Origin of the sequence: Marinomonas ostreistagni (genome assembly GCF_016461785.1) — a bacterium.
Lineage (GTDB): Bacteria > Pseudomonadota > Gammaproteobacteria > Pseudomonadales > Marinomonadaceae > Marinomonas > Marinomonas ostreistagni_A.
The window spans coordinates 57,672-173,014 of the sequence record NZ_JAEMUH010000011.1; the positions used below are offsets into that span (position 1 = coordinate 57,672).

At 45.1% G+C, this 115,343-nt stretch carries 88 protein-coding genes (2 of these 88 cut by a window edge); 55 read left to right on the top strand and 33 right to left on the bottom strand.

Annotated features, from left to right (window positions below):
• Window positions 1-193, bottom strand: the 5' end (the start) of a protein-coding gene (locus tag JHD44_RS12260) for a flagellar basal body-associated FliL family protein (RefSeq protein WP_199463034.1). It extends 233 nt beyond the left edge of the window; only the first 193 of its 426 coding nucleotides appear in the window; the start codon lies at window positions 191-193; its stop codon lies beyond the left edge, outside the window.
• Window positions 194-338: 145 nt separating this feature from the next.
• Here JHD44_RS12260 and JHD44_RS12265 point away from each other — a divergent pair, with 145 nt between their 5' ends.
• From JHD44_RS12265 to trmB, 5 genes are all read left to right on the top strand, one after another.
• Entirely contained in the window at window positions 339-827 is a 489-nt protein-coding gene (locus JHD44_RS12265) for a disulfide bond formation protein B (protein WP_199463035.1), read from the top strand.
• A 202-nt stretch (window positions 828-1,029) separates the two neighbouring features.
• Entirely contained in the window at window positions 1,030-1,500 is a 471-nt protein-coding gene (gene rsd / locus JHD44_RS12270; RefSeq protein WP_199463036.1) for a sigma D regulator, read from the top strand.
• A complete protein-coding gene (locus JHD44_RS12275) occupies window positions 1,460-2,461 on the top strand; it encodes a WD40 repeat domain-containing protein (RefSeq protein ID WP_233402083.1) in 1,002 nt (333 codons plus the stop codon). The genes rsd and JHD44_RS12275 overlap by 41 nt, the downstream gene beginning before the upstream one ends.
• A 24-nt stretch (window positions 2,462-2,485) precedes the next feature.
• Window positions 2,486-2,884, top strand: coding sequence for a DUF423 domain-containing protein (locus JHD44_RS12280; protein WP_199463037.1), 399 nt, complete (start codon window positions 2,486-2,488; stop codon window positions 2,882-2,884).
• Between the two features lie 65 nt (window positions 2,885-2,949).
• On the top strand, window positions 2,950-3,660 hold the full coding sequence (gene trmB / locus JHD44_RS12285; protein WP_133562084.1) for a tRNA (guanosine(46)-N7)-methyltransferase TrmB: 711 nt from the start codon (window positions 2,950-2,952) through the stop codon (window positions 3,658-3,660).
• Window positions 3,661-3,750: 90 nt separating this feature from the next.
• Here the strand turns inward: trmB and JHD44_RS12290 are convergent, their stop codons facing one another.
• Entirely contained in the window at window positions 3,751-4,149 is a 399-nt protein-coding gene (locus tag JHD44_RS12290; RefSeq protein WP_199463038.1) for an H-NS family nucleoid-associated regulatory protein, read from the bottom strand.
• 222 nt (window positions 4,150-4,371) lie between these two features.
• Here JHD44_RS12290 and JHD44_RS12295 point away from each other — a divergent pair, with 222 nt between their 5' ends.
• Window positions 4,372-6,531: a helix-hairpin-helix domain-containing protein gene (locus tag JHD44_RS12295; RefSeq protein ID WP_199463039.1), complete on the top strand. Its 2,160-nt coding sequence runs from the start codon at window positions 4,372-4,374 to the stop codon at window positions 6,529-6,531.
• Window positions 6,532-6,621: 90 nt separating this feature from the next.
• On the opposite strand, the gene JHD44_RS12300 is transcribed toward JHD44_RS12295, so the two are convergent.
• Window positions 6,622-7,521 (bottom strand): LysR family transcriptional regulator, encoded by a 900-nt coding sequence (locus JHD44_RS12300; RefSeq protein ID WP_199463040.1) that lies wholly within the window; start codon window positions 7,519-7,521, stop codon window positions 6,622-6,624.
• Window positions 7,522-7,686: 165 nt separating this feature from the next.
• Here JHD44_RS12300 and JHD44_RS12305 point away from each other — a divergent pair, with 165 nt between their 5' ends.
• Window positions 7,687-8,280, top strand: a complete 594-nt coding sequence (locus JHD44_RS12305; RefSeq protein WP_199463041.1) for an FMN-dependent NADH-azoreductase — start codon at window positions 7,687-7,689, stop codon at window positions 8,278-8,280.
• A 102-nt stretch (window positions 8,281-8,382) separates the two neighbouring features.
• Here JHD44_RS12305 and JHD44_RS12310 read toward each other — a convergent pair whose 3' ends face one another.
• A complete protein-coding gene (locus JHD44_RS12310; protein ID WP_199463042.1) occupies window positions 8,383-9,807 on the bottom strand; it encodes an MBL fold metallo-hydrolase RNA specificity domain-containing protein in 1,425 nt (474 codons plus the stop codon).
• Window positions 9,808-10,015: 208 nt separating this feature from the next.
• Here JHD44_RS12310 and glmU point away from each other — a divergent pair, with 208 nt between their 5' ends.
• Together glmU and glmS are read left to right on the top strand one after the other, a co-directional pair.
• Window positions 10,016-11,377 carry a bifunctional UDP-N-acetylglucosamine diphosphorylase/glucosamine-1-phosphate N-acetyltransferase GlmU gene (gene glmU / locus JHD44_RS12315; RefSeq protein ID WP_199463043.1) on the top strand — a complete coding sequence of 454 codons (1,362 nt, stop codon included), beginning with the start codon at window positions 10,016-10,018 and terminating at the stop codon, window positions 11,375-11,377.
• Between the two features lie 138 nt (window positions 11,378-11,515).
• On the top strand, window positions 11,516-13,345 hold the full coding sequence (gene glmS, locus JHD44_RS12320; RefSeq protein ID WP_199463044.1) for a glutamine--fructose-6-phosphate transaminase (isomerizing): 1,830 nt from the start codon (window positions 11,516-11,518) through the stop codon (window positions 13,343-13,345).
• Between the two features lie 109 nt (window positions 13,346-13,454).
• Here the strand turns inward: glmS and JHD44_RS12325 are convergent, their stop codons facing one another.
• Entirely contained in the window at window positions 13,455-14,483 is a 1,029-nt protein-coding gene (locus JHD44_RS12325; RefSeq protein WP_199463045.1) for a hypothetical protein, read from the bottom strand.
• A gap of 187 nt (window positions 14,484-14,670) precedes the next feature.
• Between JHD44_RS12325 and JHD44_RS12330 the strand changes: the two genes are divergently transcribed.
• The 17 genes from JHD44_RS12330 to JHD44_RS12410 all read left to right on the top strand — a co-directional run bounded on the left by JHD44_RS12330 (window position 14,671) and on the right by JHD44_RS12410 (window position 30,510).
• Window positions 14,671-15,216, top strand: coding sequence for a helix-turn-helix transcriptional regulator (locus JHD44_RS12330; protein ID WP_199463046.1), 546 nt, complete (start codon window positions 14,671-14,673; stop codon window positions 15,214-15,216).
• Between the two features lie 182 nt (window positions 15,217-15,398).
• Window positions 15,399-16,217: an OmpA family protein gene (locus JHD44_RS12335; protein WP_199463047.1), complete on the top strand. Its 819-nt coding sequence runs from the start codon at window positions 15,399-15,401 to the stop codon at window positions 16,215-16,217.
• 112 nt (window positions 16,218-16,329) lie between these two features.
• Window positions 16,330-17,316 (top strand): peptidoglycan-binding domain-containing protein, encoded by a 987-nt coding sequence (locus JHD44_RS19135; RefSeq protein ID WP_199463050.1) that lies wholly within the window; start codon window positions 16,330-16,332, stop codon window positions 17,314-17,316.
• A 462-nt stretch (window positions 17,317-17,778) separates the two neighbouring features.
• Window positions 17,779-17,979 (top strand): Flp family type IVb pilin, encoded by a 201-nt coding sequence (locus tag JHD44_RS12345; protein WP_199463052.1) that lies wholly within the window; start codon window positions 17,779-17,781, stop codon window positions 17,977-17,979.
• A 25-nt stretch (window positions 17,980-18,004) separates the two neighbouring features.
• Window positions 18,005-18,466, top strand: coding sequence for a prepilin peptidase (locus JHD44_RS12350; protein ID WP_199463055.1), 462 nt, complete (start codon window positions 18,005-18,007; stop codon window positions 18,464-18,466).
• A gap of 9 nt (window positions 18,467-18,475) precedes the next feature.
• Window positions 18,476-19,315 carry a Flp pilus assembly protein CpaB gene (gene cpaB, locus JHD44_RS12355; RefSeq protein WP_199463057.1) on the top strand — a complete coding sequence of 280 codons (840 nt, stop codon included), beginning with the start codon at window positions 18,476-18,478 and terminating at the stop codon, window positions 19,313-19,315.
• 10 nt (window positions 19,316-19,325) lie between these two features.
• Window positions 19,326-20,660, top strand: coding sequence for a type II and III secretion system protein family protein (locus tag JHD44_RS12360; RefSeq protein WP_199463059.1), 1,335 nt, complete (start codon window positions 19,326-19,328; stop codon window positions 20,658-20,660).
• Window positions 20,657-21,169 carry a hypothetical protein gene (locus JHD44_RS12365; protein ID WP_199463061.1) on the top strand — a complete coding sequence of 171 codons (513 nt, stop codon included), beginning with the start codon at window positions 20,657-20,659 and terminating at the stop codon, window positions 21,167-21,169. Before JHD44_RS12360 ends, JHD44_RS12365 begins: the two co-directional genes overlap by 4 nt.
• A 6-nt stretch (window positions 21,170-21,175) precedes the next feature.
• Window positions 21,176-22,429 (top strand): AAA family ATPase, encoded by a 1,254-nt coding sequence (locus JHD44_RS12370; protein ID WP_199463063.1) that lies wholly within the window; start codon window positions 21,176-21,178, stop codon window positions 22,427-22,429.
• Between the two features lie 9 nt (window positions 22,430-22,438).
• Window positions 22,439-23,731, top strand: coding sequence for a CpaF family protein (locus JHD44_RS12375; protein ID WP_199463065.1), 1,293 nt, complete (start codon window positions 22,439-22,441; stop codon window positions 23,729-23,731).
• On the top strand, window positions 23,731-24,660 hold the full coding sequence (locus JHD44_RS12380) for a type II secretion system F family protein (protein ID WP_199463073.1): 930 nt from the start codon (window positions 23,731-23,733) through the stop codon (window positions 24,658-24,660). The genes JHD44_RS12375 and JHD44_RS12380 overlap by 1 nt, the downstream gene beginning before the upstream one ends.
• On the top strand, window positions 24,650-25,540 hold the full coding sequence (locus JHD44_RS19140) for a type II secretion system F family protein (protein WP_199463075.1): 891 nt from the start codon (window positions 24,650-24,652) through the stop codon (window positions 25,538-25,540). Before JHD44_RS12380 ends, JHD44_RS19140 begins: the two co-directional genes overlap by 11 nt.
• Window positions 25,533-27,179: a tetratricopeptide repeat protein gene (locus JHD44_RS12390; RefSeq protein WP_199463077.1), complete on the top strand. Its 1,647-nt coding sequence runs from the start codon at window positions 25,533-25,535 to the stop codon at window positions 27,177-27,179. Before JHD44_RS19140 ends, JHD44_RS12390 begins: the two co-directional genes overlap by 8 nt.
• Before the next feature lie 11 nt (window positions 27,180-27,190).
• Complete coding sequence (locus JHD44_RS12395) at window positions 27,191-27,733, top strand: hypothetical protein (RefSeq protein ID WP_199463078.1); 543 nt, start codon at window positions 27,191-27,193, stop codon at window positions 27,731-27,733.
• Window positions 27,734-27,736: 3 nt separating this feature from the next.
• Window positions 27,737-28,285: a tight adherence pilus pseudopilin TadF gene (tadF, locus tag JHD44_RS12400; protein ID WP_199463080.1), complete on the top strand. Its 549-nt coding sequence runs from the start codon at window positions 27,737-27,739 to the stop codon at window positions 28,283-28,285.
• 99 nt (window positions 28,286-28,384) lie between these two features.
• Window positions 28,385-29,857: a TadE/TadG family type IV pilus assembly protein gene (locus JHD44_RS12405; RefSeq protein WP_199463082.1), complete on the top strand. Its 1,473-nt coding sequence runs from the start codon at window positions 28,385-28,387 to the stop codon at window positions 29,855-29,857.
• A 20-nt stretch (window positions 29,858-29,877) separates the two neighbouring features.
• Entirely contained in the window at window positions 29,878-30,510 is a 633-nt protein-coding gene (locus JHD44_RS12410) for an OmpA family protein (RefSeq protein WP_199463084.1), read from the top strand.
• A 1-nt stretch (window position 30,511) separates the two neighbouring features.
• Here the strand turns inward: JHD44_RS12410 and JHD44_RS12415 are convergent, their stop codons facing one another.
• From JHD44_RS12415 to JHD44_RS12430, 4 genes are all read right to left on the bottom strand, one after another.
• Window positions 30,512-31,474 carry an acyltransferase family protein gene (locus tag JHD44_RS12415; RefSeq protein WP_199463086.1) on the bottom strand — a complete coding sequence of 321 codons (963 nt, stop codon included), beginning with the start codon at window positions 31,472-31,474 and terminating at the stop codon, window positions 30,512-30,514.
• Window positions 31,475-31,564: 90 nt separating this feature from the next.
• Window positions 31,565-32,872 carry a tetratricopeptide repeat protein gene (locus JHD44_RS12420; protein ID WP_199463088.1) on the bottom strand — a complete coding sequence of 436 codons (1,308 nt, stop codon included), beginning with the start codon at window positions 32,870-32,872 and terminating at the stop codon, window positions 31,565-31,567.
• A 75-nt stretch (window positions 32,873-32,947) separates the two neighbouring features.
• A complete protein-coding gene (locus JHD44_RS12425; protein WP_199463090.1) occupies window positions 32,948-34,948 on the bottom strand; it encodes a CHASE2 domain-containing protein in 2,001 nt (666 codons plus the stop codon).
• A 9-nt stretch (window positions 34,949-34,957) separates the two neighbouring features.
• A complete protein-coding gene (locus JHD44_RS12430) occupies window positions 34,958-36,571 on the bottom strand; it encodes a FecR family protein (protein WP_199463092.1) in 1,614 nt (537 codons plus the stop codon).
• Between the two features lie 312 nt (window positions 36,572-36,883).
• On the opposite strand from JHD44_RS12430, the gene JHD44_RS12435 reads away from it, so the two are divergent.
• Window positions 36,884-37,582 (top strand): Crp/Fnr family transcriptional regulator, encoded by a 699-nt coding sequence (locus tag JHD44_RS12435; RefSeq protein WP_199463094.1) that lies wholly within the window; start codon window positions 36,884-36,886, stop codon window positions 37,580-37,582.
• Between the two features lie 117 nt (window positions 37,583-37,699).
• Here JHD44_RS12435 and JHD44_RS12440 read toward each other — a convergent pair whose 3' ends face one another.
• Both JHD44_RS12440 and JHD44_RS12445 read right to left on the bottom strand, forming a co-directional pair.
• Window positions 37,700-39,937, bottom strand: coding sequence for a glycosyltransferase (locus JHD44_RS12440; protein WP_199463096.1), 2,238 nt, complete (start codon window positions 39,935-39,937; stop codon window positions 37,700-37,702).
• A gap of 8 nt (window positions 39,938-39,945) precedes the next feature.
• A complete protein-coding gene (locus tag JHD44_RS12445) occupies window positions 39,946-41,295 on the bottom strand; it encodes a glycosyltransferase family 2 protein (protein WP_199463098.1) in 1,350 nt (449 codons plus the stop codon).
• Window positions 41,296-41,536: 241 nt separating this feature from the next.
• Here JHD44_RS12445 and JHD44_RS12450 point away from each other — a divergent pair, with 241 nt between their 5' ends.
• From JHD44_RS12450 to JHD44_RS12490, 9 genes are all read left to right on the top strand, one after another.
• Entirely contained in the window at window positions 41,537-42,355 is an 819-nt protein-coding gene (locus JHD44_RS12450; protein ID WP_199463100.1) for an ABC transporter permease, read from the top strand.
• Window positions 42,345-44,660, top strand: a complete 2,316-nt coding sequence (locus JHD44_RS12455; RefSeq protein WP_199463102.1) for an ATP-binding cassette domain-containing protein — start codon at window positions 42,345-42,347, stop codon at window positions 44,658-44,660. The genes JHD44_RS12450 and JHD44_RS12455 overlap by 11 nt, the downstream gene beginning before the upstream one ends.
• A 123-nt stretch (window positions 44,661-44,783) precedes the next feature.
• Window positions 44,784-45,212, top strand: a complete 429-nt coding sequence (locus JHD44_RS12460; protein WP_199463104.1) for an REP-associated tyrosine transposase — start codon at window positions 44,784-44,786, stop codon at window positions 45,210-45,212.
• A gap of 433 nt (window positions 45,213-45,645) precedes the next feature.
• Window positions 45,646-46,458: a hypothetical protein gene (locus JHD44_RS12465; protein ID WP_199463106.1), complete on the top strand. Its 813-nt coding sequence runs from the start codon at window positions 45,646-45,648 to the stop codon at window positions 46,456-46,458.
• A 204-nt stretch (window positions 46,459-46,662) separates the two neighbouring features.
• The gene (locus JHD44_RS12470) at window positions 46,663-47,559 is read left to right on the top strand and encodes a PIG-L deacetylase family protein (RefSeq protein WP_199463107.1); all 897 of its coding nucleotides are present in this window, start codon (window positions 46,663-46,665) and stop codon (window positions 47,557-47,559) included.
• Window positions 47,560-48,122: 563 nt separating this feature from the next.
• On the top strand, window positions 48,123-51,902 hold the full coding sequence (locus tag JHD44_RS12475) for a beta strand repeat-containing protein (protein WP_199463108.1): 3,780 nt from the start codon (window positions 48,123-48,125) through the stop codon (window positions 51,900-51,902).
• A gap of 602 nt (window positions 51,903-52,504) precedes the next feature.
• Window positions 52,505-54,790 (top strand): hypothetical protein, encoded by a 2,286-nt coding sequence (locus JHD44_RS12480; protein ID WP_199463109.1) that lies wholly within the window; start codon window positions 52,505-52,507, stop codon window positions 54,788-54,790.
• A gap of 567 nt (window positions 54,791-55,357) precedes the next feature.
• On the top strand, window positions 55,358-56,428 hold the full coding sequence (locus JHD44_RS12485; protein ID WP_199463110.1) for a T6SS phospholipase effector Tle1-like catalytic domain-containing protein: 1,071 nt from the start codon (window positions 55,358-55,360) through the stop codon (window positions 56,426-56,428).
• 71 nt (window positions 56,429-56,499) lie between these two features.
• A complete protein-coding gene (locus tag JHD44_RS12490; protein ID WP_199463111.1) occupies window positions 56,500-57,624 on the top strand; it encodes an acyltransferase family protein in 1,125 nt (374 codons plus the stop codon).
• A gap of 66 nt (window positions 57,625-57,690) precedes the next feature.
• Here the strand turns inward: JHD44_RS12490 and JHD44_RS12495 are convergent, their stop codons facing one another.
• Window positions 57,691-59,649 carry a calcium-binding protein gene (locus JHD44_RS12495; protein WP_199463112.1) on the bottom strand — a complete coding sequence of 653 codons (1,959 nt, stop codon included), beginning with the start codon at window positions 59,647-59,649 and terminating at the stop codon, window positions 57,691-57,693.
• 283 nt (window positions 59,650-59,932) lie between these two features.
• Between JHD44_RS12495 and JHD44_RS12500 the strand changes: the two genes are divergently transcribed.
• Window positions 59,933-61,552: a glycosyltransferase family 4 protein gene (locus JHD44_RS12500; protein ID WP_199463113.1), complete on the top strand. Its 1,620-nt coding sequence runs from the start codon at window positions 59,933-59,935 to the stop codon at window positions 61,550-61,552.
• On the opposite strand, the gene JHD44_RS12505 is transcribed toward JHD44_RS12500, so the two are convergent.
• The 9 genes from JHD44_RS12505 to JHD44_RS12545 all read right to left on the bottom strand — a co-directional run bounded on the left by JHD44_RS12505 (window position 61,529) and on the right by JHD44_RS12545 (window position 77,975).
• Window positions 61,529-62,761, bottom strand: a complete 1,233-nt coding sequence (locus tag JHD44_RS12505; RefSeq protein ID WP_199463114.1) for a glycosyltransferase family 4 protein — start codon at window positions 62,759-62,761, stop codon at window positions 61,529-61,531. The genes JHD44_RS12500 and JHD44_RS12505 overlap by 24 nt on opposite strands.
• A 281-nt stretch (window positions 62,762-63,042) precedes the next feature.
• Entirely contained in the window at window positions 63,043-70,488 is a 7,446-nt protein-coding gene (locus JHD44_RS12510) for a DUF4347 domain-containing protein (protein WP_199463115.1), read from the bottom strand.
• 159 nt (window positions 70,489-70,647) lie between these two features.
• Window positions 70,648-71,283, bottom strand: a complete 636-nt coding sequence (locus JHD44_RS12515; RefSeq protein ID WP_199463116.1) for a phage tail protein — start codon at window positions 71,281-71,283, stop codon at window positions 70,648-70,650.
• 48 nt (window positions 71,284-71,331) lie between these two features.
• Window positions 71,332-71,964, bottom strand: a complete 633-nt coding sequence (locus JHD44_RS12520; protein ID WP_199463117.1) for a phage tail protein — start codon at window positions 71,962-71,964, stop codon at window positions 71,332-71,334.
• An 81-nt stretch (window positions 71,965-72,045) separates the two neighbouring features.
• A complete protein-coding gene (locus JHD44_RS12525; protein ID WP_199463118.1) occupies window positions 72,046-72,984 on the bottom strand; it encodes a methionyl-tRNA formyltransferase in 939 nt (312 codons plus the stop codon).
• A gap of 11 nt (window positions 72,985-72,995) precedes the next feature.
• Window positions 72,996-74,219, bottom strand: a complete 1,224-nt coding sequence (locus tag JHD44_RS12530; RefSeq protein ID WP_199463119.1) for a class I SAM-dependent methyltransferase — start codon at window positions 74,217-74,219, stop codon at window positions 72,996-72,998.
• Between the two features lie 236 nt (window positions 74,220-74,455).
• On the bottom strand, window positions 74,456-75,175 hold the full coding sequence (locus JHD44_RS12535; protein WP_199463120.1) for an aspartyl/asparaginyl beta-hydroxylase domain-containing protein: 720 nt from the start codon (window positions 75,173-75,175) through the stop codon (window positions 74,456-74,458).
• Window positions 75,176-75,361: 186 nt separating this feature from the next.
• Window positions 75,362-75,982, bottom strand: coding sequence for an alpha-ketoglutarate-dependent dioxygenase AlkB (locus JHD44_RS12540; protein ID WP_199463121.1), 621 nt, complete (start codon window positions 75,980-75,982; stop codon window positions 75,362-75,364).
• Window positions 75,983-75,995: 13 nt separating this feature from the next.
• Window positions 75,996-77,975, bottom strand: a complete 1,980-nt coding sequence (locus tag JHD44_RS12545) for a phytanoyl-CoA dioxygenase family protein (protein ID WP_199463122.1) — start codon at window positions 77,973-77,975, stop codon at window positions 75,996-75,998.
• A gap of 118 nt (window positions 77,976-78,093) precedes the next feature.
• On the opposite strand from JHD44_RS12545, the gene JHD44_RS12550 reads away from it, so the two are divergent.
• Window positions 78,094-79,089, top strand: a complete 996-nt coding sequence (locus tag JHD44_RS12550) for a class I SAM-dependent methyltransferase (protein ID WP_199463123.1) — start codon at window positions 78,094-78,096, stop codon at window positions 79,087-79,089.
• Window positions 79,090-79,102: 13 nt separating this feature from the next.
• Entirely contained in the window at window positions 79,103-80,005 is a 903-nt protein-coding gene (locus JHD44_RS12555) for a hypothetical protein (protein WP_199463124.1), read from the top strand.
• A 76-nt stretch (window positions 80,006-80,081) separates the two neighbouring features.
• On the opposite strand, the gene JHD44_RS12560 is transcribed toward JHD44_RS12555, so the two are convergent.
• The 5 genes from JHD44_RS12560 to JHD44_RS12580 all read right to left on the bottom strand — a co-directional run bounded on the left by JHD44_RS12560 (window position 80,082) and on the right by JHD44_RS12580 (window position 86,789).
• Complete coding sequence (locus tag JHD44_RS12560; RefSeq protein WP_199463125.1) at window positions 80,082-80,993, bottom strand: hypothetical protein; 912 nt, start codon at window positions 80,991-80,993, stop codon at window positions 80,082-80,084.
• A gap of 124 nt (window positions 80,994-81,117) precedes the next feature.
• Entirely contained in the window at window positions 81,118-82,497 is a 1,380-nt protein-coding gene (locus JHD44_RS12565; protein ID WP_199463126.1) for a TolC family protein, read from the bottom strand.
• Window positions 82,498-84,117 carry an HlyD family type I secretion periplasmic adaptor subunit gene (locus JHD44_RS12570; protein ID WP_199463127.1) on the bottom strand — a complete coding sequence of 540 codons (1,620 nt, stop codon included), beginning with the start codon at window positions 84,115-84,117 and terminating at the stop codon, window positions 82,498-82,500.
• Window positions 84,118-84,155: 38 nt separating this feature from the next.
• On the bottom strand, window positions 84,156-85,865 hold the full coding sequence (locus tag JHD44_RS12575) for a type I secretion system permease/ATPase (protein ID WP_199463128.1): 1,710 nt from the start codon (window positions 85,863-85,865) through the stop codon (window positions 84,156-84,158).
• 111 nt (window positions 85,866-85,976) lie between these two features.
• Entirely contained in the window at window positions 85,977-86,789 is an 813-nt protein-coding gene (locus tag JHD44_RS12580; protein ID WP_199463129.1) for a SapC family protein, read from the bottom strand.
• Window positions 86,790-87,005: 216 nt separating this feature from the next.
• On the opposite strand from JHD44_RS12580, the gene JHD44_RS12585 reads away from it, so the two are divergent.
• From JHD44_RS12585 to JHD44_RS19145, 9 genes are all read left to right on the top strand, one after another.
• Window positions 87,006-87,320, top strand: coding sequence for a DUF6447 family protein (locus tag JHD44_RS12585; protein WP_199463130.1), 315 nt, complete (start codon window positions 87,006-87,008; stop codon window positions 87,318-87,320).
• A 14-nt stretch (window positions 87,321-87,334) separates the two neighbouring features.
• Window positions 87,335-87,898: a hypothetical protein gene (locus JHD44_RS12590; protein WP_199463131.1), complete on the top strand. Its 564-nt coding sequence runs from the start codon at window positions 87,335-87,337 to the stop codon at window positions 87,896-87,898.
• 66 nt (window positions 87,899-87,964) lie between these two features.
• Entirely contained in the window at window positions 87,965-89,053 is a 1,089-nt protein-coding gene (rfbB, locus tag JHD44_RS12595) for a dTDP-glucose 4,6-dehydratase (protein ID WP_199463132.1), read from the top strand.
• 4 nt (window positions 89,054-89,057) lie between these two features.
• The gene (gene rfbA / locus JHD44_RS12600; protein WP_199463133.1) at window positions 89,058-89,939 is read left to right on the top strand and encodes a glucose-1-phosphate thymidylyltransferase RfbA; all 882 of its coding nucleotides are present in this window, start codon (window positions 89,058-89,060) and stop codon (window positions 89,937-89,939) included.
• Between the two features lie 38 nt (window positions 89,940-89,977).
• The gene (rfbC, locus tag JHD44_RS12605) at window positions 89,978-90,517 is read left to right on the top strand and encodes a dTDP-4-dehydrorhamnose 3,5-epimerase (RefSeq protein WP_199463134.1); all 540 of its coding nucleotides are present in this window, start codon (window positions 89,978-89,980) and stop codon (window positions 90,515-90,517) included.
• Between the two features lie 3 nt (window positions 90,518-90,520).
• A complete protein-coding gene (rfbD, locus tag JHD44_RS12610; protein ID WP_199463135.1) occupies window positions 90,521-91,414 on the top strand; it encodes a dTDP-4-dehydrorhamnose reductase in 894 nt (297 codons plus the stop codon).
• The gene (locus JHD44_RS12615; protein WP_199463136.1) at window positions 91,407-92,300 is read left to right on the top strand and encodes a glycosyltransferase; all 894 of its coding nucleotides are present in this window, start codon (window positions 91,407-91,409) and stop codon (window positions 92,298-92,300) included. The genes rfbD and JHD44_RS12615 overlap by 8 nt, the downstream gene beginning before the upstream one ends.
• 22 nt (window positions 92,301-92,322) lie before the next feature.
• Window positions 92,323-93,663: a sugar transferase gene (locus tag JHD44_RS12620; RefSeq protein WP_199463137.1), complete on the top strand. Its 1,341-nt coding sequence runs from the start codon at window positions 92,323-92,325 to the stop codon at window positions 93,661-93,663.
• A gap of 19 nt (window positions 93,664-93,682) precedes the next feature.
• Entirely contained in the window at window positions 93,683-94,927 is a 1,245-nt protein-coding gene (locus JHD44_RS19145; RefSeq protein ID WP_199463138.1) for an O-antigen ligase family protein, read from the top strand.
• A 330-nt stretch (window positions 94,928-95,257) separates the two neighbouring features.
• Here the strand turns inward: JHD44_RS19145 and JHD44_RS12630 are convergent, their stop codons facing one another.
• The 4 genes from JHD44_RS12630 to hslO all read right to left on the bottom strand — a co-directional run bounded on the left by JHD44_RS12630 (window position 95,258) and on the right by hslO (window position 99,632).
• The gene (locus JHD44_RS12630; RefSeq protein WP_199463139.1) at window positions 95,258-96,691 is read right to left on the bottom strand and encodes a phosphomannomutase; all 1,434 of its coding nucleotides are present in this window, start codon (window positions 96,689-96,691) and stop codon (window positions 95,258-95,260) included.
• On the bottom strand, window positions 96,678-97,622 hold the full coding sequence (locus JHD44_RS12635) for a mannose-1-phosphate guanylyltransferase (protein ID WP_199463140.1): 945 nt from the start codon (window positions 97,620-97,622) through the stop codon (window positions 96,678-96,680). The genes JHD44_RS12630 and JHD44_RS12635 overlap by 14 nt, the downstream gene beginning before the upstream one ends.
• An 89-nt stretch (window positions 97,623-97,711) precedes the next feature.
• Window positions 97,712-98,401: an FKBP-type peptidyl-prolyl cis-trans isomerase gene (locus JHD44_RS12640; protein WP_199463141.1), complete on the bottom strand. Its 690-nt coding sequence runs from the start codon at window positions 98,399-98,401 to the stop codon at window positions 97,712-97,714.
• Between the two features lie 361 nt (window positions 98,402-98,762).
• Window positions 98,763-99,632 (bottom strand): Hsp33 family molecular chaperone HslO, encoded by an 870-nt coding sequence (gene hslO, locus JHD44_RS12645; protein ID WP_199463142.1) that lies wholly within the window; start codon window positions 99,630-99,632, stop codon window positions 98,763-98,765.
• A gap of 443 nt (window positions 99,633-100,075) precedes the next feature.
• Here hslO and JHD44_RS12650 point away from each other — a divergent pair, with 443 nt between their 5' ends.
• The 4 genes from JHD44_RS12650 (at window position 100,076) to JHD44_RS12665 (ending at window position 107,651) form a co-directional block, all read left to right on the top strand.
• Entirely contained in the window at window positions 100,076-101,998 is a 1,923-nt protein-coding gene (locus tag JHD44_RS12650) for an ABC-F family ATP-binding cassette domain-containing protein (RefSeq protein ID WP_199463143.1), read from the top strand.
• A 547-nt stretch (window positions 101,999-102,545) separates the two neighbouring features.
• Window positions 102,546-103,550, top strand: a complete 1,005-nt coding sequence (gene hemB / locus JHD44_RS12655) for a porphobilinogen synthase (protein ID WP_199463144.1) — start codon at window positions 102,546-102,548, stop codon at window positions 103,548-103,550.
• 139 nt (window positions 103,551-103,689) lie between these two features.
• Window positions 103,690-105,945, top strand: a complete 2,256-nt coding sequence (gene ppk1, locus JHD44_RS12660) for a polyphosphate kinase 1 (protein WP_199463145.1) — start codon at window positions 103,690-103,692, stop codon at window positions 105,943-105,945.
• 155 nt (window positions 105,946-106,100) lie between these two features.
• A complete protein-coding gene (locus JHD44_RS12665; RefSeq protein WP_199463146.1) occupies window positions 106,101-107,651 on the top strand; it encodes a M10 family metallopeptidase in 1,551 nt (516 codons plus the stop codon).
• 36 nt (window positions 107,652-107,687) lie between these two features.
• Here JHD44_RS12665 and JHD44_RS18955 read toward each other — a convergent pair whose 3' ends face one another.
• Together JHD44_RS18955 and rho are read right to left on the bottom strand one after the other, a co-directional pair.
• A complete protein-coding gene (locus JHD44_RS18955; protein WP_199463147.1) occupies window positions 107,688-108,404 on the bottom strand; it encodes an NAD(P)H-flavin reductase in 717 nt (238 codons plus the stop codon).
• Window positions 108,405-108,569: 165 nt separating this feature from the next.
• Entirely contained in the window at window positions 108,570-109,835 is a 1,266-nt protein-coding gene (gene rho, locus JHD44_RS12675) for a transcription termination factor Rho (RefSeq protein ID WP_199463148.1), read from the bottom strand.
• Window positions 109,836-110,286: 451 nt separating this feature from the next.
• On the opposite strand from rho, the gene JHD44_RS12680 reads away from it, so the two are divergent.
• The 3 genes from JHD44_RS12680 (at window position 110,287) to JHD44_RS12690 (ending at window position 114,113) form a co-directional block, all read left to right on the top strand.
• On the top strand, window positions 110,287-111,807 hold the full coding sequence (locus JHD44_RS12680; RefSeq protein WP_199463149.1) for a Ppx/GppA phosphatase family protein: 1,521 nt from the start codon (window positions 110,287-110,289) through the stop codon (window positions 111,805-111,807).
• Window positions 111,808-112,278: 471 nt separating this feature from the next.
• Window positions 112,279-113,775, top strand: a complete 1,497-nt coding sequence (gene mqo / locus JHD44_RS12685; RefSeq protein WP_199463150.1) for a malate dehydrogenase (quinone) — start codon at window positions 112,279-112,281, stop codon at window positions 113,773-113,775.
• Between the two features lie 77 nt (window positions 113,776-113,852).
• Window positions 113,853-114,113 (top strand): hypothetical protein, encoded by a 261-nt coding sequence (locus JHD44_RS12690; RefSeq protein ID WP_233402091.1) that lies wholly within the window; start codon window positions 113,853-113,855, stop codon window positions 114,111-114,113.
• A gap of 958 nt (window positions 114,114-115,071) precedes the next feature.
• Here the strand turns inward: JHD44_RS12690 and JHD44_RS12695 are convergent.
• Window positions 115,072-115,343 carry the 3' end of a lysine exporter LysO family protein gene (locus JHD44_RS12695; protein ID WP_199463151.1) on the bottom strand. The gene runs 640 nt beyond the window's last position, so 272 of the gene's 912 nt are visible here — the last part of the coding sequence; its start codon lies beyond the right edge, outside the window; the stop codon is at window positions 115,072-115,074.

The window sequence follows — 115,343 nt, forward strand, 5'->3', positions numbered from 1 at the left end:
TCTTAGTTTTGATGTAATGTAAGCGTGACCCTGAAGCGTTGTAGTTGACAATAAAGTCTGGCGTTAGCTCAATATAGCTTGGCATCACGGGGGCCGCTTCGTCCTCAGCTAACGCAGGTTGCGTCATGAAAGCCAACAGACATGCCAGTGTGGCCAGCAACGGTCTTAGTCCTAATTTCGTGATGTGCTTCATAGTTCCTCTCTCGAATTCACAGCATTAGTGAGTATACTACCCCTCATCTTGTTTATATGGCAGTAGTACAAGGCACTTTCTGACGATTTTACGGTCTAGCTTTGAACTGGTCACTGTTAAGTATTAATAAAAGGATCTTTCCACTATGGTTGCGTTCTTATCTGCACGTCGTTTTCATGGCTTGGTAGCATTTGCTGCGTTCGCTTTATTAGGTGTTGCGTTTTACATGGAATATCAAATGGGGCTAGAACCTTGCCCACTTTGTATGTTTCAGCGAATTGCATTTTTTTGTATTGGTATCGTGTCTTTGATCTCTGCAATAGGAAACAGTGTGACTTGGCACAAAAAACTGGCTTGGCCGATTGTCGTGTTATCTCTGTTTGGGGCTGGCTTAGCGATTCGTCATCTTTATCTACAAAACCTGCCTGCCGAAGAGCTACCGGCTTGCTTACCTGGCTTGAGCTATATGTTCGAAGTGTTTCCTTGGCAGGAGATTCTGGAAGCCATGGTCATGGGAACCGGAGAGTGTGGTGATGTAGTATGGACTTTCTTAGGTCTCAGTATCCCTGGTTGGACATTGGTCGTCTTTGTTGGTATGGCGCTGGTAAATTTAGTGATTGCTTTGAAAAAGTGAGTTCATTTTTTTGATGTCGGTTACACAAGGTATAAAGTTGTTAACAAAACACGTCAGTGAAGATCTTGCAGGGGCTATGAGATCGGAATATGCTAAAAAACATCAATAATGGGTAAGATAAGTATGATCTCAGGGAATGAAGTAGTGTCATTGTTAGCACTTTGCTAACCACGAAAATAAGAACGTAGTGAGGAGGCAAGTTATGTTAGAACGTTGCAAAACTGCGCAGGAACGATGGGGGGGAGTTCATGAAATCATCGATCGTTGGTTGCAGCATAGAAAAGCGTTAGTAGAGACTTTTGTGAGCTTGCGTAACATAGGTGAATACACGCCGACAGATACACCCAAAGTATTGGTTTTCTGTGAAATGTTGGTTGACTATGTGTCAACTGGACACTTTGAGGTGTATGAGCAGTTGGCGTTAGAAGCGAAAGAGTTCCATGATGACTCGGCCCTACAATGTCTTCACAAACTTATGCCAGAAATCAACGCCAATACGAGTATCGTGCTAGAATTTAATGACAAATACGATACTAAAGAGCATTGCAATAAACAGCTTGTTGATTTGCCGTTTGCTCTGCAAGCATTAGCTGTATTGATGGATGAACGTTTTACTTATGAGAATAAGCTCATTGAGGAACTGCACGAGGCGCATAGCGAGCATAGCGCTTAATCGCTTTGCTCTGATTGGCTTTAGCACCACACTACTAATTGCTTGTTCAGCTGATGAACCGGTTAAAACCAGTTCAATGGCTGTGCAAGGCCTTTACTCAGCCGCTTTAAGTGATAGCGGCTCAAGCTCTCTTGTCGGCTCGATCCAGCATGGTGGAAGTTTCTGGAAAAATGCGCCTTCTCAACGTCTCTACAACTGGAATCATACTGCTGGGCAAGCAACTCCTTTAATCAGTGTCGACATTGATCCAAGTGGAAATTTTGCTGTCACTGGTGGCGAGCGTACGATGGTCCTCTGGAGCGCTGTCACGGGTGAATCTCTTGGTTTTTGGAATACCCCTGGTTCCATTCGATCTCTAAAACTGACTCGAAATGGTGACTTTGCTCTGGTCGGCATGGACGATCAAACCGCTCGATTTTTTGACGTTAAAAATGGCGGTATTAAGCAGACACTTAGAACCGGTGCCATTGTAAGAAGCGTTGATGTTACTCCCGATGGTCGTTATGCACTGACCGGAGATGATCTGTATCAGGTCATACTGTGGGATTTGAATACTGGTGAAGTGCGACAGCGCTGGCAATTAGATAACAATATTTCAACGGTTAAGCTGTCGGATGATGGTGCCTATGTGTTTGCCGCTGCCCAGTTGGGTGATGCAAAGATTTGGTCATCTGTGACAGGGGTTGAAGTGAGTCATATTGACACAGGGGCATTACAATCTCGTAATGTAACGATCAGCCAAGCAGTCTTTTCAAGTTCAAATCGTTCGCTTTTAATCGGTCAGCAAAACCGCCGTGTCAATTTGCTCAATGTGACAACCGGAGAAGTTACTCGCTCTTGGGACTTGCATCTTAAAGATACTCTTCGTCCAACGGGCGCCGCGGTATTGGCCTTGGCGTTTGGGAATGGCAGTACTTATTACGCAATTGGCAGTAATGGCTACCTTAATGTATTGCAGTAAGCACATGTTTAAAATGGATACTAAATGAAGTCTTTGTCAGAACCGATACAGCGTTGGGGGGCTGCAGCTTCCTTCCAGGCATTTTTATCCGTTGCTGCTGGCGCTTTTGGGGCTCATGGGCTGAAAAATATTGTGGCACCACCCGCATTAGAGTGGTGGCAAACAGCTTGTCAGTACCTTATGTATCACAGCTTGGCGAGCTTGGCCGCGATAATATTAACCATGATTGGCCTTCGTTGCTTGCTTGTGGTTCGCTTATTCACATTGGGTAATGTGTTGTTCGCGGGCTCTTTAATGATAATGACATTGACTGATGTACGCTGGCTTGGGGCTATCACTCCATTAGGTGGAGTGCTGTACTTGTCTGGGTGGGCTTTTTTGGCAAAAAGGTTTCTGAGCTGGAATAAGAAAGTGGCGAATTAACAGACATTCTTTTTCGATTTTAGTACTATACGCGCCTTAAATTTGAACTCGAGATTGGCAATTTCATGCAAGACGAACAACAACCGACAAATCCTGAAATCAAAAAGCGAACCATTCGAAGCTTTGTGGTCCGTGGTGGACGCATGACCGAAGGTCAGCAACGCGCATACGATGCAAACTGGAAGACCTATGGTTTGGAAGCAGACCAAGGCCGAATTGATTACCAAGAAGTGTTTGGTCGCGAGTCGGATGTCGTGATTGAAGTGGGTTTTGGCATGGGTGCATCACTGGTTGAAATGGCGAAGAATGCCCCAGAGAAAGACTTTATTGGTATCGAGGTTCACCCACCCGGTGTTGCGAAGTTAATGATGCTGGCAGCGGAAGCGGGAATTCAAAACATTCGTGTCTACTGTCACGATGCTATCGAAGTTATGGCGGATTGCTTACCACAAGGTCAAGCATCGACTTTCCAACTGTTCTTCCCTGATCCATGGCACAAGAAGAAGCACAACAAACGTCGCATTGTTCAGCCACTGTTTGCACAGCAAGTAGCAAACGTGTTGAAAGTAGGTGGTGTTTTCCACATGGCAACGGATTGGGAACCGTATGCGGAGCACATGCTAGAAGTAATGGAAGCTCAGACTCAGTATGAGAACGTTGCCGGTAAAAATACTTACCATCCTCGTCCTGAATGGCGTCCACTGACCAAGTTCGAACAGCGTGGTGAGCGCCTAGGTCACGGCGTGTGGGATTTGATTTATTCTAAGCTTGCTTAACATTTGAATAAAAATTCATATCATAAAAAAACCGACGCGATGTGCGTCGGTTTTTAGTTGAAAGCAAGGATAAGCTATCTGTAACGATGCTTATTTGATCTCTGCTGACTCGCGAGAGTTGCCTGCATCAAAGTATGCTTGGAACGCTTTAGGTGTTCGGCCTCGACCGCTCCACTCGATAGTTTCACCGTTCCACTCAATACGATACTTCGGCTTAACAGTTTTGCCCTTTGTAGGGTTTGAGCGAGTACCGCCTAGTGAAGCAATCTCATCAATTGTCAGACCACTTTCTTCAATCATTTTTGCAATTTGAGCAGCTTGACGGGCTTTTGCCTCTACTTCTGCTTGGCGTGCTTGCTCATCTTCTTGCATCTTAACAAGGGCGTTGTTTAAGCCTTCGATAAGGTTTTCTAATTGTGCAATATTTAGCTCTTTTGCTGCAGCACGTGCTTTAGCTTTGTTTCCTGCTAGCTCTGCTAATAAACTCATGGTTTCCCCTATTAATCTGAAACGCATTTAGAACGCGAACACAGACAGAAATCCATCTAAAACTGTGTTTTGCTTAGTGACATAAAAAGGTAAGCTTTCACTCCAACATACCCATATAATCTAAGAATAGCATTAAACTAACTATTCATATCAATCTAGAGCAAGTATTTTAATTTAAATATCCTTATTGCGCTAATACTCTTAAAGTTTTAAGTAAATAATATGACGATTTCTATAGATACTATTTTAAGTGCCTTGTCTAAAGAGTACTCAATATCCTCTAAAACAGCTCAAAACATAATAACCTTATTTGAAGAGGGGGCAACCGTTCCGTTTGTCGCGCGGTATCGAAAAGAAGTAACCGGCGACATGTCAGATGAGAGGATTCGTAGCTTCCATGATCGCTTGCGTTATTTAGAAGAGCTGGAGAAACGTCGTGAGAGTATTATTGAGCAGTTAAAAGGTAATAGGGATATACCAATAACTTTACTACACGCTCTCAGAAAAGCGGCCACAAAAAGTGAACTGGAAGATCTCTATGCTCCATTCAAAAAATCCCGAAAAACAAAAGCGGATTTAGCGGAAGAATCCGGGCTTTTGGATTTTGCAGTGTTCCTTTGGCAGGAGGGACAAAAACAAGCTGAAAAACAGTTTGCGAACTTTCAAGCATCTTTAAACACTGCAATGAGTCTCCCAGAAGCTATAGCTGGAGCGGGAGAAATTATCTTAGAGCGTCTAGCTAAAAACGTTGCCACAATCCAACATTCTAAACAACTTCTTAGAAGAGGGGGATTGCTTACTAGTAGAGTGATGCGTGGTAAGAAAGAACAGGGCGAAAAATATCAGGATTACTTTGAGTATCAAGAGCCGATTAAAAAGTGTCCACCTCATCGGTTACTAGCATTATTTCGAGGTAAGAAAGAAAGCATTCTTAAATTATCCATTGTTTTGGAAGGGGAGTTCCCTGTAAGCCTTAATGGCAATGACTATTTAACCCCATTTGGTTTTCCAGCATTAAAAGAAAGGACGCCTAGTAAAGAAAAACAAAATTGGTTAGTCAAAGCATGGCAAGAAAAAATTCTAGCCAAAGTAGAAAGTGACTTGCTTAATGAGCTTAAAGAATTTGCCGAAGAGGGTGCTATTGATGTTTTTCAAGCAAATTTAAAAGACTTATTAATGGCCGCTCCGGCTGGTGCGAAACGAACCATTGGTTTAGATCCAGGTTTTAAAAATGGGGTTAAGTGGGCGGCTATAGATGAATATGGGCAATTGCTTGATTACGGTGTTGTTTATCCACATGCACCATTAAACAAGAACGCAGAGGCAGCCTCTGTTTTAGTCAAGGTTATAAAGCGGCATAAAATCGAATGGGCAGTTATAGGTAATGGTACTGCTTCTAGAGAAACAGAAGTGTTTATAAAAAAGCTAATATTTGACGATCAGCTTGCATGTCGTTCTGTAATTGTCTCTGAAGCGGGGGCGTCAGTCTATTCGGCCTCACCTATCGCCATTCAAGAATTCCCAGATTTGGATGTAACGATTCGAGGGGCCATTTCGATTGCTCGTCGTTTTCAAGATCCTCTGGCGGAACTGGTGAAAATTGACCCTCAAGCGATTGGTGTGGGTCAATATCAGCATGACCTGAAATCTAATCGATTAAGTGATGCATTAAAATCTGTGGTGGAAGACTGTGTGAACGCCGTGGGGGTTGATGTCAATTTAGCTTCTGTTGCATTGCTAACGTACGTTTCAGGATTATCGGAACGTTTAGCGCAACATATCGTGACTCTGCGAGACCAGCTAGGGGGCTTTAAAAACCGAAACCAGCTTAAACAGGTTAAAGGAATTGGTGATAAAGCATTTGAGCAATGTGCTGGCTTTCTAAGAATTCGCAATGGTGACGAGCCTTTAGATGCTTCTGCCGTGCACCCTGAATCCTACGCACTAGTCAAAGAGCTAGCCCGGTCAGTGAAGCTAGAATTGTCTAACCTAATTGGCAACCCATCGGCCCAAGGGTTGTTAAAAACAGCCGCAGTTGAAGCTCATCAAAGCTATACCGTGCAAGATATTATTCAAGAGCTTGCCAAACCTGGCCGAGATCCTCGTCCAGAATTCAAATATGCTCGTTTTGATGACACGGTGGAAAAGATCGAAGATCTTGACGAAGACATGATTTTAGAAGGGGTTGTTACAAATGTGGCAGCATTTGGTGCCTTCGTCGACATCGGCGTACATCAAGATGGTTTAATCCATATTTCACAGCTGGCCGATCGCTTTGTGAAAGACCCTCGTGATGAAGTCCGTGTTGGGGAAGTAGTGAAAGTGAAAGTATTAGAAGTAGATGCCAAGCGAAAACGTATCGGCTTAAAACGACTTTCCTAGCGTAACACTTTTGTTGGGGGCCCGCAGCGCGACGGAGCCGCCTGCATTCCCAAACCAAATCCCGCGGAAACTGCGGTCCTAAAATTTTGGTTATTTATGGGCGCTGCATTGTGCGCAGGATTGTTGTAATAGCTCAACAAACAAGCGTGTTGCAGGCCCAGTGCGTTCGCCTTTGCCAAAGATGGCGTACATATGAAAGCTTCTTTCTCCGCCCGACTCCAGCTCCAGTCGTGTTAGTCGACCATTCTCTAAATCTTGCATCAGGTCAGCTTTGGGAAGCCAAGCGAAACCAATGCCGGACGCAACGACTTCTAAGGCCGATTGAACGCTGGAAACCGTCCAGCGTCGATCTGCTCCTAACCAACCTTCATCTCTTGAGTTACTGCCTGAGTCTCGAATAACCACTTGTAGCTCCTGCTTCAGGCGCTCGTTGCTAATCGGAGCTTGTTCAAGACATAAGCTATGGCTGGTCGCTGCAACAGCAATCATTTCAACGTCCACAATGGGATCTGCTAAATACCCCTTAGGCACAATGCCACTAAGCACCAAGTCAGGTGAACCTTCTGCCAACATTTCAACCGTACCGCTCAAAACTTCTTCACGAAGTTGCACTTGTGTGCCCTGACTCTGGGGTTCGAAAGCTTTTAGTGCTCTCAACAGGGCGGGAGTTGGGAAGGCTTCATCAACAACAAGTTCAATTTCAGGCTCCCATCCTTGTCCAAGTGTATGCGCTAGTTCTTCGAGGTCGACGGCTTCTTGTAAAAGGTGTCTTGAGCGTCTAAGCAGCACTTCACCTCTTTCAGTTAACCTTGCCTTGCGACCTTCGATCGTCAAAAGAGGGTAGCCTAATTGTTCTTGTAGCTTTGCGACGGTGTAGCTAATAGAGGACTGGCTCTTATGCAGTGCTTCCGCTGCTTGAGCAAATCCACCTTTGTCGACCACAGCTTGCAATACTCGCCACTGTTCGAGTGTCACTCTTGGAGCTTTCATAAACCTTAATCCTTGGGGGAGATAAATCAATTATGGCGTGAATCATCACAAAATTCGATTGTTATCGTCGAAAAGTTACGCTTTTTTATCGAAAAATCTGGTTTTAATATGGCTCTATTGAACAAATTTGAAGCGAGCCTTCATTAAAATATTAGGAGCAAAATCATGGCTACATTATTACGTATTGATTCTAGTGCATCAGGCGACAACTCAAAGTCACGTCAACTGGCTGATGCTTTTGTTGCTCAATGGGTAGCAAAAAATCCTGAGGGTAAGGTGGTAACGCGCGATGTAAATGCTAATCCGCTACCACACTTTACCAGCGAAACATTAGGTGCTCTGTTTACTCAAGAAGAAGATCGAACTGCTGAGCAACAAGCCATTGTTGCAATCGGTGATGAATTGATCGAGGAGTTAGAAGCCGCAGATGTGGTTGCTATCAGTGCGCCAATCTACAACTTCAGTATTCCATCAACACTGAAATCGTACTTTGACTACGTGGCACGTGCTGGCCGTACATTTAAATATACAGAAACTGGTCCAGTTGGTTTAGTAAATAAAGACGCATACGTATTCTCTGCAAGCGGTAGCTTCTTAGAAAATACGCCGTACGATCATCAACTACCTTATGTTAAGACGTTCCTTAACTTTATTGGTTTAACAGTGAAAGACTCATTTGTTGCCGGTGGACAAGCAATGGGCCCTGACGGTGAGAAAGCCTTCACGGATGCGAAAGAAAAAATTGCAGCAGCGGTATAAGTTTAATATCCATGTTTGGGGTTGCGGTTAAGTAGGACCTCGCTGCGCGAGGGAACAGCATCGCAATCCCAAACCAAATCCCGCGGAAACCGCGGTCCTACCTCAGCGGATAATCTCACTAACCTCTGGGCACTGTGTTTGCAGGGCCTGCGCTAAGGCTTGCTTTGCCTCATACTCCCCATGAACGAGGTGGATTTTACTTGGTGGGTAACGCATGCGTGACACGAAATGCACTAAGTCCGTTTGACCTGCATGGGCGGAGTAGCCACCGATTTGCCAAATCTTTGCGCGAATCGGATAGCGTTCACCATCCAGTATTACGTAGCCATTGTCCTTGTGGTGATAGGTCAAGATCTCACGCCCTGGCGTCCCCTGAGCCTGATAACCAACGAAAATCACGTCATTGCGCTGATCCCCTAACAAGGCTTTCAAGTAATTGACGATCCGCCCACCGGCACACATCCCTGATGCGGCGATTACGACAGCAGGACGCTTCTGTTTCGTTAAATAAGCTACGGTTTGTTCATGCAATGCGTGGCTGTCGATAGTGGTCAGTTGCTCAAAGCTTAATGGATGGCGCCCACTCTCAACTCGTTCAATGGCTTCCTTGTCCCAATAAGGTTTTAGGTCCCTATAGACTTCCGTAAATTGGCTCGCTAAAGGGGAGTCAATGATGATATCGACATCTTGCCAAGCTAATGTTTGCTGGGTTGCGGTATGGCTCACCGTTTGCTCGGCATGATCGTGAATGATGCTTTCTATTTCATAGAGTAGCTCTTGGGTTCGCCCGATAGAAAATGCGGGGATCAATACCACGCCACCGTCTGCTAAGGCCTTTTCCATAGAAGCTTGCAGCCGTTGGCGACGATGATGGCGGTCTTCGTGGTTTTTGTCTCCATAAGTGCTTTCCAGTACTAGTTGGTCCGCTTTATAAGGTGACTTAGGCGCGGTGAGCAGAGGCGCATACGGAGCGCCTAAATCACCAGAAAAGACCACGTCCCAGCTTTTACCTGTTTGTTCCGGCTCTAAACGAAAGGTCGCGTAAGCTGAGCCTAAGATATGTCCAGCGGGAGACAGTTTGACATGGCATCGATGTGAAGGGGTTGAAAGCGGCAGTTCAAACCACACTTGATAATCCAAAGGAACAATTTGCGCTGCAAGCCGCTCTAGGCAAGCATCGATAATCTGTCGATTGCGAGTGACGCCTACTTTTAATGCATCCTCGATCACAAGAGGCAACAATTTGGCGCTGGGTTGAGAGCAAATAATCGGCCCACTAAAGCCCGCTGCTAATAAATAGGGAATGCGTCCCACATGGTCAATATGAACATGAGTCACGATTAGCGCTCGAACGTTGCGGATATCAAACTCAATTTCTAACTGGGCTGACGACGCGCCGCGATCAGAGGCTTCAGCGCCTTGAAATAAACCGCAATCGACTAAAATACGGTTCTCGGTATTGATCACAAGTTCATGACAAGACCCAGTAACACCATTGTAGGCGCCATGATGTCTGATTTCATACATACCATATCCTTATGTGACTGAATGATTCTAAAAGTTACCTTAGCACAGGCGATTCGTGGGGCGATCTGATGTATAGCAAAGAATGCAGAGTCGATTTATCTGTATTACTTGTCAATTTTTTTGTGACAAAAGAAATTGCGACAAAGCTGAACAAAAGGTCTAATACCGCATAAATCAGAATCATGCATACATATTGGGACAGAAGACTATGACACAGGACATCGTGATCCTTGCCGCTGGTAAGGGAAGTCGAATGAAGTCGGCCTTTTCAAAGGTTTTACATAAAATTGGTGGGGTCGCAATGGTTCGCCGCGTTTTGGCAACAGCATCAGGCTTAAAGAATGCTCAGTTACATTTAGTTGTCGGTCACCAAGGTGAACAAGTAGAGCAGGCTTGTCAGGATTTTTCTGCCAATATCGTTTGGCAAAATAACCCGCAAGGAACGGGAGATGCATTGCGACGAGCAGCGCCTTCTTTGAGTGATAGCGGAAGTACTCTAACGCTATACGGGGATGTGCCACTCATTCAACGCTCCACTCTGGAACGTATGTTGTCCCTCTCTAATGACAACACTTTAGTATTACTGACCATTAAATTAGATAACCCATTTGGTTACGGTCGAATTGTACGTAATGATCAAGGTGCGGTAATCGCTATTGTCGAGCAAAAAGACGCTAATACAGAGCAGCGGCTGATCAACGAAGTGAATACCGGTATTCTGCTTGCGCCTAACAGTAAGCTTAAGGGGTGGTTAGACGCACTAACGAATAATAATGCCCAAGGGGAATACTACCTAACGGACATCATTGCTATGGCAGCCGAGCAGGGTGTCGAAATTGTAACGGTACATCCTGAGCAGGAATGGGAAGTAAGCGGCGTTAACGATCGCGTGCAATTGGCGGCGCTAGAGCGCGTTTGGCAACAGCAACAAGCAGAATCATTGATGCGTAACGGTGCCACCCTTATGGACCCAAGCCGCATTGATATACGTGGTGAGTTGATTACTGGCCAAGATTGTGTGATCGATGTGAACTGCGTGTTTGAAGGCAAGGTAACACTCGGTGAAAACGTTGAAATCGGTCCAAATTGTGTGTTGAAAAACTGTGCTGTGGCCGATAACACGATTATCAAAGCCAATACCATGATTGAAGACAGCCAAGTGGGTACAAGCTGTGACTTGGGGCCGTTTGCTCGTCTGCGTCCAGGTACGGTACTGGCTAACAAGGCAAAGATCGGCAACTTTGTCGAGACCAAAAAAGCGCACATTGGTGAAGGCAGTAAAGTGAACCACTTAAGCTACGTCGGCGACACGCAAATGGGCGCAGGCGTCAATGTGGGCGCGGGCACCATTACCTGTAATTACGATGGTGTGAACAAATTCCAAACCATTATCGGGGACGGCGTATTTGTCGGCTCTAACTCCGCTCTGGTGGCGCCAGTGGAAATTCAGGCGGGCGCAACCATAGCAGCCGGTTCGACCATTACCAAAACCGTGGCTGAAAACCAGCTCGCCTTTGGTAGAGCAAAACAAATCAACAAAAACGGTTGGTCTCGCCCTACAAAACTGTAAGCGCTCTTTTGTAGGAGCACGGTCTCTTAACGAACAAGAAACGAAAAAAATGTAGGAGCTCGCTTCCCGAGCGAACGAAGAGCCGATGACACATTCCGGCCTATGAACTTCTACTGAAAATATTAAAGGACATGACATATGTGTGGAATCGTCGGTGCAATCGCTCAACGTAATGTAGCGAAAATCCTTTTAGAAGGCCTTTCACGTCTTGAATACCGTGGTTACGACTCGTCTGGTGTGGCGATCAATAACGAAACTGGCGTGCGTGCACATCGTGCCGTAGGTAAGGTTCAAGCACTGAAAGATAAGTTCGAAGCCATGCCGTTAGACGGAAAGCTTGGTATTGCCCACACTCGTTGGGCGACTCATGGTAAACCAACAGAAGTAAACGCTCACCCACATTTTTCTGGAGAAGACTTAGCGCTTGTTCACAATGGTATCATTGAAAACCATGAAGTATTGCGTCGTGAACTGATTGAATTTGGCTACGAGTTCCGCTCGCAAACCGATACCGAGGTGATCGTTCACTTGATTCACCATGCTTTGAAAACAGAGCCTGATTTTCTTAAGGCAGTAAAAAGTGCGTTGAAACGCCTACACGGAGCCTTTGCAATCGCAGTGACGCTAAACGACGAAAATGAGCGTCTAATTGCTGCGCGTAAAGGTAGCCCATTAGTGGTTGGTGTGGGTATTGAAGAGAATTTTGTTGCTTCAGACCAGTTAGCCTTACTGCATGTAACCGACCAGTTTATCTTCTTAGAAGAAGGGGATGTCGTAGAGTTAACCCGTGAGGGTGTGACCATCTATGATGCCAACGATCAAGTGCAAGAGCGCCCCATCAGCGTTTTTAACCATAACGTAGATGCGACTGACAAAGGCGAGTTCCGTCACTACATGCTTAAAGAAATATACGAACAGCCAAAAGTGATCGCTGCTTGTCTAGAGGGCCGTATCAGTGAAACAAAAGTGCTGACGAGTTGCTTTGGTGCGGATTCAGCCTTTCTTAAAGACATTGATAATATTCATATCGTGGCGTGTGGTACCAGCTATCATGCAGGCATGGTGGCAAAATACTGGATTGAAGAGTTAGCGAACATTCCTTGTACGGTGGAAGTAGCCAGTGAGTATCGCTATCGCAAAGTGGCGGTACCCAAAAACACACTCTTCCTAACGCTTTCTCAGTCGGGTGAAACGGCAGATACCCTTGCCGCGCTGCGTATGGCAAAAGAGTTGAACTACCTAACGACGCTGGCAATCTGTAATGTACCGTCTTCGACATTAGTACGTGAGTCGGATCTTACATTGTTGACCAATGCTGGAGCTGAGATTGGTGTGGCATCAACGAAGGCTTTTACTACCCAGCTAACGGCGTTATTGATTACTTCGATTGCGATTGCTTCAGAAAAGGGAGAGTTAAACGAGAAAAAACAAGCAGGGTTGGTCACGGCATTACGCTCACTGCCGGCATATGTGGATGCAGCAATCAAACAAGACGAAGCGATTAAGCTGGTCTCGGAGCAGTTTGCAAACAAGCACAATGCTTTATTCCTAGGCCGTGGCCCCATGTTTCCTATTGCTCTAGAAGGTGCGCTGAAGCTGAAAGAGATCAGCTATATCCACGCTGAAGCCTACCCAGCAGGAGAGCTAAAGCACGGTCCATTGGCGTTGGTAGATGAAACCATGCCAATCATCACAGTCGCTCCGAATAACCAGATGTTGGATAAGTTAAAATCTAACCTTCAAGAAGTACGCGCCCGCGGTGGTGAATTGTATGTCTTTGGCGCCAAAGAAACTGGCTTTGAAGAAGCCGAAGGCATTTATTACAACGAAGTGCCATGGGTAGAAGAGGTTCTTGAACCGATCGTACATACGATTCCTTTGCAGCTATTGTCGTATCATGTGGCGGTCGTAAAAGGGACCGATGTGGATCAGCCGCGCAATTTAGCGAAGAGTGTGACCGTAGAGTAAGTTCTTTGCTGGTTGCTTGTGATTAAAACCAGTAAGTTCTGACTACTGTAATGCTGATATGGCAACAGTAGTCAGAACGTATCTATTTTAGGAGAGTGGCTAGTAAGGATTAGCTCAAAACATTGACTATATCCCAAGATATTTCATGATCTGCGATACCTATGATTTCTATGGAAGCAAGGCCATTGAAGTCAATTGAAAGTGTTTGCGTGTTGGCATTGTACGAAATATCAGAGATAAACTGAGCCAGTTCTTCGATGCTTTCCAGGCCATACCCAGTGTCAAATACAATCTGATCACCCTCAATAGCATTGAAATCATTGATGGTAGCATTAGATAAGTCACGCATGACAAACGAATCGCTTCCCGCTCCTCCTTTGCTTTTTACAGCGTTGGATAAAAGGATCCAATCATCCTCATCGGATCCATAAATGCTAAGCGCATCTGCATACCCGAAATCTGATAAGCTGGTGTCGGAGCTGGCCTTGTATTCGCTTGAGACTTTTGTGTAGACGCCGTCACTGTCTAAATCGGCATAGAGACTGATTTCCACGCCATGACTTTTGAGTTCGGTCTCATACAGTACTCCATCAACAAAAGTATATTTTGAATCGGCTTCTGTCTCGTCTTCAAGTTCGCCAAAGTGATTGTATTCAAACAAGCTTACGAAATTACCTGCATCGTCAAAAAGAATATGATATCCATCTTTATTGTTTTGGTATTCGTTGCTTAGGGCTTCAATAATGATACTGTCGTCGCTGTCGTTAGATTCTAGATTGCTTTTTGTGGTGTATCCTGCGTTATCAAGGTCATCTCTGCTTTCATCAGAATCATTGTATTCGCTTGAGACTAAGTGATTTTCCTCTGACTCGTCATCATCTTCTGCAAAGATTTGCTCTGTAGAATCTAAGTAATACTTAGAAGACTCTGTATAGATACCGTCTGCGTCTAAATCGCTGTAAGTTGTGATCTCCTGCCTTCCATCTTCGAATTCAGTTTTTACGATGGTATTGCCATTAATTGAATATGTTTCATCAGAGTCGATCCCCTCATTCTTCCAGCGGCCATCGTCAAATTCCTCGATAGCAACCACTAAAGAGCCTTCTATAGAGAATCTAAATAAATCGTTACTAGACATGAGTGCAATCCTCTCTTTTAATTTTATTGTCGGTCTGAGGTCGCCTAGTGATAGGGTTGGATAACCTCTTCATGTTTTCAAGTCTATGTAATGTCATGTTCTTGTGGACATAGGACTAGTAGAGTAAGAGAGCGTTTTAAGACGGTAATATATGGTCATATGACTAAAGTAATATGAGGTTAACTGCATGATAAATAAAGCTTACTTGTTCTTTCGTGAGAAGCTGAGTATTTATATGTGCTTACTAGGTGTCAGCATTCTATTCTTTGGTTTCGATATAGTTTTTGATTTCTGGACGCATGCTTTTGATAATTTGCCTTATAAAGGAAGCCAAATTGCCCATCTTACGTTTGAAATATTGGCTTTTATTGCGCTGATATCGGCTTTACGCTCGGCTTACCAACACAAAAGATCTTTAGAGGTGAGAGCGACGAAGGCCGAAACTACGGTGTCGGTATATCAGAGAGGCGCAGATGCACTACTCTATGAGAAGTTTTCAGCAGTGAAACTTACGAATGCAGAGCAAGAAGTAACTCTTTTTATACTCAAAGGCCTGTCGCCAGCAGAAATAGGGGAAATCAGAGGCACTACCGTAGGAACTGTTAAAGCTCAGACGACTTCGATTTTCCGAAAATTAGACGTTAAATCACGCGTTGAATTGATGTCAGTCTTGCTTCATGAAGTGCTTGATATAGATCAGTTGGCCCATTCAAAAGATACAAAATCTAGTTAATAGAGAGATGCTTACCTTCCTTGTTAGGGCCTAATTTGACTAAGAAAGCGTTGGTTAAAGCCATGATTTAAGCCCTAATTTAATGAATATAAAATAGAATCACTCTTACTTTTTGCGTCAGCTTTTGGTAAAAACTAATTTTGTAACTTTGAGTAATGCACTAGCACATGAAGAGAGGATGGATGTTTCATAAATTGAGGATGTGCTCCTTTGCGGTATTGGCGAGCTTTTCTCTATCATTTGCTTGGTCTGATACTCATGAAGTGAATCATGATGATGCCATTACTTCTGTTACCCAGTTTGATCAACAGTTGCTCGATTCATCTGAAGGACAGGAATTAGCAATGTATTTATCGAGTATCCGTGTGGGTGACTCTAAAACGGATATCGATGCTTTATTAGGTACGCCTTACAGTGTAGAGCATATTTTGGATGGTACCCGATGGGACTACAATATTAGTGTGCCAACGTCCTCGGATGCTTTTATGGGGTGCCAATACCGACTCGAATTTGATGAAAAAGATGTCCTACGATCCGCTGACTGGCGAAAGAGCGTTTGTGATTTGCTTTATCGACAAAATATCAACTCTGGATTAAAGGCTGATCAAGAGCAAAGAGTGGAAACCTTTTCTTTACTCAGTGATGTATTGTTTAGTTTTAATCAGTATCAATTAAGTCAGCAAGGAGTTCGCTCACTGGATGCCTTTGTTGAAAAAATCTTATCTCGTTACCAATCACCTGTGGTAACAATTACAGGGTACACAGACAGTATCGGTTCACCTGAAGCGAATTTAAGACTTTCAAAATGGCGAGCAAGAGAAGTGGGTAAGCGCTTTTTGGCAAAAGGTTTACCTCAATCACAAGTGTTAATAAAAGGTTTAGGGGAAAGTGCCCCGATTGTTGAATGTGCCAGTGAAAGAGAAGATAAGGCATTAATTGAGTGCCTTGCTCCAAACCGTAGAGTGGAGATTGAAATCTACGAAGCATCAACGGCTTCTTGAGTTATTAAGATTGGATGGCGATAATACCGCCCAGTGGTTTAAGTCTAAAGTATACGACTTAACAAATATTTATGTCTTGGGACGCTACAGTTCGATTAGTAGGAAATTGTCAGTGAGTACGAAGAAAAAACGATTGTTACTAGGCTCCGTGCTAACCGCCTTAGCGCTTCATTTGCCTTATTCCATGGCCCAGACAGCGACTGCTTCGAGTAATTCTACAATGGAGCAACCTGTCTCTATTCCATCTCCAGCAGATTTGGAAGTGAACCCTGGCGAATGTTGGGTGTATGGTCAGATTAAACCTCGTGCGATCGAAAAAACGGTCGCAGTTACGGTAAAAGATTCTCACACCACCATAGAAGTGACGCCAGCAGAGATTAAACGCGGATATAAGCAAGTTGTTACCCGTGAGGGCACAGTAACTTATCGCCTGCAGCCTGCAACATACAAGCGCGTAACCGAACAAGTATTGGTCCGCCCTGAAACTACTCGCTTTGTTAAAGTGCCTGCTGTTTACGAAGAGCGTCAGAAACGTGTTGTAGTAGAAGAAGCCCGCACTGTTATTGAGCAGTGTAGTTCATTTGGTGGTGCAGCAGCTTTTTGTGCGAAAGAAATTCCAGCCAAAGAGCAGTGGGTAAAAGTGCAGGTTTTGGTTCAGCCAGAACAAAGTAAGGTAGAGGTTGTACCTGCTAAGTATGAAACTGTCACAAAGTGGGTGGTTGATCAGCCGGCTCGAGTAGTTGAAGTGTCGCTTGCTCCAAAATTGGAGGAAGTGCCTGTGGATGAGGTCGTTAAGCCTGCTAGTGCTAACCCACGTCAAGTGCCAGCTCAAACTCGTCAGATGCAACTTAAATCCTATTCGGGTAAGCCTAAGATGGTAATGCGTCGTGCTGTTTGTAATGATGACCTAAGCTCAAACCTAATTTTAAGTTTGCAGCAGCGACTGTCTGACATTGGCTATCAGCCTGGACCTGTGGATGGTATGCTAGGCGAAAAGACGATCCAAGCATTGCAAGTGTTTCAGGGGGAAAACGGGTTGGCAGTGGGCGCGATAACGTTTGAATCATTAGATTCGTTAGGGATTCATTACAACCAGTAATCTTAGAGCCAAATTGATTCTTATCATGAAAAAGCCAATGCATCCAACGCATTGGCTTTTTTTGTAGAAAGAGTGTTAGCTTTGTTGCAAAGTGTATCTTACATAATGTAGTGGCTGTTAAAAGTAAGCGATTTCTGAAAGAAAATTTACTGTCGGAGTGTTTTCGTTTACATTGTGTAACAAAAGTGGCGGCTTTGATGGTTTTTTGTTCGTTGACCTTGGTCAGAAACAAGGTAGTATTGAAGATATGTCTTCATAAAAGTATTGAATTCCATTGTTGCCATTTGGTAGGGAAGTCAGTGGATTATTAAGTAAAAATATCTGTTTTTACTCTATAATTAAATCAAGTGTTAGAGTTTGGTGCTGGTGTAATATTTGCATAACACCAATTCTGTAATGTGTATTTTTACTAAGTCAGCGTATCGTTGTCTTATTTGATAAATTAAATAATGGAGTGTCAAAATGTTGACTAAACTTTTTGCTAAAGCGCAAGCCTTCATGGGGTCTCGTGAAGGTGTTACAGCAATCGAATACGCAGTTGTTGCGGTTGCTATCGCAGGCATTGCTGCGGCAGTGTTTGGTTCAGATGGAGGTCTTCAAACTGCACTAACAACAGCTATGACAACTCTATCTGGGTTTGTTACTGGCACTACTGGCTCATAATTCTGTATTAAAGTACGACATTTAGATGTTTTTCTGGGGAATCTTGTACTTTTTTGTACTGTTTTTTCTAGTAAAAATATCGATAAGTGATTGTGTTTCAAGAACTGTTAAGCACTTTGATTTAAGCTGCTTGACAGTTCTTTTGTTATTGTCATGGATTTATCAGCCCAATTATCAAATTCTGACGACCAGTCTGGTGCTTCTAGGTATAGGCTTTGTCTTGCACTGTTTTGGTGTGCTAGGTGCGGGAGATACCAAGCTTATTGTCGTCTTAACACTAGGAGTATCTCCTGAGATGATGCCAATAATGTTATATGGCACGGCTTTCTTTGGCGGATGTCTTGTTCTTGTGTTTTTGGCGTACGGTCTTGTCGTTGGAATGTCTAAAGTACGTGATAAAGGCTTACCTTTTGCTGTACCCATTTGCATGTCTGGTTCTCTGGCAATTTTTTTTTCGTATTTAAGTTGGTTTGATCTTCACAGCTAGGAAGTATTTATGCGTTCAAGGTTCTTGATGATAGTGTCTCTAATTATCTTAGGCATCGGTCTAATTGGGATCTTGGTTTTAAAGGCGACATCTACCTCTTCGACTACGTCAAATCAATCTGCTGCCTCAGCACCTGTCGTGCAAGAGAAAACTTTCCTTGTGTGGGTAGCCAAGAAGGAACTATCGATAGGGGAGCCTATTACACGTCAAGCTCTCCGTTTAGAGAAAATGTCAGAGGCCAAAGCACTAGAGTTCGGTATCAAGCAAGATACTTCTATGGAATTTGTCGATGGCATGGTAGCTAAAAGAGAAGTTTCTGAGTCGCAACCTATTTATCCCGAAGACATTTCTTACCCTGGGCAAAGCGGTTACGTTGAGCTTATTATTGAGCCAGGCTATGTGCCTGTTTCTATTTCGGTTCCCAAGACTTCTGTCGTTGGTGGTGGTATTACTGAAGGGTCGACCATTGATTTATTAGTGTTAACATCATCCACCCAAAACCTGTCAGGAAGACCTAAAATTGTCGATTTAGATAGCGTATCGCTAGCTCCTTTGTTTACTGGAATTAAGGTTCTTCAGGTTAATTTACCAAAACAGGATCCTACGGTGACCAGTAAGCTTTCTAGTTCACCTAACACCGAAGCTACTTCTTCTGAAATTTCGCTAGTGCTTCAATTGACCAGAAAGCAAGTCGCTAAGCTGACTATTGCAAAGACGATTGCGCAACTTGAAGTGCACCTCTCAACAGGGGAAAGCTTAGTGTCTGATTTAACTGCCGATTCCGGAGATATTCTTTCCGATTATAAGGCGGTTCGTGAATTACGCTCTCAATCGCAGATTCTTCAATAAGGGCTTACGTGTGGCAAAGTATTTACTCGTTTTAGTAACTCTCATTTTTAGTAGCCCGTTTATTTGGGCTCAAGAGCTCCTCAATCTTGCCGAAGGAGATGCGCGCCCAATCTCTACCAAACAAGAAATTGGTTCGGTTTTTATTACCGATCCAGCAATTGCCGACTATCAGGTCATAGACAAAAATAAAATTGTTGTTTTTGGTCGCGGCGTAGGTAAAGCAGCATTGTTAATTTTTGACGATGATGGCGAGACCATTTTTCAACGTCAGCTCGTTGTCAATCAGAGTATGGTGCATATACAGCAAAATATTGAAATGCGCTATCCAAATGCCGATGTCTCAATTTTCAATTTAGGTGATAAGGTTGTTTTGAGCGGTACGGTTGCGACCGAAGAAGAAAAAGACGGCATATACATATTAGTAGGTGAGTTATTAGGCAAACCCTCTGAAAACCAAGACATAGAATGGAAACTGAATGACAACCAATCGCTGACGATGGATTTCATGCGTAAGCGAATCTTTACCGGTGTTGTGAATAATATCGAAGTGGCGTCGACCAAGCAGATTAACGTCAAAATCTCAGTGGCAGAAGTGTCGCACTCACTGATGCAAAACTTTGGTTTAGAGTTTGCTACCAGCTCACAGTCTTCTGGGGTGTTTGTTAATGCCTTAGGTAGTTTCTCAAGTGACACCATCATTCGAGCGATCACAGCGATTAACGATGACGAAATTGGACAAGTCTTGGCTGAGCCAAATTTGTCGGTGATTTCTGGAGAAACGGCGAGCTTCCTAGTGGGTGGAGAGTTGCCTATTGCAACCGCTTACGACGATGAAGTTCAAATTACCTACAAAGAGTTCGGTATTCGTTTAGAAATGATGGCAAAGGTAATGAGAGACGACAAAATACGCGTTTCATTACAGCCCGAAGTGAGTTCGATTGATACGCAATACGGCGACTCAACTTACAATATTCCAGCGTTTAAAACTCGTCGAGCGCGAACAACCGTTGAGTTGGCGGACGGCCAAAGCTTTGTTTTAGGTGGCTTGCTGAATAATGAAGAGCGTGAACTACTACGTAAAATTCCTTACATTGGCGACATACCAATATTAGGCTCTTTGTTTCGATATACTGAGACAGAGCGTAACAAAACCGAGTTGCTGATTATTGCCACAGTCAATCTGGTAAAACCAATTTCTGCAGAAGATATTCAGCTGCCAACGTTCCAAAGAACGAGTAATCTAGATCGCTTCTTTGTCATTCCTGAGAAGACTTATTTCAGCTCAAAACCTGAAACTAAGCAGATAAGTGAAGATATTCTGTCTCAGGGGGGCTTTAAACAATGAAAACACTATTGATTTTGTTAAGTGCTTTGAGCATTTCTTTAGTGGGCTGTAGTTCTGTTGAACCAAGTAGAAATGGGCCTGCCATAGATATTTTTCCAGTTGAACATAACTTATCGATTAAAGTGTCATCGACAAACTTAGAAGCGGCTAAAAAGCAACTGGCGTTGTTTATACACCAAAACAAGCAAATTTTGCTGACTCAAACCGTAAAGTTAGATTGGCGAGACAACAGCGCTAAAACTCTGTTTCAATTCGCAAAAAGTCATCTACTTGATTTAGGTGTACCACCCTACCGAATATTAGAGAGCTCAACCCCATCTGCTGCAAAAAATCGGTTTAACTTTGAAATACAGGTTATTCAGTATCAGGTGAGTGATCGAACTTGTGAAGAAGTAATCTCACAAGACTATTTTTTAGCGGATGACGGATGTTTTACTGAGAATGCTCGATGGAAAAGCATGGTTGCACCTGAACGTATGTTTCCTAGCCTTCAACGAGTTCAGGAGTAATATGCGATGTTTGACTTAGTTGACTCGTTAAAGAAGAGCAAGAAAAGTGACGTACAAATCGATCAAGAAAAGATCGGTACAGTTTTATTTTATCAAACAGACGAATGTAAAAAGCTAGTTGAAGAAGCTTATCGTTTTGAAGGTGTTGCTCCGCCTACTGTTGCGAAAAATACCAAAGATGAAATTACGGATTATGTACGTAAGTCTGATATCGAAATTGTGATTGTAGAGCTTAATAACAGCTCGAATGTTAGCCAAGAAGCAGAATTTATTAGCCATCTATTGCCTAACCATGCATCGGTTATTGTAATCGGAAGTGAAGACGCTATTTCGACGATTCGTAATTTAAAGGCAATGGGATTTTATTACCTATTTTGGCCCATCACGAAGCAGGAACTGATTGACTTTGTTAGAAGTGTTAACGATAACCGTAAGCGTAATAGTAGCCGTGGGCCTGGGCAAAATAGGAGAGCGAAATACATTAGCGTCATTGGCTCAAAAGGCGGTGTAGGTGCAACGTTTATTTGTGCCGAGCTATCGTACTTACTAAGTGCCCATAAGAAATCATCGTGCCTAGTTGTCGATCAGAACTATAGTACGGGTGACCTAGATATCATGATGGGCATACGCGATTATGAAAGACGGAAAGTTCAACAGGGTGACTTGGCGTCATTAGATGAGTCATTTGCACAATCATTAATGTTTCGCCAAAACAGTTTATTATCTGTTTTGTCGCTCACATCGGAAACACTAGACAGTACATCATTACTGGATTATTCGAATGCAGTAGTGGATTTACTCGCCAGTGAAGTGAACTTTGTTTTAGAGGATTGCTCTTCTTCAGTAGGGTTTGGCATTGAGTCGGATAAGTTTATTGGCCAATGTGACTGTATTGTTCTGGTCATGGCTCCTACTGTTTCTTCTGTTCGAGATGCTGCTCGAATGCGGGATAAGATCCAAAAAATCAATCACAGTGATTCGTTGCGCCTGATCTTGGTTATGAATAATACCTTACCGAAGAAAGCTCAAACTCTCACCTTGGCGGATGCCGAAGCCTTCTTAAAACACAAAATTGATATTGAAATTCCTTACTGTGAACAATTGTCGTTTTATATTCTAGACGACAAAAGAATCGCTAAAACGTCACTAAAACCAGCCAAACCTCTGAAAGAGTTAGCGTCCGTTGTATTAGGGGAAAGCACAGAGGAGAAAAAGCAAAAACGCTCACTTTTCTCTTTTGGTAAGCGAGATAACAAGTAGAGGTTTACCATGATCGGTGCAAAGGCAATATATGTTGGATTAAGAAAGCAAATATTTGATGCGCTTGATCCCGATGTGATTTCAAGCCTAAACAAAGAGCAGCTTAGTAAGCAGCTAACAGACGCTATTGACTTACTTATTAGTCGTGAAGGTCTATCAGTCCCTAAGGCAATACGCCAAGACTTTGTGAAGAATTTGGTCAACGAACTGGTTGGTTTAGGACCACTGCAAGGCTTGATGGAAGATGAATCGATCAGCGATATCATGATCAATGGTCATGAGAACGTTTTTATCGAGCGTAATGGTTTGGTAGAGCGCACACATGTTGACTTTATTGATGAGAAGCAACTGCTTGAGATAGCGAAACGTATAGCCTCTCGCGTTGGTAGGAGGGTGGATGACTCCTCGCCAACCTGTGATGCGCGTCTAGCGGATGGTAGCCGTGTCAACATTGTTATCCCACCGATTGCGATTGATGGCACATCCATTTCGATTCGTAAGTTCAAAAAGCAAAGTATTGATTTTCAAAAGCTATGCGAATTTGGCGCCATGAGTGTCGAAATGGCACAAGTGATGATGGTTGCCGCCCGGTGTCGTTTGAATATATTGATTTCTGGTGGTACGGGTTCAGGTAAAACCACCATGCTCAATGCCCTGTCCCAATATATCTCTGAGAATGAGCGTATTGTGACCATAGAGGATGCGGCAGAATTAAGACTTCAGCAACCGCATGTGGTTCGTCTTGAAACTCGAACAGCCGGTATTGAAAATACAGGTATGGTATCTCAGCGAGACTTGGTGATTAACTCATTACGTATGCGTCCTGATCGCATCATTGTTGGTGAGTGTCGTGGTGCAGAGGCCTTTGAAATGTTGCAGGCAATGAATACAGGCCACGATGGGTCTATGTCCACATTGCACGCCAACACCCCCCGTGACGCTTTGGCTCGTGTAGAGTCCATGGTGATGATGGCAACCAGTAATCTACCACTGGAGGCGATTCGTCGAACCATTGTCAGCGCAGTAGACCTTATTATCCAAATCAGCCGATTACATGATGGCTCACGTAAAGTGATGAGCATTACGGAAGTCGTTGGCCTGGAAGGAAGTAGTGTTATTCTAGAAGAAATCTTCCGTTTTCAGCCAAGCTATAATCAAAATGAGCAAGGCAAACTTGAAGGCAGCTTTGAAACTACTGGTTTAATGAAGCGCTCAGTCCTGTTTGAAAAAGCTCGCTTCTTTGGCTTAGAAGAACGTCTAGTAGGGGCTTTCAAAAGCTTGGAGCAAAAGGAGAAAAAGTAATGTTAGGCTTTTTCGCTTTTTTAACGCTATTAGGTTTGGTCGGCTATTTTTACTTCAGTCATCAATTGAAGCGTTCAAAGCACATTGATTATTTGAATGAATACTCTCGCTCTGAAATGCCGAAATTGTCAAAGAGCAGCCAGCAGGTAGTCGATTTAAAGAGTCTCTCTGGGCGTACTTTTTTTGATAAGCTAAAGAACCGTTGGCTGAATTTATTAAACCTACTTGGAAAACAAGGCACATTAAAGCTAACTTTGTTTTACGTTGTGCTTGCGCTGGTTGCTAAGCTGTTTAACGACAACTTTGTTCAAAGTAACTACTACCTAATTTTGGCGGCCTTTCTCGTATTCGGGAGTTTTGTGGGTTATACATGGCTTCAGTCGAAACAACATAAGTCATTTGAGGAAGTCTTTCCGGTTGCCCTAAATATGCTGACCAGTGCTGTTTCTGCAGGGGAAAGTATCACACAAGCGATCAGCTATGTGGGCGAGTCATTAGATGGGCGTGTTGCAGATGAATTTCGAATCATGGGAAAGCGACTTCAGTTAGGCGAAGCACCTGAAGAAGTCTTTCGAAAAGCCTGTGTCCGCTTCCCATACCCTACGTTCTATTTCTTCGTTATTACCATTCAAGCCAATATGGAGCGGGGCGGTCAGTTAAAAGATATTATTCAGCGCTTAAACCGCTTAATGTTTAATATTCGTGCGATCGAGAAAAAGAAATATGCCCTGACATCAGAGGCGAGGACCTCTGCGAAGATTGTTGGCGCCATCCCCTTTATATTTTTGATCATGATGCGTTTTTTGAGCCCTGAAAACTTTGACTTTGTAATGAACGATTCAGAAGGTCGAAAACTGCTTTATTACATGCTCTCAAGTGAAGCCATTGGTATTGCGATTATATGGGGGTTAATGAAAAGTGTTCGTTGATCTCTTCTCAGATACGATTTTTGTCTCTTTGTTGGTCGCATTTTATACAGTGTTCATTGTTCTTATACTGGGTTCGAGCAAGCAACGCAGTAAGGGAATGCAGTGGTTAATGAGCTACCGCCTTCAAGATGAACCCAAAAGCCGCTTTCGAATGTTACGTAAGTTGATGAAAGGGCTTCGCTCTGCCTTCTCTGCGTCAGAGCAGGAGATGCAGAAAAAGTTTCTAGCGGCAGGATTTTATAATCAACAAATTGCTGTGTACTATATGCCAGCTAAATATCTTGGTTTGTGTCTAGGTGCAGGGATTATCTATTGGCTTTCGATCGAGCAAAACTGGGCATTAAAGAACTTATTCATTTATCTTGGTGTTTGGTTGGTTGTGGTGCTGATTGTTCCTGATGCCTATTTGGCTAGGCGTACCAAAAACCTGCAAACTAATATCTCTATTAAGCTGCCTTACATGATTGACCTATTGGCTGTTTGTGTACAAACAGGGATGACAATCGAAGCTTCTATGGCATACCTGAGCAAGGAAATGATGTCTTTTGATAAAGACCTTGGCCACATGCTTAACAAGACGAATGATCGCATCCAAATCGTAGGTATTGAGCAAGCGTTATCAGAACTTCATAGTCGAGTCCCCACAAATGAGATGCGAAGCTTTGTCATGACATTAAACCAGAGCTTGCAGTACGGCTCTTCTATTTACACGGTGTTAACGACTTTATCTTCTGAAATACGCGAAGTGCAAATGCTGGGTCTAGAAGAGAAAATCGGTAAATTGGCGGCTAAAATGTCTGTTCCATTGATACTTTTTGTAATGTTTCCGATTGTTATATTGATCGCAGCACCTGGAATAATGAGGATGATGAATGGTTAAAGTTATCGGTTTTAGTATTGGCATTCTTCTACTTAGTGGGTGTGCGATGACGCCTAATGCAAATACTAGTTCAGCGCCATTATCAGATAACTCAAGGTTAAATGAAGCGTTCCTTGAGCAGTCCAAAAACTATCCTCGTCTGATTGACTTATATAAGGAGCAGCTTAAGCAAAAGGAGAACGCTGATACTCGCCTAAAATTAGCTCAAATATATGTCGACACTAAGGACTTTGAATCTGCTCTCTTTACGCTGATGCCGATGATCAGAGATGCCGACGCTCCTGCTTCAGTATTTTATTTACAGGGAGTTTCCTTGTACGGCGTAGGCAAATTAGAGCAAGCACAGCAGTCATTATTAATCGCGGTGAAAAGAGCACCAGATGACGCCAAAACGGTGAATATGTTAGGTGTTGTACAAGCGGAACAGGGGGATTTAGTCGATGCTCGTCAGTCTTTTCTTTCTGCTCGTGGGCTCATGTATGACGATATCACGGTTAAAAATAATTTAGCTTTACTAGACATGATTGAAGGGGATTTTAAGCAAGCGGCAGCCCGTTTAATGCCAATTTACATAGCGAACCCTGCAAAAGTGGATGCCCAAGTGAAAGCTAATTTAGCCATCATCGTGTCTAAGCTGGGAAGCTTCGAGTCATTGAAGTCCATTTACTCTGGGAAATACAGTGAAGCTGAATTATTTGAAATCTTTCAGAATCTGCGCGCTAGCGAGCCTGCGACCAGAACATCCACCAAAGCTATTTCTAGTAAGACAAATGTAAGCCAACCAATAAAGTCATCTCAGTCAGTGATTCAGCCTCAGTTTGAGTCGACAGTTGCCGCACAATCTGAAATGGCTTCATCTAGCGATGCCCAACCGCAACCATCCTCGCAGACTGATAGGGTTCAACCTATGGCTTCAGTTGCGTCGAACTCTCTTTCATCAATGCCAGCTAGACAAGCGAGTGTGTCTTCTGAAAAACAAACGGATGGTAGTATGCTTAAGTTACCTGCTATTGATGAAGCGATAGACAGTGAGTTAAATACAGAGATTGAACGACCTAGTAGTGTGCTCTTATCGGAGCTAGTAACGCCTACTTTCGAGGAATCTATGGTGTTACCAGGCTCACAAGCATTAATGCCAAATACAGACGTTACTAGGAAAGAAGAGCGTCGTAGCTTTACTGAATTGACAGGTATTTCCCGACGCTACGAAACGACTGTCGAGCCGTTATCCGAGGTTGAGGTGAATCCTTTAGTACCACCTCAGAAACTTCAGCCAGTTGTAAACAGTACGTTTAATGAACAGAGCAAAGATGAGCAAGCAACCAAGGAATCGGAGTTCAGTAGCCTAATGGGGATTGAAAGACGCTATGCTTCTGCTGCACCACAATCTGTCGAGACAAGTTTACAAACAAGCAGCCTTGAGGATACCGATGAACCCACTGCACCAGAAGGTGCTAAAATATGGTCTAAACCTGAAGTAAGTAACAATGCCAGTGCAGAACATGATTTCGTGAAATTAGCCACTTATTCACTCGTATCTGATGGTGTTTCGGAAATTCCTGTTGCCCAGTTTCGTCATCGAGGGTATCTCATTGACGTGACGTTTGATGAGCAAGGTAACATGATAAATGTGGAATAGTGGGGGTTAACATGGGGCTATTGAAAATGTCTGGCCGCCTTCAAAAAAGAGCGCCTACTTCACCAAAGAGAAAGCGCGGTGTGGCGGCACTTGAATTTGTTATGGGCTTTGGCGCATTTTGGGGGATGTGTCTCCTATGGGCTGAAATGAGTTACGTTTCTTATGTGTCAGCTTTGGGCGATGTGCTGATCTCCAATGCAAGTCACTATGCCAAGCTAAATCCAAATGACTTAACAGATGCAAACCAAGCTAACTTCAACCAAGATTTTCAGACCATTATTAATCAGAATGATAGCGTCTGGAGTAACTTCGTATCCGCAAATGCGTTCAAAACAAGTATTCAGTTTGTGCAAAGTTATGACGAGCTAGCCAACCTTACGGCAACCTGTGCCACGACCGCTGATGGCAATCAATGTGGTACCGCCATTGGTGCGCCAATTGCAATATATCGAATTGAATACGACTATCAACCTATTTTCTCGGCATTCTTTGGTACTCGTACCGATGTGTTTTCAAGGGAGATGATCGTTGTACAGGAGTATCAGCGTGGTTAATGTATGAAACAGGTGCAACGTTATAGTCATAGAAGACCACATCGACTAAAGGGAAACTTTTTAGTTGAGTTTTCTATTGTAGGTTTGGTATTTGCTGCGGCGTTATCATTTGCCAGCGATACCATGATTAGCTTTTCTGTTAAAGGCAAACTGGACCGTTTAGCGTATTCAGGTGTGGGTTTGCTAAAAGAAAGAACGGCACTGTTTGGCTCTAATCAGTTAACGGTATCTGATGCTGAATTCCAGCAACTTGATACCATTTTGCAAAATTCACTAACACGAATGCTGTCTAGTTTTGATACAACGAAATACGGTATCCGTTTGGAAACATGGGATCCTGACGCCGGATATTCCTCTAGAGACAGAGGTCAAATAACCTGTACCCAAAGCGATTTAGATTTAAGCTCTGACCTATCTGTGATGACGTCTTGGGGAAGAGAAGCTTCTCTTTATCGAATCACTTTGTGTTATGAAACCCCCAACTGGTTTGGTCGTTTTGTAACAAATGATGACACGGTTGTTCGAAGTGACGCGTTGATGATAGGGCGCTAAATTAACCCTTTTATAGTGCCTATTAATTAGCCTTTATTGGGTTTTTAGTTCAAAATATAAACAGTGAATATCAGTCTTTTTTACGAGTAAATACTTTAGATGGTTGCATATCGTTCTAGAAAACGCTTATCTGGTCATGCGGGCCTTATGTTTGCCATGATCTTCCCTGTTTTATTTGGGATGTTCATCTGGGCAACAGATGGAGCGCGCATGCTACAAAGTGATGCTCGTCTAACCGATGCAATGGAAGTCGCCGTATTAGCGGTTGCAGCTGGGGCTTCGGATGAAGATACGGAGCGCCAAGCGATTGCGCAGCGTTTCGTGGCAGGCTACTTTCCCGATGTCGATAATGCGAACATTACGGTTACATCTAGTAAGCAGCCTAAAACTGAGGGAAGTGGAGATGAGCAGGTAAGGTTTTTCGAGTACAGCTTAACGGTATCTATAAATAGAGAAACTTTATTTAATGACAATAATACCAGTCTATCCTACGGCAATTCTTTTAACATGGGCAGAACATCACAAGCAAGGAAGGGGTTATCTGAAGCAGTTGATGTTGTGCTTGTTGCCGATTACTCTGCTTCCATGTTTGAAACTTGGTCTGGGGGAAACCAAAGGAAATTCAAAGACCTGAATGATATAACTAATGATATTGCAGATGAATTGGAACATTATAATGAACAAAATCCAACATTAATAAACACACTTGCTGTTGTTGGTTTTGATTTTTATACATCTCAGGTTACAACTAATTACGTAGAGAAAGACGTTAAAGTTGGAGAGGAATGTTATTGGGAGCGAAGGAAAGGGAAGTGGCGTTACGTTTGTGAAGATGTTACGGAAAAACAGCTTGTTGAAGAAATTACAAGATCTTTTTCACACCATCTAGTGTGTAATGATAATACCTACTGGCAGAGCTATGGGCGTTATGACTATGAAACGTCTTTGACTGATGATTGTTACAGTAATTTGGACGGGGCATTTCAAGAGTGGGCGATAGCAAGTGATAGAGCGCATAATTATATCGATGCTTCGGCTACCGTTGATAATGTATTTAATCAAAGTCATGCATCGAATCGATATAGATTGAGCGAGTCAGAAGTTACTAATATTTCAGTCTTTGAAGATATTTCTCCTAGCAGTGATTTTGAAGCCGTTACTAATAAAGTGAATGATAGTAATCGTTTTGATATTTCTAAGAGTGGAGGGAGTGGGACATCTTCTTATGCTGGTATTATAAGAGCAGCTCAAATGGCTGAGGCTGGTTCGAATCCAAGACGTTTAATTATTATTTTGTCTGATGGGGTTGATTCATATAGTTCAATTACGGATAAGCTAATTAATAATGGTTTATGTTCCTCAATTGTAAACCACCTTGAGAGCCTAACCGTCGATGGTAAAAGTGTTCGTGCTGAGTTGGCTGCAATTGGATTTGATTATGATGTCGATGCGAATCCTCAAATGAAAAATTGTGTTGGTGAAGGGCGTGTATATGCGGCTCAAAACACAGAAGATATAAAAAACAAAATTTTGAGCCTTATTTCTGAAGAAGTAGGTAGCTTGGTGCGTTAGAAATTTAGGAACTGTGATTAATGAAAGTAGTTGGGCTAGGCGTCTTAGGTTTTTCAGGGATTGTGTTAAGCGCGTTATCATTTGCCGCTAGCGACGCTAGTCAGTTAGATATTTACTGTAGTAACGGGGCATTGGAGTTTCAACAATCTGTTCATGTAGGGCAAGGAACTCGAATTTATGTTAATCAAGGCACATACTCCTACATACCTGACTCATTACCTATTGAGCCTTCTTTTCAATTTATCCAAGATCAATTAGTCGGTCAGGGAGAGTTGTCCGAAGAATGCGCTGAATTTCTAATGACGAAAGGGGATCGAGCTTTTTCAAAAGATGGTGTGATGGCAAGGGTGCACTTTGCGTTTAATAGTAGTGAGCTGACAGAACAGTCTCGTTACATTCTTGATAGCTTGTTAGAGCGCCTTCAGTACGCTAATAAAGTGGTTGTAGAAGGTCATACGGATAACGTAGGCGGCAAAAAGTATAACTTTACCCTCGGTGCCAATCGGGCAGTGGCTGTTTCAAGCTACATGGCCAAGCATCCAAATGCGCCTTACAACCTAGTCAAAATTTCGAAAGGTGAAACCGACCCGGTTGCCGACAACAGCACGGAAAATGGGCGCTATTTAAATAGACGTGTGGACATTAAGCAATAGGTTAGCCCCATTTCTGAAACGATTGCTCAACCCATCTGAATGACAATTTAGACATTAAGTAAGTCATCAATAGAACAGCACAAAAAGCCGCTATATTCTTAAATGTATGCTCACTTGGTGGTAGGGCGATATGTACGAGTCCTATCGCAATCAAATGACTTAAATAAATTGAATACGAGTAATTGCCTGAAGATCCTAGCCAGCGATTCAATAGGCTTTCTCTAGTGATATTGGCGTTCATCGCAAGAACAAAAATTGTACTAGCGAGAGTGAAACGTGCTGCCTCAAATTGCCCATATAGTACCCAGATCGAGAAAGCGGACCACAGAAATAGAGCCCCAACAAATTCCGATTTTCTTCTGAATACAAAGCCCATCAAAAACTCCATAAAGAAAAAGTTTGCATGGCCCAAAGTTGCCTGATCAGGGAAAATTATCGCTAACGAAAACAGCACCATAGCAATCATAAACGGTAGGTGTTTGATGGATAGAGCGATGAATAAAAAAATCAAACCATAAAAGAACAGTTCGAATGTTAAAGACCAGCCCACATACAGAATAGGGTAAAAGCCGGAGCCATTAAGATTGCTATGAGGAAGTAGTAAAGCGGATTGTAAGAGTGTTTGCCAACTCCATTCTATTGTATAAGGCAGCCCCTCTATTGTCAGAGAGAGCAGTGCAAACAAACCTAGATAAAACCACCAACCCGGTATAATACGCAGTAAGCGGCGCTTGAGAAATTGAGACGCAGGTATGGGGGATTGAGAGTGTTTTTCTAGTAGCAACGACATAACATAGCCGCTAATGACGAAAAATACATCCACACCAATACCTAGAATAAAGGAAAGCGTTTGAATGGAGTCGGGCAATGGATTGCTGATGCCGTCAAAATAGCTATAGCAGAAATGGTGAACAACCACCATCCAAGCGCAGAGGCCACGCAGTATGTGAATAGAATAGATCATGAGTGCTCTGTCGTAATCTGCTCAACCTTAACGATACTCCGTCATCATCGCATTGAGTATTGATGAAAATAGATCCGCTTAGAGTAAGGCTTAGAAGCGATAAGTTAAACCCAAGTCGACATTCTCAGTTTGAATGTCAAAAATGCTTAGGTTGCTATTCTGATCTTTGTAATTATAGCCAGCATGAATGATAAACGTACTACTGATGGGGTAAAAGTACTGCACACTCGCGCTCTTGGAGTATATTTTACGCTTCTGGTCACTGTCTAATAGTGGGTAACTTTCATGGTCATCCGCATTGCTATAGCCTACTCGACTTACTAAGCGTCCGTTCCATAATGCCGCATCCCAATAAAGCTGGCCTTCTATAGTGGTTTTGTCGCCACCATAACGGTCCTTTAAAGCAAAGTTTTGATTGAACTCTATTTCCATTCCTAAGCGATTATCTACTGGGCCGAATCCCAAACCAGTGATAAAGCCCAGGGATGTTTCATCAAGTCGACTATTTGAGTGGAAGTCCGCATAACGTATTTCCGACTTAAGGTAAGGCATAACGCTATGTGCTGTCCAATAACGCTCATAGTCACTTTCTAGACTTGAATAAAGAGCGCTGTCGCCTAACTGCACATGCTCTGCGGAAACTTCCCAAGTATCTCGGTAGGTTCGCGCTTCGATTTCTTTCTCGAAACCGATGCTTAATTCATCGGTATCAAACTCAGACAAGTCACTGATACGACTTTTTAGGTCAAATTTAATAACATCAGTGCTTTGATCGTTTAATTCGTAAAAACGAGCACTAACCCCCAAATTAGAGTAACTCCCCGGCGTTGCTAAATCATCGTCGTCGAGAGATAAGATCGCATCGCTATCATCTAGTGTCACTAAATGTTCTCGCGTCAACGTCGCGTTATTTAGGTTGCTGCTATAACCTTGAATAGCCGTCAGTTGGAAGCGATTTTGAAAGCGAAATTGATCCCAACTATCTTGTCGGCTCTGTAAAAAATGAGCGAGAGATTCAGGTAAGTCTTGTCGGTCAAGAATCGATTGATTGATTTGCAGAGCTGCTAACAGCTGGCCGTTTTGAAACAGAGCTTGCGCATAATCTATTTGAGCTGATCCATTGAGAGGGTCAATTAACAGAGCTCTTTCAAGCATCTCCAGAGCCGAATCGATACTCCCTGTATTAAGCAGTGAAGCCCCGTACAAGGCGAAATATCCTGAATCATTCAGACAGTTTGGTAATTCGGGTTCCAGTTGTAAGCGTAAATCCGTCCACTCACTTGCATTGGGGACAGTCGGAACATTAGTAGGAAGAACGCACTCGGAATGTGTGTCAGCCGCAGAAACACTAATGTGGGAAAAGTACAGCGCAACGGCAAGGTATAAATGGTACTTCATTGTCGTATTAACGCGCCGTTCCTAAATATTTGGCTAGAGTAAAATCCTTGATTCAAGCCATAGCAAGAATCAACATCAACCAGTCTTGACGATCCTTATCGTATTTGGATGTTCTCTAGTAGATTGCTCATTTTCGATAAAACTTGTATTAAGGGCGAATAATACATGAGGAGTACGCAAACCATCAAGTAAGAAAGAGCCTTGAGAAACCAAAACGTTACCGCTTAAGTCGCGTGCAGCACATTCACCGACTAGCACGGGTTGGGCAAGGTCTTGAGTCATTTCTTGGATGCGTAAAGCAATTGTAACCGTATCCCCTAAAAGAGTATGTGTGCGGCGATGCGCAGGACCAATAGAGCCAATCAGCGTTGGACCGCGTTCAATGCCTATTCCTAAGGCTAAGGGCTCTAATCCTTTAGGTGCACGAGTAGGTAAAATTTCCTGCATGGCACGTTGCAATTCATTCGCTGCATCAACGGCTTGAGAAGTCGCTTGATTAGAGCTTTGGGTTGACCAGCTGGATAATACGGCATCACCAGTATATTCTTCGATTTGACCGCCATGAGATTCAACAATTTCAGTGGCTTTGACAAAGAAGCAGTGTAATAAAGCAGCGGCTTCTTCAGGTGAGCGGCTTTCTTCGTAAGCAGAGAAATTACGCAAATCCGCAGACATTACCACTAAATCACTACGATAAGCTTCAATCGCCCCCGTCGGCACGGAGCGCATCAAGCGCTGCGCAACGGTTTTAGGTAAATAGCTACTTAAATGTCCTAAAATACGATGTCTCTCATCACGAATGACAGCATGTTCAAACAACGTAAAGAGCAGACCAAGAGTCAAGCTATATACCGCTACATTAAACCAGCCGATCCAGACGTCAAAAGACATTAAGTAGGCATGTACACTAATAACACTTAAAGGTAACAGTATCGTCGCAATCGGCAGGGAATAAGCACTAGAGCGGTGACTGCGGTAGCCCAGAGCAAACAAAACCAGCGTAGCCAATAGCCCTTCGAGAATCAAAATGTATTTGGATATCGCTGGGGTGTAAGGGACTGCGCCATCAATCAAACTACTGATCAGTCTGGCTTGTAGCTCAACACCCGGTGCAATACCGTTATATGGAGTAGGCACCACATCCCCCAAACCAAATGCCGTGGCACCGATCAATGCCCAAGAGCCCTCTAATAACGCTTTTGGCGCAGTGCCATCCAGTACTTTTGCAGCGGAAACTACCTGAAAAGCTTCTGGAGCCTGCTTATAAGAAATGCGCATATTGCCCTGGTGATCAAGGGGGATGTTGAGGCCAAAGTAAGTCCCAATAGAAAGCTTCCATTCAGAGGAAAGTAAGCCTGATCCCGCTTCAATCGCGACATTTGCGACTGACTTATCTGAGCCTTGCTGTAGGCTATGAAGTAGACTTTGCAAAGCAAGGGATGGGTACACCTCGCCATCAATACAAATCAGTGGAGGTTGCTTTCTAATTTGCCCGTCCGCATCAATGATCGGAGTAATATGTCCTTTTGGAATGGCTTTGTAGGGTGCTGCATTGGCTAAATAGTTTTGCGTCGCAGGAATAGGCAGTTGGCAACGCGCTTTATCAAGAGCACCTGATAATACTCCACTGCGAACAGAGTAACCGTTGTCTAGCACCGGTACTTGTGCAATGACAGCGTTATTATTTGATAAACGGTTGGCAAATAACGCGTCCCCAGGTTTTTCTTCCGGAAACACAACGTCAAAAAGCTGCATACTGGCGCCATACGCTGCAAGCTGATCGGATAATTTTGCCATGGTCTCTCTAGGCCAAGGCCATGGCCCAACCTGAGAAAGGCTTTCTTCATCAATCGCAACGATAGTAATGCGTTCTTCAGGTGTACTGTCACTGAGTAGGGTCCAAAAAAAACCGCCTAACGTTTCTTCAGAGCGATACTTGAGCGCATCAAATACCGTACTGATAAAAAACGCCACCAGCAGAGACACAACCGCTAAAGCAAGTTTAAAACGCACAAAATTAGGTGCGTCGGCATGCTTTGCATTGTTATGTTGTTTTGGGCCAAAGAACAAGGACATGGTACTTACTTACCTATCAAAATACGCAGCGGCGTCAACAGAGCCTAGATCAATATCCTTATGTAAAATATAAGAGGCTGCATCGCCTTCTAATGTCGTGGCACCCTTCAAATATCCGTCTGAGGAAGTGCTTTTTAGAATTCCGTTACTATCAATACTGCCTTCAGCAGAAAGGGTGAGATCGGAGCTCAATAAATCATGATTTGTAACCAGAGTGGTGCCAAATGTGCCTTGTGAAAAGTCAATATCCAGAGTGCCACTGGTGACCTCCATCAAAGAGCTCTCACCTTCTAGTGTGGTTAAGGTCGCCTGTGCATCGACTAAATTAAAGGACATGCTTCCAGCCAAAGTCGGGTCCAGTTCATTGAAACCAGAAGGCGCTCTGTAGAGCATCGATATATCGCCTGACTCAGGGTCAACTGTAGTAAGCGCTATTTCTTTACCAAAGCGAGCGACATCAGCTGTAGTCACAATGCGGTCCGTTGTCAGGGCATTGCCCCAACGGCCCCATGTTAGTTTTCTATCTGATAAAGAGTCGGAATCAACGACGCTCTCAGGCACATAATTATCTGGGATAATCCGATTGTCTGCCGTCGCAAGGCTGCTGTCTGACACGTAAGCGGAAACGAGGGATTCGATCTCGCTTCTATCTTCCGATGTGTTTTTTAAGTCTTTATCAACACTACTGTTTGTCGTATTAGTATTGACGGAAGCTAATGAGTTGTCCGATGAGATATTTGATGCCGCAGAGACATCACTCTTCAAAAGGGACGACTTTTGGTTGGTCGTAGAAGGCGTTGGCTCGTCAGATACTTCTTCATCGCTGTTCGTTGCTTCTTGATCTTCAGTACTTTCATCTGCATTAGATGCTTCACTTGAATCCGCGTCCGAGCTTTCCTCAGTTAGACTATTTTTTAATTCGGCGGCAAAGGTTTCAGAAAGCGGGATTAGGCGAGGAGAGGATGCCAAGGCACTAATTTCAAGCAGTTGTTTTGCTTGACCAGTCAGCTCTACCGAGTTTTCCGAACAAGGCCCTAACGCCTCGGCGGCACAAGCATCAGAAAACGGTGCTACGACAATCGCCCCTTCATTTACAACTGCCTGAATAAGACTTGAGGATGCTTTCACCACGAAATCGGTACCACGAACACCGATAGCGGCAATAGGTGTATTTAATCTGAACTTGTCTCGGGCCGCTTTTGCGCCTGTACCAGAGATAGATCGCATCACCCCTTCAGTGAGATCAAATTTAATCACAGAATCTGACGGAGCGTCAGGATTATACTGGTAATGCTCAATCAGTAATTTACTATCAGGACGAATGCTAACTAGGCCGTTATCAACAAATCGAATATAGACATGGCCATTTGACAATGTCTCGATTTTGTCGCCTTCATTAAGTTCAGTCCCGACTTTAATAAGCGTGTCATTGTTTAAGTAAGCTTTACCTATAGTCATTGAGACGACACCCGCCGCATGATTTTCAGCATACACATTAGCACTCACTAAAGAGATACAAATCGCAAACATGCTGAAGACACGAGCAAAAGGCTCCTGAACAAGAGTGGCACGTTTTTTGATTGAGCGCTGAACACTTTTAAAACTAATACGGGTCGTTTTCATCTTTCTCTGCCTTGGACCTAGTTTTCACTATTAATCCAAAAGAAATTTAAAATATATAGGAAACCAATAATAAACAGATGAGTCTTTAGCAAGGTGATTGTGGTCACATCTCTGAAAAAAACTTTAATTTACCTTTAAAGAGTTTTTTAAGGCACAGGATTTGGCTACCATAACCGCAACCTCATTGCTTGAGGAAAGGCATGGATCGTCAGTTTGAAAGGTGTATTTTCGCCTCTTGAGGAATCTTTTTGCCGTTTGAATGACTATGTTATCTCTAGGAAAAAACGCTATTAAAATGTATCGGAAACGGTCATGGCTGTAACAAAAGAGCTGCTTAAGCGTTTCGAAGTGCTGGCATCGCTCCCAGATGAAAGCCTTGATCAACTCGCCTCACAATCATCCTTGAAAATGGCCAGTCGTCGCGCAGTATTGATTAATGGTGGTCATCCGACGGACAACCTCTGCTTTTTGTTCGAAGGCCGGCTACAAGGTGTGGACTTCACTCTTGATGGTCGTGAAGTTGGATTATACTTCGTTGAACCTGGAGGGTTTTGTGGCGAGCTAGGCTTGTTTGATGGAGAAGGGCAGCCTGAAAGTGTGATTGCCTTGTCAAAGTCTCAGGTGGTGTTGATCCCCGCGTCGGCTTTACGCAATGTTATGCAGAACAGCCACCTTCTGGTTGAGCGTCTGTTTACACGCATGGCAACACGTGTGAGACGCCTTTCAGCGCAGAGAGCATTATTGGGGTTATCCAGCACATCGGCTCGCGTATGTGGGCAATTATGGATGATGTTACAAGATCAAGAGCCTTTGAATCGCAAGGAAGGCGTAATACTGAACCCGCCAACCCATCAAGAACTTGGTATCATGCTTAACCTGAGTCGAGAAACGGTTACTCGAGTCTTCCAAACTCTTCAGTCTGAAGAAATTGTACGACGAGACGGCACCAGCAAACTATTGATCCTTAATGAACCCGCATTGAAGCAGCAGTTCGAAGCTGGTGATTCGTAAGCTGCACTTTATCTTTTTGGCAAACCGCTGCGCGGGTGAACAAAACTGATCGCTCGCACAGCGAGCTCCTACAAAAGCCAATCTACCCTTTGTAGGAACCCGCTGTGCGGGTGATAATTATTTTGAAAGGCGGTCTTTCACTCGACGTTGCAATTGCTGTGGGATGCAGCGCGCAATGGGGCGTAAAATGGGGGTGCTTCTTAGGTAGTAAAGCGTATTTAATAAATGGGTCCGCAAGGCTTGTTTAAATGTCGGTTTGCCATCTAAAAGAGGGTGGGTTTTCTGTAGCCAATTTGCCAACTTCTGCGGTGCAATAGGGCGAATGGCTGGCTTTTTACAAAGTGGCATGTAATTCGATTGGTAAGCAAAGTCCTGCTTAGCGGGCTCGATAGTGCTTTTCAGGTCATCAAGCTGGCTGAATTCAGAGCCTTCTTTACTGATGCCATTTAGCAATTCAGCCGCTTCTTCAGCTGTCCATGTCCAAGGAATAATCCAGCTCTGTGGGCGTCCATAAAGTCGCTCAGAAAACGCCCCTACATTCGGAGCAAGGACAGGTAGTTTTGCTTCGATTGCGCTGCTCAATGTATAGCTGTAGGTTTCTGGCCACAATGCTGTAAACCATACTAAATCAGCTTTGCCTTCGGCTTTACGACTTTCCAATAGGCTTAATAGTTCAGATTCTTGGTATCGGCCATGAACATGTAAATTGCTTCTACCTTTGGTAATCAGATCCCTGTAGCCATAGCCAATCAGTTCAAAATCAACATTGATATTGTTCTGTTTACAGAGCAGAGCTGTTTTCTCAAGAAGATCAGCACCCTTTATGCGACTAAGTGCACCAACAACGATCACATTCAGTGTGTCGTTTTCTTGCTTGGCCTGAATCGGAGATGGGTAGAACTCAGAGCTAAAGTGACGAGCCTGCTGATGATATTGGGTAACAATATTGGCTTTAGGGAAATAGTACTGTAGACGGCAAGCGGCATCTCGGCTTGGCGCAAAACATCGAGTCGCGCCGTCTAGAAGCGTTGTAAAACGTTGACGCCATTGTTGACGGTCAGGGGTATCGTCCAAAGCCGCTCCGCTTTCTAGCAAGACCGCTTCTGTGCTTTGACCTTTGAATTTATCATCACGATCGGTCAGTGAGATAGAATCGCAGGCAAAATAGAAATCATGTAGCGCAATAAACCAAGGTAAATCCAGCTGCTTGGGAACGTCCATCAACCAGTCTGGTAATCCCAGCATATGATGAAAATGGAAAGCACCAAGGGGTAATTGCTTTAAGATGCTGAGTAATAAGCGCTGCTGGTTTTGTGCTTCGAAATAAAGCGAGTACTCTGATTCTTGAGGGGTTAACCCCTCATTGCTAACGCGGACAGGCGTCAATACTAAATAACCAGGCTTTTGGGTACTAGGCATCAGCATCAACGAGTACGCTGCTTGCTTGATGTCCTTGCTTAGTTCCTCAACAAAGCGAAGTGTGCCACCACCTCGGTTATGGGTGACATGAACGACTATCGGTTGTTCGCTGTGAAGTAAAGACGCTAACCAAACCGCAACACGAGCACTTTTAGCGGGGTCTTCTGCGATGTGCAAATGTACATCACGCTCATAATGTGGATGTCGTTTAACTAATTTCCCTAATGCACCGTGCTTCAGTTCATTGTGCTCATCACCAAAGCTGACATTGCCCGTGTGCTGGACAAAGGTGTCTAGAGCGAAGCGATTTTTCCAGCCAGCTTTGATCGCCCGTTGGCAGAAATCATTTTCTTCGCCATAGCCTTTGCCAAACGTATCCACATCAAAGTAGCCTACTTCTTCTAAACAACCACGTGTAATGTACATGCAGAAGCCAACGCCAGTTGGAATATCGACCGCTTGGCCGCGGTTGCTTGATGCAAATAAAGTGTCTAAATGGGCAAGTGAGGTGTTGCTAGGGAGTTGATTGTCTTGGCAAAACGTAGGGTAGCTACAAATGGTGGCGTTATTGGAAAAAGGTGTCACGGTACCAATTCGCTCATCAGCATACGCTGCAGCATAAATACGATCGAGCCAGTCATTCGCAACAATGGTATCGCTATTTAACAGTAAAACGTCTCTATCTTCATGCAGTTGCATGCCACGATTGACCGTTGCAACAAAGCCTAGATTGACTTCGTTAATGAGTAGCGTAAACAGCCCTTTTTTAGCTTCTTCTTTAAGGTAAGCACTTACTTCTGGCTCAGGTGAGCTGTCATCAATGACGATCAGTTCATAAGGCGTTTGTTGTTTAGCTTCGTATACACTATTAAGGCAATCCTGCACGTCCTTCAGTCCGCGGTATACAGGAATGATAATGTCAATCGGGCGATTCATGTAAATTCTCAATGTTTTTTGCGCTTCATACCTTGGTAAAAATGCCAATACCAAGGCTTGAGTAATAATTCTTGCTGATGCTGGTTCTCGATTTCTAGCTGCTGCTTAGATTGCTCTAATGCTTGAGTACGTTCTTGTAGAGAAGAGAGCTCTGAATGCACTTGCTTTAAAACAGATCGTTCGTCGGTCAATGTTTGTTCTAACTTCGCGATGTATTCAACTGCTTCGTTGTACAGTGAAGCTAGTTGTTCCGCATTATGGTCCTTTTCAGCGATGACATTAAGAGCATTCGAGTGTAGCGTCGACAAATGCGCAACATCTTCGTCTTTTTTGGCAATGACATCAAGTGCTTGCTGATGTAAGGAGGACAATTTCTCGATGCTGGCGTCTTTTTCTGCGATGGTGCTGATAGCGTGCTGATAATCGCGTTCAAGTTGCTCTATATTTTGATCTTTCTGTTGAATAGTACTCAAAGCGTGTTCATGCAATGATCCAATGCGGCTTAGCTCATTCTGGTTCAGTGTCTGTAAGGCTGCAACGTTTGTCTCATGAAGGCTGTGCGAAGCGCTTAACATTAGACTTAGTGTTTCAGTGTCACAGTGTGGTAGCCATTTTTGGTAAACTTGCTGATACGCAATGCTGGCGTTTTGCTCCGCGCGTACATTGGATGCATTGTTATGCATACGATAGATACAGCTTTGCTCATCAAGGAATTGAAACTCGCAATGTTGGTTGACTTGCAACCAGAAGTCCCAGTCTTCAAATAAATCGAATTGTTCGTCGAACTGAGCAAACTCTCGTATTTGAGTGTTAAATAGAACCGTCATAATAGGTAAACAGTTCTGGTATAACAGGCGCTCTTTAGTGAAGGCTTCACCTTGGTAAGACAAGAGTTTTCTCGAGCCTTGTTCGTCAATAAGCATCGCTTTGGCGACACAATGTACTGCGCCTAATTGACCAGAAGAATAGGTGTTTTCGTGCGCTATCACCAAACTACTAATATGAGCAGGGTCTAGTAAATCGTCGTCATCTAAAAATAAGCTAAAAGTGCCTTTGGCCGCATTTAACCCACGATTAGCTGCGGCTGAACGTCCTGTGGCTGTGTCGCTAGCAAGGTATTGCAGATACAGTTCGTCTTCCACCTTCAGTAAATCAGCCGCCAGCGTTTCAACATCGCCCCCACCATCGTTTACTAAAACGACTTCAAGAGGGCGATAGGTTTGTTCCACAATAGAAAGAATCGTCTCCTTTAATAAGTCTGGGCGATCTTTGGTGCGGACAATAACCGAAACAAGGCACTTAGTGTGAGAAAGGTCAGTGGAGGACAAATCAGTAGTAGATAAAGATGTATGCGACATATAGTTATAATAGGTTCTTTCATGCCATAAAAAGTAGATAGAGCACGATACCTTAAACAAGCGGTTATATCTATGTCTTCCCAAAAGACGGATACCGTTTGATAAGTCATTTTACTCCCCAGTAGTAAGCTAACCATGACTCTCTTGCTTTACGTCAGCTTGACGTGTCTCGTTTTGCCAACCTATAGGGATGGTGGTATCTTAGCCGCCATTTCAGTGATCCATTAAGTTAAGGCTGTCCATGATCCCTATTCGCTGGTTTTGGCAATACGCACTGCCTGTTCAACAGCGTCAGCTTATTTTACAGCTGACGAAACGTCAGATACAGCAGCGCTTTAAAGGCTCTATGCTAGGTGCCGCATGGGTGTTTATTACCCCAATACTGATGTTGGCGGTTTACACCTTTGTTTTCAAATCTGTCTTAAAAGCGAAATGGCCGGGAAATGAAGACGCCAATAACATCGAATTTGCCTTGCAGATCTTTTCGGGGTTACTGATTTTTAACCTATTTGCCGAAGTGCTAAGTCGTGCAGCCAGCTTGGTCACAGAGCAGCCAAATATGGTAAAGAAAGTCATCTTTCCACTGCCCATTTTAGCGTGGGTAAACGTACTGTCTGCCTTGTTTTTTGCTTTGGTGAGCTTCTTAGTGTTACTGGTTGGTGCATGGCTTATGCGTGGTGAGCTCAGCATTCATTTATTAGCAACCCCCATATTGTTGATCCTACTTCTGCCTTTATTGCTAGGGCTAAGTTGGGGACTGTCTGCGTTAGGTGTGTACCTAAGAGATCTAACACAAGTGATTACCTTGGTGTTAACGCCTTTAATGTTTTTATCGCCCATCTTTTATCCGACTGCGGCCTTACCCGAGTTTGTTCAAGGTTTTATGGTGATTAACCCATTGGTGATCCCAATTGAACTGTTACGAGATATCGTGATGCAAGGTCAATGGCCGCAACAAGGCATGGCATTACTCGCATACCTAATGGTGGCAGGGTTTATTATGGCATTGGGAGCGGCAGGCTTTCATAAATTGAAAAAGGGGTTTGCAGATGTCCTCTAATATTGCCTTGCACATTGATAATGTATCGAAAACCTATCACTTATACGATGCCCCGAAAGACCGCCTAAAGCAGATGCTATTTCGTGGTCGTAAGCAGTTCTTTCGCGAGTATCAAGCGCTGCAGCCAGTCTCTTTCTTTCTACCGAAAGGAGAAGTGCTAGGGGTCGTTGGACGTAATGGTGCGGGGAAATCTACCCTCTTACAGTTAATCTGTGGCACCTTGACGCCAACAACGGGCCACGTCAATGTTAACGGCCGTATCGCCGCACTGCTGGAACTTGGCGCAGGTTTTAATCCTCAGTTTACCGGTCGAGAGAACATCTATTTATCTGCCTCAATCATGGGCATCTCACGACAAGAAATCGACAGCAAAGTCGAAGACATCATTGACTTTGCTGGCGTGCGTAACTTCATTGATCAACCAGTGTCTACTTACTCAAGTGGTATGTATGTGCGTCTTGCTTTTTCAGTCGCCACCAGTGTGGAGCCAGATATTCTTATCATTGATGAGGCGTTATCTGTTGGTGATGGAGACTTTGCTCGACGTTCTTTTGAGCGCATCATGGCCATGAAAGAGCGTGGCGCCACGATCTTATTTTGTTCTCACTCCTTGTATCAAATCGAAGTGCTATGCTCACAGGCGATTTGGATCGAGAAAGGCCAGCTGGTCAAGCAAGGTGCTCCCGCTGATATCGTGCCGGAATACCAAGCTTTCTTAGACTGCTTAGCAGATAATCCAGAGGCAACGCCGGCAGATGTCCAAGCACGAGTGGTTTCTTCAACAACAGCTTCTGACTTACTGCCTGCAGAAGAAAGCAAAACTGAGACAGAAGCAAATACTGAACAAACACCTTCAGGGAACACACCACCAAAAGGCCAATACGCTCGCATACAAAAGGTTGAGGCCCACACGGATACTGAAAAAGGCGATGTGCTCAATATCGTAAGTGGTCAAACAGACGTCACATTACATATATCGTTTAAATCCACCCTAAAAGACGAAATACCACAAGTGGCCTTAGCCGTGCACAATGCTGCTGGACAACTGATTACCAGCTGTGGTGCTTGGGTAGCGGGTGTGCAGCCCAGTGTTGATGCGGATGGCATTGGCCGTATCTCGGTGACCTTTCCGAAAATGCCGCTGCTAAAGGGCACCTACTATATAGGCGTGTTACTGTTTTGTGAGCGAGGCTTGTTCTTGCACGATGAAGCGGACCCAGTGGTAACGCTACATGTCACCCAACCCAATCAAGAGCGTGGCTTGGTCATGCTGCCTCATTCATGGCAACAACCGGGACCAGCAAAGCGACTTAAAGAAGACGCCATCGTCACCGAACGAAAACCCAGCGGCCGCTGGAGTGTTCGTGAAGCCGATGCCGTCGCGGATTTTGAAAACATCAAGCGCCTGTTCCAAGACACCTTTAAGCAACCACTTCACGAAGACGTCTGGCATTGGAAATACCGTTATGCCAGCAGTCCAGGTTACATGGTTTCGGAAGGTGATGAAGTAGTCGGTTTCTGTGGTGGCGCACCACGTCGAGGCATGGTCAAAGGGACGCCTGCGACGTTAGCGCAACTAGGCGATGTCATGGTTGATCGTCGTCAGCGCGGTGTATTGACTAAAACGGGACCGTTTTATCGCAGTGTCTACGGCTTCCTGACCGAGAAAATCGGCCAAGGTCGAGACTTCCCATACGGTTTTGGTTTTCCCAATCGACGACACCTACGCGTCGGGGAGCGCCAGAACCTCTATGCCGCGACTGACCGTATTCTGGAAGCCCAATGGCCAGCCAAAGCAAACGAGCTACTGCTGACACCTTGGACAGGGGAGCCTCAACAAGGCCAAGTTATCGATCACCTATGGCAACAAATGGTGCCGCACCTGAATAGCTACTTGGTTGGCATTCGAGATCAAGAATGGATGCGTTTCCGCTTCCTAGAAAAACCCATGGATCATTACCAAATCTGGTTTGTCAGCCAGCCAGAACAACCGCAAACATTCATAGGTGTCGTGGTACTAAAAGATCACCCTGAAGCCGATCACATGGAGCTACTAGACTTTATCGGTACCCCCGAAAACAGTCATATACTGCTTGCCGCCGCACAACAACTGGCTGCCCAAAACGGACGACAGCGCATACAAACATGGTTATCAGGAAACGTTTACGCATGGCTTGAAACCGACGAAGCCAGCGTTGAACCAACCGAAGTCTTTGTCCCCGGCAACGCCCTCGACAACCCAGAACACCTAGCCGAATCCAAAGGCAACTGGTGGCTCATGGGCGGCGACAGCGACTTCCGATAACCACCCCTTGCAGGAACCCACTGCGCGGGTGAGCCAACCCAAATCTCGCATGTAGGAACCCGCTGCGCGGGTGAACCAAACCGCCATGCGGGTGAACAAAACCATAAACCAAGGACGGTTTAAATGAAAGGATACTCGCAACTACGCAAAGGGCGCTCATCCGCCCCAGATATTGTCTACCACCTAACCTTCGCAACGGATAAACGGGTAATTTACTTTGCAAACTTCCGCACGGCTCGGACAATCATCACCTACATGCAATATTGTGATTTACAAAACTGGTCCAAAACCATCGCCTTTGTTGTAATGCCTGACCATATCCACTGGTTACTGCAACCGAAAAACAAAAACATTTCAGAGCTAGTTCGAATAGTCAAAGAACGATCTAGAAAAAAGCTCCAAGTACACTGGCAAAAAGGCTTCTATGACCGCGCCATGCGCAGTGAACAGGAGAGCATAGATATCGCTCGATACATCATCGCAAACCCCAAAAGAGCAGGGCTCGTCACAAGCGTTACCGATTACCCACATTGGGACTGCATCTTCCTGTAGGAACCCGCTGTGCGGGTGAACCAAACCGCCATGCGGTTAAACAAACAACGCTGCGCGGTTGAACCCCCCATCGCTCGCACAGCAAGCTCCTACAAAAAACAGATACCCAATGTAGGAACCCGCTTTGCGGGTGAACCAAACCACCATGCGGTTGAACAAATAACGCCATCCGGTTGACCCCACCATCGCTCGCACAGCAAGCTCCTACAAAAAACAGATACCCAATGTAGGAACCCGCTTTGCGGGTGAACCAAACCTCCATGCGGTTAAACAAACAACGCTGCGCGGTTGAACCCCCATCGCTTGCGGGAAAATCTCTTTTGGTCATCAAGATAAAAGCTTGACTAAATGTTGAACGCTTGGTTAAGGTTTGCGTTCGCCCCAAATTGGGGCATAAAAGGATAACAAGGACTATTTAAATCAGGAGTTGCACATGACCAGTGCTAATCAACTATTGTCGTACTACGAAATAACGATGCAAGAAGCTCGTGAATTCATCAATGCAAACATTGCCAGCCCACAAAACATCTACTCTGCCGCTGCCCAATACGGAATCACATTTGATATGTTGGCTGAAATTTATGGACAAGGTGCCACCGGAGAGGTCGTAAAAGAATTTTTTGGCAATCAAGGTTTTGTGAACAGTGGGGATGCACCACACTGGAATGGTGGATATTTAGAAGGCGATTTTTCTTCTATGTACCAAGCCAATCAATCAGAACTGATGCAGAAATGGGGCGATTTACTGAATAACTACCGCGCTAAAATGGCTGGCTTAGACTGGGGGTCTCAAGGAACTAGCTTTGCCGAAGTGGAAAAAGAAGTAAATTGGTACTCCTTTGCAGAAGTGCTCGAAGGGTACGAAGCGGCCTATGGCGAAAATTCCGAGTGGATGACTTACGTAAATCAATGGCTTGATAACTTGATAAACCTCGATGCCTGGGATGATTTGGACGGCGAAGAATATGAAGAATCTTGGTCAACCTTGCTGCCTCTAGAGGAATGGGGCGTTGATGAAGCCACTTTTATATCAGTGCTGAACTTAGATGAAAACGACTTAGAATTTGCACTGGACACCCCAGATGTAAACTGGGAATCCTACTACGGTAAATTGTTAGAAAGCTTAATGGATGTCGAGACAGGCTACGGCGCACTACAGCCGGAGCAAGTAACTGCCGAGCCAATAGCTGCGCTAGATATCCAACTAGTTGGGATAACAGCCCAACAGGACGAAATGGTCTTGTAGGAACCCGCAGTGCGGGTGAACAAAACCGCTGCGCGGGTGAACCAACTCATCCATTGTGTGATGAATATTGTTCGCTTGCGCAGCAAGCTCCTACAAAACCTCCTGTAGAATCCCGCAGTGCAGGCGAACAAACTCTAAATTGGGGCTTGTTCTATCATGACTCTCCCGCCAAAATAACGGGTTTCCCTATCAGGATGATTGCTTGTGCTTGAACGATACTTTACTCCTTATCAAACAACCTCAGCGGTCTGCGGTGAACGCATCGCCATTTTAGCGCCCCATCCAGACGATGAAGTATTTGGCTGCGGTGGCAGTGCCTGCAAATGGGCCGAGCAGGGGAAACAGGTTCAAGCGTTTATCATTACTGCTGGAGTAGTTTCTGGAGAATTTGGTGATACCCCTGAGGCGGAAATCAAACGTGCGGAAAAAGCCAAGCTTCGCGCCGACGAATCCCGCACTGCAGCGCAAACTTTAGGCTTACCAGAGCCTGAGTTCTTTGAGCGGCAAGATGCGGCATTATTAGATGACCAAACCATCGAAGCTGCGCTACTTGAGCGTTTGATCGAATGGCAACCAACGACTTTGGTGGTGCCTTCCATATGGGAAATGCATCGAGATCACCGAGCGACCGCACAACTAGGGCTATCTTTGGCGAAACAGCTGCCGACGATAGAGCGACTTGCCTTCTATGAAGTGGGGATGCCCATGACCCCAAACTGTCTGGAAGACATCACCGCTTACCAAGAACGTAAATGGCAAGCCATGCATAACTTTCCTTCCCAATTAGAAGGGCAACACTACGCCGAGCAAATGCGAGGGTTAAACACCTTTCGCTCCTACACCCTAGGGCTAGATGTTCATTACGCCGAAGCGTTCTACATTTTAGAGAAAGAAGAACTGGCTGGCTTTACCGAACAACACCAACCAGATCAAACCACCCTAACGCTCAGACACGCAGAAAAGCAGGCACAACAACAGCAGCAACAAACAGAACAAATGCAACAACGCATACAAGAGCTGGAACACATGCTCCACCAAACACACCAAACCTTATCTTGGCGCATCACCCAACCCTTACGTTGGCTACGCAGCAAACTGTAAGCTTCGCCATGCGGTTAAGACAACCAAACCACCCTGTAGGAACCCGCTGCGCGGGTGAACAAAAGCCCCTCTGCAGGTTAACAAATCGATTTAAACCATATGAACTGTTATTCACTTTTGTTTTGAATGACATTTATCTGTAAAAAAATCAAAAAAAACGCACGAACGAAATAAACCCGTTGAACTATCGCCGCCCTTTATGAGACTCTACGGGCACTAATATCTTTGTTTTTGTTGCGATTTTTATCTCAAGAAAAACGAGACGCGAGCGATAAGAGAAAAGTTCACCTCGTGTGATGCCCGTCACACCAATTTGACGGAGACTCTATTATTCTCGTAAACATGCTAGGTGAGGCTCGGATGACTTCACCAAAGTGTCACAAAAAGTACGCACAATGTTGCACACACATTTAACCGTGCAAGCGGCTTTTACAGCACTTAAAGCAACCGGTACTAGCGCGGATGCGCAAGTAAACACTAAAACTAATTCAAGTGAGGTCAATATGAAGTATTCAGACCGAACGCGAAGTTTAGTAACTAAACCTTGATCAAGGAGTTTATAAATGGCTATTACTTATGAAGTTCGCCAAGATCTACTAACGGCTATCGTTGGTATGTTTGACGGTGCACCAACTCTAGACCTTCTTACTTCTCTAGTAGAACGTATCGAAGACGGTGCAACTGTTGCAGAACTAGCTGACGAGCTAGGTGAAACAGAAGAGCTTGCGACTATCTACCCAACTTACCTAACTGCTGAAGAATTCGCAGAGTCTTTCGTTGGTAACCTACTAGGTGACAACGTTGACGCTGACACTCTAGCACTAGGTGAAGAGTTCGTTGCTGGTCTTATCAACGGCGGTTCTTCTCGCGGTGAAGCTATGTACACTGCAATCCAAGCGCTTGCTTCAGTTTCTGAAGACGACGCGACTTGGGGTCAAGCTGCAACTCAACTTAACAACAAAGTTGACGTAGCAACGACTTTCGCACTAACAACTGACTTCTCTGGTCTTTCTCTAGAAGAACTACGTTCTGTAACAGCAGACGTTGACGCTTCTGAAGATTCTGTAACAGATAAGAAAGCGCTTATCCAAGCAGGCATCCTAGATGCAGACGCTCAAACTCAGCGTCTAACAACTGGTCAAGACTTCCTAGAAGGCACGTCTCTATCTGACTTCTTCAAAGCGACTTACTTCGACAACCAGAACACTCTACAGTCTGGTGACGAAATCGACGGTGGCGCTGGCACTGATACGCTTTACGCTAAGATCGGTAACTCTGCTGATTTCGCAATCAACGTTGAAACATCTTCTGTTGAAGTAGCGAAATTCCAAGCTCAATCTACAGTTACTGATAATTCAGACAACGAAGTTGCTTCTGACCTAGTTGCTGGCGATTCTAACGCTTACGCACAAGTTGACGCGCAAGACATGGACGGAACAGTTGAGTTCTGGTCTGTAAACTCTCGTGCTGACCTAGTAATCGAAGACGTACGTAACGATTCTGATGAAACGACAATCGTTATGCAAGACACTGATGCGGGTGACGTTGACTACGCGGTTTACTTCGATACTCAACACATCACTGCACCAGACGGTACAACTGCAGGTTCTTCTTTATACCTAGAGATCCTTGACCTTCAAGGTATGGCTGATGGTACTGGCCCTCTAACAAACAACCCATACAAAGGTGTAGTAATCACTGTTGATGGCGTTGAAGTTGAGCTAGTAGCTGACGAAGCGATCAATGCTGAAAACCTAGGTGCTGAGCCTACTTACCAAGACATCGTTGATGCCCTAAACGCAGCTCTAGAAGCAGCTGGTTACACTACGATCACTGCGTCTCTAGGTGATCAGTTCAGCAAGTACAGCTCTGATGATGGTGAGCTATACTCTGGTACAACTATCGTACTAACTAACTCTGGTTCTGAAGAGCTAGGTTCTGTTGGTTGGGTTGCAGACGGTGCAGTACCAGCTGAAACAAACGTTCACACAAACATCACGAACGAAGACCCAGCTGTAACAACTTACCTAACTCAAACTGACATCGAGCTAGACAACGTTGGTCGTGGTTCTGAGTCTGGTGACCTACGTGCCGGAAACATGTCTACTGGTGACTCTGGTTCTGCTGGTATCCAACAGTTCAACGTGACTGTACATGATTCTAGCTGGATCACTTCTTTGTCTACGACTAACGACGACCTAGAAGAAGTTTACGTTGTAAACAGCACTGAGCTACTAGACGAAGGCACTAACGGTGACCTAACTATCGGTGACAACGGTCATGACGACGGTTACAACGGTCTTGAGAACGTTCGTGTATTCGACGCGTCTGCAATGACAGGTGACGTTGATCTTGAAGCAGCTCTAGAAGATGCAGTAATTGCTAAGTACTTCGACAAAGAAGATACTGCCAACGATTACGAAACTGATAACATCCAGTTCGAATATTCTACTGGTTCTGGTGACGACACTGTAATGCTTACAGTTTCTGAAGAAGCGGTTTCTTACGAAGACTTCGAACTAACAATCGATACAGGTGCTGGTAACGACGAAGTAATCTTCGAAGTTGAAGGTACAGCTACAGACAGCCTAGATGCTAACTGGAACGAAGACCAAGAAGATCTTGATAACATCGTAATCTCTACTGGTGCGGGTAACGATACTGTTCGCGCTCTTGGCGACGGTGAAGTGACTATCACAACTGGTGCGGGCAACGACGTTGTTTACTCTGACAACTCTGGTCTTGATTCACAGGCAGCAACTTGGTTGTTCAACGCAGAAAACACTGATATCGATGACCTAGAAGGTTCTGATAACAGCGAAAGTTTCTTCCTTTACAACGCTACTGTAACGGTAACTTTCTCTGCTGGTGCTGCGGCTGCTGGTGTTTCTTCAGGCACAGCTGCTGAAGATGATAACGGTTTCGAATCTTCTTCTGTATCTATCGACGTTTCTGATTACGTTGCAGATATGGCTGACATCAATCAAGCTCTTAAAGAAGCGATCAACAACGACGCAACTCTAAGCCAGTGGTTGGTGGCGACAGATGGTCCAAACGATTCTGTAATCGTTACAGCGCTTGTTGATGGTGTTTACGATGCTGACGATCTACTTGTTACTATCGACCAAGCTGCACTGCCGACTAACCCATCTACTGCTTACACAACAGTTCAAGCAGCATGGGAAGCTTACAACGAAAACTCTGCTATCGCTGATATTCTAGATACAGATCTAGATACTCAATTAGCTAACATCAAAGCATCATCTACTAACTCAGGTTACAGCACTGTAAACGCTGCGGGTACAACTACTGGTACATCAGTACAAGCTACTCAAGGTGACGCAGTAAACGAAGTTCAAACATTGAACTTTGCTGGCGTAACTGCTGATGATACTGCTACATACACTGTAACTATCGGTTCTGACGTGTTCACTTACACAGCTGCCGCAGGTGATGGTGCTACTGCAGCTGGCGTTGCTTCTGCTGTGGCTGCAGTGATTGACCTTGATGCGAACTACACTGCATCTGCTTCAGGCACTGTTGTAACTATCGAAGCTGTTGCTGCAAATGCTGGAACGAACTTAGCTACAGCTCAAGTTGTAGGTAATAACGTAGACGCTGGTGGTGTTGATGAAGCTGCGTTGGCTGCCCTAGTAGATGTTGATACAACTACTGATGGTCTAGCGGCTGGTGCAACTCTAGTAGGTGTAGCTTCTGATGAAGAAGCTAACAACAATACGATCAACCTAGGTTCTGGTAACGACGTTCTTGCGCTAAGCACTAACGACGATTCTGCAGAAACAATCGTATTCACTGGTACTGATATCGGTAACAACGATATCTTGAACTTCGCTCTAGCTGAAGACACTCTAGATTTCACTGCATACCTAGAGAACCTATCTAGCGCTTCTGGTTCAACTGCATCTCAACAGACAATCGCTACTTCAATCCTAGATTCTGGTAACGATACTGATGCAGAAGCAGCTAACATCGACTTAACTGCAAACCTTGTAGTTGTAGTAAATGACTTCGCTGACGGTGGTTCTACTACTGAAACTTGGGCGAACTTGACTGCTGCTAGCTTGAAGGCTGCTCTTAACGATGATGGTACTGGTACTGACGACTACGCTAACATCTCTACTGCAACACACACAGAAGCAACTGATCTAGTTGGTTCAACTCAAGACTCTATCATCATGATTGAAAACGATGATAACGACGGTGAGTACAAAGTGTTTGAAGTAACTTCAACTGTTGGCACAACTGATACTGTATCTACTGTAACTCTACTAGGTACTGTAGACTTCGGTGAGTCAATCGACAACACTACTGTCGTTGCTTAATATCTCTTAATTACCTTCGGGTAGTTAAGCGTAAAGCTAAAAACCCTCATCCTTCGGGATGGGGGTTTTTTTATGCCTATGGTTTGTAGGAGCTTGCTGCGCGAGCGACCAATATGCATCACATAAGGGTAGCAAGTGTTCACCCGTAAAGCGGGTTCCTACAATGTTGGTTTGTTCACCCACACATCAGTATTTCGCAATGATGGGTGTTTTGTAGGAGCTTGCTGCGTGAGTGACCAATATGCATCACATAAAGGAAGCAAATGTTCACCCGTAAAGCGGGTTCCAACAATGTTGGTTTGTTCACCCACACATCAGTATTTCGCAATGATGGGTGTTTTGTAGGAGCTTGCTGCGCGAGCGACCAATATTCATCTCCCAAGGGAAGCAAATGTTCACCCGCAAAACGGGTTCCTACAATGTTGGTTTGTTCACCCTCACATCCATATTTCGCAATGATGGGGACTTTTTTCTTGCTACACCTTATTCAACCCCACACGTTACTCAAACTTTACACTCTCAACTTCTGCCAAACTGTTTCATCGCAAAATAAGCATTATATAATTGAATATATTAGGAATCATTATTAATAAGGATGTGACATGTCGACTCGCAATGATGTACTTTCGATTATCGTCGGAACTTTCTCTGGCGCCCCCACTGCTTCTCTTCTAGAGCGCTTTATCGCCCAAGTTGAAAATGGCCAATCACTGAGTGACTTAACTACCGAGCTCGTGGCCACTTCAGAGTTTGATACCTTCTACCCAGATACACTTAGCCATGCACAATTTGCTTCGGCATTTCTGACTGCGCAGTTACCTTTATCCTTAAGGGAAGATCTGCTCCCACTAGGGATAGAGTATATGGTGGCTCAACTAGAGCAGGGCGCTAGTCGAGCAGAAGTGGTTTACAGTGTGATTGAGAGCCTAATAAGCTTCTCCAACACAGACCCTGTGTGGGGGACATTAAAGCTGTATTTCGATGACAGTGTGGCCTTAGGCGATACGTTTGCCCGCACCAGTCCTATTGATAATCCGAGTCTACATCAGCTGCGACAAATTATTACTTCGCGTTCTCTCGATGGCGAGTCCAGCATCACCGCAGAAATAAACGAGCAAGATGTGATTTACGGTACGGATGCCAATGATGCCTTTTCTATTGTGTTAGCTAACGCGACCGAGTTAAACAATAACTTAACAATAGAAGCGGGTGAGGGGACGGACGAGCTAGTCATTGAGCTTGAGTCACTTGTTGGGCTTGGTAGTCATGGCTTAGAGCACATTACGCTGGTTAACGCGTCTGGCGAAAATATTGCGTTTGATGCCACAACGATTGACACAACATTGGAATCATTGACTTTAGCAAGTGTTGGGGAATTATCGGCTGTCAACCTGATGGCACCTTCATCTGAGTTGCAGCTGACCGCAGAGTTGACCCAAGAAAGCGTAGAGATTACCTTCGACAGCAATGCGGTTACACAGCAGCATGGCATTGCCGCGTCAGTGCAAACCGGATCAGCGCTAGTCATAGAAGTACTTGATTTTGATAGCCCAACAGGGCAATGGCTCAACAATGGCTACATTGGTTTGGCCATCTCATTAAATGGTATTACTTACGAGCTTGTGGGTGATGCGCCGTTTCAAAGTCATGCCGAGCTATTGCAGATTTTGCAAGATGCGATTCAAGAACAAGGGTTGGAAGAACAGCTAAAGGTGAGCTACGGCTCACAGTTTTCAAAGATCTCCAGTGACAATGGTGAAACGTATGTCGCGCCTGAGATTATTCTAACCAGCACATCAGGCGAGCTTTTAAACCCACAGTGGCTGGCAGATGGAATCTTACCTTGGGGAGATGTTCATACGGCGATTTACCAGCCTGAATTAGATGGGCAAGCGATAGCCAACCTAACACTCAACCAGGTAGGAGCCAATGGTGAAAGTGTCGATATACTCATCGGTGCCGAAAACAACGAACAAGATATCGCAGGCATTAACTACCTAAACCTAGACCTGATTGGTATAAACCGTCTCGAAAATATTGCTTCTACGAACAATGCTTTGAACTCTGTTTCCGTAACAAGTGAAAGCTCTGCTAGGTTAACGCTAAATGGCCTCGACGATATTGCCTCATTTACGGTCAGCGGTGGTATTGATTATACATTTATGACGGCCACCTTAACTGAGGCGAGCTTAGAGAAATACTCGATAGCTGAAACAGACTTTACTTATCAAATGTCTAATGGTGCTGATAGATTATACATTTATCTAGACGAATCGTTACAGCAAAATGAAGATCTGCATTGGATTGTCGATACTCAACAAGGTAATGATAAGGTCTGGTTTGCCACTGACTTTGCTGGAACCTTAACGGTTACAAGCTTAGCAGGACAGGTGTTTGATTTAGGTAAACTGTATTTAACCGGTGTGATAGCCGATCAAATTGAGCTGGATTTTTCAGCTTACTTGACGACTTATCAAGCAGATGACAAGGATCATACTGCTTTGGCTTCGTCTTATGTTGTGCTAGAGGCGAGTGGAGAAAATGAGATTGCAGCTAACAGTATTGTCTCGTTTGATGTTGATAGTGAGGTGTATGAGTTATTAACCGAAACGAGCTTAATCGAAGTATTCAATGGCTTAACTGAAATCGGTGAGTTATCCGATCAATCCCTTGATGCATCTGTGACTGAGGCTGACCTGAGCAGCCAAAGTACAGGGGATTATGATGACGCTAACCGAGAATACCTGCTGATTGTAGAAAACAGCGATTCCAATGAGTTTAAAGCCTTCCAGTTGCTTGCTGATGTCGGCGAAAGTGACTTTTCTAAAGCGAACTTAATTGGAAGCTATGACTTTGGTGAAATGAGCGTCGCAGAAATATTGGCATAAAGTGTAGGAGCTTTGTTTTATAGGCGCTTGCTGCGCGAGCGACAAGCAAGCAGGTTCACCCGCACAGCGGGTTCCTACAATGGCTGGTTTGGTTGACCCGCACATCAGTATTTCGCAATGATCGCAATGATGGGTGTTTTGTAGGAGCTTGCTGTGCGAGCGACAAGGAAGCAGGATCACCCGCGCAGCGGGATCCAACAATGTTGGTTTGTTCACCCGCACATCAGTATTTTGCAATGATGGGTGTTTGTAGGAGCTTGCTGCGCGAGCGACCAATATGCATCAAACAAGGGAGGCAAATGTTCACCCGCGCAGCGGGTTCCTACAATGTTGGTTTGTTCACCCGCACATCAGTATTTTGTAATGATGGGTGTTTTGTAGGAGCTTGCTGTGCGAGCGACCAATATTCATCCCCCAAGGGAGGCAAATGTTCACCCGCACAGCGGGATCCCACAATGGTGGTTTGGTTCATCCATAAGTTTTGAGTTAGCTCAGCGTAAGTCGATGAGTACTTTGTTATGTTAATCCCTGCCGCAGGAGGTGGTGGGTAGATAACAAGGAGGCTTTATGACGATTCTATTTTTTCATTTCGATGGTACTTGTAACGATCCCACCGATGCGGAGCATTATCAGCAGCAAGATATCAGTATTACTAATGTTCTAAAGTCTCATTTATGGCTTGGGGGAACGCTGTCTGCGGCCTCGACGGCGAGTCGTTTACCCTCTGGCGCGGTCAGTTTTTATTACTCAGGTGTTGGGACATACGGTTCCAGTGCGGCGCGTTATATTAACGCGGGCTTGGCGATAGAGCAGGGGGATGTGGCGAGTATCTTGAATCAGGCGCTGTTTGATTTCCAAAGTTACTTCCATGATCGTATTTCTCTAATTGTGTTAATTGGTTTTAGTCGAGGGGCCGCTTTAGCTCGGCGCTTTGCGGCACTACTGGATGGCTTGTTACAGCGACCAATCGTGATCGAGGCGGTGATGGACACGGTCGCGTCGATTGGTTTACCTAACTTAGATAAAGCGCAGCGTCCAGCCCATGAGGTGGTGTTCGAATATGGCGGTACATTACCATCCTGTGTCCGTAACGCTCTGCATTTGGTGGCGTTGGATGAACAGCGCTTAGCGTTTCGCCCAACCTTGATGAATCACGATGAGAGGGTTGAAGAAGTCTGGCTCGCGGGCGTTCACTCTGATATTGGGGGTGGTTATCGCTACGATGGCTTAGCAGATATTAGCTTGACCGTTTTGATGCGTTGGCTAGAAACGCAATTACAGCAGTCAGTGTATCAACAGCAAGTGGCTTGCCATGAGCCTTGGCTAACACCAGATATGCTGGCCATTCGACATAACCCACTGGGCATCATTCATTATCAAGATCGACTGCCATTGTACCGACATCTGACACTGGCTCCGCGGCATTGCCATGTACTCAAACAAGGTGTGCCGTGCGCTGTTACCGCCCCAAGATGGCATACATCGGTTTCTTATCGTCAAATGAAGTTGCCTAATTATCAGCCTCTTGCCCGTTGTGTGAGTAAGCCAAGTGTGTGGCAGATGCCTGAGCATCTGTCCCCAGACAGTGGTTCTACTTTGATATTGGAGCCAAATAAGAATAAATTGCAAAGCGTGTGAGGGCTATCACGTCAGTCGCTCCGAAAACTGCTAGTATGGTGGGCTGAATTGATAGGCTCGGAAGTAGTTTTGTGACGTTATCTAGAAGTGAATTGTTTGAAGGGATTCGGTTAGCGAGGCCGCTACTGATCTTATTTATCTGTGTGGCCCATTTACCTGGTATTAACAGCTATGAGTCGGATTATGACCAATACAATCAAATTAGTACTTTGTTTGCTGTTTATATTAAGGATTTTCTGGCCAGAGGTGCTGTCCCAATTTTAACCGTGATTTCGGGCTATCTTGCTTATTACTCCTACCAGAAACGTGCCTATTTAGGCATGTTAAACACGAAGATTAAGCGATTGCTAATACCATTTTTTGTATGGAATATTATTGCCTTATGTTTCTTTCTAGGACTGTATAAGGCGTTTGGTTTGCAATACGCAGATGTTACGAGCATTGATTCCTTTTGGGAGACTTGCAAAGCATTATTAGGCATTTATCGTTTGCCTGTTAATGCGCCTACGTACTTCTTACGTGACTTATTTATGATCATGCTGATTTTGCCGGTGATCCATCTGATCTGCCAAAAGTCGTGGTTGTTTGTATTGGCGGCTGGTTACTACTTGGTGTATTTCTGGAATGATCCGGGTATTACACTACGAATATTGGATTGGGTCATTCCGCTGACATTTCGTATGGATATGGTGCTGTTCTTTGCCTTGGGATATTTCTTGGCTGTGAAGCAAATAGACTGTCCTAAGGTGAGTCGTTATAGTGCGTTGGTCTATGGCATTCTACTAGGGGTCTTAGGGCTGTTGTTTAGCATGGCTTTATCGGGTTTAAACCCTGCTCCCGAGGTATATGTACAGTGGCGCATGTTACTGGGTGGGCTATTTGTCTGCGCTGCGCCGGCAATATTAGTGTGTTTAGTGAACAGTAAGGACACACCTTTTGGCAAATTGCTTGGCAAACTTTCTCCCTATTCCTTTATCTTGTTTTTATCCCACTCTGTATCCTCGACGCTGTTCTCTATATTCACCCTGAATATTTTGCATTGGCATGTTAATGAGCGTTCTAGTTCTTGGGAGCAGACAAGCTATATATTAATGTACTTAGCAACGGTCTCAATTGGAGCTGTGGTTGTATTGCTGTTTTGGCGTAAAGTGACAGAGATGTTTTCTGTTCAGCGTTTCTCAACCAGAACAGTGTAGCCCGTTAAGCAGAAAAGTAATAAAGTTTACCGACAGTGGATGTGGCTGTCGGTAAACATATCACGGTTAGCCGATAATAAAATCGGCGTTGCTTTGTGTGATGAGCTCGGTTGAGAGCCCTGTTAGGATCGCAACGGGGGTTAGTTCGTCGGCACTAATCGTGCTGTCAGAGTCCTCGCTATTGTTGAAGAGATACACGCCCATGTCCGTCTCATTCACATTCACTAAGAACACTAAATTATCGGTATAAGTGTATGTTGCATTGTTACCATAGTCGTCTAACAATGCTGCCACATCGTCGACGCTATCGCTGGCGGCGGTCGCTCCTTGGATAACAAAGTAAGATTTACCGTATTCGTCGACATCGCTTGGAGCTGTGCTGACGGATTGCCAGTCGGTTTGGATATCCGTCACGATTTGAACACGGTCTTCTAAGATTTCACCTAGGTCTGAATAAATTTTCATACCTTGGTTTAGTTGAAACGAATTGTCACCGTATAGCTTCAGATATTCATTTAAGTCTAACTGATCAATGGCGAGATCGAATCCATCGATGGTGATGGCGCTGGAGATGTCACCCATAAGATACATAGTCACTGTATCTTGTGCCGCTCGGGTTTCGCTAAGGTCAATGGTCAGTGATGAGTTGTCAGCTTCAAGTATTGCGGAATAGACGAACAGGTTGTCTTTGCCTTCTCCTGCAACAATCGTTGCTGAGTCAGCGCTGTTCTCTGAGCGGTTAATTGAGATCGTATCGTTGTCGTCACCGGCATCAATCGAGTCATTGCTGGTGCCTGAGATGGTGTCGTCCCCTGCGCCGCCAAAAGCTGTATCATTACCCGTGTACAGTGTGATGACATCATTGCCGTCACCGCCCTCTGCGTAGTCATCTCCCGTACCGAGCAACATGACATCATGACCTGCGCCACCATAAGCGACGTCATTACCGGTGCTTGCATTGATGGTATCGCTGCCGGTGCCGCCGTAGATCAGGTCATTGCCTTCACCTGCTTGGATGAAGTCAGAGCCGGCACCGCCATCGATTGTATCATTCATAATCAGGTTATACACATCGGCATCAATGCCTTCTCGCTGGCTGCTGGTCAGTTCGTATTCCTCGCCGTAGAGATAATCCATGCCATCGCCACCGCTGATGCTGTCGCTGCCTAGGCCGCCATATACCGTATCGTTACCATTGCCGCCATTGAGAATCTCGTAGAATGCATCAACCGATGTGTTACCCGCATCATCTTGTTCAAGGTAAAAACCAGCCTCAAGGTAGTCTGAACCGCCACCACCGTTAATAGAGTCTTGTCCTTTCCCGCCATAGATCTTGTCAGCGCCTAAACCGCCAGACAGGATATCCGACTGACTGCCGCCGATAATGGTGTCATCACCAAGCCCAGCTTCGATGATGTTACTGCTGTCATCCGAGCCAGTGATGCTTTCACTCGCACTGGTGTCAGTGAGTGGCGTAGTAGTGCTTTCTATATCCGTTAGTGTCGCTTGGCTGGCTTGGGCGAGGGCTTCTGAAATCGATCCTTCGTCTGCGTCGACACCTTCCAGTACAGACTGAAGGGTGCTGATATCTGTATTCCCTAAGCCTAATTGTGTGGAGTATTGATAAGCGGCTTCTGCACGGTTAGCAAGGTAAGAGCGTGTGCTTTGAAACGCGTCCAGAATGTCGTCTTGCTCTAAATACTCAATCGCTGTTAAGGCTAGGGTGCCAACCTCCATGCCGTCCTCCAAATGGCTTAAAAAATACTGATACGCGATTGAATCGGCACTGTCAGTATCGTCGCTGTCTGGATTCAAGCCAAGGTTGAGGGTTAGATTGCGTGCTTGCTCTTCGTTTGTGTTACCTAAATAGGTAGACGCTAAATCGCTTTGCCCCCAGCTTGCTGCCAGCGTTGCGATATCACTGTTTGCTAAAGCTTGACTGCTTTGGCGGTAGTAGGTCTCACCTAAGGCGGCATTAAAAAGTAAGGTGGTGAGTTTGAACAGGTGGGTATCAGACTGAGTCATCGTTCTCTCCATAAATATTTCTTCCTAGGCTTTCTTAATCCAATGCAAAAAGCCGATTTTTGTCCATACACGGCCTATTAGGCCGTGGCAATGAGTCTATACCACAAGATTATGGAGAAGATAGAGAATGAGAGACGTTTACACTTTTCTGACTCAGTTTATTGTTTGTATTCTGCCTAGGGGAGGGTAGTTATCTATTTCTTTATGCTATCGCTAACATTTGGCTTAGCTTAGAATGTCTGCATAAAGGTATGTGTATCGCAAGATATATAAGGAACTCGTTTTGATCCCTACTATTTATTTTCATCAAGAAGCTTATTCGACGAGTGGGCCTAAACTGATGGGACGCAATGCCGCTGGTGAATCGTTTTTACGGGCGGTTTTTCAATATGCGAGCGCCGAAGAAATTTGGGCTTATGTTGATCAATCACACCAAGCAAAGTCATTTTTTGCGGAGGGGCAGCGGCTAGCACCACATAAACAATATCGAGCATTAACGACGGACCGTTTCGGGTTACTTGAGCGAGCAGGCATGCTGTATCTACCTGGGCCAAATTTAAGTGCTTCCGCTTGGCAGCGAAATGTATTGGGTGCCAATTTATGGAGTTTAGTGGGGATTACTCATACGGTATGCACTAAGGGGGCGATGGATGAAATTACTGAGCTAATTAGCTCACCTGTTCAACCTTGGGATGCTCTCATTTGTACCTCTCACTCCGTCAAGAAGAATGTCTTAAATATATTGCAGTCACAAATGCAATTTTTCTCGGAGCGTTTTGGTGCCAAGCAGTTTCCTCTACCACAACTGCCTGTGATTCCATTGGGTATTCACTGCCAAGATTTTAATTTTAGCGATCAAGTGGTTGTTAATTCGCGCTCGATACTAGGTCTTGATAAGAACGATGTTGCGGTTTTGTTTGTGGGGCGTTTGTCCTTCCATTCAAAGGCTCACCCATTAGCTATGTATCAAGCTTTGGAGTTGGCGCAACAGACCACAGCTAAGAATATAGTTTTGCTTGAACTAGGCAGTTATGCCAGTGAGCATATTAAGAAAGCATTTGAAGAAGCTTTTATGGCAGCCGCGCCGAGTGTTAGGCGTATTGTGCTAGATGGTGTGAAGAAAGAAAACTTCACTTTAGCCTGGTCATCTGCCGACCTGTTTTGTTCTCTTGCGGACAATATACAAGAGTCATTTGGTATTACGCCTATTGAGGCAATGGCAGCCGGTCTCCCTGCTATTGTGTCGGATTGGGATGGTTATAAGGAATCGGTGATTGATGGCGAAACAGGGTACTGTATTCCATCGATCCAGCCATGCCCTGGATTGGGTAAGGATCTTGCGATAAAGCATGCACTGGGAGTGGATTCGTATGATCGATATATCGGTTATACTTCTTCGCTTGTTGCAATTGATATTGATCAGACTGCGGCCGCTATTCGTTTATTAGCCGATCACCCAGAGCAGAGAAAGAAAATGGGGGAAGCCGGTCGTAAAAGAGCACTAGATGTGTACGATTGGTCTGTCATTATTCCCCAATACGAAGCACTTTGGGGAGAGCTGGAATGTATCCGTAAGAACTGTACTGCACAGAATCAAACCATTTGGCCAGCAAGATTAGATCCGTTTGAGGCATTTTCTCACTACCCGAGTCAGGTATTAGATGGGGCGACGATGCTTATTTTACGAGATCCCAAGGCGTTGCGCTTTCGTGACTTGTCTATGGTGAATTTTGCTGAATCGGTGACGCTTAGTACCAAGGAAGCAGATGCGATTGCTTATTGTTTACAGAGTGAGCCAAAATCGGCGCAAGAGGTAGTGGCCCATTTCGCTAAAAATGAGCAACCTCGGATTTTGCGGGGAATCGCAAATTTATTAAAGCTAGGAGTGCTGGCGGTTGCTTAACAAATAGTTGACCCACTTTGGCAAAGTAATGGTTTCTAAGTCGAATTCGGCAACAGCTTTGTTTCTTGCCGCTTGGCCTAGGTGTCGATATTGCTCTGGGGCGTCGAGAACACCACTGACCGTGTTGGCGATCTGTTCGATATCAAAAAAATTCACCATGAGGCCGTTTACGTTGTCCTCTATGACTTCTTGTAGTGGGGCGGTATCTGAGGTAATCAAAGTACAACCGACCGACATCGCTTCAACGAGTGACCAGCTGAGTACAAATGGGTAGGTGAGGTATATATGCGCAGAGGAGATCTGTAAAACACTTCGATACTGCCCATAGGGCAATTTGCCAGTGAAATGAACATTTTGCCAGTCCACTCTGTTTCCAAGTTCTCTAATATAATGCTCGCGGAAGTTCTCGCCATTTGCTAAACGCGAGCCATAGCTGACATCGTCACCACCTACCACAAAGATTGTAGCATCAGGGTGCCGAGCTTGAATACTTGGCAAGCTGCGCATAAAACTATGAAAGCCTCGGTAAGGCTCTAAATTACGCGCAACATAGGTTAAGATTTTGTCTTGTTTTGTGTAGGTGATTCCTTGCCAGCTGAAGTTTGCATGGTCATCGGGCTGCATACGCTGAGTATTGACGCCTTCGTGGAGCACCTCGATTTTGGAATGAAACTCTGACGGGTAAAGCGACTTCTGCCAATGTGTGGGTGAGATAGCGGAATCCGCCTGTGTCAGACTTAACAGCTGTGTGCTATTGCGGCAAAGAACTCGAAATGGACTCTCTGGATTTGCCGGGAACTCAGGATCAAAGTCGACATCTGAGTTTTCAGCTCGATAATAAAACTCACAATATTGAATGTGTTTTGCATTAGGGAAAATAGGTTTGAGAAACAGGGCTTCTCCCCAGCCCGAATGCGTCACAATTACATCGGGGCGAATCCCTTTTTTTTGTAAGCTCTGTGCTGCCCTGACGACCTGTTGGCCACGGCGAATGTGCTCTTCATGAGCTTTAAGATAGTGATGGGTGTTATCCCCCGCGCCCTTAGGGGTTGCATAACCTAATACGGTCACGCCTTTGGGTGAATAGCCTTTGGGAATATTTTTAACGTCTCCGAGGCCAAATACTTGATGCTCGGTATTGGCGCCTAACCATTCTGCAATATGGCGGAACTGCGCCGGGAAGTTTTGATGAATGAATAGAATAACCAATGAGTGCCTCACTTAAATCCGTTTGCATGGGATTTTAGCAGGCTGCTAGGCAAGGCGTAAGACAAATTTCAGAGGAGTAGTGGAAGCCGTCATGACGGCTTCCACGAGAGCACTTAACCAATAATAAAGTCAGTATTCCCCTGCGATAATGCAGCACTGGCTGCATTATCGGTTGTGTGATAGAAAGCAAGGTAGCTTTCATGAGCAAAAAAGCTCCGCTTACTGAGCAAACGGAGCTTTATTTGGAAGGAAGTACCAATGGGAAGTTTTGACGAAAGGTCTTACATCAAGACAAGCCCATTTTCGAGTGCTTCGGTTTGATAGCTTTCAACCCCTGCTGCGAGGATGAAGACATCTTCTCGATTTAGGTCTGTGTCAAGGCGATCCACCCAGTAGTCGATGTCGTTCTGTGTGAACGGTTCGTCGACCACTTGCGCTGCCAGCGTGGTGATAAAGCTCGCATCGTCAAGAGCTTGCCATTGTTCTTGGTAGGCCTCGGTTTGCATCAGAGCACTGGCCAGCCCAGTCAGGCTGAGTTGATCGCTTTGGTAAGCGTTTAACTGCTCAAGGCTTGGCGCATTGCCCGTCATCAATTGCCCCAAGGTTCCCAGTTGCATTAAGGTGCTGCTGGATAGGTTGGAAGCAAAGAAGTCGAGAGTCGCATCGCTAAATTTAACTTGCTCTATATCCACCAAAGTGTCGGTTTCAATGTAAGCATCGTCTTGATACAGCAGTGCCAATTCCCCTGCGCTGGTGAGTGTGAATTGGTAATCCTCAGTGCTACGAGATTGAATTGCCAGATCATCGCCATCGCCCCCGTCTAAACGGTCGCTACCATGACCACCGACCAATGTATCATTACCGGCTCCACCTGCCAGATCATCGTCACCAATGTCTTCTTGCAGACCTGAGTTACTGACATCGGTCGCTTGCGCTAATTGCATCACACCAGTACCACCGTAGAGTAGGTAGTTACTGTTATCGTCGGCAATCACATCTAGCAGTAAAGCCTCCCATGAGCCGCCATCATCAATGTAGCTAACGGCCTCGTTGATATCGTCTCGATTAATGTCTAAGAAGCGCCAGAAGGTTTTTAGTAAAGACCACACTTGGTCTTCTGTTGCATCCGTTGCACTGATATTGGCTTGCTCACGCCAGTCGATCACAGCTTGAGTGGCGTATTCCAGTAGTGTGGTGTCGGAGGTGGCCGCTTCGTTTAATGCGTCAACCGTGTACAACTCGCCGTCGAAGACTTTCTTCAAAATCGCTAAGGTTTTCAGACGCGTGCTGTCTACCCCAACCAAGGCAAAGTCATCACTGGCTTGCAACAGACTGTCAATTGACGCAGACATATCTTGTGCAAACGCTTGGCCTTCGTAGACATAAGACGCTTGGCTGTACCAGTCTCCTGTGAATTCAATGGTGTCCAACGCTGAGTCGGACAAGTCCAATTCCTCCGGCGTGTACAGTGTGGTGATTTCCCCCGCACTGTTGAGACTGAATACTAATTGACCATTGTCTTGCTGCGAGCCTTGCAGTAAATCGTCGCCGACACCGCCACTTAGGGTATCGTTGCCGACCCCGCCGATCACGGTATCATTACCGCTGTCGCCGTAAAGTAAGTCATCGCCACCTTTAGAACCGACCACATCATCACCGGCACCACCGTGGAGTTCATCGTCTTCAGCTCCCAGTACAATGTTTTGCGCATTGGCACCGGCGTAGACAATATTGGCCCCTTCACCGCCTCGAATCGTCACGTTGGTACCGACAATGACCGCAAACTCGATGTCATTAAGGTCCAACACCGTGCCGGCTGGCAGGTTACGCGTGTCAATGACCAGCGCTTCTTGGTAGGTGCTATCTGAAGAACCAGTGATCTTAATCGCTTCCGACGTTGAAGACGTACCATCGCTGGTTAGCTCAATCTGATTCACCCATAGGTTCTCAGTGCTTTCAAGCGCTTCGAGGAAGGTATTCCCCGAGTTTTCCATCTCGTTCAAATCTTCTTCGTCTTCAGCACTGTCATCAATCAGAGCAATCAGGTTCTCCAATTTGTTCTGCGTGCTGGCCGTGGTATTCGAACGAGTCGTCACCCCTACACCCGTAGGCAAACTCACCGTTGTCACCACTTGGTTGGTATTACCGTTGGCATAGTGCAGAGGAATATCCGCATCATCAGTGGTGTCATCGGAGTCTTCTCGGGTAGAGGTGACTGGTGTGACCGTCACGGTTTGAATGGTATTACCATCCTCATCTTGCTCTTCAGTCGTCGTCACATCCACACCGTCGACTTGTTCCGAAGTGGTTGTCGGTGTTGTTGGGGTTGTCGGTGTAGAAGGGCGTGCGCCGACATCCATCGTTACCGTGTATGCTAGAGCGGAGTCATCGGTGCCATCGCTGACGGTAAAGGTAAACGATGCATAGCCTGCTCCGGTACCGCCACTATCAGGCGTAAAAGTCAGGTCGCCAATGTTTAAGGCATCAATCTGATCATTGGCATTAACATCTTGACCTTGATATTGAAGCACGCCATCCGTTGGTAAGCTTACGATGGTGATATGATCTAAAGTATCGCCAGTATCCACATCGCTAAAACCAAAATCCGATTCTTGGAAAGTGTAAGTGCCATTGTAGGCTACTGATTCCGTAGTATCCGCGGCAGTCGGAGCATCATTCACAGGGGTGATATCGATATTGACGCTGCCCAAGGCGGTGTTAATGCCACCATCGTTTACGCTTAAGCTCACGTTGGCAGCGTCGTTGCCTGCTAGGTTTGCGCCAGGTGTATGGGTGATGTTGGCTCCATTGAGATAAGAATCTATATCAGCGATGGTTCCAGTCAAAGTGAGCGCCGCCGATGTACTGCCTCCGATCGTCACTCCGCCGCCACTGCTAGCGGATAACGTGCCAGCGCTCGCAGTCAACGTCAGAGTAACATTACCTGAGGTATCAACATCTGACAGCGTTACGGCAGATAAATCTAAGTTGGCCGCTGTGTCTTCGGTAAAACTGGCATCGCTTATGAGCCCACTCAATTGTGGTGCATCGTTAACCGCTGTCACGACAACACTGACGTCAGCACTATCGCTTCCCTGACCATCGGATATAGTAATGCTGACAGTACGGGTGGACTCTGCTGGGGTATCTCCAGTCACTTCAAAGGTTAACGCTCGTAGCAACGACTGAACCAAGGCAGGGGTCGAGAGCGCACCCAAATTAATGGCAAAGTCATTACCTGCTGCAATATTATTGACCAAGGTACCAATCACGGTCCCAGAGACAGATACATTGGAGCCTGCGGTCGTACCAGCTAGGCTAACCACACCATTAGTATCCACCGACAATACGTCGCTTGCGGCATCTGCGCTGGCGGTCACGCTCACGGTTACGGTGCCGCCATTAAGATCTACGGAGTCGGCATCCGTTAGCATGGCATTGGAGCCTGCATCCAGTAGTACAGCACCAGCGCCTTCGGTTGCGTTGACACTATCACTATTCAGGTTACTAATGACTGGTGGGTTAGGGGTGACGCTAATCGTAAAACTGCCACTGTCATCAGCATCACCACCATTAGCGGTACCGTCGGCATCGTTGAGTGTCAAGGTAAAATCGCGATTGCCCAATGCAGATGGTGCATCGTAGAGCAAGTTTTGCAAGAAGGTTTGCACAAGTGTACTGGAGGCATTCGCACCGAAATTGATGGTCAAAGTATTTCCACCTTGACCATCGTTGGTTATATCTACAGTACCGATATCTGTACCTGAAACGGAAATGGTTTCGTTCGCGCTGATCACAGCATCCCCGCCAGATGTGACGGTAGTGCCATCGACAGACCAATTGCCGTTGGTGGTGCCTGTTGTTTGTGTCAACGTGATAAATCCGCCGCTGTAGTCAGCACTATCCACGTTAGCGACGGAGGCGTTGGCAAAGCCGCTCAACGTCTGGGCACCATTGCCCGCCACCACTTGACTAGTTTCGGTATACACATTGCTCACTACCGGCGCATCGTTTACACCGGTCAACGACACTGTGGAGGTGAGGTTTGGCGTGGCTGCGTTGTTGCCGCCATTGGCTGTGTCGCCACTGTCGGTAACGCTGGTGATGGTGACGACACGATTGCCGGCGGTGGTGGGGTTATCTGAGCTGTTGCGGTAAGTCAGGCTATCGACCAGAGTTTGCAGCTGTGCTTCTGTTAATGTGGCCCCACTAAATGAGACCGTGGCAGTACTGCCTGCAACCGAGACGCTTACACTCAGACTATTGGCGGCTGTAGTGACCGAGTTGCCGTGTGTTAACGCTACGTCAGAACCATCGAACGAGAGAATTTCGGCAGAACCATCTGAAACATTGGTGACTGTGAGGGTCAACGCTGAGAATGTTTGTCCAGTTTCAATCGTATCTGTGCTGACGGTATTAAACAGATCCTGCGCACTGCCTCCTTCAATAAAGGTGGGGTTGCCACCCGTGGCGGTCATGCTGGGAGCATCGTTGACATCGGTGAGGTTCACCGTAATGGACCCAGTGTCATTCGCTCCTCCATCGCTGACAGTAAAGTCTAGCTGAACGTTAGCTGGTAGATCATCGCTGTTGTTACTGTAGCGAATAGCTTGCAATACTTCGTTTACCAGCGCTGTAGAGGGTGTGGTACCGTTATCGGCAAAACTTAGTTGTAACTGGCCATCGCCAGTATTAGCGATGGTAGCGATCACGTTACCGCCAGCGGTGACCGTGCCACCACCATTGGGGCCACCAGCTATGGTCAAGTTACCTCCAGTGAGTACGCTGAACAAATCCGCTGCATCGGCACCGCCATTGCGTACTATAGTTAAACTTGCACCGGAATAATCGCCATTACCACCGTTTAAAGCATCCAACTCTAGATCACTAATGCTGGCATCGGCATCTAGCTGCACTGCTGCTGCACCTTCTGAATAGCTTGGTGTGCCATCTAGTCCAGTAAATATTGGTGCATCGTTCACGGCATTAATGGTCACACTGGCGGTATCTGAAGCGCTAGAAAATGGCGTAGCGCCACCGGTCGCAGAGGCACTAGCAGTGCTGCCAGCACTCCCAGAAGACTTGTCCCACGCATGGAAGGTGATGTTGGCTGTACCGTTGTAATTAGCGTTAGGCACAAAACGTACAAGCTGAGTGCTGGCGCCACTCAAGCTGCCATCAAGAAGCCTTGCTGAGGCAGTTATGTCGACAGTGCTGCCAGTGGTAGCAGAAAAATTGCTCCAGCTGGAACCGTTATCGATACTATATTGCCAAATACCATTGGTGTTATCGACCTGTGTTACAGCAATGGCTTCTACTGCTCCACCATCAACGTCGCCAATCGAGCCATCGACCACCATGTCCGCCACGCTGGTGCCGGGGTTATTTGCGTTGTTAGTGCCGTCGTCATCGTTATCAGCACCAGAGCCATCGTCGTCACCAGCGTCTTCGTCGATAGCGGTTAATACCGGAGACTGACCTGCATCCAGAGTTGGCGCATCGTTTGCGGCAGTGATGTCAGCATTGACGCTACCGAGGGCAACGTTACCTGAACCGTCTCCATCATTGGCGGTGATGGAGAAGGTCGAGGCGTCGTTACCACTGTCGTTGCTGGCCCCCGTCCACTGGATGTTACTGGCGGTGCCCAGATAGGTGTTGATGTCCGCGGCTGTCCCTACCAAAGTAATGGTAGTAGAGTTGACCAGTGTTTCTGTGACACCTGCGCCAACGCCTGCACCATCGGCGGGGGCGGCAAACGAACCCTCGCTCGCGGTAAGCGTCACAGTGAGAGTCGCACTGTCCACATCGGCAGAAGAAACAGTCGATAGGTCAACATTTCCTTGGGTATCTTCAGTAAATGTAAGATCAGACGGTAACCCTGTCGCCGTAGGGTCATCGTTGACAGCGGTGATGTCGGCGTTGATAGTGCCAAGGGCGACATCCCCCGAGCCGTCGCCATCGTTCGCGGTAACGGTGAAGGTAGAGGTGTCGTTACCAGTATCGTTGGCAACTCCTGTCCACTGGATATTGCTGGCAGTGTCTAGATAGGTGTTGATATCCGAAGCTGTGCCGACGAGCGTAATCGTCGTAGCGTTGACCAAGGTTTCTACGACACCACTGCCAACACCGGCACCGTCAGCGGGGCTAGCGAAGGTACCTTCGCTGGCGGTGATGGTGACGGTGATGTTGCCGCTGTCAACATCCGCGAAGGTAGCCGCAGACAGATCGACATTACCCTGAGTATCCTCCGTAAATGTAATGTCGCTCGCCAGCCCTGTCACCGTCGGATCGTCGTTCACGGCAGTGATGTTAATGGTGACGGTATCGGCTGTTCCATTTGTCGTGCCATCGTTTGGTGTGACTGTCAGTGTGGCAGCGGTTGTGTCATTGGTATCTGATGTAAATAGGATATTGCTGGTATTATCGAGGAAGGTATTTAAATCTGCTTCCGCGCCAGACAATGTCATGCTGCTGGTGCCTGAGCCAGCTACTGTGACACCACTGGCGGTGCCATTGCCACCCAACGCTGCAAGGGTACCGCGATCTACGCTTAGGGTCAGAGTAATAGGATCATCAGATTCAGCATCAGAGATGTTATAAGCAGATAAATTGATCGCTGTGGCAACGTCTTCCGTGGCCGTCACGTCAGCAGGCGTACCGCCTAGACTAGGGGAGGTGTTAGATATAACTGCGGCAGAGAAGTCCAGTACATCAATTCCTAACGCAACGTTTGTTCCAGTGAAGCGAATTTCGTCAATGTTTTCCCAGTCAGAGTCAAAGGTGAGTGAACCACCATTCCCTCCTAGTCCATTGTTTGTATAGCTAACACTCCCTGTTACATCATTTGAAGTGAAATCAATCGTATCACTAGCAACTTCTACTCCATCTCGATAACCTTTAACTGTATAGCTTGTCCCTGCTCCTTGTCCTATACCTGCATCAGCTTCCATTGATACGATCTTAAATTCACTGCCGTCACTGGAGGCGATTCGAAAGTCCGCTGCTCCTATATCTATATTTCCGCCATCATTATTGAAGATTAAAATTTTATCTGATGGTGATCCTGAAATAGCATAGTTAGCGGAGAGAGGTTGAATAGAAGTATAGCTATTTGTTGCGGGTGATGTTGTGGTGTAGGTAATACCATTTAAGGTATATGAGTTACCGACGACACTTGTAGCTTCTGAATCAAAATCTTGATCGGACGGAGTCGCTAATGTGTGAAACCAATCTTGCTGCGCTTGTGGGGCGACAAAAACAGATGTTGATATATAGCCTGAAGTTTGCTCTAGCGACCATTGCTCCCCATCGTGTGCGTACCCAACTGGTGTTGATGATGCGGCGACATTACAGGAGGTAAAGTAGTTTAGCTTCTGTAAGAATTGCTGTCCCTCTGCTCCTTTACCTGTTTCACAACCGTACAGTAGGATATCCGCTTCTGCGGACATAGCTTTTGACCAGCTAGCTAATTGCGCTTGATATTGTTCCAGTGTCAGGGCATTTAATATGCTATTACTAAAGATCAGCTGCCCCGGTGCACCGTGGGTAACGATATGTAGGGCATCTAGGTTTTTATATTGTTGCAGTATGGTGGTGATCTGTGAGATGGCATCGCTATCAGCTTCTAAAAAAACAGCTTTGATATGCTTTGGGATATCTTTAATCAGTAAGTCCCGATCAGAAACCGTTGGATCAATAAATATAAGCTGAGTGTAAGCTGCGCTCATAACGATGTCCTTTTTTAACAAATTTGCCTGATGAAGTAATAATTTAGTTAGGCGAAAACTGCCCTTAAACATTTGTTTATCGACGCTTAATAACGAATCTTTAATCTACCCAAACACCTTATAATAGAATCTACAAGGCGATTGGGTATATTTTTGAACTTAATTTCGAGATGGGAAAAGCCCTTCAATACAGATAATAAATGGAATCACTGTGCTAGGTTGATACAAGCTGAATGCTTGCGAGGCTCCTGTATAACCTACTGAGACTGTACCACCAGTAATGCCTCCTCCACCAAACACATTTATATCAATGGCATCCGCAGCCATTACTACGCTAGCTGAATTGGAGTAGCCATTTAGCTCGGCAAGCCCATTTTTTGTTACCCCCCAATATTTATCGGTAGGCTCAGATGAATCAGACCCTGTTCCAGCGTTAACCGTAGCTGTTGCTGTTATCTGGCCTGTACCTCCCCCTTGATATTCCGGTTCAAAGACCGCAGCGTGAGTATGGCTTGGGAGTTGCGCTTCCGTTAATTCGTGTGTTGGTAGACCGAATCTTTGGCCAATGATTGCTGGTGCTAGCCCAGGGCCGTTGCCATATCCTACTGGGGTGCGGCCACGCATGTCAGGTAGTGAAAAGGTCGTACGGCCATCTCCTCCCCATAAAGTCCCGAGAATTGCGTATAAGGCAGTATTTTGTGAAATAGAGAATTGTTGTCCATGGCAAAAGGACCAATTCGCTGGGGCGAATGATCCGGCAAATTGTAGAGTAGTTCCGTAGTAGTAGTTTTCCATAATGCTTCTCCTGCTATATTATGGGGGGCGATATACGATATTTATGGTTTAGTTCCTGGATGGAAATAATCCATCGACACAAACAATAAATGGAATCACGGTACTGGGCTGGTACAATTCAAATGCTTGTGAAGCGCCAGTATTGCCAACAGTTACAGTGCCCCCTGTGATACCACCGCCTCCACTAATGGAGATGTTTATGGCGTCAGTAGCCATTGTCACCCCAGCAGAGCTGCTATACCCATTCAATGCTGCCAGCCCATTTTTAGTAACACCCCAATATTTTCCTGTAGGGTCTGAGGCGTCGGAGCCAATACCTGCGTTGACGGTAGCCATGGCGCTAATGCTGGAACTCGATCCACCTCCCATAGGTGTGAAAATGGCGGTATGAGTATGTGATGGCATCTCGTTGAGTATTAATGTGTGTATATCGCTACCGAAACGTTGGCCAATCATATTGGGGGGGAGTCCAGGCCCTGTGCCGTATCCTACAGGCGTTCGCCCTTGTAATTCGGGTAGTGCAAAGTCTGTTCGGCCATTACCTCCCCATAAAGTGCCGAGAATTGCAAATAATGCTTGGTTCTGTGCAATGGCAAGCAGATTTCCATTGCAAAATGCCCAACGGTGAGGGGGGAAGTTACCTGCAAATTGCAGCGTGGTTCCATAGTAGTAACCGTCCATCTTATGTCTCCTTATTAAGCTGTTTTATTTACTTGCTATCTAACACGTGTTATCTCGTTTAGTTCACTCCCAATTAGTTTGTTATGTAAACTTAATTCCGGATGATAGGTAACAGGCTTTAGCAAAACGATAGCCATCTAAAACGCCATCGTTGTTCGCGATAATATCGAGTCGGATACTTTCCTCTTTTAGAGCAACGATCAGCCCCTGCTCAGGGGAAAGGTGGATGATGGTACCAGGAGGTGCGCCATAGGTAGGTAACGATGAAGGCGTTGCTTGCAATAGCTGGGCCTGACTCTGTCCCATACTTAACCTCGCACCACCATGCTGAGGGTTGCCAGCTCTCACTTGGTCACATAGTTGTTTCGCAGTCGTGTTATGCCAATCAATGACTAGGTCTTGCTCTGTTAATCTTGCCGCTGTTAGCAAACATTTGCCTTGTTGGGGGCTTTCTTGCAATTGCCCAAATTGCTTAATTTGTTCGAAGACAGTTTCTAGCAGAGCAGGTATGCTTTGAATCAAGTTACTAAATAAACGGTTGGCGGTATCGTATGAGCCAATGCTGATGGTTTCCTGAGCAATGATTGCTCCCTGATCAAACTGTTCCGTGAGCCTATGAGCTGTCAGCGCAGATTGAGTCTCGCCATTACGTATTTGCCAATACACAGGGTCCGCCCCGCGATAGTTTGGTAGCGCAGATCCATGCAAATTAATGAGACCATGAACCGGTGCGTGAGCAATCTGCATAGGGATTTTCTCACGACAACAAAAAACGATACCTAGTTGGCTGTTCCAGGTGGCCAGTGCAGTGATAGGAGTATCGATATCATTTGTTGGACAATGCTGTGTGGCAATATTGGCTTGGTTTAATTGTTGCGCCAGGATGGCTTTCTCTTGGTCTAATTGCCCAAAAATCAGTACGCCAGCGAGTTTGTTTATTTGAGCTAAATAGCTAATGAGTCCGAGCGATGATGCGCCAGTCGTGAGAACTGTGACTTTTAAATCTTCTAACTTATACATCGCTAAATCCCTTAAGCTATTGTAGGTAAAAATCCTGGCGCCCCTGATAATTTATAGTAAAACTTGAGTCGATCACCACTTTTGACGAGTAGATCGTCAGGCTCAGCGACTTTGGGAACAAAGTCGATACAAACGGACATGTCACATAGGGGATGAGTAATCCCTGAATCGTATTCACTGATCTTTTCTTGGCCAAATGTGGTTACAGTGACACAGAGCAGCAGGTTCGTCTTATCAATATTCTCTATGCTTTTAGGGACTTGGACTTGATTGCATTCAATTAGCTCCATTCCATCCCCAAGAGGTATTACGGTAAGTTTACGCAACGATTCAAGCGTCAAAGAAAACACTTCACCCAGGCAGACTCGCTCACTTTGGATAGTTTCATCAACTAGACTTGAATGAGTCCGTTTATTGTCCTTCCATTGGTCGACAAACTCTCTTTGTCCAACATTCAGAGAGGCCGTAACCACAATCTTTTCAGGTAACATGATGGCATCAGCGGTAAGATATGGCGCTAGGTGTCGAGCAAAAGCAAGGTGTCCTTCCCTCGTAAAGCCATGTTGTAACGCCTCCATAACAAGTACATCTATTGGATGGTTTGGGTGGTAATTCATCACATCGCAGCAGAGTACTTCGTGGATATAGTCAGAAATATCCAGATCAGAGATCAATTTATTGAGCGCTTTTATCGCTCCGGGTTGGATATCAATTAAGGTGACTTTTAGCTGATGACGAGCGGTATCACTCGCGGCATAGTGGCGTATCAATGGCAATAACAGTGGAGCAAAGGGACCGCAGGCAGGGTAAACAATGTGTATTTTCTGGCTGCCTTGCTTGCTTTCTAATGCTTGGTGAATGCCACGGATAAAAGCTTGAACACGATAAATATCTTGAAAAGTGTGCAAAGCATGCTCCACAGACATCACTAACCCCGTTGCATTAAGGTATGAAGTGGTTTGTTCAGATTCGGTTAATTCTGCTGTTTGGTAACTGGTGAGTAAATTCTCATAAGCCGTGGCAAATAATTCAACCAATTGATCGTGGGGCAACTGGGTGTCTAATATTTTTGTGACAAGGTTTTCTAAAGATAACTGGAGTGCTTGCTGAGCTTCATTTTTAGGTAATTGATTCAGCAAGCTATTTAATTGTTTACGCAAATGCTGATTACAGATTTCCTGTAGCTTTGGATCAGCGAAAGACACTGGAGAGGAGGGGGCATTTTTAGGTTTCATTCTTATTCCATTAAAGTGATTTTTATTGAGCTTAGGTATCTCACTACTTCCTTATAGAGAAGAGGTGCTAGCTCCTCCGTATCAGCCTTACCACATTGTTAGTCTAAATTGATGGTTATTTCAATAGAGATATATCAATATGAATAAATTTTTTTACTTATTAATATGTTTGCACTATCTAGGTGGTTTTAGGTAGGTGGTTTTAGGATTCGCGTTAATATTATTAGGGCGCAAAGTTACTGTTCCTTAGATGTTTGCCATATAGCTCGATAGTGGTTTGCCAACTCTAACGCTGTCTCACTTCCCAAATATTCTAATTGTTCAATAACCTGTTGTACGTTTTCATCGGTAATGCTGGCACAGCCATATTTGTATTCAACAATCATCGTTTGATAGCCTGAGCCTGAAAATAGCGCGCTTAGCCAGTCGTTAACGATGCAGTCAATGACCAGGTGGACTCGGTTTGTATCGCTACCATTTACGACCTGATGAGGGTAGTTAGCGTTCATATACCAACATTCCCCTTCGGCAAAATGAACTGGCTGATCATTGATTTTGAACTCGACATCAGCGTGAGTTTGTATGGGGATGTGTAAACGCGCGCAGCCGTCCTCAAATCTAAGGTCTTGATCTGTATGACGGCGTATTTCTTGTCCAGCTTGGAGGGACATTAACCTGGCAGAGACGATAGTGCATTGAAAGCTGGACAGTACCTCTTGCAAGTATTCACTTTGTTTCAGGTAGAGTGTGCTTTGATAACGACCTGGATTGGTTTCTACTACCGTTGCGTTGTCTACTTGACCGTCAACAGCTCTGAGCGGCAATGATGACCAGCCACCATCGTGTGCATGTCGATTGATATGCTCTATCCAAGATTGCTTTTGTAGACATCTTAAATCTTGCTTTAAACGCTGGATGTCAAATGTCAAAGGAAGCTTATGGAAAGCATCAGTCATAGTGCATATCCCCATATCTAAGAATGAATCATTTATAATTTCTATGTCAGTTAGGGTTTGTTAGTGGCTTGAACTAATGTCTGTTTATTCGGACTAACAACTAGGCTTGAACCTATAAACTTTATCCCAGTGTCAACTTCTTGACCGAAACCTAATCGGTTTGCAACCACTGTGTAACGCCTTTCTTTAAGGTTTGCTGAATAATCGTTTCGATGCATTGTTATGTCTACCAAATTGCCTAAAGGTAAGATTGAATCTCGGTTGGGTGCACTCAGGCATCGCTGGCACAGCGTGTTCATACTCGTCTTGGCATCCTTCCCCCATTACAAAAAGACTGCCGTCGTTTAACTGAAAACGATGTAGCTCCGTGTGATCGCTTTTTCTTCTAAGCTGAAACTCTCTTGTCGTCCCAAGGCTTATTGAAGGAATGATATTAGTAGAGCCAAAGGCTGGCGGATCATAGTGGAACCCCATGTGTTCTTGGCCATTTGGATAGAACAAACAGACGCAAACGTCGAATTGCAGTCCTATATGCTGGTTGACTCTGTCTCTTATTTTCTCTAGTAGTGGTGGCAAAGGGGCTCGTCGACCGTGTTCTTTGGGGAAAATATTGAAGTCCGTAAGTCGCGTGTCTACAAACATCATTTTCCAGGGTTGGATAAGATAGGTCTGCCCCGTCGCAAAGTGGACTTCTTCAAAGTCGGTAAGGTCATAGTTATCATATATCCATTGCTGAAATGCCAAGCTTTCATGAGCTGAAACAAATCGTTCGAGATGCTGTATTTCACAGGCTAGTCGCTCTCGCATTGGTTCACTTCCTTTAAAACTCTGCTCTGCTAGATGGTGTCATGTTCAAGTATTGCACAATCCTAGGGTGCTGAGCGCGATTTGGACTGCTGCCATGGGGCAGGGCATGATGCCAGATAATCAGATCTCCCGCTTGGGCGGCAATCGGTGTGACATTAAAGTTGTCCCAGTCTTGCTGCTGCGGGTCTTTTCCCTCGGGTAGCTGCTGTGCCCAAGCGTCAAATTCCCTATGAAATCCGGGCACACAACAAAAAGCGCCTTGATTCTCCGCTGTGTCCGTCAAGTAAATCAGCCCCTGCGTAGCAAAGGGTAGTGGCGCTTCAAAGGCTTTTATATCCCAATGCATAACAGGGCCGGGGAAACGCCAAGCGTTTGTCTCTGGTGGATTAAAACTGACCCGGTCATAGGATGGAGTCAGGTCGTTGGTTTGCCAAAGCTGAGCAAAGATGTCTTTAATACTTTGTTTCTGGCGTATATGTTCTTGAGCAGGACTATCAAACAACTGAACCATTATTTGGTGCTGTGATGCCGTGTGTTGATACCAAGACTCCGGCTCAGTTAGTGAGATTTGCATATGTTGACAAATGTCTGCCAACAATGCTTGGCATTCTTGATCGGTTATGGCCTTGGGTATGACCAGATAACCATTTTGTTGCCAAAAGTTTAGCTGTTCCTTGGTCAGAGGTGATGGGATCGTCTCAATTTTGTCTGTGTCTTTAGCGAAGTAGCTGGCGACGCAGTCTTGAAGTTGCTGGCTTTGTTGGCCGGTGACTTGGCCTTGGTTATGCTCAAGTATGCAGTGTGCCCATTGGTCAGGGTTGTCGCTTTGATATAGGGATTGAATCGCTCGTTCTAGGCCTAGTTTTAGAATATCAAAGACTTTTATATCCAATGCCCATTCTTGTTGTTGAATATGGGGCGGCAGTTTGTTGTGTCGTTGTTGGTGATGTTTATGCCAAATTCGATTTAGATAGGGCAGATTAAGTAGGTCTTGATTGTTGGCAGAAGGCAGACACTGCTCTGTAAACGAAGCCAGCCGTTCAAACTCAAATTTGAACTTTGGATGAACACCAAATTCATAAAAACAGTTCAGCGTAGAGTTTGGTTTAGGATTGGCTTCTCTAATCCTATACGGCAGATTTAAAGAACACTGGTTTTCGCTCAGTTTATGTTGTCTATATACGGTAATATCGGTCGTAAATTTCAAATTTGATGAAGCATCGATTGGGTAGCTTGGGATGGTGAGTGCTTGCTGAATGGACGGTTCTGTTTGTCGGCTCAATTGGAGCGCAGATTCATGGTTTAAGGTAAACACATTACCAAAATATGTTGCTCTATTTTGCTGTGTTAACCAAGCGTCTATGCGAATGGATTCAGGTACTAAACAGCCATCTTTTGCAAGCCAAGGGCTTAGATGGGCAAAAATCGACACTTGAGGTTCATGATCCAGCATCGCTTTCATGGTTTCAGAAATAATAATGTCGAACGTCTGATCTGGCTGTGGTTGCCACTGCAAGATATCAACACAGTCTATGCGTTCAATATGATCGTTTACGTTTAGTAAATGCTGTACTTTTTGTAATGCATCTAACGACTCTTGATGGATATCTAGTAAGGTGACGCTTATTTTTTCCGGTGAAAACAAAGGTAATAAAGGCAGTAACAGAAGTCCAAATGGCCCTGTTCCAGCATATAAAACTCGGATATGTTCTTTATGTTCAAGTTGCTCTTGTAAAGCTTGATGCACACCTCTTAGAAATACCTGAGTACGCATAAACTCTTCCGCGCATTGGGCGGCCGTAATCATGGATACGGCTTTGCCCCGAGCCGTTGCGGAGAATTTGTTATCGATAAAAATTTCAGGATGGATGTCTAATTCGGTTGTGTCGCAGAGAATTTTAACCAGCTGATCAATGATCGGTTTATTGCCATTTAACTCACTATTAGATGAGTTTAGTATGTACTGAACAATTTGTTTTAGTCGTGCTTGCATGCGAGTCCATTCCTTATCCATCCTGATCCAGTTTGTTCATAATAGATAGAGGACATTATGCGCTGCAATAGAATTTGAGCTTTAATGGATAAATGATTCGTTGGGTATGGGATGAACGATGTTGGAAGCGCCAAATAAGAGAGTGCTGGTGGATTTGTTTCACTTAATGTTAGCGGAAAAGGATGATGAACGAGCAGATCAAATATGCCTTGAGTTAGTTCAATACTGGAGAGATCTAGCTGGTTTCGAGACAAGTCATGAAGCGTTTCAATATGCTCAATCGGGATTAATATTATCGCCTAACATGGCTGGAAATTGTGCATTTGGTTTAACTCGCACTCGACGCTATCTCACAGCAGTTTATCAAAGAGTGTCTGCGTTGTTACGGGATCAGCCCGACAACCTGCCTGTGCGAGTGCTTTATCCCGGTTGTGGTCCTTACGGCATATTGGTTTCACCTTTGCTGGTCTTATTTTCGGCTAAGCAACTGATTGTAGATGTGATTGATTTTCATGCAGCTTCAATTCGTTGTTTAAAACAGATAGTGCATGTTTTTGATCTGGAGGACCGCATTCAATCTAGTGTGGGGGATGCTTTAGAATATCAAATTCCAGAGGCTCAAATGCCTGACTTAATTGTCTCTGAATTACTGTTGGCGGGATTAGAAAAGGAAGGGCATGTAGCCATCAATGAGCATCTGTTAAAGCAAGCGCCAGATGCTATTTTAATTCCAGAGAAAATAGATATTTCATTGTGTTTTGTTGACCCTGAAACGGAGTTTGATCAGCAAGAAATGATAAAAGATAGGCTTTGCTTAGGTCTTGTGTTCAGCATGAACCGAAATTCGCTACTGGCGGCAGACTCAAACAGTGATCTTATGACGGCTGAAACATTAATTGTTCCAGAATATATGAATCCCAAATGGGTACCATGTTTATTCACACACATACAATTATGTGATGAACTTGTTATAAAAGAGTACGAGAACGGCCTTACCACGCCCGTTGTTTATTCACTGCCAAAGGATTTTCATAAGGCTAATAAGTTAGTGTTCTCTTACAACAAGGGTCATATGCCGGGCCTATTGTGTTCGGCAGTTTTTTCTAAAGTTTGATGTAGAGGTGCCAATGTCCCCTTGTTTGCCAAATGAGCCGCGAATTATAGACCCAGAAATACAAGGGCAGTTAACCCGTAAATATCTAAGTGAATATCTGACCCAAATTGAGCAATTGTTTACTGATCTGCGTAACCAGTTAGATGTTCATCTGCGAAACGCTAAGCCTAATAAGCTTGGCAAGACTTACCCTCTCGGTCAGTGTCTTGAAATCTCGCAGGCGTTTGAAGCGGCGTTTGCTCATTTAGAACCATCACAATTAAGCTCTTCTGAACATGTGACAGCGTTTCAAGCTATCCAAGCTTTTCTGGCAGCAGGAGGAGAGTTTCGCCAAGTGTGGGGGGATTTGCGTGGCGAGTACTTTCAGAACGCTTTTATACTAGGAAGCTGGTATGTGGATGTGGCCAACGACACGGTGGATGTCAATAAACCTTCCGTCGAGATCTTGCCGTTTTCAGAGTCTGGTTTACGCCCCATTCAAAACTTTGCCCATTTTGCCGTGATCGCTAAGCGTTACTGGCAGGCGGTGTGTTTACCAAATATTGTGTTCCCTGAACTGGCTCACCACTTTCCAATGATTGTGTTACAGCCTAATGCTGGGCCGCAGTTACAAGGCCTTTTTGATTATATGATCGCACTGACAAGACAAAGCGGTTTTCGTCTTAGCGAAGACGCTATTGTCGGACTATCTTTCCCTGACTCGTTATTTCAAACATTTCGGCGCCAGGGTTGGGCAGCATCTGGTCTTGCAGAGAGTGCGGACGAGGCGAAGCAAACCGCTGTCGATTCTTGTCGTCGTGCCCGCGAGCGAAAGATGCATGAGGATTCGCTCATTCGAGATCGAGTGATTCAACAGGCTTTAAAGGTAAATCGTACATGGCAAGATTTGCGCGTCGAGTTTCATAGCAAACCGTAGTTCACGGCATATTGATATAAAAACGCTTCACTAAGCGTAAAGCGTTTTTATAGGGAGGAGTATTAACTAGATCGCATTAGGTAAAGTCGACACCTTGTTCAACGCCAATAATTTCTGCAATAGGAAACTCCGGAGCTGAAGAGGCTGAGTTGGCGGATACCTCATAGTATTCTGCCATGCTAGCGATGTTTTCATAAAACTCGTCATAATCAATGCTGTCCAATCCAAAACTGCTTAGGTCTAGATTTTGTAGCATGAGCATGACTTGATCGAGGTAGGACTCCCAGTCCACGGCACTGAATAGGGTGGTGAAGTAGTCTTCTGTTAGCCCAAGCGCAGCTAGGTATTCAGAATAGTCGAAGTTTCCAAAATCAAAGTCGTCATCGTCATCTTCTGATTCTTCCTCCCAGTCGTCCCAACTCCAGTCCATATCATCAAACAAAGAGTCTAATTCAAAATCAATCCAGGAATCCGTTAGATTATCCAACGTTGTCAGCCAGCTGGTGTCTGAGGCGTAGGTATTGGCTAGAGTGGTCATCTGGGTCGTCCAAGAAGACCAGTCGAAGTTCGCCAGCGCTTCGGCGATGCTGTCACCCCATGCATCCCAGTCAAAATTACTCAGCGCTTCTAAGTAGTCATCGAACAAGCTGTCCCAATCGCTGGCAGCGATGTCTTCGTCCTCTAACTCCAATAGATCATCAAGGTCTAAGTCAAGGCGACCAAACATAACGTCATAATCGCCGTCTTCATAATCATCATCCCAAAGCGGCGCATCATCGGAAGTGACCATGCCTAAATCACTGAAAAAACTTCTGACAATATCGCCGTCAATGTCATCACTATAGATTTCAGCTAGCATATCAAAGGTGACTTCGTATTGTGCCGCGACTTGGTAGATGGTTTCTGGTGAATCGAGGTTTCCTTGAATAAACTGATGGGCTTGATCAACGGTGACACCAAATTTAGCAAGATGCTGTTCCGCAGGCATGGGTTGTTGCTCCTTGAATGGACTTGTTAGGAGCAAAAGTCTAGATCAATCTTTTAGCTTTGCGAAGTTTTTGCACAAAAAAAGGCCAACAAATGTTGGCCTTTGAGTCTCTCTTAAGTGAGTGTTATAGCGTTGTGCGGCTGAATAGCTCGTCGTATTGTTCGAGAGTGTGCTCGGTCAGCTGACCAGTCTCAAGCAGTAAGTTAAGGTCGGATAACAGATAGTCCGCCAAAGTACGAGCGAATTTAAGGCGTACATCATAGAGATCAGTACGGGCTTCTAGTACATCCACTTGGCTGCTTAGGCTTAAATCGGCTTGTCGTTCTGCCGCTTCAAGAAACGCTTGGCTAGACTTGCGCGATTCGTCCAAAGCTTCAAGGCGACCACGGTAAGAGTTGAGCTGTGCGTAGGCCAGTTTTACTGTTTGTGTAATGTCGGAAAGCGTTTTCTCATAACGTGCTTGAGCGGCATTATAGGTCGCTTCCGCTTGGCGGTAGCGAGACGAGGTTTTGCCGCCGGTATAGAGCGGTATGGTTAGATCAATCGAGGCAATGTAGTTTGTACTGTCCACATAAATGTCGTCAGACTTACTGTCTATGGCTCTTAATGATAAATCCAGTGTGGGTAAATGCGCCGCTTGTCGTGATTCTGCTTGCAGTTCTTGGCCTCTTACATTGGCCATCTCAGCTAACAGTTCCGTATTGTCAGGGACTTTATTGATCCAGTCCTGCTGTGTACCTGTCTGTAGATCAGGAATCACTTGATGACCATGTTGTACCCAGTTCTCAGGTAAAACCACTTCGGTGCCAGCAATGACGTTTAGTTTCGTTTGAGCATCTTCGTATTCACTTTGAGCCTGCAGAAGGTCACTACGCGCAATGTCTCGAGTGGAAGCAACTTTCAATACACTCAGTCGATCGCCAACACCGAGTTCTTCCATGCGTTGGGTCTGCTCAAGTTTTAGTTGTAATGCCGCCAGTTTATCTTGGTTAATATAAACCTGCTGACTGGCTAATAGTGCTTTTAAGTACGCTTGGCTTAAACGGTAAATCAGTTCTTGCTCAGCACGTTGGTAGGTAAATTCAGACTTACGTACGGCCTGTTTGCTACTGCTGTAATCTTTCCAAGCCGCTACGTTGACCAGACTTTGTTGCATGCGCAACTGAAAGTTGTAGTCATCTTGGTCTTTTTCCGAACGCGCCAAAGATTCGCTGTATGCACTTGAAAATTTGTCTGTATAAATATCTCTAACATACTGATAGCGGTAGCTAGAGGATAAGCTTACTGTGGGCAAAAGCGCCGACATGCTGATGTCATCCGCTTCTTGTTCGCCTAGATAGTTGTAATAGGCGTACTGAAGCTCAGAGTCATGTTGTCGAGCCGACTCTAATGCTTCAGCAAATCCCATCGTCTGAGGCATGGTAGTTTCCTCAGCGAATGTCGCTGAGGAAACTGATGCACTGACGACTAGAGCGATAAGCTGCGGTTTGAAAGGAAACGGCATTTATTTCTCCTTAAGGCTGCGTGCGAAACTATCTTCCACAGGTTTAAATAGGTAGTTAAACAGCGAACGCTCACCGCGTTGAATCATAACTTCTGCCGGCATGCCTGCTTTTAGTTTCATGTCTTCAGACATATTAGAGCGCCCGTGCTCAGTAACTTGAATGCGTGCGAGGTAGTAAGGAGCTTGGTCTTGTTGTTCCAACAGTCGGTCAGCTGACACGTTGATCACCTTACCTTCTATAACTTTAGTTGTGCGCGCGTCAAATGCCGAGAAGCGAATGTCTGCTTTTTGTCCGATGTACAAGTCATTGATGTCACGAGGTGACACTTTACTTTCTACAACGAAGTTGTCATCAGAAGGGACAAGATCCAATAATGGTTGGCCTGGGTTTGCCACACTGCCGATAGTGTGTATTTTCATATCGACGATGGTGCCGTCCTCAGGTGCGCGGATAACTGAACGCTCAACACGATCTTTTGCTACCTGGTACTTCTCAAGAATATCAAAGTAGTTCCCCTGAGTTTGTTTCAGACGCTCACCAACATCTTTCAGGTAATCCTGTTTACGTGTTGCGATTTGAAGTTGCGTTTCCGTGTTTTGAATCTTTAAACGTGCCACTTCAGCTTGTGAAGAATTGATCTCATTCTGTGTTGAGATAATTGAGCGATTTAGTTCGCGAGCACGTTTATTATCGCCTAGACCTTCATTGTAAAGTGTGGTGTAGGCTTCTTCTTCTTCCGCAAGTAGCGCTAGCTGCTTCTCAAGCCCTGAAATTTGAGCATTGATGCCTTGGACTTGCGCATCGGTTTGCTCAAGACGGGTTTGTAGCGCTTCACTTTCTTGCTTATAGGCAGACATGCGCGCTGACAAAAGTGCATTTTGCTGTTTCAGTGCATTGGCGATGTCTTTATCTGTTTTCGCAGCCTCAAGCAACTCATCTGAGAAGGTCACTGATTCCGAGAAAGACTGTTCTGCCGTTAAACGCTCAAGCTCTGCCTTGAAAATTTGCAGGCGAGTAAAACTGTTTTCTAGTTGAGCTTGGAACTGTGCGTTCTCTAACTGAATAAGTGGTTCACCTTTTTCAACTAGGTCGCCGTTACGCACAAAGATCTCTTGCACGATACCACCTTCGAAGTGCTGTATGGTTTTTCGGTAACTGTCCACCATGACTTCACCTGGTGCAATCAGGGCACTGCTTAAAGGCGCTAGTGTTCCCCATGCGGTAAATGTACCTAAGGTTAGTAGTAGGAACCAAAGTCCAAACTTGATGTAGCGTTTGTCATTGGTTGGAACATCTGGGCCTGGTGCCGCCATCTGAGGTGCAGACGGCTTATCTTTTGTGTTATTCGGTGGTGTGCCTGGTTTTGCTTCGGACGCCGGTTTTTTAACGGGTGTAATAGCTGCTAGTGCTTGTTTATTTTCTGCTGGTTTTGCAGATGATTTTGCCTTATCCGTATTTGCAGTACTCTTATCTGAGCTCGCTACTGTCTTTGCAGAGGCCGTTTTGCTGGTATCCGTGCGACTAGTTGTTGCGTTGTCAGGTTTGGCTTGTGCTTTATCTGTTGGAGCAGATTGTGGCGCCTGATTTGTCTCGCCACTTTTACTGTCATGTTTTGTCATGCTTAATTACTCAATTCTGTCAGTCGTTAATGTCGTGGCTAAGCGCGTTTGGCGTTATCTTCCGCCGCCTTTTGACTTACAAGTTTCTGCATCACTTCGTCTTTCGGGCCAAATAGTTGCAGTTGACCTTCGCGTAAGACCATAAGTTTATCGATGCTCTTCAAGATGGAAGTTCGATGACTGATGACAAACGTGGTGATTTTCTCTTGCTTCAATATGTTGATGGTTAGACTTAGGGCAAATTCACCTTGCTCATCAAGGTTTGAGTTCGGTTCATCCAAAACAACAATTTGTGGGTTGTCGTACAATGCACGAGCCAGACCAATGCGCTGACGTTGACCACCTGATAAGGCACCTGAATCGACACCGATCTTAGTATCGTAGGCCTCAGGTAGTTGTAGAATCAGTTCATGAACACCTGCTTTTTTAGCAGCGGCGACGACTTTGTCCGGATCAACATTTGTGAAGCGGGCAATGTTTTCACTGACAGTTCCGTTGAACAGCTCGATATCTTGAGGTAAATAGCCAATATGTGGACCAATCTCGTCACGGTTGTAATGTTGTACCTCAGCACCGTCTATACGCAATGAACCATTAATCGTTGGCCAGATACCCAAGATAGCTTTAGCAAGGGTTGATTTACCGGCTGCGCTAGGCCCGATGATACCTACGGACTCCCCTGGAAGCACTTTAAAGGACAAAGATTTAACGGTTGCAGTTTTTGAGCCTGGTGGTGCGATAAATAAGTTTTCCGCCTGCACTTCACCTGCTGGTTTTGGCAGTGTCATGTTGCGGTCTTCTTGTGGAAATTCCGATAGCAGTTCATCCAAACGACCCCGTGCAGCACGAGCATTATTAAAGCCTGACCAGCTATTAATAAGTAGATCTAGTGGCGCTAATGCACGCCCCAATAGAATAGAACCTGCGATCATCATACCTGGTGACATTTCATTTTTAACAACAAAATATGCACCTAATCCCAAAATAGAGGATTGGAATATCATACGTAGCACTTTACTTAGGTTAGCAAACACGCCAGCTCGGTCACTTGCATCGGTTTGCTTAGCAAGGAATGCTTTGTGTTGGTCTCTCCAGCGTCCCATGATATTTGGCAGCATTCCCATCGCATGAAGTACTTCCGCATTGCGCAAGTTGCTGGTTGCGAGGTTCTGGGCTTTGATGTTTTCACCGTTTGCTTCCAACAACATTTTTTTGGTCAGCTTCTCGTTCAAAACTGCAATGCAGAGCAGGATTGCGCCTGCGCCTAGGGCAAACCAGCCAAAAGCAGGATGGAATAAGAAAAGTAGCCCGATGTAGATTGGGAACCATGGGGCATCAAAAAAAGCAAACAAACCATTACCTGTCATAAACTGGCGAATACTAGTTAGATCATTTAGTGGTTGTGCTGTTCGACGTCCTGGTATCTTAACGCCAGCTTTAAACATGGATGTATAAACGCGGTGGCTTAGGAATTGGTCGATCTGATTCGATACTCGAACCAAAATACGCGAACGAACCCATTCCAAAACCCCGAGAACACCAAATAGGAAAACCATGATCAAGGTAAGGAAAAAGAGTGTCTCTAAACTCCTTGACGTTACAGCTCTGTCATAGACTTGCAGCATATAAAATGGACCTGTCAGCATTAGTATGTTGATAAACAAACTAAAGAAACCTGCTGCCATAAAGCCTTTTTTACTTGCCTTAAATGCACTGGATAAGTCGTCTACGGCTTGTGAATTTTTCATTAGTAAAACTGTCTCTGTGTTAGTTGTATTGCTGTGTGGTCACAGGAATGTTTCAGGGTTATGAGGCCGTAACATAATATTACAACCCCATCCAAAGTAGTTTTGACGTTACTAAAATGAGAAAACGTCGTCACCTTCACCGAATAGTTCATCAATATTAGGTTGTTCTTGAGAGGTGTTTACCTGCTCTAGCATTTCATCGTAAATACGAGTCAGTGACATTAAACCTTTTAATCTAAATTGTGAGCTGTATTGCAAACTGGCCAAATGTAGGGCCCCTGAACGCTGCAAGTCTGCAATTTCCTCATCCTTGAGCTGATTGATTTTATTTAGATTGGCTCTAAAAAGGTTCTGAGGGAGATTCGTGAAAGGGGTATCTTTATCCAGCTTAAGCTCTTTAGCAAGGTTCCAGTGTTCAAGTACACCGTATTTTTGCAATTTCATAATCATGGTTTGCGTTTTACGGTGGCCTTTGGTTAATTCGCCAAGAAAATGTAAAGCAGTATTCAGCTGTTTACCGAGTTCCCCTTTTTCGTCAAAGAAAGGAATTGCACCGTCTTCAGAAGCATCAACTATGTGCTCTTCACGAATGTTAAGTTGTAGTTTTTGAGGCTCAGCTGGGTCGGGTAGAATGGCGAACGGTTCGCTGCGGTAGATGGCGGGCATGTAGCCGCCTAACCATCGGCCGTTTGGAAGCACCATTAAGTTGCGATCGTTATCTAGTGACTGAATGGCAACAAGGTCAAGGAATTTCTTACCTTGTGATTCACCAAGTCTAAATGCAACGGGTAGGTGTTGAGAAATGTTTGGAATCTCTTCCCAAACAATATTGGCAACAGGCAAGTTTTGTGCAAATGATAAATTTTGCGTGGGTTTGTAGCCAGATGCTCCATGTTCTGAGCGTTTAATTAAAACGTATGCCATGCTAATACTCCAATCCTGCGGCGTGACTATAAAATTTTGATGGCGGCATTCTAGCAGACAGCCTCTTCAAGAATGTGACCACACGCACTTCTTTGTAACTTCGTGTGCAGTAGACTATCGCCTTTTGTACACAATCCGTAGTGAAGAGCCTGTTTTAGGTGTGGATATGTGTTACATTTTGGCAACTTTTTAAATGATCCATAATAAGGGGTAACAATGGCAACACTAACAGTGGAAGGAAAACAATACGATCTAGATTCTTTGTCAGTTGAGGCTAAAGCAAATGCAAATGCCATCACTTTTACAGACACGAAAATTAAACAGCTTGAGCAAGAGCTGATGATGGCTCGTGCAGCACGTGCTTTCTACGTGTCAGAATTAGTGAAAGCGCTTCCAAGTGAAGAAAAAACTCCTGCCAAAAAGACGACGACACGTAAGCGCTCCACGACTGCGAAATCTGCCGCTAAGCCTGCTGCGAAACGTTCTACCGCTGCAAAAACTTCTACTCGCTCTAAAGCTGCTGCTAAATAGTAGTAAAACTGAATATGGCTACTTGCGTATCAATTAAAAGCGTCACCTTGCGTTATTCTCCTGAAGAGGACCGTTTACTATTGCGCTGTCAGTCTGATGAGGGCATGTACCCGACATGGTGGACCCTTAGGCTTTGGCAACGAGCTTTTCCTGTATTGGTTCAATGCTTGGAAAAACAAGTCGTTACTTCAAGTGCTGCTGCGACTGAATTTTATCAAAATTTAGCGCAACAAAAGGCAGATGAGGTTCTTATGAAAGAGACAAATCGTGCCCAACAAGAGAAGACTTCGTCTTCAGGTGCGGAAGAAAGTCTGCAGGCGACCGTTGATACGCAATTATCTGAGCCAATGCTTTGTGCAAAAGTTGAGTTCGCTTTCAAAAAGAATTCGCTAACAATGATGATGTTTGGTGTCAATGAGACATTGCGACTGGATGTGCAAATGTCTTATCAGCAACTGCGACAGTTTTTACTTGCTCAAACTAGATGTTTGCAGGCGTCTGAATGGCCAAAAGAGATTCCTGACTGGCTGTTACCCGAGCAAAATGCCTCTTCTAGTGTGGGTGCATCGTTACATTAGCCCATTTTTCTTGAAACACTCTGAATGCATAAATGGTATCAGCAAGCTCTTTGTATTGGATAGAGTATGAAATTATTAATTACAGGTGGCGCAGGCTTTATTGGCAGTGCCGTGGTACGTCATGTGTTGCAAAACACAACGCATGAGGTAGTGAATTTAGATAAGCTGACGTATGCTGGGAATTTGGAATCGATCCCTGAAAATTTGATGGATTCCCGCTATGTATTTGAGCAAGTTGATATCTGTGATATGGCTGAGCTGAAGCGTATTTTCGAACAGCATCAACCTGATGCTGTGATGCATTTGGCGGCGGAAAGCCATGTTGACCGCTCTATAGATGGTCCTGGTGACTTTATTCAAACAAATATAGTCGGTACTTACACGCTTCTTGAAGCGGCTAGAGTCTACTGGCAGACGCTATCGGACAATAAGAAAACGGCGTTCCGTTTTCATCATATTTCAACCGATGAAGTATATGGCGATTTACCGCACCCTGATGAGGTTGCTGAAGGTGAGGCTTTGCCTTTATTCACTGAAACCACGTCTTATGCGCCGAGCTCTCCCTATTCTGCAAGTAAAGCAAGCTCTGACCATTTAGTTCGTGCTTGGCGTCGTACTTACGGTTTACCCACCATTGTAACGAATTGCTCAAACAACTATGGCCCTTATCATTTCCCTGAAAAGCTCATTCCGCACATGATTTTGAATGCGTTAGCGGGGAAAGCATTGCCTGTGTATGGTGATGGATCGCAAATTCGCGATTGGTTGTACGTTGAAGACCATGCTCGCGCCTTAGTAAAAGTGGTATGCGAAGGTGAAGTAGGGGAAACCTATAATATTGGCGGCCATAACGAAAAGCGTAATCTAGAGGTTGTGCATACATTGTGTGATTTGTTGGAAGAGCTTGTGCCAACCAAACCTGAAGGTGTGCAGTCTTACCGAGACCTGATTACGTTTGTGAAGGATCGTCCTGGCCACGATGTGCGTTATGCCATCGATTCGAGCAAGATCGCAGATGAGTTGGGTTGGGAACCTGAAGAAACATTTGTTTCTGGAATGCGTAAAACTGTTGAATGGTATCTGTCTAATCAAAGTTGGTGGCAACGAGTGTTAAGTGGTGATTACCAATTAAACCGTATTGGTGACCAGGGATAGTATGATGACTAAGCGAAAGGGAATTATTTTGGCTGGCGGCAGTGGGACACGTTTGCACCCATTGACGTTAGGTATCTCCAAGCAATTGATGCCGATTTACGATAAACCGATGATTTACTATCCGCTATCGGTGCTGATGTTGGCGGGCATTCGCGAAGTATTGATCATCACCACACCAGAAGATCAGGAAAGTTTCCAAAAACTGTTAGGCGATGGCAGTGCATTTGGGGTCGAGTTATCTTATGCGGTACAACCTTCACCAGATGGCTTGGCACAAGCTTTTATCATTGGGGAAGAGTTTATAGGTAACGATAGTGTTGCTTTAGTGCTAGGCGATAATATTTTCTTTGGCCAGCATTTCTCTGACAAGCTTAAACAAGCGGCGGAACAAACTTCTGGTGCGACGGTTTTTGGTTATCATGTCATGGACCCTGAACGCTTTGGTGTGGTGGAGTTTGATGAACAGGGTAAAGCCGTTAGCATCGAAGAAAAACCTCAATCCCCACGTTCTAATTACGCGGTGACTGGGCTGTATTTTTATGACAATGATGTGGTGGAAATTGCTAAAAACATTCAGCCATCACCTAGAGGTGAGCTGGAAATAACTGATGTAAATTTAGCGTACCTTAAGCGTGGTGATTTGCATACGTCACTGTTAGGGCGTGGTTTTGCTTGGTTAGACACAGGCACACACGATTCTTTGTTGGAAGCGGGGCAGTTTGTGCAAACCGTTGAGCATCGACAAGGGTTGAAGGTCGCTTGTTTAGAAGAAATCGCGTATCGACAAAAATGGATCTCAAAAGATCAGTTAATAAATGCTGGTACAACCCTTAAAAAAACAGGGTATGGACAGTATTTACTTAAAGTTGCTGACGGCTACCAATAAGGAGCTGTCGTTAAGTGTCTAATGACAGGATAAATGGCATGAATGTAATCAAAACCAATATCGAGGACGTTGTAATTATTGAACCAAAGGTATTTGGTGATGAGCGAGGCTTCTTTTTAGAAACATTTCAGGCTGAGCGTTATAAAACACTTGCTGGTATTGAGCTTCCATTTGTTCAGGATAACCATTCGCGATCGTCTAAGGGTGTATTGAGAGGGCTGCACTTTCAAAAGTCAAAACCTCAAGGAAAATTGGTTCGTGTGGTTCGCGGAGAAGTGTTTGATGTGGCGGTCGATATTCGTAAAGACTCGCCAACCTTTGGGCAATGGGCTGGGGTTTTGTTGAGTGAAGAAAATAAGCGTCAGTTCTGGGTGCCACCAGGCCTCGCTCATGGTTTTGTTGTGTTGTCGGATGTTGCTGATTTTGAATACAAGTGTACGGATTATTATGACCCTTCAGATGAAGGGTGCTTAATTTGGAATGACCCAGAGGTGGGAATTGAGTGGCCGATTGACTTTGAACCTCAACTTTCTGCTAAAGATCTCGTTGGATTAACTTTGGCACAATTGTGGGGCTGATCCATGCGTATTTTACTGACTGGTAAAAATGGTCAATTAGGGTGTTGTCTCCAAGAAGTTATTTCTAGCTCAACCCATACACTATTTGCCTTTGGTTCAGATGAGTTAGACATCAGCGATGCTGATCAAGTGGCGTCCAGTGTTGCAAAGGTACAGCCCGATATAATTGTTAATGCAGCGGCGTATACGGCCGTGGACAAAGCAGAGCAAGATCAAGCAAAAGCCTATGCCGTAAACGAGCAGGGTGTGGCTAATCTAGCCAAATCTGCGCAGGCACTAGGTATTCCGGTGATTCATGTCTCGACCGATTACGTGTTCGATGGTTTTTCGGTTGAGCCATACAAACCGAGTGATATCACTGCTCCACAAGGTGTTTATGGCGCGTCGAAGTTAGCCGGCGAGCAAGCGTTAGCATCCATCTGTACGCGCTATATTGTGTTGCGAACTGCTTGGGTATTTAGTGAGTACGGCAATAACTTTGTTAAAACGATGCTACGACTTGGCCAAGAGCGTGATGCTTTGAGTGTTGTTTCTGATCAATATGGTTGCCCAACGTACGCCGGTGATTTGGCGCAATCTATTGTTTGCTTGTGCGATCATTATCAGGCAACCAAAGAGTTAGCGTGGGGGATACATCACTATTCTGGTGATATGCCAACAAGTTGGCATGGCTTTGCACGTACAATTTTTGCCAAAGCTTATGAGCGAGGGCTCTTATCGAAAGTGCCTAAATTAACAGCGATCAGTTCCGAGCAGTATCCGACGCCAGCGAAACGCCCCGAGTACTCGGTGCTCAATACCAGTACATTAGAAGCTTTATCGCTACGGCCTTCTATGTGGCTGTTCTCACTCGATAAGGTCTTGGATACTTTGTCAGCGGAATTCTCTGGTGAGTAGCACACCACGTATTGCCGTGCTGCTTGCAGCCTATCAAGGCATGAAGTGGATAGAGCAGCAGGTCGATAGCATTCTTGCTCAAGAGGCTGTTCAGGTATCTCTATTTATCAGCGTTGATGCCTGTTCTGACGCTGCTCAAGATGACGGTACGTTGGCTTGGTGTCAGCACCTGTCTGATGCTCGCGATAATGTTGTGGTTCTGCCATTTGGTGAACGCTTTGGTGGTGCTGGAGCGAACTTTTTTCGGTTATTAGAAGACGTTGATTTTTCCGAGTTTGATGCAGTGTCTTTCGCCGATCAAGACGATATTTGGCTAAGTGACAAACTTAAGCGTGCTTGGCGTGAAATCAGTTCTGGTAAATGTTTAGCGTACTCATCTAATGTCATGGCGTTTTGGCCTGATGGCCGAGAATTGTTAGTACGTAAAGCGTATCCCCAAAGACGCTATGATCACTACTTTGAAGCAGCTGGACCCGGTTGCACATATGTTTTTCATCAATCTGTTGCAGTGCGTTTGCAGCGTTTTATTCGGGCGAATAAAGCGTTAATGCAACAGGTTGAGCTGCATGATTGGTTTGCATATGCTTATTGTCGCGAACAAGGTATTCCTTGGTATATTGATGAACATGCATCACTGATGTATCGGCAACATGCCTCTAATCAAATTGGTGTGAACCAAGGTGCAAGAGCATACCTTAGCAGGCTTCATAAAGTTGCGAAAAAGTCGTATCGTAAACAGGTCGAAGCGTTGGCCACAATTCTGGCTCCAGAATTAGTGACGAACGTTAGGAGTTACCGTTTTCGGCTGCGTCATGCTTTACAGTGTAGAAGACGATTACGCGATCGCTTTGCGTTGCTGATTATGTTTCTATTGTCTATTTATTGATCTGATGTTGATAGGTGATCGTTTGCTTAGTTCTTTGGTAAGAAAGAGTTCGATAAAGCGCTATCAAGATCGTAGAGTTCCTTTCTCTTATGCTTTCGTAGATATCTTTCTGCCTGGTGTTTTGCTTTCTCTATTACATATCGCTTTTGGGACGGGGGTATGGGGAAGTGAATATCAATGGATGACCGTATTAAGCGGCATATTCTTTGCGACGTGTATTGGCATCCAAGGTGGCTACAGTCGATATAATGAGCGGGCTTTTGCTAAGAAATTAGAAGTAACGTTTAAAACTTGGTTTTTAAATGTATTTTTCCTATTGGTTTTACTGTTCTTTTATCTCTCGAGTTTAAAATTTGATCGCTGGATTGTTTCTGCTTGGGTAGTTATTACACCGTTTGCCGTTATGTTCACCAAAGTGATGATCCAGCGTTATTCACGCGGCTTTGCTCAAGCAAAAATTCAAGTGGCGGTCCTTGGTCGTCACTATGAATTCAATGAGTTGGAATATGCGATGCTTGAGTTTCAAGGTATAGAGCTGACTTATTTTAGTCTCAGTGATAGCGTGGATATTGAAGAAAACATCCTTAAGATGGCGCCTGATTATTTATTACTTAACTTGGAAGCACCAGCAACGAGTCAGTTAATCAAGGAGCTGACTCACCTTGATTTGAAAGGTATCCGGTTGATTGTGTTGCACCGTTTTATGGAAGCTTTTCTGCGTAAATGCTACATACCATATGATGGCGAAGACCTTAGTTATTTGGAGAAAATTCGTTCCTACTCTCTTAAAAACTATCTGCTAAAAAGGGCTATTGATTGGGCGGCAGTGATAGGTATTGGCTTAATCTGCTCACCACTGATTCTTTACGCCGTAGTTAAGGTTCGTTGGCAGTCACCAGGAAGTGTGCTTTTTCGACAGTGTCGAGTCGGCCTAGGTGGGCAGAACTTTGTCGCATTAAAGTTTCGAAGTATGCATGAGAACGCTCACTTTAATCCGTATACGCAAAAAGAAGATCCACGCATTTTTCCTTTTGGTAATGTGATGCGTAAGTTCCGTATTGATGAAATACCTCAGCTTTGGAATGTGGCACGAGGTGAGATGCATCTGGTTGGTCCTCGAACAGAATGGGATATACTGGTTGAAAACTACGAAAAAGAAATTCCTTATTATCATGAGCGTCATCTTGTCAGGCCTGGAATTTCTGGGTGGGCACAAGTGTGTTATCCATACGGTGCTAACCTAGAGGATGCACGTCAAAAGCTAATGTATGATCTGTATTACATTAAGCATTGGAGTGTTTGGCTAGAATTAGAGACGATTCTTCGAACGGTCGTCGTGGTGTTAGGTCGACAAGGTCACTGAACATTTAAAGGAAATGGTTGTGCAGCGTCTTTCTCAGCTGGTCTGGTTGATCGCATCATTAACATTCACCATGAGTCTAGGGGTATACGGCGGATATTCTGTTCCCATTGGTGCATTGTTTCTCTTTTCATTAGCCGGTCTATTCTTTTTAGATAACGGTCTTAGCAAAACACGACAAGATCGTTACCTTATATACACATGGTGCGGCTTTACGCTGCTTATGGCATGGTTTGTGTTTCTAGATGGCTGGCATTCGCGTGAGCTTGATAGACCTTCACGCTTTCTACTGGCTGTACCTATCTTGCTAGTGCTGATGAGGCTCCCGCTACCTAAATCTCCTTTTTTATTTTATGGGGTTATCAGCGGAGCCTGTGCAAGTTTAATGGTTGCTCTCTATGATCGTTTTTGGCTTGGTTTGCCAAGGGCTCAAGGTGGAGAAAATGCAATCATGTTTGGTGATACGGCAATGATGCTAGGTTTCATGAGTTGTGCTGGGTTAACGTACTTCTACGCAAAGCAACAGCGTGTTTTGTGTGTATTGAGCTTATTAGGTGTGTTGTCTGGCGTCAGCGCTTCGTTTTTATCAGGCTCCAGAGGTGGTTGGATTGCAGCGCCGCTGATTGCTTTTTTCATTATTTGGCAAAGTCGTGAGTTATTTTCAAGAAAGGTATTGATCAGCGGTGTTAGTGCGGCGTTGTTTGCTTTAGCGTTGAGCATTGCGATACCGCAAACCGGAATACAACAACGAATTCATGCGGCGTTTATTGATCTAGAAAAGTATCATCAAGGTAATAGTAATACATCTGTAGGACTGCGCTTGGATATGTGGAAATCCGCTTTTTACTTGGCTGCGGAGTCGCCTGTCTTTGGCGAAGGTCAGTATGGTAGTCGAACAATAAGGGAAGAGCTTGCCGAAAAAAATATCATACATCCCAATGCAGCCAAATTTGATCATTTACATAATGAATACCTGACGTCGTTAGGGTTCCAAGGCATTGTCGGTTTGGTAGTGTTATTGTTGGTGTATTTAGTACCGCTACGATTGTTTATGAAGAAGGTAAGGCTTTATTCCGATAATTGGGAAGTTAAGCCGTACGCGTTAGCGGGCGCTTTAATTCCAATGTGTTATATGGATTTTGCGTTAACACAGGCGATGTTCAGTCACAATGTTGGTGTGATGATGTATGCCTTTCCAATTCTTTTTTTCTGGGCTGCATTGCGTTGGCAAGAGCGTTACTTTACTGCTAGTAACGGTAACGTGTGATTAACTGCTGAGTGACATGGTGTTTCTTCGCTGCATCCTTGCAGCTCCTTAATCATCCTGAAGTAAGATAGGGCTCCCATCCTTGGGAGCAAAAGTCGTCTATGACTTCCTATCTTGTTTAGGTGAAACAGAGGCTCTTCATGAGCCTACAAACCATCCTAGTTTTCTGTTTCAATCTAAATCGCGTTTCTCCTGAAACAAACACCGTCCGTGGTGTGCGATTCCAAGACAAGTCTTCCGTCCTAGAAGATGAGCTATCCTTGCCCCTTGTCCTGAAACCACTATATCGAGAGATGGTTAATGTTGCACCGAAATCGCGTCATTTTACTGTCATATGTCAAAAAATAAGGATGAAATAGCTTGTTTGGTATGAGCACATAAAATTTCAGAATATATCGAATCACTTGATTCGACATAAATACGAAGCTCGTTTGCATTACCGGATGCTCTAATGTGAAGAATGTCGTTATTTGACAGCCATACCCTTGCTCCATCTTGAGTATCTAGTGCTGAAATAGAAACTGTTTCATCTGTATATATCTTACTTAAAAGTGGGGGCCAGTGTTGGGTATCGGACAAATATTCAACGATAGATTGGCTTTCTGATACGGTTATATCCTGTAGTCGTTCGCTGCTGGTGTGTCGTTTTGATAGAGCGCTAATGACCGAGCTGAGTGGCTGATGTGAGATGTGTGCTAGGATTATGAGTATAGGTAACACGGCATCACGAGTCGGTAAGGCTGTTAATCCCTCAGCATGACTACCAAGTAACACACCTCCGTTTGCTTCATACCCGACACTAATTTCCGAAGGTTTCGCTGTCTCCATGGCTGCCAGTACATAGGGAGAGCCAATCTTCGTACGTATGACAGTTGCCTTTGGCAATAATGCTTCCAGCCCCGTATTACTATTGATTGGGGTGACGATGTGATTTGCCTTTAGGTATTGGCAGCAAATCATTCCTACTTGATCGCCGCGTAACCACTGCCCTTTTTCATCAGCAATCAGAGGACGGTCTCCATCACCATCCGTGCTGACGATGGCATCTAAGTTGTATTCTCTTGACCACTGATTTGCTTGTATTTGATCCTCTTTTGAAACTGCTTCGGTATCCAAAGCGACAAATGCATTTGTTCTTCCGAGAGGAATGACCTTGGCTCCAAAAGCCTTGAGGATCATGGTTAACTGATCACGAATAACGCTACTATGTTGGTATACTCCAACCCGTTTTCCAGATAGATCAAGCGCTGTAAAAGCGTGTTGATAACGCTTTCTGTAAAAGGCCAGTGCAAGGTCGTGATGATCCTCTATGGTCGTGTCTGAGCTAACTCGAAAGCACGTATTTAACTGAGCATTTAGAATACGCGACTCATCTTGTTTACTGATCTCTCCCCCAGGTAAGTAAAATTTGATCCCATTTCGGTCAAATGGAATATGGCTGCCAGTGACCATAATGGCTGGTACTTGATGTGCCATTGAATAGTGGGCGAGGCTAGGGGTTGCCAGTGATCCGCAATCCCAGACGGTATAGCCAAATTGTCTGGCGCATTCGCTAATCCACTGCTTGATCATCGGGCTACTTGGTCGCAGGTCTTGACCAATACACACTATGTTTGATGTTTGGCAAAGCTCTTTCAAAAAGGCTTCGATAAAAGCACCACAACGTTCTTGAGTTAGTTCGCTAACGGGGCCTCGAACCCCACTAGTACCGAACTTTACTTGACTATTTCGACATAGAGATAACGGTGTTTTATCGCGGTACATCTGCGATACAGCTCCCATTCTTCAGTAGTTTAAAGCTTTTGCTGCATGGGATGACTTCTAGGTTAAGAGCTTTGTTTATGGCGTTGCCATTACACTTTTTCGGCCATAAATGGTAAAGACTTTTCCATGTACCAAGATCGCTCCAGATACCTTGATAGCGACAAATGGTTAGATTTTTACTGCGTTCCAGTAGTGCATGATCAATCGAAATGTTAGCCGCGTCTTGAAATGAGTTTGCAAGCATTTGAATGTGCATAGAAATTGACTGGCGAGCGGTGTACGAGGCCATGCAAACTTCCATCAGTTCTGGCGCGTGGTGTTGTAATTCATGCAGCAACGTCGAAATGGGAAACAAAAAGAAGCCACTGTTCCATAGATAATCACCTGAATCCAGATAGCATTGAGCTGTGCGAAGATCTGGCTTTTCATGAAAGGCAACAATATGATTACTTTCATCTGTTTGAATGTAACCATACCCTGTTTCAGGATATGTTGGCTGAACGCCAAAAAGGGTCAGCTTTTTGTTTTGCTCTTGTGAATGAGCTTCACGGATTTTACGGGCAAAGTAATCAATCTCACCAATATGATGATCCGCAGCTAATGTCAGCAATGTAGGGGCTTCACCATAAAGCTCCCGTGCCATTAATGCTGCACAGGTAATAGCTGGTGCGGTATTACGTCCGCAGGGTTCGAGCAAAATATGCGCTGCAATAGACAGTTTCTCAAGGGAGGCTTTCACCCAATTTAAATGGTGTTCTGATACCACCACAATTGGCGTGACTGATGAGACATGTTGCGCACGAATCACGGTTGATTCAAATAGCGTCTTGCCATCGCCGAGAAAGTCATGGAATGGTTTGGGCTGTTCAGGTGTTGAGATAGGTTTTAGGCGTGAACCTATTCCACCAGCTAGAATAAGGGGAACGATCATAAGGGTATTTCTTGGAAAAAGCCGAGTATAGCATAAACAAAAACGCCCTCATTGAGAGGGCGTTTTAAGCAATGAAATGCTACTAGATCTTACTCTGCGGCTTCGATATCCAACAATTCAACTTTGAATTGTAGTGCAGCATGAGGTGGGATAGGACCTGTTCCGCCTGGGCCGTAAGCAAGGTCAGAAGGAATGTAGAATTCGTAGGTGGAGCCAATAGGCATCAGTTGTACGCCTTCCGTCCAACCAGGAATCACTTGGTTAAGTGGGAAAGAGATCGGCTCGCCGCGCTCGTATGAGCTGTCGAATACGGTACCGTCAACCAGTTTACCTTCATAGTTCACTTTTACTGTGTCAGTTTCAGCTGGCATTTTGCCATCACCTTTAGTGATGACTTTGTACATCAGGCCTGAATCAGTTGTGATGACACCGTCTTCTTTGGCTTTTTCATCTAACCAAGCTTGTGATTTAGCTTGGGCTTCTTCGGCTAGTTTAGCTTGTTCACGTTGTGCTTTTTCCATTTGCTCTTGTTGGAAAGCTTGTACGGTCGCTTGAACGTCTTCCATGGACATTTGTGGCTCTTCACCAGTAAAGGCATCTTCAAAGCCCGCTTTGAATGCTTCTAAGTCCATGCCTTCAAAGTCATTGACCATTCGGCTACCGAACATTGTACCGATAGAGTAGCCAAGCTTTTGTTCTTTACTATCAAGCTCTACTTCTGCAGCCTGCGCCATAGAAATGGAAGACATAACCAGTGCTGCGACTAATGTTTTTTTCATGTGAACATGTTCCGTTATTAGTTGTGGTTCTTTATATGAACTGGGGGGCGATTGGCAAAATTCAAGCTTATGACTTAAAAGAGATGAGATACGCCTTGTGCCTCGCAAATCGATCCAAGGTATCGTTCTACCATAAGATAGCTATCCAGTGCTAATCCCATGTTTGACACTTTACCAAAGTGACCCCTTCACCTGCACACCTTGTTAAGTCTTGGAGTGATATGCCAAGCACAAGGCGAGATCAGAATTTATGCCTGAGATCTGGTGTCGACAAGAGTCTTTACATATGCCTGACGATTTTTGTGCAGTATGGACAAAACAAAAGCCCGTGACGGGCTTTTGTGAAACGTTAGCCCAGAAGTTAGTGCGTTTGGGCTTGATCGCCTAAGTCGCTGTCTAGGTCTTCTTTAAAGAACTCATATTGCTCGGCACAGAACTGGCATTCTGCTTTGATGCTGCCTTGTTCGCTGATGATCTCACGGATTTCTTCTGCACCCATCGACACAATGGCATCGTAGAAACGTTGGCGATTACAAGAACAGCCAAACTGCATGCCTTTCACATCGTACAAGCGTAGCTCTTCTTCGTGGTATAAGCGGTGCAGTAGCACTTCAGTTTCCAGGCCAAGTAGTTCTTCGTCTTTTACCGTTGCTGCTAGGTGTACAAAACGTTCCCAAGCGTCTTCATCACCTTCTTTCGCTTGTTCTGCGGGGAGGCGCTGGAGGAACAGACCTGCTGCTTGGGAGCCGTCAGCCGCCAACCATACGCGGCTGGGTAGCTGCTCAGATTGTAAGAAGTATTGCTCCAGACAAGCGGCTAAAGAATCGCCAGCGATTTCTACGATACCTTGGTAACGATTTCCTTGGCGTGGCGAAATAGTGATGACTAGGTAGCCGCCAGCAAGCAGTTCTTTAAGCGATACTTCTTCTGGGAACGCTTGTTCCTCATCCCATTGGGCAATGGCGCGTAGGTTTTGGTGCTCATCACACTCTGCCATCAGAGTCTTAAGTGGCCCTTCACCTTTGCACTGAAGGGATAGCACGCCATCGACCTTAACGATGTCACGCAATAGCGCAATGGCAGCCACGAATTCGCCCAGTAACTTTTCTAGAGATTCAGGGTAGTTCTTACGTGAAATGATGTTTTGGTAAGCGTCACTAAGTAGGACACGTTCACCTCGGACATTGGTGTTGTCGAAGGAGAAACGCTGGATTTCATTGATGTTGTTCACAAGGATCACCGTTAAATTAAATATGTGCTTATTTTAAAACTTGAGCGTTCGTTTTGCATCTAGGTTTTATTCACTAGATCGATTCTACGCCTTATTTGACCTTTCTTTCCCCGAACTGAAAAAAGCTTCTGTAGGACCTCGCTGTGCGAGGGAACAACCTTGCATTCCCATATACCGTTCCCGCGGGGACCGCGGTCCTACAATTTTCGGGAACAATGCTCTGTAGGACCTCGCTGTGCGAGGGAAAAGCTTTGTCATCCCAAATGCTGTTCCCGCGGGGACCGCGGTCCTACAATTGCCGGGAATAAACTTGAATTCCCAAACGATGTTCTCGCGGTAACCGCGGTCCTACAATTGCTTGGAATTCCCCTCTGTTAGCTGTGTGCAATATCCTCTAAAATGCGCCTTTCGCTTTATTTATCTACACAATCAGAGACGTTTTCATGATCCAGTTTTCCGAAGTCAGTTTGCAACGTGGCACGCAGTTTTTGCTTGAACAGGCCGATATGACCATTTTTGAAGGTCAAAAGGTGGGTTTGATTGGTGCGAACGGCGCGGGTAAGTCGTCTCTGTTTGCCTTGGTGCGCGGTCAGCTACACGCCGATACGGGGGAGGTGATTTTACCGGGCCAGCGTCGTATTTCGTTTATGGCGCAGGAGGTAGAGGACGTTGATCGTACCGCTTTGGAATATTGTCTTGATGGTGATGACCGTTTACGCATGATCGAAGCGAAAATCGAAGAATCTCAAGCCAAAGGCGATGATCATGGCCATGCCCATTGGTTAAGCGAATACGAAAATGCTCACGGTTACACGGCACAAGCCCGTGGTGAAACCTTGCTGCAAGGTTTGGGTTTTAAAATGGCCGATATGCAGAAAAAAGTAGCAGACTTCTCAGGTGGTTGGCGCATTCGTTTGAACCTTGCCCGAGCGCTGATGTGTCCATCAGATATTCTGCTATTGGACGAGCCAACCAACCACTTGGACTTGGATGCGGTGATGTGGCTGGAAAACTGGCTACGTAATTACCCTGGCACATTATTGTTGATCTCCCACGACCGTGATTTCCTTGATGGAATTTGTAGCCATATTGTTCACCTATATCAGAAGAAATTGAACCTCTACAAAGGTAACTACAGCGATTACGAACGCCAGCGTGCTGAGCACTTAGCGCAACAGCAATCGATGTTTGAGCAACAGCAACGTAAGCGCGCCCACTTGCAAGAATACGTAGATCGTTTCCGTTACAAAGCAACGAAAGCCAAGCAAGCGCAAAGTCGTTTGAAAATGCTGGAGAAAATGGAGCAGATTGGTCCTGCACACATTGATTCTCAGTTTGAATTCTCAATTCCAATGGCGGAGAAAACATCCGCGCAGTTGGTTAGTCTGATTCAAGCGGATCTAGGCTATGTGCTGGAAGACGGCTCGCATAAGGTGCAGTTGCCGCAATCTAATTTTTCGATCCGTGATGGCCAACGTATTGGTTTACTTGGGCCAAACGGTGCGGGTAAATCAACGTTGATTAAATCTTTGGTGCAGGAGTTAGATTTGCTTAATGGCGAGCGTGTATACGGTGAAAACACGAAAATCGGTTACTTCTCTCAGCATCAGCTGAGCGCCCTAGATTTAGAGGCATCACCAGTATTACACATTCAACGTATCACGCCGACGGCATTGGAAGCAGATGTGCGTAAATACCTGGGTGGCTTTGGTTTTATTGGCGATGATGCGCTGCGTGCGGTAAAAGGCTTCTCCGGTGGTGAAAAGGCTCGTCTAGCGTTGTCTTTGATTGCATGGCGTAAGCCAAACCTGTTGGTTCTTGATGAGCCAACTAACCACTTGGACATCGAAATGCGTCAAGCCCTGACGGAGGCGCTACAAGAATTTAACGGTGCGATCTTGGTGGTATCCCACGATCGTCACTTATTAAACAGTACTGTGGATGAGTTCTTCTTGGTGGCGGACCATAAAATCGAAGCCTTTGATGGGGATTTGCATTCTTATCATCAATGGCTTCAAGCGCGCCAGCAACAAGCGAATCAAGCAGAGCGCGCGGTAGCGAATGAAGCAAAAGCCGATAAAGTGGATCGTAAGGAAGAGCGCCGTAAAGCCGCGGAGCTGCGTGAAAAGCTGCGTCCGCTGCGTAAAGCGATTGAAAAACACGAGAAAACCATGCAAACCGCACAATCCCATTTAGATACCATCAGCGAAGCGATGTCTGACAACAGCCTGTACGAAGCGGCGAATAAAGACAAACTTCAAGCTCTGCTTGCAGACGAAGCCAAATGGAAAAAGTCCCTTGAAGAAGCGGAAGAAGCTTGGTTTGAAGCGCAAGATGAATTAGAACAGGCCGAAGCAGCGCTTTAAACCAAAAATGTAGGACCGCGGTTTCCGCGGGAACAGTGTTTGGGAGTGCGAGGTTGTTCCCAGCAATTGTAGGACCGCGGTCCCCGCGGGAAATGCGTTTGGGAATGCAATGCTTTTCCCTCGCGCAGCGAGGTCCCACAGGGTTTTATCAACACAGAAACGATAAGTTGTAGGACCGCGGTTCCCGCGGGAACAGTGTTTGGGAATACAAGGTTGTTCCATCGCGCAGCGAGGTCCTACGCGGTTTTATCACCACAGAAACAATAAATTGTAGGAGCGCGGTTCCCGCGGGAACAGTGTTTGGGAATGCTAGCTGGTTCCCTCGTGCAGCGAGGTCGTACAAAGCAACGATTTAAATCACTTTCTATAAATTTCCTGAATAACATCAAGATATTCTTCTTTCTTTTGCTCTAGAATGATCCGATCGACAGTTGAGGAAAGCCGTTACTAATGGGCTTTCCCTTGTTTTATTGGATAATTTTTCTGACTGTAATCTAATTGTCATAATTTGTTTATAGTTTACGACCCGTAATGTAAGGAGCTGGTCATGACCTTTCCATTTGTTCGTATGCGCCGTATGCGTAAAGATGATTTCTCTCGTCGTTTAATGCGTGAGCATCGCTTGAGTGCAGACGATCTGATCTACCCTATGTTTATCATTGAAGGGCAAAACACCCGTGAAGTAGTGCCATCAATGCCTGGGGTTGAGCGCGTCACGATTGATGTGCTGTTAAAAGAAGCAGAAGAACTGGTGGCATTAGGCATTCCGATGGTGGCGCTTTTCCCTGTCGTGGGGGAAGGTAAAAAGTCACTGCAGGCCGAAGAGGCTTACAATCCAGATGGTTTAGCGCAACGTGCTATTCGCGCACTACGCCAGCATTTCCCTGAGTTGGGGGTGATGACAGATGTGGCATTGGACCCATTCACGACACACGGTCAAGACGGCATCATCGACGATGACGGTTATGTGCTAAACGACATCACCACTGAGGTGTTGGTTAAGCAAGCCTTGTCTCACGCCGCAGCCGGTGCACAGGTCGTTGCACCATCCGATATGATGGATGGGCGTATTGGTGCGATCCGCGAAGCCTTGGAGTTAGAAGGCTTTATTAACACTCGCATTATGGCCTACTCAGCCAAATATGCTTCGGCTTATTACGGTCCATTCCGCGATGCGGTTGGTTCTTCAGGTAATCTAGGTAAAGGTAATAAGTTTACTTACCAGATGGACCCTGCGAATACCGATGAAGCGATCCGCGAAGTTTTACTCGATATTGAAGAGGGCGCGGATATGGTAATGGTAAAACCTGGCATGCCGTACCTAGATGTAGTGCGTCGAGTGAAATCCGAGCTGGGTGTACCGACATACGCATACCAAGTAAGTGGCGAATACGCGATGCAGATGGCAGCGTTTCAAAATGGCTGGTTAGACAAGGATCAGGTGATGATGGAGTCATTGCTAGCGTTCAAACGAGCTGGTGCTGACGGTATTTTGACCTATTTCGCTAAAGATGCAGCCTTACTTTTGCAAAATACATCACGATCTGTCTAATTTTATGTTTGGATAACGAAAATTCAGCTCAGAAGTCGTGACCCAGCGGCAACGTTGGTATAAATTTTAAAGTTGCTTCTTACTTTTTGTGAGAAGCAACATGGAACTCATGATGGCACGCTATTGGAGCTGACTCGAAATGTCTGAACAGCCTGTAAACGAAAAAAAAGGGTCTCAAAACACCGCTTCTGCTGGTGAAGCAAAATCGTCTCAAGATCTGCAAAAACAAATTGCAGAGGCGACTGAAGAGCTTATTTTAGAGCCTATTCCTGAACAGCCAATTGAACCTACTCGTTTGGCGATTGAGGAGCGCTTACCGGAAGACATCGATCTGTCGGATCCTGAACTCTATTTTAACCGTGAACTCAGTCATCTTCAGTTCAATGCTCGTGTGCTTGAGCAAGCCATGGATGAAAATCATCCGATTCTAAACCGGTTGATGTTTCTGTGTATTTTTAGCTCCAACATGGATGAGTTTTTCGAGATCCGTGTTGCGGGTCTGAAGAGTCAAATCGAATACAGTCGTGAGAAAAATGGTCCAGATGGCATGCACCCAGCGAAGGTGTTAGACCTAATCAGCGAGCATGCCCACCAATTGGTGCGACGTCAGTATCGTATTTTAAATGACATCATTTTCCCAAAATTAGCAGAAGAGAATATTCACTTTATTCGTCGAACGTTATGGACCGAGAAACAAGCGGCTTGGGTCAAGCGCTATTTTCGCGACAACGTGCTGCCGATCATTAGCCCTGTGGGACTAGACCCAGCGCACCCATTCCCTCGTTTGGCAAACAAGACGTTTAACTTTGTCGTGGAACTCGAAGGCCGTGATGCTTTTGGTCGTGAAAATGGCCTTGCCATCGTGCCTGCTCCGAGCTCATTGCCGCGTTTGGTGAAGTTGCCAGACGATGTGTGTGAAGGCGGGGACAATATGGTGTTCTTGTCTTCTATTATTCACGCCCACGCTGATCAGTTGTTCCCTGGCATGACTGTGAAAGGCTGTTTCCAATTCCGCTTAACCCGTAACGCTGACTTAGAAGTCGACTCCGATGACATTGGTTTAGACTTAGCTGGGGCGCTTCGAACTGAGCTGCAGAGTCGTCATTACGGTAGCTCTGTACGTTTGGAGATTGCCGATAATTGCCCACCTCATATTGTAGATTCTTTATTGGTGCAGTTTGAATTGTCTGATAAAGACTTATACAAAATAGATGGACCAGTGAACTTAAGCCGTTTATTGGCAGTATTGGAGCTGGTTAATCGCCCAGATCTGATGTACGCCCCGTTTTCACCAGGCTTGCCGAATAAATTAGCAAAATCGAGTAATATCTTCGAGGCGATCCGTCAGCGTGATTACTTGTTGATGCACCCTTTTGAGACCTTTTCTCCAGTTATTGATATGTTGAGCGAAGCGGCAAAAGACCCTAACGTCATTGCAATTCGTCAGACGCTATATCGGACTGGAGCGCGTTCGCCGATTGCTAATGCTTTGGTAGAAGCTGCGCGAAATGGTAAAGAAGTAACGGTTGTTATTGAGTTACGCGCACGCTTTGATGAAGCCGAAAACTTGGCCTTGGCGAGCCGCTTACAAGATGCTGGGGCAATTGTGGTATATGGTGTGGTACGTCATAAGACTCACGCGAAAATGATTCTAATCGTTCGTCGTGAAGGGGCGGAATTAACTCGATATGTTCACCTAGGGACGGGTAACTATCATGCCGGCAACGCACGTTTGTACACTGACTACAGTTTCTTAACTTGTGATAAAGAAATCGGTGATGATGTTCACCGCGTGTTTCAGCAGCTAACCGGCATGAGTAAAGAGCTTAAGGTGAAGAAGCTTTTGCATGCGCCGTTTACATTGCGTGATCGATTATTGGATATGATTGCCAACGAAGCTGAAAATGCCAAAAACGGTGAGCCTGCACGCATCATTATTAAGGTGAACTCACTAACCGAACAGCGCCTAGTACAGGCCCTATATAAAGCCTCTCAAGCGGGTGTGAAGATTGATCTAATCGTGCGTGGTATTTGTACCTTACGCCCAGGAATCAAAGGCGTTTCATCTAACATCCGAGTACGCAGTATTATTGGTCGATTCTTAGAGCATACGCGCGTTTATTACTTCTATAATAACCGTACGCCTTTGGTGTATTTGTCGAGTGCTGACGGTATGGATCGTAACTTGAATAACCGTATTGAAGTGGCGTTCCCGATCCAAGATTACAAGCTAGCTCGTCGAGTGAAGAAAGAGTTAGAGTATTACTTAAAAGATAATACTCAAAGTTGGTTACTGCAAAGTGACGGCTCGTATCAGTTGTCGAAGCCTCGTAAAGGGGAGTACCGCAGCGCACAGCGAGCTTTACTCAATGACTTAGCGGATAACGCTCGTTGATACCCTAGTCTGTGCTGTAAAAAGAAATGGCTGGAAGTGCTCACCGCACTTCCAGCCATTTTTTTGGAGTGTAATTTTTATTGTCAATAAAGTGTTTTGGCTTATTATTAATAGGTTATTAGCTATGTGTCTGATGTCTTGTCAGAGGAGTATTTATGAGTAATGTGACGACGCTACTGGCCTCTTATGGCATTTCTTTTGACGAGGCAAAAAGCTTTATTTACAGCAATCTATCTACCCCAAGCGTCATTTATGAAGTGGCCGGTAATTACGGTGTTACCTTTGAGATGTTGGCTGAGTTATATGGGCAAAGTGTCACGGAAACGGAGGTGAAAGCGTTCTTTTCTTACCTTGGGTTTGATACCAGTAGCAGTAAGCCAATTACAGAGATTTCTTATAGCCCAAATTTAGCATTAGCTCTTGCTGCCTATAGCTCAACCATCTCAACTGTGGCAGCGTTAGCGGATGAGTCAACGGCTTATGTTGATTCCGTTCTTGGGGGAGAGAGTTGGACAGGCGATACGATTAGTTATAGCTTTCCTACTTCTATTCCTGCCGCTCATGAAGATGAAGGAACTGATACCTCCTCAGGCTGGCGAGCCTTGAATTCAGAAGAACAAGCCGCGTTTGAGAGTATAGTCGCACGACAGAATGAGTTCACTGATGTTGACTTAGTTGAAGCGAGCGTTAGTTCGCAAGCGGATATTCAAGTGGTTGCGGTAGAGCAAACGGATGCGGAAGCGTTTGCGTATTACCCTGGTGATGGTATCGGCGGTGATATATTTTTGAATGCTTCAGCTTTAGACGATGATTCGAGTTATTACTCGGTCGGTGGCTATGGACTTTACACAATGGCCCATGAGTTGGGTCATGCTATGGGCTTAGATCATACCTTTGAAGGCACAGTGCTAGATTCTGAATATGATAGCCTTTATTACAGTGTAATGAGCTACACAATTTATGGTGGTTACGCTGTAGAAGCGGAGCTTTCTGGTCGTAGCTATAGTGCTTATACCGTAGGGGCTTATCGAGATGATTTGGGAATCATTGATGTGGCTGCGTTACAAGCTTTGTATGGCGCTGATTTGACAACAAATACAGAAGATAACGTCTATATATACGATGAAAGCACGCGTATGTTCGAAGACGCTTCGGGTTATTATATGACCATTTGGGACGCAGGTGGTACTGATACAATTGATGTAAGTGATGCAACGTATGGCAGTATTATTAATCTAGATGATTACTCGGTATCTTCAGTTTCGCAAAGAACGGCTTATGAAGAGGCGCTTGAAGTTGGAAGAGCGGCTGGTCTATCTGGATCAGGGGCCGTCAGTTACATTGAAGAATTTATCGAATCCTTAGGCGAAGAAGCTTTTTTGAACCAGAATAATCTAGGGATTGCATATGGTGTAGTGATCGAAAACGTTATTACTGGGCAAGGCGACGATTTCGTTAACGACAACTCTGTAAACAACCTTATATTCACAGGTCTTGGAAACGATACGATTTACCTTGGTGAAGGTGGTTATGATCAAGTGGATGGTGGTGACGGTTTAGATTCGGTCGTGTTAGACGTCGAATACGACAGCGTATCGCGTTATTTGGACGATGACGGTTATCATATTATTGGTGAAAACTTTGCGGCAACGCTTATCGGGATTGAGACGATTCACTATTCTGATACCAGTGAATCGATCGCATAAAATTAGCCAAGTGCTTCAAAGCACTTGGCGCTTCTTTTATTTTTTTGGACGTGGCGCGTAGGCAAACACATCTGAATGGCAGTTTGCTTCTTGAATACCACGAGCTTCTAGTTGATCAAGCGTGCCATACACCATTCCCACTGAACCACTGATGAAAGCGTGGCTGTCAGCCAGTTCTAGGTGATCTTCTAGGATGGCTTCGTAAAGCCAGCCAGTGCGACCATCCCAGTCATCACTCTTTTCATTAACCACCACGTGGATATGAAAGTTTTCTGGTGACTGATGGTCTTTAATCCAGTCCATCACAAAGGTATCAGCCGAGGTGCGTAGGCCCCAGTAAAAGTGGACAGGACCTTGGTAGCTTTTGTGAACGAGGTCATCAAAGATACTTTTCATTTGCGCGAACCCTGTTCCGCCAGCAATCAATAGCAAGGGAGCGCCAAGTTCGGCAGGTGCTTTTTCAATGTGTGCGTCACCACCAGGTAGCACTAGATCTACGCTTGGACTGTGCTTCAGGTGTTCGACCACTTTATAAGCTAGGGATTCTTGGTCAGATACTAAGATGTACAAACTTAAGTGAGGCAGTTCATGTGGCGCGCTGCCAATGGAATAAGGGACTTTCTCCCCAGTTGGTAGAACGATCATTAAGTATTGCCCAGCGATAAACGGGCTGTCTTTGATTTCTAAATCTACTTTGTACACTGTGTCATTGAGTGATTCGACTCGAATGACGGTAGCGTTAACGTCTTTCACCTAGATAACTCCGTTGTGTTCTCTGGATGCTGCTTAGGCAGCTTAATGATTGTTATAAGAATGGTTGCTATTTAGCGCATTATATCGTTGCTCGTCGCAAAAAAAAGCCACTTTCACCCATGAAGTGTGGAAGTGGCTTTTATTCTTAGAGCAAATTGAATTCTGTTACTTGTTCTTGCCTTTCATTGACTCGAAGAACTCGTCGTTTGTCTTAGTGACTTTTAAGCGGTCAATTAAGAACTCCGTCGCAGCAATGTCTTCCATCGGGTTCAAAAGCTTACGTAGGATCCACATACGTTGTAGCTCATCTTCGGTGGTTAGCAAGTCTTCACGACGTGTACCTGAACGACGAATGTTGATCGCAGGGAAAGTACGTTTCTCAGCAATCTTACGATCAAGGTGTAACTCAGAGTTACCCGTACCTTTAAATTCTTCGAAAATAACTTCGTCCATCTTAGAGCCTGTGTCCACAAGCGCTGTAGCGATGATGGTCAAGCTACCGCCTTCTTCAACGTTACGTGCTGCACCGAAGAAACGCTTAGGGCGTTCAAGCGCGTTAGCATCCACACCACCGGTTAGAACTTTACCAGAAGATGGTATAACCGTGTTGTAAGCACGAGCTAGACGTGTGATCGAATCCAATAGGATAACCACGTCTTTTTTGTGTTCAACAAGACGCTTCGCTTTTTCGATTACCATTTCAGCTACTTGTACGTGACGTGCTGGTGGCTCATCGAATGTAGACGCGACCACTTCACCACGAACGGTACGAGACATCTCAGTTACTTCCTCAGGACGCTCGTCAATTAGGAGTACGATCATGTGACATTCAGGGTTGTTACGAGTAATCGCATTAGCGATGTTCTGCAACATGAAGGTCTTACCAGCTTTTGGTGGAGAAACCACCAAGGCACGTTGACCTTTACCCATTGGTGCGACCAAGTCGATGATTCGAGAAGTAACGTCTTCTGTGGAGCCATTACCGGCCTCCATCACCAAGCGCTCGTCGGCAAACAGAGGTGTTAAGTTTTCAAAAAGGATTTTGTTACGAACACTGTCAGGTTTATCAAAGTTGATTTCGTTGACTTTTAATAGTGCGAAGTAACGTTCGCCATCTTTCGGTGGACGGATCTTGCCGGCAATCGTATCGCCTGTACGCAAGTTAAAACGTCGAATTTGGCTTGGCGAGACGTAAATGTCGTCTGGGCCAGCTAAGTATGAGCTATCAGGAGAGCGTAAGAAGCCAAAGCCGTCTTGTAGAATCTCAAGGATGCCATCGCCGTAGATATCTTCACCACTTTTCGCGTGGCGCTTTAGGATCGCGAAGATAACATCTTGTTTTCGGGAGCGGGCAAGGTTATCTAACCCCATTTCCGCTGCGATATCTAATAGTTCAGGGACTGATTTCTTTTTTAGTTCGGTAAGGTTCATAAACGAATGTTTGTAGTTAGCTCATATTGAGAAAAAGACGGGACCATCTGGGTGTAATAACACAGCAATAATGATCAGTGTCGGAAGTATTAAATGTAAATGCTTTTCGACACCGAAGACCGGCTACGGGTATGACCATGGCTGGAGTTCTGATTGTTCGCGATGGGCGAAGTCGAACAGCGTGTATTACCTGATTGGAGTCATGCATACAAAGGCATTTTGCCTCTGATATCCATAAGACTGCTTAACTATAGTGCGACAATTTCTTTAGGTCTATAGTTTAAAAGGTCTAAAAGCGTCTTTTTTGTTAGTTTTTTGATCATTTTTCGTAAAACTTTTGCTTTGGATCGAGTCGGAAGCGAAAAAAGACCACAGAATTTACTCATGACACGAGAGTTTAAACCAGTTAATCTTCCGCTAATTAACAGAAATCTCAAAAAGGCGATAATGGATGCAATCACTGTTAGTGCAACAATCCCATGACTTCCCATTTGAAAAAATTGCCGCAATCGACCTAGGCTCAAACAGCTTTCATATGGTGGTTGCGCAAGTCACTCATGGCCAATTGCGTATCACTGGTCAATATGGTGATAAAGTCCAACTAGCGGCTGGCCTACAAGAAGACGACACGCTTGACGAAGCTTCTCAACAACGTGGTATTGATTGCATTGCCCAGTTTGCCCAAGTGATTGATGATTTTCCACTTGGCTCCGTACGTATCGTTGGCACTAATGCATTGCGTGCTGCCAAAAACCGGTATGACTTTATTTCCAAGGCTATGGATGTCATTAGTCACCCCGTTGAAATCATCGCAGGTCGAGAAGAAGCGCGCTTAATTTATGTCGGTGTGGCGCGTACCATGGATCATGGTGAGCAAAAGCGCATTGTCGTTGATATCGGTGGTGGCTCGACGGAATTCATCATCGGTCAGCAACTCGAACCTATTTTAACTGAAAGTCTTCACATGGGTTGTGTTAGCTATCGACAACGATTTTTTGCTGATGGCACGATTACCAAGTCGAATTTCCAAAAAGCCGTGACAGCTGCTCGTTTGGAGCTATTAAGTATTCAAGACGATTATTTAGATGAAGGGTGGGATGTTGCCATTGGCTCATCGGGCACGATCAAAGCAGCGTATAACATCGCTTTGGAAATGGGGTGGAGCAAAAAAGGCGTCACACCTAAAGTCTTGAAACAGATTCAAAAGGCATTATTCGATGCGGGTCATGCAGACAATATCAACCTACTTGGCCTGAAGCCTGAGCGAAAGACCACCATTGCAGCGGGTATTGCCATTTTGACTGCTGTATTTGAATGTTTCGGCATTAAGCAAATGGATTTTTCGAATGGAGCACTGCGTGAAGGTGTTCTGTACGACATCATGGGGCGTTATGCTGACAGCGATATTCGTGAACGTACGGTTAACTACATGCTCAACCAATATCATATCGATACCGAGCAAGCTAAGTTGGTAACACATACCTCTTTATCAATGCTGGAACAGGTAAGATCAGATTGGGGGATTGCCTCACTTTCAAGTGAAGACATTTTACGTTGGGCAAGCTTATTACATGAATGTGGTTTAGGCATTTCCCATAGCCGTTATCACAAGCATGGTGCATATATTATTAGCGAATCGGATATGCCTGGCTTCTCCCAACAAGAGCAACAGGCACTCGCAAACTTGGTGTTACGTCATCGTCGTAAATTTACTCAGTCATTGGAGTATCGTTTTACTAAAGGCGATCAGCAGGATTTAGACCGCTTAGCGATTTTGCTTCGTTTGGCAATTCTATTACATATTGATCGTAAAGAAGGTGATATGCCGATCTTTACATTAAAAGCGAGCGATAAATCTTTACATGCTGAATTCCTACCTGGTTGGTTGGATGCAAGGCCTTTGACCGCTGCTAACTTACAGAGCGAGGCGGATTATCTAAGTTTTGCAGGTTATACCTTCACATTTAGTTAGTTTGTAAGAATCAATATGACTAAATCCGACGCAGCTCTGGTTGATGTCGGGTATTTCGTAAGTTTATAAAGCAGGCCTAAATGAGCCTGCTTTTTTGTTATTTGCTCTGTTTGATTTTCCAAAAAAAATAGAATAAACAGCTGCTTATGAACTTTATAAGTGAACAAAGGGGGTGTGCTATTTATTACGAAAGATTGCTAATCTAATACCAAGGTATCAAGACATTGCCGTCAAAATCCGTATAATCTGCGACACACCTGCTCAAAACCCTTGCATGGTTGATCGCATACGTTCTTAACGGCGTATTTCCGTAACGAACAGCGTTCTCAGGGGAGTAATGAGGAAGTGCAATGATCTTTACCCAGATTGCAGAGGGACAGTCCGAATGCGTCTGTAGTGGTTCGTATTCGCACCTTCCTTTATAGATGGTTTACAGCCCTTTTCCTTATTACTCTCAAACTACAACTGGCTATGATACGGCGAACTCATATGACCTCAAACATTGTAGACGTACTACTCGTAGGCGGCGGTGCCATGAGCACTACCCTAGGCATGCTACTTAAACAACTTGACCCTTCATTATCCATAACAATGGTTGAGCGTTTGGAAAAAGTAGCGCAAGAAAGTACCGATGGTTGGAATAACGCAGGTACCGGGCACGCGGCATACTGTGAGCTAAACTACACTTCACCAAATCCTGATGGTTCCACTAACATCGATAAAGCAGTTAACATTAATGCTGCCTTTGAAGTAAGCCTTCAGTTTTGGTCTTACCTTGTTGAGAAAGGCCTACTACCTGAGCCAGCACAGTTTATTAATCGTGTGCCACACCAAAGCTTTGTGTGGGGCGCGGACAATGTGAAAAAACTGAAATCCCGTTTTGAAGCGATGAGTGCGCATCCAGCATTCCGCGAAATGCAATACACTGAAGATAAGGCAACCATGACAGAGTGGATGCCATTGATCATGCAAAACCGTACCAGTGATGAACCAATCGCTGCGACTCGTATTGAACACGGTTCGGATGTGAATTTCGGTGCTATTGCACGAAATATGGCGAAGTTCCTTGAGACGCAAGACAGCGTCAACATCGAATTAAATGCAGAAGTCGAAGGACTAAAACAACTACCTGATGGCACTTGGCAGGTAACCGTTGATCAAAAGGGTAAACGTCGCGATATACAAGCCAAGTTTGTTTTCCTAGGTGCGGGTGGCGGTGCGTTACCATTGTTACAGAAGTCCGGTATCAAAGAAGGCAAAGGCTACGGCGGCTTTCCTGTGAGTGGTCAGTGGTTGGTGTGTGAGAAGCCAGAGCTAGTTGAGCAACATCACGCTAAGGTATACGGTGCAGCACCAATTGGTGCACCACCGATGTCTGTACCGCATTTGGATACACGTATCATCGATGGCAAAAAAGCCATTCTATTTGGTCCATTTGCAGGCTTTACGACCAAGTTCTTGAAACAAGGCTCGGTGTTTGATTTAGTGAAAAGTGTTCGTTCTGACAACCTTGGTAACATGCTGAGTGTTGGTAAAAACAACATGGATCTAACTAAGTACTTGATCAGTGAAGTACGTCAGTCTCACAAGGATCGTTGTGATTCATTGCGTAACTTCTTCCCAGATGCTCAAGATAAAGATTGGTCGTTGGCGTACGCGGGGCAGCGTGTGCAGATCATTAAAAAAGGCCCAGATGGTGCTGGTAAACTTGAGTTTGGTACAGAAGCGATTGTATCGGAAGACGGTTCTATTGCGGCTTTACTGGGTGCATCACCAGGTGCATCGACAACAGTGAATACCATGATCAACATCCTAGAACGAAGCTTTGCTGACCGAATGAAGTCAGATGAGTGGCAATCGAAGATGAAAGAAATGGTGCCTTCCTACGGTCAATCTCTCGTAGAAAACACGGATCTATTACTTGAGATTCGCTCGCGAACGCTTGAGACATTGAAGCTTAAACCTTAAGCTTACATGCATTACCTTACTAAAGCCGAGTTCATTCACGTGAACTCGGCTTTTCTTCTATTGCCAGAGAGGAAATTATGATCACTTTCGCAGAACGCTCCGATGCTTTATCAGAACAACTAAGAGAGCTAGAGCACCAAGCCGATGATGGCGACCAACTGTTTTACTGCGCCTACTTATTAGGGTTACTTGGTTTGCACAGCGCCGCTGAAGGCGAAGGAACAGAAGAATTTGATGCTTATTTCGAAACAGAGCTTAAAGCGACGTTAACAGCAGAAGGTGTGACAGGCAAAGACCAAGACGCGATCTTAGAGCTTTGGCAGAAAGTGACTAAATAATTTTAGGGCTGCCATGCTGTTCCCTTGGTTTTATAGGACCGCGGTTTCCGCGGGAACGGCATATGGGAATGCGAGTATGTTCCCTCGCAAAGCGAGGTCCTACATGGCTTTGCTCCCGTTGGATTTGGTTTTTTAATGCTTTTTTCAGCAATTGTAGGACCGCGGTTTCCGCGGGAACGGCATATGGGAATGCGAGTTTGTTCCCTCGCGAAGCGAGGTCCTACATGGCTTTGCTCCCGTTGGATTTGGTTTTGTAATGCTGTTTTTAGCAATTGTAGGATCGCGGTTCCCGCGGGAATAGCATAGGGAAATGAGAGTTTGTTCCCTCGCGCAGCGAGGTCCTACATGGCTTTGCTCCCGTTGGATTTGGTTTTGCAATGCTGTTTTCAGCAATTGTAGGACCGCGGTTCCCGCGGGAGCAGCATAGGGGAATGAGAGTTTGTTCCCTCGTGCAGCGAGGTCCTACATGGCTTTGCTCCTGTTGGATTTGGTTTTTTAATGCTGTTTTCAGCAATTGTAGGACCGCGGTTTCCGCGGGAACGGCATAGGGGAATGCGAGTTTGTTCCCTCGCAAAGCGAGTCCCTACATGGCTTTGTTCCCGCTGGATTTGGTTTTGTAATGCTGTTTTCAGCAATTGTAGGACCGCGGTTTCCGCGGGAGCAGCATAGGGGAATGCGAGTTTGTTCCCTCGCATAGCGAGTCCCTACATGGCTTTGCTCCCGTTGGATTGGGTTTTGTAATGCTGTTTTCAGCAATTGTAGGACCGCGGTTTCCGCGGGAGCAGTATAGGGGAATGCGAGTTTATTCCCTCGCATAGCGAGCCCCTACATGGCTTTGCTCCCGTTGGATTTGGTTTTGTAATGCTATTTTCAGCAATTGTAGGACCGCGGTTTCCGCGGGAGCAGCATAGGGGAATGCGAGTTTGTTCCCTCACGCAGCGAGGTCCTACAAAAATGCTTACATCCCCATAAACAGCGGGATTAATACAGGTACCAAGAAGCTCATAATAAAGCCACTAGCGATGCAAACTGGGACGATTTCAGCGCCATGGACTTTGCCCAGTAATGGTAAAGTAAAGTCCATAGCTGTGGCCCCTGAAATACCAACCGAAAGGTGGCTATTGATACGAGCTAAAGCAGGAATAAGCATTAAAGCGATGATTTCTCGGCCAAGATCGAGTAAGAAAGCGGTCGTGCCGAGTACTGGGTCACCAAGACCTGTAATCAAGA

Bases quoted from the DNA above. Each gene is read 5' to 3' on its own strand.
- JHD44_RS12265 (WP_199463035.1), top strand. From the start codon at position 339: ATGGTTGCGTTCTTATCTGCACGTCGTTTTCATGGCTTGGTAGCATTT.
- rsd (WP_199463036.1), top strand. From the start codon at position 1,030: ATGTTAGAACGTTGCAAAACTGCGCAGGAACGATGGGGGGGAGTTCAT.
- JHD44_RS12280 (WP_199463037.1), top strand. From the start codon at position 2,486: ATGAAGTCTTTGTCAGAACCGATACAGCGTTGGGGGGCTGCAGCTTCC.
- trmB (WP_133562084.1), top strand. From the start codon at position 2,950: ATGCAAGACGAACAACAACCGACAAATCCTGAAATCAAAAAGCGAACC.
- JHD44_RS12290 (WP_199463038.1), bottom strand. From the start codon at position 4,149: ATGAGTTTATTAGCAGAGCTAGCAGGAAACAAAGCTAAAGCACGTGCT.
- JHD44_RS12295 (WP_199463039.1), top strand. From the start codon at position 4,372: ATGACGATTTCTATAGATACTATTTTAAGTGCCTTGTCTAAAGAGTAC.
- JHD44_RS12300 (WP_199463040.1), bottom strand. From the start codon at position 7,521: ATGAAAGCTCCAAGAGTGACACTCGAACAGTGGCGAGTATTGCAAGCT.
- JHD44_RS12305 (WP_199463041.1), top strand. From the start codon at position 7,687: ATGGCTACATTATTACGTATTGATTCTAGTGCATCAGGCGACAACTCA.
- JHD44_RS12310 (WP_199463042.1), bottom strand. From the start codon at position 9,807: ATGTATGAAATCAGACATCATGGCGCCTACAATGGTGTTACTGGGTCT.
- glmU (WP_199463043.1), top strand. From the start codon at position 10,016: ATGACACAGGACATCGTGATCCTTGCCGCTGGTAAGGGAAGTCGAATG.
- glmS (WP_199463044.1), top strand. From the start codon at position 11,516: ATGTGTGGAATCGTCGGTGCAATCGCTCAACGTAATGTAGCGAAAATC.
- JHD44_RS12325 (WP_199463045.1), bottom strand. From the start codon at position 14,483: ATGTCTAGTAACGATTTATTTAGATTCTCTATAGAAGGCTCTTTAGTG.
- JHD44_RS12330 (WP_199463046.1), top strand. From the start codon at position 14,671: ATGATAAATAAAGCTTACTTGTTCTTTCGTGAGAAGCTGAGTATTTAT.
- JHD44_RS12335 (WP_199463047.1), top strand. From the start codon at position 15,399: ATGTTTCATAAATTGAGGATGTGCTCCTTTGCGGTATTGGCGAGCTTT.
- JHD44_RS12345 (WP_199463052.1), top strand. From the start codon at position 17,779: ATGTTGACTAAACTTTTTGCTAAAGCGCAAGCCTTCATGGGGTCTCGT.
- JHD44_RS12350 (WP_199463055.1), top strand. From the start codon at position 18,005: ATGTTTTTCTGGGGAATCTTGTACTTTTTTGTACTGTTTTTTCTAGTA.
- cpaB (WP_199463057.1), top strand. From the start codon at position 18,476: ATGCGTTCAAGGTTCTTGATGATAGTGTCTCTAATTATCTTAGGCATC.
- JHD44_RS12365 (WP_199463061.1), top strand. From the start codon at position 20,657: ATGAAAACACTATTGATTTTGTTAAGTGCTTTGAGCATTTCTTTAGTG.
- JHD44_RS12370 (WP_199463063.1), top strand. From the start codon at position 21,176: ATGTTTGACTTAGTTGACTCGTTAAAGAAGAGCAAGAAAAGTGACGTA.
- JHD44_RS12375 (WP_199463065.1), top strand. From the start codon at position 22,439: ATGATCGGTGCAAAGGCAATATATGTTGGATTAAGAAAGCAAATATTT.
- JHD44_RS12380 (WP_199463073.1), top strand. From the start codon at position 23,731: ATGTTAGGCTTTTTCGCTTTTTTAACGCTATTAGGTTTGGTCGGCTAT.
- JHD44_RS12390 (WP_199463077.1), top strand. From the start codon at position 25,533: ATGGTTAAAGTTATCGGTTTTAGTATTGGCATTCTTCTACTTAGTGGG.
- JHD44_RS12395 (WP_199463078.1), top strand. From the start codon at position 27,191: ATGGGGCTATTGAAAATGTCTGGCCGCCTTCAAAAAAGAGCGCCTACT.
- tadF (WP_199463080.1), top strand. From the start codon at position 27,737: ATGAAACAGGTGCAACGTTATAGTCATAGAAGACCACATCGACTAAAG.
- JHD44_RS12405 (WP_199463082.1), top strand. From the start codon at position 28,385: ATGGTTGCATATCGTTCTAGAAAACGCTTATCTGGTCATGCGGGCCTT.
- JHD44_RS12410 (WP_199463084.1), top strand. From the start codon at position 29,878: ATGAAAGTAGTTGGGCTAGGCGTCTTAGGTTTTTCAGGGATTGTGTTA.
- JHD44_RS12415 (WP_199463086.1), bottom strand. From the start codon at position 31,474: ATGATCTATTCTATTCACATACTGCGTGGCCTCTGCGCTTGGATGGTG.
- JHD44_RS12420 (WP_199463088.1), bottom strand. From the start codon at position 32,872: ATGAAGTACCATTTATACCTTGCCGTTGCGCTGTACTTTTCCCACATT.
- JHD44_RS12425 (WP_199463090.1), bottom strand. From the start codon at position 34,948: ATGTCCTTGTTCTTTGGCCCAAAACAACATAACAATGCAAAGCATGCC.
- JHD44_RS12430 (WP_199463092.1), bottom strand. From the start codon at position 36,571: ATGAAAACGACCCGTATTAGTTTTAAAAGTGTTCAGCGCTCAATCAAA.
- JHD44_RS12435 (WP_199463094.1), top strand. From the start codon at position 36,884: ATGGCTGTAACAAAAGAGCTGCTTAAGCGTTTCGAAGTGCTGGCATCG.
- JHD44_RS12440 (WP_199463096.1), bottom strand. From the start codon at position 39,937: ATGAATCGCCCGATTGACATTATCATTCCTGTATACCGCGGACTGAAG.
- JHD44_RS12445 (WP_199463098.1), bottom strand. From the start codon at position 41,295: ATGTCGCATACATCTTTATCTACTACTGATTTGTCCTCCACTGACCTT.
- JHD44_RS12450 (WP_199463100.1), top strand. From the start codon at position 41,537: ATGATCCCTATTCGCTGGTTTTGGCAATACGCACTGCCTGTTCAACAG.
- JHD44_RS12455 (WP_199463102.1), top strand. From the start codon at position 42,345: ATGTCCTCTAATATTGCCTTGCACATTGATAATGTATCGAAAACCTAT.
- JHD44_RS12460 (WP_199463104.1), top strand. From the start codon at position 44,784: ATGAAAGGATACTCGCAACTACGCAAAGGGCGCTCATCCGCCCCAGAT.
- JHD44_RS12465 (WP_199463106.1), top strand. From the start codon at position 45,646: ATGACCAGTGCTAATCAACTATTGTCGTACTACGAAATAACGATGCAA.
- JHD44_RS12475 (WP_199463108.1), top strand. From the start codon at position 48,123: ATGGCTATTACTTATGAAGTTCGCCAAGATCTACTAACGGCTATCGTT.
- JHD44_RS12480 (WP_199463109.1), top strand. From the start codon at position 52,505: ATGTCGACTCGCAATGATGTACTTTCGATTATCGTCGGAACTTTCTCT.
- JHD44_RS12485 (WP_199463110.1), top strand. From the start codon at position 55,358: ATGACGATTCTATTTTTTCATTTCGATGGTACTTGTAACGATCCCACC.
- JHD44_RS12495 (WP_199463112.1), bottom strand. From the start codon at position 59,649: ATGACTCAGTCTGATACCCACCTGTTCAAACTCACCACCTTACTTTTT.
- JHD44_RS12510 (WP_199463115.1), bottom strand. From the start codon at position 70,488: ATGAGCGCAGCTTACACTCAGCTTATATTTATTGATCCAACGGTTTCT.
- JHD44_RS12515 (WP_199463116.1), bottom strand. From the start codon at position 71,283: ATGGAAAACTACTACTACGGAACTACTCTACAATTTGCCGGATCATTC.
- JHD44_RS12520 (WP_199463117.1), bottom strand. From the start codon at position 71,964: ATGGACGGTTACTACTATGGAACCACGCTGCAATTTGCAGGTAACTTC.
- JHD44_RS12525 (WP_199463118.1), bottom strand. From the start codon at position 72,984: ATGTATAAGTTAGAAGATTTAAAAGTCACAGTTCTCACGACTGGCGCA.
- JHD44_RS12530 (WP_199463119.1), bottom strand. From the start codon at position 74,219: ATGAAACCTAAAAATGCCCCCTCCTCTCCAGTGTCTTTCGCTGATCCA.
- JHD44_RS12535 (WP_199463120.1), bottom strand. From the start codon at position 75,175: ATGACTGATGCTTTCCATAAGCTTCCTTTGACATTTGACATCCAGCGT.
- JHD44_RS12540 (WP_199463121.1), bottom strand. From the start codon at position 75,982: ATGCGAGAGCGACTAGCCTGTGAAATACAGCATCTCGAACGATTTGTT.
- JHD44_RS12545 (WP_199463122.1), bottom strand. From the start codon at position 77,975: ATGCAAGCACGACTAAAACAAATTGTTCAGTACATACTAAACTCATCT.
- JHD44_RS12550 (WP_199463123.1), top strand. From the start codon at position 78,094: ATGTTGGAAGCGCCAAATAAGAGAGTGCTGGTGGATTTGTTTCACTTA.
- JHD44_RS12555 (WP_199463124.1), top strand. From the start codon at position 79,103: ATGTCCCCTTGTTTGCCAAATGAGCCGCGAATTATAGACCCAGAAATA.
- JHD44_RS12560 (WP_199463125.1), bottom strand. From the start codon at position 80,993: ATGCCTGCGGAACAGCATCTTGCTAAATTTGGTGTCACCGTTGATCAA.
- JHD44_RS12565 (WP_199463126.1), bottom strand. From the start codon at position 82,497: ATGCCGTTTCCTTTCAAACCGCAGCTTATCGCTCTAGTCGTCAGTGCA.
- JHD44_RS12570 (WP_199463127.1), bottom strand. From the start codon at position 84,117: ATGACAAAACATGACAGTAAAAGTGGCGAGACAAATCAGGCGCCACAA.
- JHD44_RS12575 (WP_199463128.1), bottom strand. From the start codon at position 85,865: ATGAAAAATTCACAAGCCGTAGACGACTTATCCAGTGCATTTAAGGCA.
- JHD44_RS12580 (WP_199463129.1), bottom strand. From the start codon at position 86,789: ATGGCATACGTTTTAATTAAACGCTCAGAACATGGAGCATCTGGCTAC.
- JHD44_RS12585 (WP_199463130.1), top strand. From the start codon at position 87,006: ATGGCAACACTAACAGTGGAAGGAAAACAATACGATCTAGATTCTTTG.
- JHD44_RS12590 (WP_199463131.1), top strand. From the start codon at position 87,335: ATGGCTACTTGCGTATCAATTAAAAGCGTCACCTTGCGTTATTCTCCT.
- rfbB (WP_199463132.1), top strand. From the start codon at position 87,965: ATGAAATTATTAATTACAGGTGGCGCAGGCTTTATTGGCAGTGCCGTG.
- rfbA (WP_199463133.1), top strand. From the start codon at position 89,058: ATGACTAAGCGAAAGGGAATTATTTTGGCTGGCGGCAGTGGGACACGT.
- rfbC (WP_199463134.1), top strand. From the start codon at position 89,978: ATGAATGTAATCAAAACCAATATCGAGGACGTTGTAATTATTGAACCA.
- rfbD (WP_199463135.1), top strand. From the start codon at position 90,521: ATGCGTATTTTACTGACTGGTAAAAATGGTCAATTAGGGTGTTGTCTC.
- JHD44_RS12630 (WP_199463139.1), bottom strand. From the start codon at position 96,691: ATGTACCGCGATAAAACACCGTTATCTCTATGTCGAAATAGTCAAGTA.
- JHD44_RS12635 (WP_199463140.1), bottom strand. From the start codon at position 97,622: ATGATCGTTCCCCTTATTCTAGCTGGTGGAATAGGTTCACGCCTAAAA.
- JHD44_RS12640 (WP_199463141.1), bottom strand. From the start codon at position 98,401: ATGAAAAAAACATTAGTCGCAGCACTGGTTATGTCTTCCATTTCTATG.
- JHD44_RS12650 (WP_199463143.1), top strand. From the start codon at position 100,076: ATGATCCAGTTTTCCGAAGTCAGTTTGCAACGTGGCACGCAGTTTTTG.
- hemB (WP_199463144.1), top strand. From the start codon at position 102,546: ATGACCTTTCCATTTGTTCGTATGCGCCGTATGCGTAAAGATGATTTC.
- ppk1 (WP_199463145.1), top strand. From the start codon at position 103,690: ATGTCTGAACAGCCTGTAAACGAAAAAAAAGGGTCTCAAAACACCGCT.
- JHD44_RS12665 (WP_199463146.1), top strand. From the start codon at position 106,101: ATGAGTAATGTGACGACGCTACTGGCCTCTTATGGCATTTCTTTTGAC.
- rho (WP_199463148.1), bottom strand. From the start codon at position 109,835: ATGAACCTTACCGAACTAAAAAAGAAATCAGTCCCTGAACTATTAGAT.
- JHD44_RS12680 (WP_199463149.1), top strand. From the start codon at position 110,287: ATGCAATCACTGTTAGTGCAACAATCCCATGACTTCCCATTTGAAAAA.
- mqo (WP_199463150.1), top strand. From the start codon at position 112,279: ATGATACGGCGAACTCATATGACCTCAAACATTGTAGACGTACTACTC.
- JHD44_RS12690 (WP_233402091.1), top strand. From the start codon at position 113,853: ATGATCACTTTCGCAGAACGCTCCGATGCTTTATCAGAACAACTAAGA.